A 114798-nucleotide genomic window follows, 5' to 3' on the forward strand; every position below is an offset into this window, starting at 1 on the left:
ACCGGCGCAGGTGATGGCAATCCGCAACTACCAAGCTGTAAGTCGGTTCAGGTAGTAGATCCCAACCCCGACTACAACGGGGACGGGTTCTCGGATCTCGCCATCCTGCATCAGGTCACTGACGGAGGTGCAGATCTGCACATGCTGTTCGGCAGCACCTCTCCGCTGAGCAACTCCGGTACCTGGCTTTGCAGCCTCGCCGGATCAGCGGGCTGGAGCTGGAGCAACATGAAAGCCGTCACAGGCGACTTCAACGGGAATGGCTATCAAGATCTGGCCATCCTGGCCAAGCGCACCGATGGTGGGGCCGATGTTCACGTCCTCTACGGCGGCCCCGGTTCCTCGCCACTCGGCAACACCACGACCATCACACGGTCGCTGCCAGGACCGGGCTGGGACTGGACCAAGATGAAGGTGACCGCCGGTGATACAACGGCGACCACTTCAGCGACCTCGTCGTGCTTCACCAAACTGCTGACGGCGGAGCGGATGTCCACATCCTCTTCGGCGGCACGACCCCGTTCAGCAATACCACTACCTGGCTACGCAGTCTGCCGGCTACGGCGAGCTGGAACTGGTCGCAGATGAAGATCGCCAGCGGCGACTTCAACGGGAACGGCTACGCCGATCTGGCGATACTGCACCAGCGCAGCGACGGCGGCGCCGACGTGCATGTCCTCTACGGCGGCCCCGGTTCCTCGCCACTCGGCAACACCACGACCATCACGCGGTCGCTGCCGAGCGCTGACGGTTGGGACTGGACCAAGATGAAGGTAACCGCCGGTGACTACAACGGCGACCACTTCAGCGATCTGGCGATCCTGCACCAAACGAGTGACGGCGGATCGGATGTCCACCTGCTGTTCGGGGGAACCTCTCCGCTCAGCAACACCACTACCTGGCTGCGCAGTCTGCCCGCAGCGTCGGGGTGGAACTGGTCGCAGATGATGGTCGAGAGCGGCGACTACAACGGCAACACCTACGCCGATCTGGCAATACTGCATCAGCGCACCGATGGTGGGGCCGATGTTCACGTCCTCTACGGCGGCCCCGGCACCTCGCCACTCGGCAACACCACGACCATCACGCGGTCGCTGCCGGGAACGAGCGGCTGGGACTGGACCAAGATGCTGCTGGCTCCGGCCAGCTGACAGTCACACCTAGGGCAACGATGCTCAGGAGGCGACTCCACAGCAGCCCCTAGCGGGAAGGCCTTCGGCCTCGCGCCGGGGGCTCTTCTCGTTTAGCTCTGGCGAAGCCGAGGTCTAGCACCATCATAGATCTAGCACTATCGTACGAGGGAAGTAGAGCAGACTGAATCGCGGCATATAATGGCCTTATATTCTGAAAGGCGCGGGATTCCGATAACCCTCATCGCAACAGTCATATGCAAGTACGGCATCATCCAGGCGTCCGATTCGAACCTCACGAGTCCATCCGGATTAGTTGGAGCCGGTCCAAAGGTCTTCAGGCTCGGGTTTGTTGACGGAGCGTTATCGCTAGCAGGGACATATTCGGTCGGAACCGTGCCTATGGACAGATGGCTGGCTGCTTGCATTGCGACCTATGCGGCGTCGGCTACGCCATCGCTCGGCGGATTCGCGAACCATCTAGCGACTCAGCTCCAGTCCAGCCCCACGCCTGGCAAAGCTCGACTCTTCCACATAGCGGGGTACGTCAAGGACGCGGGCGGCCTACACCCTGAGTTCTATTTTGTGCGTAACATTCGAGGTATCAATGCCACAACTGGCGACTACGAAGGCGTGACCCCGACTTACCAAGTCACGGAAGATTTCTGGACGCGAGACTACCCTCAAGCACCAGTCGGTATGTTCGCGGCGGGTAACTCCCAGCGATACTTCAACGGATACACGCCCGGCCGAATCGCCTACTACGGGGCTATGCAAAAGCTTCAGGAGTTCTACGAACAGGTATGGCATGAGCCGAGTTGGAAGTTTAGGAGACCGGCGTCGCTTGATGAGCTGGCCGCTTTCATCCGGCTTGAACTTGAGACTATCAACACGCTCTTCGCGAGCAGCGATTACCCAAGCCCCTATATTGGTGGCGACATCCAGATTGAGAGTATCCCTGCGCCTTCCGGGGCAATAAGCCTGTGATGGGCTCCTCCCGGATCGTGTAGCCCCGGAACCGCAGCACTTTCCTGGTGCCCATCAGGGGTGATCCTGCTGGAGATGCTGCCGCAGGAGCACATTGGCGTCGGTGGCCGCGCTGCCATCTCCAGCCGAGCGGGCAGCACTACGCCGCTGGGCCAACCGCTCGCAATCATCACAGCCGGCGACAGGCTGCGGGTCCGCTTGGCGCAACGCATAGTCGAAGTCCGGCGGCGGGGTCCAGGTGGCGCCGGTCACGCCTCGACCACCTTCTCCAATGCCGTGGCCAGCGCATCGGCGACCTCGGCCGAGCAGCCGCCCAGCTCTACAAACGGGACGTCCCGAGAGGGGTAACTGCCCCGGAGCGACGGGATGGTGAGGCCATGGGCGGACAGCGCCGCGCGCAACCGTTCCGCCGCCACGATGGCCAGGCGGTAGGGATCGTTGTCGATATCGGGGCCGGTGCTCGTCGTCATGGTGCTCCCCTTGGCCTGACTGGCGGGTGGCTGCTGTCCCCAGGCTAGGGATCTATTCGCCGGGTGCTTCTCCGGTTTCTTGTTCCCGCAAGAACTCGTCGCGGATGGTCGCCAAGAGCGCCCGGGCCTCCTTACCGGCCAGGGCCAGCCCGGCGAAGCCGTCGAACTTGCGGATATACAGCGCCACGTCGCGCGGGTCCGTAATCGCTAGCTCCGCATGGACCGTCTCCACCGTCACCAAGCGGTCATCCCGGATCACGAAGGTGTGGTTGGGGAAGTCGGTCTGTGGAGCGGCCAGCGACACGATCCGGATGTCGACGTTGGGCAGGCGCGACACCGAGATGATGCGGTCCAGCTGGAGCGCCATCATCGGGGGCGGGAGGATGCGCCAGCGCAAGACCGGCTCCGAAATGACAAACCGCAGGTCCTTGGTCCGGTCGTACAGCACGGCCTGCCGCTCGATGCGCACCCCGAGGGTGCGGCTGAGCTGGTCGGCTCCGAGGTCGTGGCGGCCCAGCACCGCCCGGATGTACTCCGGGGTCTGGAGCAGTCCCGGCACCAACGCCGGTTGGAACAGCCGCAACAAGCGCATCTGGGCTTCGAGCGCCTTGGTCTGTTGCTGCTTGCGGTAGTGCCCCATCCGGCGCACCAGCCGCCAGGCCGTGGCCTCGGTGGCCTCCGCCCTGGCCACCGCCATGTATTGGGTCTTGACCGCCTCCGAGACCCCGAGGGCGGTCAGGATACGGTCGACGTCCGTGATGCTGGGAGCGATAGCCCCCGTCTCAATCTTGCTCAGCTTCGAGGCGGACATGACGGCGCTGCGGGCTACGGCCTTGGCCTCCTTACCGGAGCCCTCCCGTAGTGCCCGCAGCGCGGTCCCCAGTTCGCCTTTGTTCACGTCCCGTGCTTCGCCCACCAGTCAACAAACGGCTCGGCTTGGGCCAAGGCAGTGTCTCGGTAGGCGATGAACTCCGCCGTCCGGTCGTCGGCCAGGATCTCGGAGCCGGTGAAGGCGGCGGTCTCGTCGTAGTGCATGACGTTCACGATGGCATCATCGAAGAGCCAGAAGTCCGGTACCCCCATCAGGGGGTTGGGCTGGTCGGTGGTGTCGAGGATGAAGAACTCCTCCCCAGCCGCGGCGTTGCGGTGGTAGCCCCAGTCCAGCTCAAAGCGCAGGTAGTCCGTCAGCGGGCGGGCCAGCACATGGACCCGGTACATGCGCTTGCCGCTGGTGGTCGCTTCCCGCACGGTGGTGACCCAACTGCTCTGGCGGTAGCTCTCCGGTTGCTCCTCCCCGGCCAGGAAGGCCCGGAGGTCGTCTGAGCCCCGGGGGATGTTGTAGTTGTCCAAGGTTTCGAGCCGGAAGGCCTCGCGCTCGAACTCCTCGAACAGGTTCCTAGACGAGGCCATCGCGGATCGCCTTCTGGACGAGGTCACGGACCAGCGCGGCGGGCAGCTCCACCACCCCTTCGCCGTCCGGGATGGTCAGACCGTGGCCGACGACGGCCTCGCCTTGGAACAGGAAACTATCCCGGTCCGTGGCGTAGACCGTCGGGCACTCATTCTCATCGCAGCTACCGACAAACCTGGTGACGCGCATGGCTGTGGGGTTCCCCTCCGTCGCGCTGGGTGCTGTCGCTCCGATGGTGGCTAGTCGGGTGGGATACGCACAAGTACATCGAGTTTCCAGTACAGGAAATCCGGTGGCTGGGTGGGCTCGCCGCCGTGAGCCGCCCTGCTGCAGCTCCTCGGCCCGACCAGTGCCGGCGGGTGGGGGCTGGTGTAGGCCAGGAGCTGAAGCGAACGGTGAGGCTGCTCCACCTCAGCCGCCCAAGGCACTAGGGTCTCGTATCGTGCGCTGCTATCTGGTTGCCGAACAGGCCGCCGACACGAGCACCTTGCAGGAAGTACTGCGTGCCGCTGGGATCGAGGTAGTTACGCCCGAACGCGGCTACGCGGGGTTCGCGCGCAGTGGGCGCCTGCCCTGGTTGCCCGAGGTTGACTTCCTCTGCGTGGTCTTCGCCGGTCGCCTTGAGGCACCCACTCCACCCGCGATCTATATGGACATCGGTGTAGCGATTGGCTCGGGGCTTCCAACCCTGGTGATCGTCGAACCGCCTCGGGTCGCCGACTCGGTGCTTGCGCCACTCCAGGTCGTGCAGCTGCCTTTGGGTAGTGCGTCGGCCCTGTCCTTCCGGCTCAACGCCTTCCTCAAGTCGATGGGACAGTCTCCGATCCCTCCGATTGAACAACCCCGCCCCGATATCGAGACACTGCACGCGTTTCGCCGGGAACTGGATTCTCTATTGGAGCCAGAAAATGCCTCCATCTCATATAGGTATCAGCATTTCGAAGACATTGTGGTCAGATTGCTTGAGGTTTGCGGCGCCTCGACCGAGGGCGGGCCTCGTGCTGGTGGCCAAGGTTTCGATATTGCAGCTTGGGTGCCCGGTACCGAGACAGTTCTGCCGGGGCCGCTCCTGATTGAGACAAAACTTGTCAGCCGGCCGACTCTCAGCCGTAGCGACTTCGATATGCTGCAACACACTGCCGCTAGCCGAAATGCCGCGATGGGGCTTCTGCTCTACTACTCACTGTCTCGTCAGCCGCTACGGCCACCTTCAGGGGTTTGGCCAATGGTCATCGCCTTCGAAGTGGGCGATCTGCTGACGCAGCTTGAGCGGCAGAGTCTGGCGCAGCTGATCGTGCGGGCTAGGAATGCTCTGGTTCACGGCAGGCCGCAGTGACTGGCTTCTTCCAAGCCCGCATCGGGGCATACCTGAAACGAGCCAAGAACCACACGGACCCCAGAATCCGCGGCCGCTACTACGAGAACCTGTTGGCCTACCTACTCGAAAGCGTTCCGGGTTGCCAGATCGAGCGAAACTCGCTTAACAACTATGGGACCGAGGAGGTGGACATCACTGTTGCCAACTATCGGTACCGAGATGGCTTACCCATGTTGCCCGAGCTCTTCCTTATTGAGTGCAAGAACTGGTCGGCACCAGTCGACAGCACGGTCCTTGGCTATTTTGTAAACGTGGTCGTTGATCGGGGGTGCACCTTGGGTGTGCTAGCGGCGGCCAACGGAATTACCGGGCGGCAGGAGCATCGTGACCGAGCCTACGCCATTGGTACGAGCGCTCTAGTCCGTGGCATTCGTATCCTGGTCATCACCTCAGACGACCTGGCCGGTCTCACCTGCCCCCAGGACTTCATTGACCTTCTGCAAAGTCGTAATCTCAAGCTGACAGCAAACGGGACGATCTTTCTCGGCTAGTTGCCTGAGAACCCCCTACAGGAAATCCGGCAGCTGAGTGCAGCTGTGAGCTACAGGGTGTCGATGCAGTGGCGTAGCAGCGTGCTCAACCACAGGGGCGGCGGAACATCGTGCATCCTGACCAGGTTGGCCTTCTTGCTGATCTGACGGTGCAGCACGTCGTGGCCTTGCGTCTTGAACCTGCTCAAGTTGCCCATGTAGGACTTGTCGACGGGCGTCGGCCACTTGTGGTTGCTGGCCAGCTGCTCGAAGGTGCCCGCGCCGAAGATTGGCGGGACATGGTCGAGGATCGCCCGCAGCAAGGTATGGCATGCGTACGGGTGCTCGTCGGCAAAGTTGCTGTTGAGCTCGCGGATCAGGCCGATCAGCTTGTCCAGATGCCATGAGGTCTCCCCGGCCTCGTCTTCCAGTTCCTTGATCAGGGACTCGTCGACGTACTCCGGCCGAGGCAGCGGCTCGGCTGCGGGAGCTAGGGGGAAGGTCTGAGCCGGCCGGAATATTATCCCCGGAGGCATGGCAGTGCCGACCTCGTACACCTGCGGCTGCGCGGGTGTGGGCATCAGCTGTACGACTCGCTCGACGTAAGCTGGGAGGTCCCGGACGTCCTCGTAGTCGCTGATCTGGGGCCGGATATCTCGGCTCCAACCGCCATCCGCTTCGGTGCGTGGGCTACTGGCCCAGGTCGGAGGCTCGTGATCCATGAGGTCAGGGAGCCAGCCCATGAAAATGTCGCTAACGGACGGGTGGGCCCGCTTGATGTCGGCGGAGGTCACTCGCACCTCGGTGACCGTCTGGGTGGAGATGGGCGCATTGCGCTCCAGCTCGGCTACCGTGCCCAGGACGAGCAGGAACGGTCGGGCGACGGCCGAGGCGAAGTCGGGCACGTGCAGCCCGGCAGCAATAGTCAGGGCCGGACGAGTGTTGTCGGCTGGGTACGGCCGGTCCGACCAGACCAGCCCGTATGAAACCCCAGCGAGGCTCTGCGAGCCCACCCGGGGGAGCGAGTTGAGGACCTGGGTGGCATCGAGCCTGTGGCGGCGGAGCATCCGCTGTACGGCGTCCCAGACCGGCCACTGGTTGTCCTTGAGGAAGGCACCGGCCATCGTCTCGATGAGTAGCTGCTGATCCTGACTGAGCGGTCCGAACAGGTCTGGCACGGCGGTTCCGATCCTGCGAGTTCAGCGCGATGGTGATGGCCAGCGTAGCGACGAGGCTGCGCCTGCGTTAGATTTCTGTGGCCCCCTTGGCCGCTTGGGCGAGGGTGCTTGGGGTTCCGATGCGCGCGAGATCAGCGGTCCACGGCTGCCCGACCTTTAGGCAGTTGAACGTCTTCATGCCGCAGCGCTAGCCATTTACTGAGTCGACTTCACACGCTGAACAGCGCCGTGCGTAGCGTGTGCGTGACAATCAGTAGTAACATAGTCGCTTAGAAGGGTGGAGACACTAACACGGTCTCCGAGTATTCCATGAAGCAGATGACGCAATCTTTGCGACAGCTCAGGAGAGTCTCGTGAGTCCCAGGCCTGGAGGCGACGCCGACAAATTCGGCAACCGTTACGAAGGAGCTTGGACGGTCCGGCATCTTCTCTATGTCCTACAGGGCAGAGCCGAATCAATTACTGTCGAAGACGTTGACGAGCTAGCCGAGGGCGCCGAGTTCACATATCGCTGTGGCGATGTCGTAGAAGTTCATCAAGTCAAGCGCCAGAACCGTAACGCGAATAGCTGGACTGTCCAGTCTCTCCAGGGCAAGGAGGTATGGGGAAACGCGCGACGCCATGTCGAGGCTGGCCGACAATTTCACTTTGTATCCCTGCTCCCAGCGTATCCACTCCAGGAGCTGGCCGATCGCGCAAGGCGCTCGGGAGATCTTGCGGAATTTGTTGATAAGTGGTTGACGGGAAAATTAGGAGAACTGTTCAATGACCTAGCGTCTCCCGCCATATTTGGCTCCGCAGAGATAGCTTGGAGGGTCCTGCGCGGGTTTTGGATTCAATGGCCTGACGAGCACGACGTCGTGACAATGAACTCGGTGCTCGCCGAGCTCGTGCTAGAAGGCGCCTCCGGAAGACTGGCAGCGGTTGGGCTGGGAGATCTCGCTCTTTACAATCTGGGCGTTCATCTAGATGGGCCTGCGATTGAATCTCGGCTTCGGGAATATGAACTGAAGAGGCGTCAGTCCCTTCAGGGAATCTCTCTTGTCGTAGGGCTTCAGGAGGTTTCCACGGCGTGGGCCGCCAGCGTCGAACGCGAGCTCCTTAAGCCCACCATCGCCCGCACCGAGTCTGAACGGCTTGTCGAACTGATCCACGGTTCGGATCAGTTGCTGTTGCTAATGGGAGCCGCCGGGGGTGGCAAGAGCGCTGTTCTGCACCACGCCTTCAGGCAACTTGAGCGAGATGCACTGACGGTTCTCGGCTTCCGGATTGATCGCCTAGATCCCTTCGCGTCGACAACCGAGCTTGGCCAGAGAATTGGCCTGAGTGTGTCGCCAGTCGCCGCGCTTGCGGCAGTGGCCGGAGACCGTCGAAGCGTACTCATCGTGGACCAGGTGGACGCTGTCAGCCTTATGTCGGGCCGAATGCCGCGAAGCTTTGATGCGGTAGCGGACCTGGTACGAGAAGCATCGGCGTTTCGCAACATGCGTGTTGTACTATCTTGTCGAAAATTCGACGCTGAAAACGACTACCGCATTCGCGAGCTTGTCAGCGACAAGAGTTCCACGCGCATCGAAGTTGCCGAACTAACCGATGCGCAGGTGACAGAAGCCGTTCAGGCAATGGGCTTGGATGCTGCAGCCCTAAATACTCACCAGCTAAAACTACTGCGGATACCTTTGCATCTTGTGCTTCTGCAGAGCATCGCCGGAGATACGGACGCCCTAGCTTTCCATACAACCAAGAACCTCTTCGATGCATTCTGGAGGCGCAAGCTGACAAACAGTACACAAAGGCGTGCATCGATAGGCTTCGGCAAGGTGATCGCAACTGTCGCCGAGGCAATCAGCTTGCAGCAACGGCTCTCAGTTCCTGCCACCGTCTTGGACGTGGATGATCTGGTCGTTGATGCCGATGTGCTGGTGTCGGAGCATGTACTGGTTCGCGATGGGCAGCAAGTCGCATTCTTCCATGAGAGCTTTTTCGACTACGCCTTTGCTCGCGGCTGGGTCGCCCGCAATCAGCCGCTCGTTGAATTCTTGACCAGTGGGGAACAAGAGCTATTCCGCCGAGCGCAGGTGCGGCAAATTTTGAATCACCTGCGCGAGCTTGAGCCCGACCGCTTTGCTGTTGAAGTTGAGCAACTCCTTCTTAGCCCTGGGGTTCGCTACCACATCAAGCATGTAGTGCTGGCCCTTCTCAAGGAATTGCCCGAGCCAACATTGCACGAATGGGAAATGGTTGCTACCGTCCTCAATGCACATCCGACCTTCGAGGAGGCGCTATGGCAATCCCTTCGAGCACCGGGCTGGTTTAAGCGTCTGGACACGGAGGGCGTGATCGAGGACTGGCTGGCCGGGACAGAAGCCGAGCAGGCTCGGGCTCTTGAGATCATGACAAGTACGGTGAAACAGAACCCGGACCGATTGGCCCAGATCCTTCGGCCCTACATCGCCGAGCCCGCATACCCAAACTGGCTGCGCTGGGTTGCTCGCTTCACTGACCTTGGCGAGAGCCGGCCTATGTTTGATCTTGTCCTGGATGCCGTTCGCGATGGGAAATACGGAAGTCCGTCGGAAGAGCTGTGGCTCTCGGCTCACCAACTGGGCCAACAGCAACCTGCGTGGGCCGTCGAGTTGCTGGCTGCTTACCTTGTCGACCGACCTGAGGCTATGGCACTGGGTTCTGACGGCAAGGTGGCGGCGCTCCTCGATCGAGACCACACCGCCACCGAGCTGGCACGCCTCGGAGCCGCCGGTGCGCCCCAGCAGTTCTGCGATCTCCTGCTTCCCTACATGCTCCGAGTGATGGCGACGACCGCGTATGACACGAGCGACGATCACCGTCCGGTTCGAGATCGGCACTTCTCGTTTCGCTACCCAAACACGAACCTACGCCAGTTGGGGGATGCCCTCCTGGCCGGGGCCGCCTCCGCTATCCGTGCTGTAGTTGAACAGAAGCACAGCGAGGCTCGGCCGATCCTCGAAACGCTCGCCGCCGATCCTCATGACGCCGCTCAGTGGCTCTTGTACGAGGGGCTGCGCGCTGACGGCGAAACATTCGCACAGTGGGCGGCCGACCTGCTCCTGCAAGGCTCGCACCGATTCATGAGCGGCTACTCCGAGAACGGCGTGTGGATGGCCCGCCAGCTGATTCAAGCCACAAGTTCGTTTATGCCTGAAGAGCCTTTCCAGCGCCTTGAGAATGCGATCCTGGCACTCCGCTATCCCCGGCGATCCAAAGGCTGGCACACCTTCAATCTGATTTCGGGAATGGATGAAGCTCGCCTCTCAGAGCTTGGGCGTCGCCGTCTAGGTGAGCTAAGGCGGGTTTTCGATGCCGACGAGCCGGCGGAGCCGCAGGGAGTAACGGGGGGCTTCATCGCATCGCCAATTAGCCAGGGCGCTGCGGAGCACATGAACGACGGGCAGTGGCTGAGCGCAATGGCGAAGCACAATGCGACGGGTAGGAACTGGGGGGCTGGCGGCGCCCATGAACTGTCAGGAGTACTCAAAGAACAGACGAAGCGGGATCCAGATAGATTCGCTCAACTTGCCCTTAGAATTACCAGGGAGACGAACCCTGTCTACGCAGGCGCTATCCTGCTCGGACTGGGAGAAGGTGAAACCCTGCCCGCCCCAACTTCAGTGTTCGAAGCTGTCTGGCACATTGCTTCACTCGGACAGTCAGCGAATGATCGCTGGCTGGCATGGCCGTTGCGGAAATACCTCAAAGAAGTTCCTCTCGACCTTGTTATGCTCATCGCCGATCGAGCAGCCAACGCGGGCGATCCGGCCAACGGAAGCCTGACGGTTCGCACAGTTCGACAGACCGGGAGCGAACCTACTGGAGGCCGGGATCTCTATAGTTCCGGGATTAATTCGGCTCGTGGTAGCGCAGCTGAGGTACTAGGTGATCTCATCATCCATGATGCGGATGGCTCCCGGACAGCCGTAGTCCTTCCGATGCTAGATCGACTGGCGACAGATCCTGCCATCACTGTGCGCGCGTGTGTTGCTCACCTTATTCACGCCTGCATGCGTCATGCGCGTCCACAAGCGCTGGAGGCATTTGGCCATCTCATTGAGGCTGATGAAATACTTCTAGCAGCACACACAGTAGAGCGCCTGGTTGCATTCCTGGGCTATGAGGACCCAGCGCTAGCCAGGCCCGTGATTGAGAGGATGCTTGAATCGCCAATCCCCGAAGCTCGTATTGTGGGAGGGCGGATGGCAGCCCTGGCCGCCATGCAGTGGGGCATGCCGGACCTACTCGAAATCGTGCTGTCGAATGCAGATGTTGCGAGTCGTCAGGGGGCGGCAACAACTTGTGCTCATGGACAGTCGCACGCGACTGAACCCGTGATAGCTCAGCGAGCGCTCGCGGAATTCTTCGACGATTCGGAAGGCGATGTTCGAAAGGCCGCCGCTAGTCTTGCAGATGCGCTGCGGGGCGAACGGCTCCAGCCTCACAGGGAGTTGTTGACTCAGCTCATGAGATCGACGGCATTTACGTACTCGTTGCCACAGTTGCTCATCACGCTGGAGCGAGCCCCTGACCGAGTAGACGACTTGGTCCTGGAGTGCTCGCGCCGCTTCATCGATGTGCACGGGGCAGAAGCTGGAGACATTAGAACGGCCCCGGCAGGCGAAGCTCAACGCGTCGGCGAACTCCTTGTTCGCGCGTATGCACAGGTCACTTCCAGGAATCAGCGCACTCAAGTCCTGGACCTATTGGACGAGCTGCTTGCGCTCGGTGCGTTTGGGGTTGCGGATCTGATCGAGGCGTCGGAGCGCTGATGCGGCTGTTGGTATCAGTGCTCCCGGTGCCTCCTCAGCAACCGCTTCATCGTGCTGAGGCTGACGCCGTACTGGTCGGCCAGCTGCTGCCTCGTCGCCGCCCCGGTCCGGAACTGGCGGAGCATTTCGGAGAGCTCCGCTTCGCTCAAGCGTTCGCAGACTGGAATCACCCCGCCGCCCTTGCCCGTCGATTGCACGCCCGGTAGGTTCGTCCGGTCCCCGTTTTCGATCATACGCAGTACATCGATCATGGGACCTAGGAGATACTGGCGGTTCGAGTATCGGCGTAGGACCTCCACCAACAAATCCCGCCCGATCTTCACTGATCGGGCGGGATTTCGTGGTTTCGGACTCCGGTGCCGGCAGCCGTCGCCGTCGGCGCGACTGTCCGTCCGCGATCTGACAGTGGCTCAGATGGTGGCGTCCGGGGTCGTCTCGGGTTTGGTGTGCAGGATTTCGCGGACCTGTTCGGCGGCGCGGAGGATGTTCTCGCTGATGAAGTCGCTGTAGCGGGCGATGTTCTCCAGGCGGGCGGCGGCCGGGGTGTTGCGGCCGAGGACGGCGACGCCCTGCCGTGCGGTGGCGGCGACCTGGGCGATGCCGTGGGCGCTGGCGACGGTGGACTGGTACCAGACGTCGTCGTCGATGGAGTAGCGCTCGCGGCGGCGTTCGTCGCGTTCCCGGCGGATCAGGCCCTGGCCGTCGAGGAACGTGATCGCCTTGGAGACGGACGCCGCGCTGACCTGGAGGTGCCGGACCAGTTCGGACGCGGTGACGCTGTCGTCGGCGATGAACAGGCAGGTCAGCACCCGGGCCGTCATCTTGGGCAGGCCCTGTTGCATCAGCAGGGTGGTGAATGCCTCCTCGTACTCGCGCACTGCCTTGTCGTCGCGCCCGTGGGCCTGGGCCGGCGCCTGCTGTCCGGGCGAAGGGGCCTGCTTGCGCCGGTGGGCGCGGCGTTCGGTGGCGCGGTGGGCCAGGTCGGCGCGGTAGCCGGTGGGGCCGCCGTTGCGCATCACCTCACGCGTGACCGTCGAGGTCGGACGGTCGAGGCGTCGGGCGATCTCGGCGTAGGGGAGGCTGTCGGCCAGCCCCAGCGCGATCTGCTGGCGTTCCTGCTGGGTGAGCCTGCCTCCCGGCATCACGGTCTCCTCGGTGGTGGTGGTGCCTCGCGGCGCTGACCTCACTATAGCGTTCAGTTCTCATCCATTGCAATGATGGAGCGCGCTGTCGTTGCGTTAGATTCAGAGCCGTTGCAACACTTTTCTTGGGTCTACCTGCATAGATGCTGATCTGCCGCAACGGGCATGTTGTCGGATTATGGAAAGCAACGTAGCGTTTCTCTTGTTGGAAACAGCGAACGACTACGGGAGAGCATGATGCAGAAGTTCGACACCCCCGCCCCGGTCTCCGCCGTCCTGGAGATCCCCGCCGGCCGGGTCCAGTTCATCGCTGCGGACCGCGCCGACACCACCGTCGAGGTCCGGCCGGCCGACCCGGCCAAGAGTCGCGACGTCAAGGCCGCCGAGCAGACCACCGTCGAGTACGCCGACGGCGTCCTGCGGGTCACCGCCGAGGCCACCGGCAACCAGCTCTTCGGCGCCTCCGGCTCCGTCGAGGTCACCGTCCAACTGCCCGCCGGCTCCCACGTCCAGGCCAAGGCCGCCAGCACCGAGCTGCGCGGCGTCGGACGCCTGGGTGACGTCGTCTTCGACGGCGCCTACCGCACCATCAAGATCGACGAGGCCGCCAGCCTGCGGCTGACCGCGGTCGACGGCGACGTCGAGGTCGGTCGCCTCGGTGGCCCCGCGACGATCAGCACCGCCCGCGGCGACATCACCATCGCCGAGGCCGTCCGCGGCATCGTCGAGCTGAGCACCCAGTCCGGCAGCATCTCGGTCGGCGCCGCCCCCGGCGTCTCCGCCGCCCTGGACGCCGGCACCGGCTACGGCCGGGTCAGCAACGCGCTCAAGAACGACGGCAGCACCGAACTCCGGATCCACGCCACCACCCCCCAGGGCGACATCAGCGCCCGCAGCCTCTGAGGGCGGCGCGGTCAGGCCTCCACGACCGTCGCGGTGACGTGCGTACCGATCTCGATGGTGCGGCTCACGGTGCAGAGGCGGTCGTGGGAGGTCTTGACCGCCCGGGGGAGGATCGCCCGGGCGCGATCTCCGGACTCCCCCTCCGGGAAGGTGACGGAGAAGCTGACCGCGAGGTCGGTCATCCGGTTGCCGAGCTCGTCGCTGATCTTGTTGCCGGTCACGGTGACGGTGAATCCGCTGGGCTCCACATGCCGGCCGGTGGCGACATCGACGTCGGCCGCGGTGCACCCGCCGATCGCGGCGAGCAGCAGCTCGACCGGGCTGAACTCGCTGTCGCCGTCCGGACCGGAGCCGGTGCCGAAGCTGATCGTGCCACCGCGGGGATTGGTCGCGGTGAAGTGTCCGGTGCTGGTCCGCTCGATGGTGACGGAGCGAAGGGTGTTGTCGGTCATGTCGACGACACTAGTGCGGGGTGGGGCAGGTCACACCTCCGCCCGGCCCGGGGCGGAACACCGATGGGTGGTTGACCGTTCTACTAGGTGTCGGCGGTCGCGCCGACCACGATCTGCCCCGGCTGGCCTCCCCCGTCCAGCCGGGGCTTCCCTTTGTCCGGACGCCGGCCCGTCCGAGTGCCCTGCTGTGGCAGAATCAGATTTTGATGATAGAGAGCGCGATTCCCGAGCAGGCAAACGATATTGCCGCGCGTATCGCCCGGCGGTCGCTGGCCAAGCAGGAGGCGGACCATGCCAGCGATGTCCGCCGCCTGCTCGATGCCGCCTATGAGGTCATCACGCGCTGCGGGACGGAGTCGCGCCCCCGGGTCGCCGACATCGTGGCCGCCGCAGGCCTGTCGAACGACGCCTTCTACCGCTACTTCCGCTCCAAGGACGCCCTGGTCGCGGCTCTCCTGCTGCACGGCACCGAGCAGTTGGTGAGCTACACCGTCCATCAGATGGGCAAGGAGACGACCCCGGCCGGACGGGTCCGGCGCTGGGTCGAGGCGGTCTTCTGCCAGACCCGGGAGGACATGGCGGCCGCGACCCGGGCCCTGCTCTGGAACGGGAGCAACCTCGGCGACGGTCCGGCCTCGGCCCGCTATGCGCATGTCGCCCCGCTGGCCGCCCTGTTGCACGGGCCCTATGCCGAACTGGGCAGCGCCGACCCGGAGATGGACGCCTCGCTGACCACCCACGCGGTCCTCGGCAAGATCTCCGACTATGTGTTCCGCCATGTCGTGCCGACCCGGGCCGAGTTGGACCGCATCGTCGGATTCACCCTGCGGGCCGGCGGCGGGGCCGTGCTGGAGCTCGGGGCCGGGGAGCGGGAGTGAACTTCAGCTTCAGTAGGGCAGCAGGCTTCCCAGCCGGCCCTCCAGGACCACCAGCAACTCGCTGAGCCCTTCCGAGAGTTCGCCCTGCCGCTGCTCGCCGAGGCCGGACAGCAGCGCGCGCTCGTACGCCAGCTGGTCCGGGAGCAGACCGTCGATCAGATCGCGTCCCGCGTCGGTGAGCGAGAGGTGGACGACGCGGCGGTCGCGGGCGTCGGCGCGGCGCTCGACCAGGCCGCGGTCGGCCAGCTGCCGGACCCGCTTGGTGACCGCGGCGCCGGAGGAGAAGGTCTCCCGGGCCAGCCGGCTGGGCGTCAGATCACGGTCGACCCGGCGCAGCGTGCCGAGGAGGTCGAACTCGGGACGGGTCAGCCCGGCGCCGATGAGCGGGGCGTCCGCGGCCTGCTGCAGCAGTGCGGAGCAGCGGTTGATCCGTCCGATGAGCGCCATCGGGGCGGTGTCGAGGCCGGGGTCGAGCCGGTGCCACTGGCGGAGTACCCCTTCGACCACGTCTTCCATACCGCCTCCTCTCGCTCGGCTGCCGATCCTACGCGTCCGCACGGCTCGCGCCGGTTCACGTCGGTCCGCATCCGTCCAGGCGGGTTCAGGCCGCGGTCGGCAGCCCCCGCAGGGCCGGGTCGAGCCGACGGCTCAGCTCGGCCAGCACCGGGTGGCTGCGCTGCTCGGCGGCGCTGATCCGGTCCTCGGGAAGGGTCCGCTGGCGCCACTCGCCGCCCGCCGTGTCCGCGGCCTCGCGGAGCTCGACCAGGGCGTTGGTCAGCCGGTCCCTGGCCCAGCCCAGCTCGTAACGGTCGACCTGCCGGGCCGGGGCGTCCAGCAGCCGTGCGGCCTCGGCGCGGGTGGCCGCGACCGCGGCGAGGGCCCGTTCGGCGCGGTCCGAGACATGCCGGTCGGTGATCAGGAAGCAGCAGGCCAGGCCCACTGCCGCGCCCACCACGGTGTCCAGGGCCCGGTCCGCGATCAGCTCGCCGGCCGGCTGGGCCTGGGCGAACTGGACCATCAGCAGCGACATCGGGGTGACGAACACGCTGGCCAGCCAGTAGCCGCGGCTGATGGTCGCCTCGGTGGCGAACTGGCAGGCCAGCGCGGCCAGCACCAGGACCGCCGCGCCGAGCCCGGTGAGCGGCAGCAGGACGGCGAACAGCACCAGTCCGATGACATTGCCGAGCACCCGGTTGAGCGCCCGGTTCCAGCTCAGCACGGTGTTGGCCTGGAAGACGGAGGCGGCGGTGACCACGGCCCAGTAGGGGCGTCCGACGCCCAGCTCCATGGAGGCCCAGCCGGCCAGCGCGCAGCCGAGGGCCACCCGCGCGCCGATGGTCAGCAGGGGCGATCCGGGGCGCAGCGCCCGCAGCAGCGGTACCCGGCCGTCCGTTCCGGGGGCGAGGGGAGCACGGCGGTGCAGGTGGCCCCCGCTCGGCGATCGCTCGACCCCGGCGCCGGTGCCAGCCCCAGGGACAGCATCCAGGTCTGCCAGTTCGGCGGTCTCGGCGCCGGTGGGGGAGAGGTCGGGCAGCGGCCCCCGGCTCCGCAGCGCGCCGGCCCAGAGGCGCAGCTGCCCGGGCTCGGCGGTGCCGGATCCCGCGCGGATGAGCAGCAGCTCCAGCCGGCCGCGGTCCGCGACGGCCGCGGTGCTGCGGGCCGGCACCAGCAGCACGGTGCGCCAGGCCGCGGCCGCCGTCGCGGCCCGGGCGGCGGGTGCTCCCTGCCCGGCGGCCGCCTCCAGCGCCCGGGCGACCGCGTGCCGCTGCGGCCCCTGCGGGCGCAGCAGCGCGGGCGCCATGCAGACCAGCCAGGCGAAGGCGCCGGCGGCCAGGGTGAGGGCCAGGTGTGCGGGCACGTCCGCGAGCCGCTGCGGGACGAAGACGCAGCTGGCGGCGATGAAGGTGGGGATGAGATTGGCCGGCGGCCCGATCCGGGTGGCGTCGCACAGCATCTTGTGGACGGCCGCCAGCAGGGCCGCGACGGCGACCCGGACCACGGTGGAGTCGGTGCTCGCGGCGGTGGTGAGCGCGATGGCCACGCTCGCGGTCATGCTCAGCACGACCCAGCCGAGGGTGCGGGCCCGGGCCGCGTACGGCAGTCCGTGGGCGTAGAGGGCGCACAGTCCGCCGCCGGAGGTGTAGAGGGCGAGGTCGAGCCGGCCCAGTGCCAGCAGCACCAGGTCCGCCGCGCCCAGCGCGATCACCGCGCTGAGCGCCGGCCGGTGCCACCCCGCCGCCACCTGCCGCAGCCGCAGGGCGCTGCGCACCCGCAGTTGCCTGGTCGGCCCGGGGGTGCGCGTCGCCGTCTCTGTCGCCATACCGTCAATGTTAGCAGGTAATTTACTCGTGAAATATATCCACGGGTGCGGCGTCAGCCGTGCAGGTAGACGATGCCGAGCTTGGTCAGCTGCCACAGCTGGCCGGCCGCGCCGGTGTCCGGCTGCAGCTGGGTGAGCGGGTTGCCGGAGCTGTCGGCGGCGGGACCCGCGGTGGCGACCATCGCGGTGTTCTGCGAGTCGGCGATCTCGTAGAGACCGTTGCCGGCCGGCTTCAGCACCCAGTGCTGGGCGCCGGTGCCGTTGCAGGTCCACTGCCGCAGCTGGGTCCCGGCGGCGGTGGAGCCGTTGGCCGCGTCCAGGCACATCGCCCGGTTGCCGCTGAAGTTCAGCGTGTAGCTGCCGTCGGACTGGGCCTCGAAGACGAAGGACTGGTTCAGGCCGCCGGTCGCCGGATAGGTGATGGCCACCCTGCCCTTGGTGCTGTCGCCGTAGGTCCCGCCTCCGGAGAGGTCCAGCACATTGCCGTCGGCACGGCTGGTGAGCTGGAACCAGGCGCCGTCGTCGGGGGCGTCGGCGAACGGCTGACCGGCCGTCAGCGGCTCGATGGTGGTGCCGTCGCCCTGGTCCAGGGTGCAGTAGGCCTCCTGCTGGGACGGTGCGCGGTAGAACTCCGCGAGGCAGGCGGCCTCGCCCTGGTACCCGGCCACCCGCAGGTGGTACGACTGCCGGATCTCGTTCTCGCACAGGCCGAGGATGCCGATGGAGTAGTCACAGCCGTTGCGGGTGTTCTCGCTGAGGTCGATCACGTCGCCGTTGGTGTACTCGTACGGCGAGGTGGTCATCTCGGCGCAGACCTCGTGGCCGTAGCTGACCCGGCGCTGGTCCAGGAAGCGCACGCCCGGCACCGCCTCGGCCGCCGTCCGCAGCGCGTCGTCCAGCTGCGGGACCACCCAGTTGTGGCCCCAGGCCAGGTCCTCGGGGAAGGCCGGGCAGCCCTGGGCGACCTTGTCGGCGTAGCTGTTGCTGCGGATGTCCGGGGTGATCGGGCTGAAGTAGGACTGCATGACCAGCTGGTAGTCGCCGTCCGCGTAGCCCGCGGTGCGCATGGTCTGCCGGACGTCGGTCAGTGCCGCCTCGATCTTGGGGATCACGGCCTTGGCGCGGGCGCTGATGGCGGCGCTGCCGATGGTGTCGCGGCAGCCGGTCGACTGGGGGATGGGGAAGTACTGCCCGAGGCAGCTCTCCATGATCCCGCTGAAGTCGAAGTCGTCGTTGGCGCCGATGGTCACCACGACCATCTTCACCTGGTACGTCGCCGCGGCCTGGGCCAGCTGCAGGTCCTGCTTGGCCTCGCCGAAGTCGCCGCTGCCGCCGCCGGTGACCTTGGCCAGGGTCGGGTCGCTGACCAGGTCGCCGGTCTGGGCGCCGGAGCAGGCCAGGTCGACGCCGGTGATCCCGGCCAGCCCGGTGTCGTAGATCTCCGACTGGGGGTGGCGGTGGCAGTAGTTGGTGGGGCCGTCGGTCCCGGCGGTGTAGCCGTCGGCGGTGTCGGTGCCCGCGCCCTCCCCGGAGATGGCGCTGTCGCCCAGGGCGACGATCGCGGGGGTGCGGGTCGCGGCGGCCGCGGCCGGTGCGAGGTCCGGGGCGGCGGCCGAGGCCGAGCCGGGGACGCCGCTCAGGGCGAGGGCCGCGAACAGACAGGACGCGGCGAGGGCGGCGGTGCGGGGCAGGACTGATCTGGTCACGCGGGGCTCCTCTGGATGCAGGGAACACCCCCCGGCTGGAGGCCGGGGGGTGGGAGTGCGGAGCGGGAGAACAGCGTCGATCAGTGCCAGATGCTAGGTACCGGCGGGTAACAAAACAAGAGCAGTGCTCATATTTTTTGGACATGCCAAACCCGCGCAGCAGTCCGGACGGTGCGGACCCGTCAGTGCGTCAGCATGCGGTGCATGGTGACGGTGGGGGCCATCGCGGCCAGGGCGTCGACGCCCGGCCCCTTGGGCGCGCTGGCGGCACCGGCCTTGAGGATCGCGGTGACCTGGGCCGCCAGCGCGTCGGCCTGGGCCTGGACCGAGGCGATCGAGGCGTCGGAGCGGCCCAGGGCGTCCAACGAGCGGTGGATGTTCGCCAGTTGACGCTGTGCCGAGGCGCTGAGGGTGAACGGGTTGGGCGTCGACACGATGAACTGGTAGGCCCCGGCGAAGGTCTGGCAGTCCGCGCAGTGGTTGTTGCCGGACCGGCTGTGGTTCTGGGCGTTGAGGTGGATGTTCTCCCCGGCCATGGTGATGATCTGGAAGGACAGCGCCACCGAGCGGCACGGCTTGGCCGCGGTGCAGGCCGAGGAGCTGGCGGAGGCCTGGTTGTAGGCCGACGCCGCGAACACCGTGCCGTACTGGTGCACGGTGAAGGAGTCGTCGAAGTCGGTCCGGTGGACCGGGTTGGCGTAGGACAGCGCCGCGTTGTCGGCGATGGCCACGCCGTGGGCGTTGCTGGAGAAGGTGCCCGGGGCGGCGGCCTGCGCGGTCGCCGTGGTGGCGATGGCGCCCAGGCCCACGGTGGCCAGCAGGCCCAGGCGGACGGCCTTGCGGCCGGCGCCGGTGCGCGGTGCTGCTTTGCGGTGCTCGTTGAGGCGGTGTTCGTTGGAATGCATGCGTTCTCTCCTGACGGATGTCCTGCCTGTGTCCTGCCTGACGGATGTCCTGCGGGATGAGGCCGTGCGCAGCGGTTCACGGGGTTGCCGTGGCCGGGGGAGCTGTGTCACTGCCTGTCGGGGTCGGCGTCGCCGTGGCGGTCGCCGTCGGGCCGGTGGTGGTCGGAGCCGCGGTGGTCGGCGCGGGGGTGGTGGGCGCGGGGGTGGTGGTCCCGTGCGTGGCCGGCGCGGTGGTGGGCGGCGGGACCTGACGGCCGGCCGCCGTGCTCTGCGCCGTGGCCGGGGCCGTGGTGAGGCCGGCGGTGGGCGTCGACGCGGCCGAGGTCGCGGTGGCGGAGGCGGTCGCCGAGGCCGACGAGGTGGACCCGGGGATGACGCCGGCCCCGCTGCTCATCCCGCCGCCGGGCGAGGCCGAGCCGCCGGGACCGCCGGACGAGGGCTGTCCTGACCCCTGGCCCGGGGCGGCCGGCTGGGTGGTGGGGACGCCCGGCTGCAGTACCGGCACCAGCGGCGGCTGCTGCGGCAGCGGCTTGGGGGTGGCGCCCCCGGCCCAGGCCACGCCGAGTCCGGCGACCGCGCTGAGGGCGACGGCGCAGAAGGCGAGCCGCAGCTTGGGACTGTCGCTGGTGGCCCGCAGCGCCGTGCGCAGCAGCCGTCCGCCCAGCCTGATCGAGAGGTAGGCCATTCCGGCGAGCGGGCAGACCAGCATGAAGCTGCCGAGCACGCCGACCAGGCCGACGGCGAGGTGTCCGTCGGCGAAAGCGGAAGCGGTGCCGCTCAGTTGGGCCACCAGTGAACGGGCGCCGGTGGCCAGGATCCGCGGCAGGTTCCACAGGGCGTAGCCCAGGTCGCCCAGCAGCAGCGGCACCATGGTGAGGACCCAGGTGGTGACGATGATCCGGGCCGAGCGCTTGAGCCCGGCGACCTCGGGGCGGACCGGCTTCCCCGGCACCATGCTCAGCAGGATCGGCTTGATCTTGCCGAACAGGTCGGGCACTCCGGCCAGGTCGCCCAGGATGTAGTAGCCGTCCAGCCGGACGGCCGGCATCAGCTGTTCCAGCACCTCGAAGTGGCCCAGGTAGACGGCGCTGAGGAAGAACTGCTGGCCGGTCAGGAAGTAGGCACCGCCCATGCCGAGCATGAAGACGATGTTGAAGTAGACGCCGCCGAGGTCGGTCCGGATCCGGCCGCCGCGGCCGATCCGGTAGACGTCGGTGACGTCGGTGTACATCGACGGCCAGATCAGGAAGAAGCCGCAGCCGATGCAGCCCGGGTGGGCGCCGCCGTAGCGGCAGGCGGAGGCGTGGCCGAACTCGTGGAACACCACCGAGGCCACGGTCAGCCCGAACACCGCCAGCAGCAGCACCGGCTGGTTGAGCACCTCCAGCACCGGGGTGATCGCGCCGTAGAAGCCGAACAGCCAGACGTCCATGAGCACCATGGACGCCAGCACCAGCACCACCATCAGCGGGCGGTGCAGCCAGGCCAGCGAGCGGCCGATGGTGTTGGCGCGCTTGGCGTCGAACATCACCCGGTGGCCCTTGAGGGCCAGCAGCAGGTCGGACCGGGGCGCGCCGGTGACCTCGTCGTCCTCCTGCCCGAACGGGACGGTGACGCCGAGGGGTTGGAGCTTCTGCTCGACCAGGTAGGCGATGTTCTCCTCGCTGACCTCGCGTCCGTACAGCGCGCTGACCCGGTGCGCGATCCGCTCGGTGTCGCGGATGCCGTCGACGGCGCCGGCGACCAGGTGGAGCAGCCGCGAGAGCTGCACCACCTGGCCGTCCCCTCGGCGTGCGATGTACTTGGGCTCGGTGAACCCGGAGCCCTGGTACTCGCCGTGCAGGCGGAGCCCCGCGCTCAACCGCGGCACGGGGAACACGGGTACGGGGTCCGCGGCCGCGAACTGGTGCGGCCCCGCCTGCGGGTCTGCGAAATCGATGAACTCCCGGGCGTCCTGCTGGTACGGGACGCCCTGGAGGGAGGTGGCGAATCCCCCCGGGCCGGGTACCAGTGCCCCCGGCTCCACACTGACGGTCATTGCTGTGCCTGTCCTCCCCCGGCGCGGGCCGCGCCCTCCCCTGGCGCGGCCCGCGCCCCTGGTGCTGCGTACTGCGTACTGCGGGTTGTGCGGTGGTGCAGGTGGTGCAGGTGTGGTGCGGGTCGTTCAGGTGCCGGCTACTGGCTGATGCTGATCGCCTGCGAGGCCTCGGACTGGGCGACCGAGCCGATCGAGCCCCAGTTGCCGGCGACGGAGGAGTTGCTCGCGTCGACGTTGGCGATGTGCTTGGTCACGTTGACCTTCTTGGTGAAGCTGAACTTCACCGTGGACAGCGCCTCGCGGCCGGGGAGCAGCTCGGCGGACTCGGCGTCGAGCTCGTGCATGTCCATGCTCATGGCAGTGCCTTTCGTGGTGTACTGACGATGGGTTCCGGCGGTGGGTGCCGGTTGTGCGTACTGACGGTGTGTGAGTAACCGCGGTGGTACTACTGGCTGATGCTGATGCCCTGGTCGGCGCCGGACTGCGCGGTGGAGCCCAGCGACAGCCAGTTGCCGGCCGACGAGGAGTTGCTGGCGCCGACGTTGGCGACGTGCTTGGTCACGTTGGTCACCGAGACCTTGGTGAACTTGAAGGTGCTCAGGGCCTCCCGGCCGGGGAGCAGCTCGGCCGACTCGTTGTCCATCTCGTGCATCTCAAGCATGGTCAATTCCCCCTAAGGAATGGACAGTTGCGGTCGGACGGGGAGGGATCCCCCCCACTCCCGTCCAACTCGGTCGGACGTCTTGTCCAACGAGATTGGACAGTAGTAGGCCTGAGCGTGGCGGCGCAAGCGATTCCGCCGCGACTTTCTGCAACGGACTGGTAACAGAGAGAAATTGCCAGGTGGGAGCGGGTGAACCGGTGACGCGGCCGGTGATCGCCGTAGAATCGGACCGTCACAGGCAGCCGGAGGGGCAGCCGACAGGAGGCGTCAGCCAGGTGTCCAACGCGCTGCAGCAGTTGATGAGGAGCCGCTTGGACCAGCAGGGCTGGTCCTATGGCGAGGCGGCCCGCAGGGGCGGCATCCCGCGCTCCACCGTGCACCATCTGGCTACCACCGAACGGCTGGTCAGGATGCCGCAGCCGGCCACCCTGGAGGGGCTGGCCCGGGCGCTGGACCTGCCGTTGGACGCCATCCGCCGGGCCGCCGCCGAGGCCTGCGGGATCCACCTCTACGCGGGCGAGCCGCCGGCCGGCGCCGCGGTCGCCCCCGACCCGGAGGTGGACGTGCTGATCGCCAGCCTGCAGAAGCTCTCGGTCGACGACCGCCGCCATGTCGCCGCGCTGGTCGAGTCGCTGCTGGACCGCGGCGATCATCAACAGACGGACAACTAACACGTCTCCTTTGGCAGTTGCGGTTCCCTGAATGCCCGGACATGACCGGATCGGGCGAATATCGGCGGTGACCCACGCTCTCGCCCGCATATGCGACTAGCGTCATTCCGGAGAGGGGCGGGTGAGTCGCACGCTGCCCCCCGGGACCAGGGGGAATCCATGCTGGTCGTTCAGGGAGGCCCCACCACCGCCGTCGTCCGGGGGAGCAGCGGCGAGTCCGTCGTGCTGCTCTCGGGCGAGCTGCCGGCGGTGCTCACCGACAGCAACCTCGACGAGGTGCTCGACCTCGCCGCGGCCGTCCTCGACGGCGAGGAGATGCTGCTGTTCCGCCGCTGCCTGGCCGCGCTGCGCCGGGGCGAGCTCATCGGCACCCGCCGGATCGAGATCGACGGCGCGGTGCTCACCGTCTACGGCTCCGATCCGCCCGGGCGCTGACCTGCCCGGGGGCCTGGTCGAGGCCGGTCGAACACGCCGAAGGGGGGCCCTCTTACTTCACTCTCACGCACGGCGGCGAGAATCGTCCCGTGACGTCGACAGTACTTCTGGCCGAGGACGACAGGGCCATCCGCGATTCCGTCGTGCGCCTGCTCACCCTGGAGGGCTACCAGGTGACCGCGGTCGCCGACGGTATCCAGGCGCTGGCCGCGATCCACCGGGAACACCCGGACGTCATCGTGCTGGACGTGATGATGCCCGGCATCGACGGCCTCGCCGTGTGCGGGGTGCTCCGGGCCGAGAACGACCGCACGCCGATCCTGATGCTCACCGCGCGGGTCGAGACCTCCGACCGGGTCGCCGGGCTGGACGCCGGCGCCGACGACTACATGGTCAAGCCCTTCGAGGCGGACGAGCTGCTGGCCCGGTTGCGCGCGCTGCTGCGCCGGGCCACGCCGGTCCCGGTCCCGGCCGACCCCCCGTCCAGTCAGAACGCCTTCGCCACCGAGGACGTCATCGAGGTCGCCGACCTGCGGATCGACCCGACCGCGCGGCGGGTCTGGCGGCAGCGCACCGAGATCGCGCTGTCCCGCACCGAGTACGACCTGCTGGAGCTGCTGGCCAGGAACGCCGGGATCGTGCTGGACCACAGCACCGTGTACGACCGGATCTGGGGCTACGACTTCGGCCCCGGCTCGAAGAACCTCGCGGTCTACATCGGCTACCTGCGCCGCAAGCTGGAGCTGCCGGACGCACCGGCGCTGATCCACACCGTCCGGGGCGTCGGCTACACCCTGCGCGAGCCGTGAAGGAGCGGGGCGCCGGCCGCTCCGCCCTCGGCGGCGCGGTCCGGCTGGCGCGGCGCCCGCTTCCGGCGGGCCTGAGGGCGCGCTTCGCGCTCGCCTTCGCCGGGGTCGCCGCCCTGGTGGCGGTGCTGGTCGGGGTGCTCGGCTACGACTCCGCCGCGACGCTGATCCGGCACGACCGGGCCAGCGACTTCAGCCAGTCGCTGGACACCCTGGTCGCCGCGGTCCAGCAGTCCCAGCTGCACACCAGCGACTTCCTGCCCTCCAACACCAGCCACGACCAGCTGGAGGACCGGCTGACCCAGTCCGGCGACATCGGCATCCAGGTGATCGCCGGGGACGGCACGGTGGTCGAGAAGGGCGCCCCCGACCCGCTCCCGGTCGACGCCGCGGACATCAAGCTCGCCATGGGCATGGCGGCCGGCAAGGACCGCAGCGTCAACCAGAACATCGGCGGCGACCGCTACCTCGTGGTCACCGTCTCGCTCGGCGACCGCCAGGGCGCGGTCCAGCTCTCCCAGCTGCTCAGCTCCACCGACGACCTGCTGGACCTGCTGCTGGAACGGGTCACCCTGGTCGCCACCGCAGTGGTGATCGCGGCCGGCGCGGCCGGCTGGTGGCTCGCCGGGCGGATCACCCGCCGGTTGGTCTGGCTCACCGGCGCGGCCGAGCAGGTCGCCTCCACCGGGCAGCTCGACGTGGACGTGCCCCGCCGCGGCAGCGACGAGATCGGCCGGCTCGGCCGGGCCTTCGACGACATGCTGGGACGGCTCGCCAGGTCCAAGGACGACCAGCGCCGGCTGGTCCAGGACGCCGGCCACGAGCTGCGCACCCCGCTGACCTCGCTGCGCACCAACATCGCCGCGCTGCCGCATCTGGACCGGCTCCCCCCGGAGTCGCGCGAGGCGCTGCTGGACGACCTGTCGACGGAGACCCGCGAGCTCAGCGTGCTGGTGAACGAGCTGGTGGAGCTGGCGGCCGACCGCAGGGAGGCCGAGGAGCCGACCGAGGTCGAGCTGGACGTGCTCGCCGACCGGGTGGCCGACCTGGCCCGGCGCCGCACCGGCCGCGAGATCGTGGTCGACTCGGTGCCGACCCCGGGCGTGGGACGCCCGGGCGCGCTGCAGCGGGCGATGACCAACCTGGTCGAGAACGCGGCCAAGTTCACCCCCGAGCAGTCCGAGATCAGGCTCCGGGTCCGCCCCGGGCTGGTCTCGGTGCTGGACCGGGGCCCCGGCATCGACGAGGCCGACCTCAACCGGATCTTCGACCGCTTCTACCGGGCCACCAAGGCCCGCAGCCTGCCGGGCTCCGGGCTCGGCCTGTCGATCGTCCGGGAGGTCGCCGAGAGCCACGGCGGCACGGTCTACGCCCGCAACCGCTCCGAGGCGGACGGCGGCGGGGCGGAGATCGGCTTCACCCTGGCGATCTGACGCGGCAGCGATCTGACAGGGTGTGAAATGGCAGAACTGAACGACACGCCGACCAGCAAATCGGACAAATAGCTCAAACGCGGTTAGGTTCCCTGGTAGTTCCAGCCACAGACGGGAAGAAACCGTGAGCACTCTGATCGCTGTCGCCTACCCCGACCTCGCCACCGCCGAGAAGGTCCGCGCGCTCCTGGGCGACCTGCAGAAGCAGAAGCTGATCCAGCTCGAGGACGCGGTCGTCGTCGAGCGCAAGGAGGACGGCAAGGTCAAGCTGCACCAGGCCGTCAGCACCACCGGCGCGGGCGCGGCCGGCGGCGCGCTGTGGGGCGGCCTGATCGGGCTGCTGTTCTTCATGCCGCTGCTGGGCGCGGCCATCGGCGGAGCCACCGGGGCCGCGGTCGGCGCCTCCCAGGACTTCGGCGTCGACGACGACTTCATGCGCAAGGTCGGTGCCGGTCTGGTCCCGGGCGCCGCGGCGCTGTTCGTCCTGGTCCAGAATGCCGTCCAGGAGAAGGTCGTCCCGCAGATCGCCCCGTTCGGCGGCCAGCTGATCCAGACCTCGCTCAGCGAGGAGCAGGAGACCCACCTCCGCGAGGCCGTCCGCGCCGCACAGGGCTGACGCCCTCCGGGTCGGCTCTGTTCCCTCCGTTCCGAGGATGTCGATGGCCGCCGCGACTGCCCCTGCGATCCCTGCGCCGCCGCGGGTCCGCACCCGCCGCGCCACGGAACTGCTGCTCACCGTCCTCGCCGTGCTCATCGCCGTCTTCGGCTACGCGGACGTGGGCTCCTCCATCGACGGGAAGGTCCCCGCCGACACCCTGGGGTACGGGGTCGGCCTCGGCGTGCTGGCGCTGCTGGCGCACCTCGCGGTGCGGCTGCGGGCGAAGTACGCGGATCCGCTGCTGCTGCCCTGCGCGGTGCTGCTGAACGGCCTCGGGCTGGTGGTGATCTACCGGCTCGACCGCGCCACCGCGACCTCGTCGGCACCCTCGCAGCTGATGTGGACCACCATCGGGGTGGCGCTGTTCATCGCCGTGGTGCTGTTCCTGCGGGACTACCGGGTGCTGCAGCGCTACGCCTACGTGCTGGCCTTCGGCGCCATCCTGCTGATGATCGTCCCGATCTTCCTCCCGGCCGTCTACGGGGCCAAGATCTGGATCAAGGTCGGTCCGCTCTCGTTCCAGCCGGGCGAGATCGCCAAGATCGCCCTGGCCATCTTCTTCGCGGCCTACCTGGCGGTCAGCCGCGACGTGCTCGCGCTGACCGGTCGGAAGATCTGGAGGCTGGAGCTGCCGCGCGGCCGCGACCTCGGCCCGATCGTGGTGATCTGGCTGCTCAGCACCGCGGTGCTGTTCCTGGAGCAGGACCTCGGCACCTGCCTGATCTTCTTCGGCCTGTTCGTGGTGATGCTCTACGTCGCCACCGGACGCATCGGCTGGATCGCCGTCGGCCTGGTCATGGTCGGCGTCGCGGTGGTGCCGGTGGCGCTGTGGGAGCCCCATGTGCACAGCCGCTTCGTGGACTGGCTGCACCCGATGGCCAGCATCGACGCCGGAGAGGGCGCCGGCCAGCTGGCCCAGTCGCTGTTCGCCTTCGCGGCCGGCGGCCTGCTCGGGACCGGGCTCGGCGAGGGCCACTCCTACCTGATCGGCTTCGCGGTGAAGTCCGACTGGATCCTCTCGACCTTCGGCGAGGAACTCGGCATGGTCGGCCTGGCCGCGCTGCTGCTGGTGTACGCGCTGGTGGTGGTCCGCGGCTACCGGACCGGCCGGGTGCTGCGCGACCCCTTCGGCCGGCTGCTGTCGATCGGCCTGGCCACGCTGCTGGCGCTGCAGGTGTTCGTGGTCGCCGGCGGTGTCACCGACCTCATCCCGCTGACCGGGATGACCATGCCCTTCCTGGCCCAGGGCGGCTCCTCGCTGCTGACCAACTGGGTGCTGGTGGCGCTGCTGCTGAAGATGAGCGACGCCGCCCGCCGCCCCGACCTGCCGCCGGAGCCCGGCGTCCTGGCGGTCCCGCCCGCGCCGCGGCCGGTAGCCCCGGAGGGGTCGGCCCCGCCGGAGCAGTCGACCCCGCCCGGGACCGGCGACCGAAGTGACGACCACGACCACGGCGACGACGACCACGGCGACGACGACCACGACCACGACGATGACGACGACCACGGCGACGACGACACCCAGGCGGTGCCCAGGCCATGAGCCCCTTCGGCCGGAAGAACCGGAAGCCCGGGCAGCAGCAGGCCGCCTCCGCGGCCCAGGCCGGCGCGGTGCGCCTCTCGCTGAGCCGCACCGCCCGCAGGGCCGGCATGTTCTGTCTGCTGCTGATCCTGGTGCTGCTGGTGAACCTCAGCCGGATCCAGGTCGTCCAGGCGAACAAGTACAACGACAACGCCGCCAACCAGCGCTCCACCATCGCCCGCTACGCCCAGCCCCGCGGCGACATCATCGTGGCGGGCAAGCCGGTCACCGGGTCGAAGCAGACCGGCGACAGCCTGTACCAGTACCGGCGCAGCTACACCGACGGCCCGCTGTACGCCGCGGTGACCGGCTTCTCCTCGCAGACCTACGGGAACACCCTGCTGGAGGGCGTCGAGGACGACATCCTCTCCGGTTCGGCGGACTCGCTCTCCACCCGCCCGCTGCTGGACGCGATCAGCCGCTCCCCGGTCCCCGGCGGCGACGTCTACACCACCATCAACGCCAAGGCCCAACAGGCGGCCCTGTCCGGTCTCGGCAGCAAGCGCGGCGCGGTCGCCGCCATCGAACCCTCCACCGGCCGGATCCTGGCCCTGGCCAGCACCCCCTCCTACGACCCCAACGGGATCACCGGCACCGGCAGCGCGGTCACCCAGAAGTGGTCCACGCTCAACAGCGACTCCACCCAGCCGATGCTCAACCGGGCGCTGCGGCAGACCTACCCGCCGGGCTCCACGTTCAAGGTGGTCACCATGTCGGCCGGTCTGGCGAACAACGTGGTCAGCGGCATCGACGTGGCCACGGACTCGCCCGACCCCTACACGGCCAAGGACACCACCACGGCCATCACCAACGAGAGCTCCAGCGACGCCTGCCAGAACGCGACCCTGAAGTACGCGCTGCAGGTGTCCTGCAACACGGTCTTCGCCAAGCTGGGCGTGGACGTGGGCGAGGCGAACATGGTGAAGATGGCGCAGGCCTACGGCTTCAACCAGAGCAGCCAGACCATCCCGGTCGGCGTGTCACGCAGCAACTTCGACACCGGACTGACCGGGCAGGCCTATCTGGCGCTGTCCTCGATCGGCCAGTACGACACGGCGGCCACCCCGCTGCAGATGGCCGAGGTGGTGGCGGCCGTCGCCAACAACGGCACGCTGATGAAGCCGATGCTGGTGTCCAAGGTGACCAGGGACGACGGCACCACCGTCCAGAGCTTCGCCCCGCAGACCTTCTCCCAGCCGGTGACCCCGGCCGTGGCGGCGGAGATCCAGCAGGCCATGGTCAGCGTGGTCACCGGCGGCACCGGCGGCAATGCGGCGATCCCGGGCGCCGTGGTCGGCGGCAAGACCGGTACGGCGCAGCACGGCGTGAACAACAGCGGGACGCCCTACGCCTGGTTCATCTGCTACGCCAGGCCCAGCGCGTCGGCGGCCTCCCCGGTCGCGGTCGCCGTGGTGATCGAGGACAGCAATGCCAACCGCGCCGATGTCAGTGGCGGCGGCCTGGCGGCGCCGGTCGCCAAGGCCGTGATGCAGGCCGTCCTCAACGGATGACCTCGCGCTCCGATCCGGGCCGGACCCCCGACGGCCGCCTAGAGTAATGCTCATGCCGAAGATCGCAGTGGTGGGCAGCATCAACCTCGACCTGGTGGTCCCGGTGCCGCACCACCCCGTGCCGGGGGAGACCGTGCTGGGCGGGGAGCTGGCCGAGCACCCCGGCGGCAAGGGCGCCAACCAGGCCGTCGCGGCGGCCCGGCTGGGGGCGCAGGTCGCCATGGTGGGGCGGGTCGGCGACGACGAGGCCGGCTCCGTACTGCGGGCCGCCCTGCAGCGGGAGGGGGTGGACGTCCGCTGGGTGCTGGCCGAGTCGGGGTTCAGGACCGGGCGGGCGCTGATCGCGGTGGACCGGGCCTCGGGTGAGAATTCGATTATCGTCAGCCCGGGTGCGAACACCGCTCTCGCGCCGGAGCACTGCGCCGCTTCGGGAACGGTGCTCCGCGACGCGGACGTCACGCTGTTGCAGCAGGAGATCCCGGCCGCCACCGTCGAGGCCGCGGCCCGGCTGGCCGGCGGCACCGTACTGCTGAACCCGGCCCCGGCCCGGTCCACCATGACCCGGGAGTCGCTGCGGGACCTGCTGGACATGGTGGACATCCTGGTCCCGAACCGCGCCGAGCTGGCCGCCATGGTCGGCCACGAGCTGCACGACCTGCACGCCGTCGCGGACGCCGCCCGCACCCTGCGTGGCCCGTCCGCCGTGGTGGTCACCCTTGGTGCGGACGGAGCACTGCTCTGCGAAGAGGGCGCCGTTCTGCTGGTACCCGCACTGGCGGTCACCCCGGTGGACACCACCGCCGCAGGGGACGCCTACTGCGGCGCGCTGGCCTGCGCCGTCGCCGAGGGCCTCCCGCTGCACGAGGCGGTGCGGAACGCCAACGCGACGGCCGCCCTGGCCACCACCCGCCCCGGCGCGCAGCCCTCACTGCCGACCCGCGCCGAGGTGGAGAAGCTGCTGGGACACGACTTCCTGCCCTAGGTAGTTTGTCCTTTTTGTCGCACCATCATGCGACGATGCGTCAGACCCCCTGACGCGACCGGAGGACAGCCCACCATGGCCAGCAAGGCGACCCTCGGTCAGCAGGTCCTGCGCCGCAAGCCGGTGTCCGTGCTGATCGAGGAGAGCAGCGGCGACCTGCACACCGACACCCCGCTGGACCCGCCGCTGGACGCCGACGCGGCCGCCCCGCACCTGCGCCGCAGCATCGGCCTGCTGCAGCTCTCCGCCATCGGCATCGGCGCCACCGTCGGCACCGGCATCTTCTTCGTCCTCAACACCGCGGTGCCGGTGGCCGGCCCGGCCGTCGTCGTCTCCTTCGTGCTGGCCGCGATCACCGCCGGGCTCACCGCGCTCTGCTACGCCGAACTGGCCTCCGCCATCCCGGTCTCCGGATCGTCCTACTCCTACGCCTACGCGACCCTCGGCGAGATCGTCGCCTTCGGCGTCGGCGCCTGCCTGCTGCTGGAGTACGGGGTGTCCGCCTCGGCCGTCTCGGTCGGCTGGGGCCAGTACCTCAACGAGTTCTTCAGCGACGCCTTCGGCTTCACCCTCCCCGACGCCATCGCCCAGCCCCCGGGCGACGGCGGCTATGTGAACGTCCCGGCCATGGTGCTGGTGCTGCTCTGCTGCCTGCTGCTGATGCGCGGGGCCAAGGAGTCGGCCCGGGCCAACGCCACCATGGTCGGCATCAAGCTGTGCGTCCTGGTGCTCTTCGTCGCCATCGCCCTGACCGGCTTCCACTCCGGCAACCTCAGGCCCTTCGCCCCGATGGGCTTCGCCGGCATCAGCAACGCGGCCTCCAGCATCTTCTTCTCCTACATCGGCCTGGACGCCGTCTCCACCGCGGGCGAGGAGGTCAAGGACCCGCACCGGACCCTGCCGAGGGCCATCATCATCGCCCTGGTCGTGGTCACGGTCCTGTACATCGGCGTGGCCATCGCCGCCGTCGGCGCGCAGAAGTGGACCCTGTTCGAGGGCCAGCAGGCCGGCCTGGCCCAGATCCTGCGCGACGTCACCGGCCAGACCTGGCCCTCCATCATGTTCGCGCTCGGGGCGATCGTCTCCATCTTCAGCGTCACCCTGGTCGTCATCTACGGACAGACCCGCATCCTCTACACCATGGGCCGGGACGGCGTGCTGCCCCCGCGCTTCGCCCAGGTCTCCCCGCGCACCGGCACCCCGATCTGGAACACCGCGGTGGTCAGCACCGGTGTGGCCCTGCTGGCGGGCTTCGTACCGCTGGACGTACTGGCCGACCTGACCTCGCTGGGCACGCTGGTCGCCTTCAGCGTCGTCTCCATCGGTGTGATGATCCTCCGCCGCACCAACCCCGACCTGGAACGCGGCTTCAAGGTCCCGGGCTACCCGGTCACCCCGGTGCTCAGCGTCGCCTTCTGCGTCTACCTCATCAAGGGCCTGCACCCGCTGACCTTCGCCATGTTCGCCGCCTGGCTGGCCGGCGCCGCCTGGGTCTACTTCACCTACAGCCTCAAACACTCCCGCCTACGAGCGCACTAGCCAGGGGCGCGGGGCTCTGCTTGCTGAACAGCATGCGCTGCCAACCACCCCCGACCCGCACCCGACACCCTCAGTCCGTTGCACCCCCTGACATCCGGTCACGCCGCATATCCTCAAGACACGATGCCTGCCGTCCTGTCCCGAGTGCTCAATCCAGTAGTCCATCTGGCAGCGCTGGTGCGCCAGGCCGCCTGGGCCGCCCCCGACCAGCGCGTCCTCCTGCTGCCCACCCTGGCCTCCCACAACCGCGTCCGCTACGCCCTCGCGGCGACCCTCGGCGGAGCCGTCCTCGTCCTCACCGTCACCGCCGACACCCAGCTCAACCAGCTGGTCCCGGGCAGCCTCGCCTGGGCCCTGGCCGGGCTCCAGGTACTGCCCCTGCTGCTCGCGGCCACCCGCCCCCTCGCCGCCTGGCGGATCTCCGCGATCGGGCTCACCCTCACCACCTTCGCCGAGGTCGGCCACGCGCCGACCCCTTTCTGGCCCTGGCCGGTCAGCGGCTGCATCGCCTACACCCTGCTGCTCTTCGCCACCGCCCAGGTCTACGGCAGGGACGTCGCCGTCGGCATCGACCTGCTCACCGCGCTGGCGGTGCTCGCCCCGGCCGTCCCGCTGGTGGCCCTGCCCCCGGTGGTCTTCGCGGTGGCGGCCGTGGTGGTCAGCCTGGTGCTGGTGCTCGGCGAGTCGATCCACTCCCGGCAGGAGGCCGAACGCCACCTGGTCGCCGCCGAGGAGCAGCGCCGCGCGGGCCTGGCCCGCCAGGCCGTGCTGGAGGAGCGCTCCCGGATCGCCCGCGAGCTGCACGACGTGGTGGCCCACCACATGTCGATGATCGCCATCCAGGCCGAGGCCGCCCCCTACAAGGAACCCGGTCTGCCCGAGCAGACCCTGCGCACCTTCACCGCCATCCGCGCGGCCTCCACCACCGCGCTCACCGAGATGCGCCGGGTCATCGGCCTGCTCCGGGAGGAGGACGAGAACGCCGAACGGGCACCCCAGCCGGGCATCGACCGGATCCCCGAGATGGTCAGGGCCGCCCGCCAGGCCGGCATGCAGGTCGACCTCACCCTGGCCGGTGGCCCGGACCGGCCGCCCGCGGTGGTGGACGTCTCGGTCTACCGGATCGTCCAGGAGGCGCTGAGCAACGCGGGCCGCCATGCGCCGGGAGCCAGGGTCGAGGTCGAGGTGGTCCGCACCCGGGACGCCGTCCAGGTGCACGTCGCCGACGACGGCCGCAGCAACGGCGGCCCGGCCCCGGGCGGCAACGGCGGCCACGGCCTCACCGGTATGCGGGAGCGCGCGGCGATGCTCGGCGGCACCCTGCGCGCCGTCCCGCGCGAGCACGGAGGCTTCGAGGTGACGGCGGAACTGCCCCTGGACGGGGTGCCGGCGCAGCGCGGAGGAGAATCATCCGGGGACGATGAGGACAGCTGACGGGGGAGCAGGCCATGGCGGACGCAGTGGAGGCCGCGGAATCAGCGGTCAAAGTGATCAGGGTGCTGCTGGTCGACGACCAGGAGATGGTCAGGGACGGGCTCGGTGCGCTGCTCTCCTCGGCCCCCGACATCGAACTGGTGGGCGAGGCCGGTGACGGCCTGCGCGCCGTCCAACTCGCCGCCGAGCTCAGCCCGGACGTGGTGGTGATGGACATCCGGATGCCCGGCATGGACGGCCTCGCCGCCACCGCCCGCATCGTCGGCCCACCCGGTCCCGACGCACCCGTCGCGGGCCCGCGCGTGCTCATCCTGACCACCTTCGACCTGGACGAGTACGTCTACGAGGCGCTCGCGCAGGGTGCCAGCGGCTTCCTGCTCAAGGACGCACCGGCCCGCGACCTGATCAACGCCGTCCGGGTGATCGCCGCGGGCGAGGCCCTGCTCGCACCCTCGGTCACCCGCCGGCTCATCGACGACGTCGCCCGGCGCCGCCGCTCCGGCAGCCTCCGTCCGGAGGCGATCGCCGCCCTGACCGCCCGTGAGCTCGACGTCCTGCGCCAGGTGGCCCGGGGGCTGTCCAACGGAGAGATCGCCGAGGAGATGTTCCTCAGCGAACAGACCATCAAGACCCATGTCGGCCGCATCCTCGCCAAGCTGGAACTCCGGGACCGCACCCAGGCCGTCGTCTTCGCGTACGAGAACGGCCTGGTGGGGGTGGTCGGCGAGGGCTGACCACCCCCAGAGGACGACACGCCTTCCACCCTGTGGGTTGACGACACCCGACCCCGGGTTCTCGTAGCGTCTTCACATGTGACGACGACTCACATGCCGCGTGTCCCACGCGGGCACGGGGAGATGCACGAGAAGCCATTCACGCAGCCGCACCACCCGCAACGGTGGAGCGGCTCCCGCCTGCCCTGGATACTCGGCTGGCTCGTCTGCGCCGTCTGGGCGGCCGTGTTCCCCTTCGCCTCCGCACTCGTTCCGCAGCGGGCCTGGGGCGCCATGGCCGCTGTCGGCTACCTGCTGGCCGCCGGCGCCGCCGCCTGGCTCCCGCGCCGCCGCGCCGCCACCGTCTCGACCGCGGTCGCCCTGCTGGGTGCCGTGGTCGTGCCGCTGATCGTGATGTCGGTCGAGTACTGGGCGCAGTCGGAGGTGCACGTCGTCCAGAACTCCGCCGTCCAACTGCTGCACACCGGCAGTCCGTACCTGCCGAAACCGGGTCAGACCTACGAGTACGACCCCTACTTCCCGGCAATGACCCTGTTCGGACTCCCCAGAGCGGTCCTGGGGAGCCATGGCTGGCTGCCGACCCTCCTCGGCGACGCCCGGATCTGGTTCCTCGCCGCGTTCCTCGGCTGCCTCGCCGCCTGCCACCGCCTGCTGCGCCCGGGCACCGACGCCGGGTCCGGGTCCGGGTCTGGTTCGAGAACCGGGTTCGGGTCCGGCTCCGGCTGGGTGGCCCTCGCCGCCGTCACCGCCTCACCGCTGGTCGCCGTGGTCGCTGTGACCGGCGGCGTCGACCTCCCACTCATCGGCTGCTGCTGCCTGGGCCTCGCCCTGGCCGGCCGCGGCCACGCCACCAGGGCCGGCCTGGTCCTCGCCCTGGCCTGCGCCGTGAAGTGGACGGCCTGGCCCGCGCTCCCGGTGGCCGCACTGCTGCTGCACCAGCTGTACGGACGCCGGGCCGCGCTGCGCTGCGCGGCGGTCGGCACCTCCGTCGCCGCCGCGCTGATCGTCCCGTCCGTGCTGATCACGCCCGGGGCCGTGCTGGAGCAGGTGGTCCGCTTCCCGCTGGGCATGTCGCGGATCAAGACCCCGGCCGGCAGCCCGCTCCCCGGCCACCTTTTGGCCGGCCTGGGCCCGATGGGCCGCGCGGCCTCCTTCGCCCTGCTCGCCCTCGGCTGCCTCGCCGTCGCCGCCTGGCTGCTCCGCCGCCCCCCGCGCAGCACCGTGCAGGCCGCGGACCGACTGGCCCTGGGCGTCGCCGTGGCCTTCCTGCTGGCCCCGGCGGGCCGCTTCGGCTACCTCCAACTCCCGCTGCTGCTGGTCCTCTGGCCCCGGCTGGCCGCGGGAACCTGGCCGGACCGCCCCAACTGGCCCGCCCTCCGCCTCGCCCGTGCCGCACCGATGCGCAAGCTCGACCTCCGGGTCCCGCTGCGCGCCGCCGCAGCAGCCATCGCCCTGCGACGCCGCAGCACGGGGTGACGCCCTCCGCTCCGCACCTGCAACGGCACGCCCTCCCGATCGATCGCACACTGCGTCCGGAATACTTTCCTGGGAAGATGTTGTTGTCCCGGTCGAAAGCCCGAACTCACGACCCCGCGAACGAGGAGCCCCCATGGCCGTCCGCCGACTCAACCACGCAGTGCTCTACATCCGCGACGTCAGTCGCTCCGTCGCCTTCTACACGGAGGTCTTCGGCTTCGAGGTCGCGGTGGAGATCCCCGGCCGGGCCGCCTTCCTCCGGGCGCCCGGCACGCTCAACGACCACGACCTCGGCCTCTTCGCCCTCGGCAGCCAGGCCGCCGGTCCGGTCCAGGGCCAGGTCGGGCTGTACCACCTGGCCTGGGAGGTCGGCACGCTCGGTGAGCTGGCCGAGATCGGCGCCGAGCTGCAGCGGCGCGGCTCGCTCGTCGGCGCCACCGACCACGGCGTGAGCAAGTCCTTCTACGCCAAGGACCCCGACGGGGTCGAGTTCGAGGTCATGTGGCGCGTCCCGCGCGAGGACTGGCCGACGGACGGCGGCGGCCTGGAGCGCCTCGACCTCGACGCCGCCCTGGCCCGCTGGGGCGCCGAACTCGCCACCGGCGCGGCGGCCGGCTCGGCGACCTGACCCCGGGTCGGGTACCCGGGGCTCGGGTCACTCGTCGGCCGTGAGCACCGCCTGCACCACGTATCCGGCCGAGTCGACGCCGGTGGTGCCACCCTGGACCAGCGACGCGACCGCGATCTCGCTGTTGTAGGCGGTGAACCAGCCGTTGGTGGTGGAGTTGGTCTCGGCGGTGCCGGTCTTGGCGCCGGTGGTGGACGAGAAGTCCTTCATCCGGGGGTAGGCGGTGCCGTCGCTGTCATGTGCGGCGGCCCGCATCAGCGTCTTGAGGTAGCCGTCGGTGCGCGAGGACATCGCCTGCGGTGCCGCGCTCTGCTGCTGTCCGGGCAGGATGACCGGCTGTTCGAAGCGGCCCTCGGCCACGGTCGCCGCCAGCGAGGCGATCACCAGCGGGCTCATGGTGATCTGTCCCTGGCCCATGAACTGGGCGCCCTGGTCGGGGCTGTTCGCCGGCGGGACCGGAACGCTCGGGTCCGTGGTCTGGACACCGCCGCCGATGCTCCAGCTGCCCAGGCCGAAGACCTGGACGGCCTCGTTGTGGAGCGCGGAGGCGTCGGAGGGAGTCACCAGCTGGTTGAAGCCGGCCTTGATGAAGGAGACGTTGCAGGAGATCGCGAACGCCTTCGTCAGGCTGGCGTTCGGATCGGTGTCCGAGGTGGTGTCGTTGTGGAAGGTCTGGCTGTACACGGTCGCGGTGGCGTCGCAGGGCGCCTTGCTGGACGGCGTCATCGACGTGTGGTCGAACAGCGCCGCCGCCGTCACGATCTTCATCGTGGACCCCGGCGCCAGCGCCGCGTTGATCGCGGTGTTGCCGTCCGATCCGGTCCCGGCGTAGGCGATGGCGCGGATCTGCCCGTTGCTGTGGTCGATGGCGTCGACGGCCGCGGGCATCCCCTTGAGCACGCTGCCGCGCACCGCCGCCTCCGCCGCGGCCTGCAGACGGGCGTCGATCGTGGTGGTGATGGACGCACCCTTGGGGGCGGTGAACACCTTCGCGGTGGCGACCGGGTCGTTGTTGGAGTCCACGATCTCGATGCCGCTGCCGCTCTCGGCCGCGCTGCTGCCGCTGCCGCCGCCGTGCTGGGCGATGGTGGCGATGATCTCCGTCAGTGACGGGTACTTGGCGCCGGTCAGCACCGTCTTCCCGTCGCGGGCCAGCACCCGCACACTGCCGGCGTCAGCGGTGACCGGTCCCGCCGCCAGCGACTCGGCCGCCTTGAGCTTCGGGTAGAGCACGCTCGGTGCCCAGTTCACCGAGGTGAGCCCGCCTGCGGACTGGACCACGTCCAGGGAGCTCGGGTAGCTCCAGGTGCCGCCCTTGACCTGGGCCGTGACCGTGAAGGTCACATGGGTCTCCAGGGCGGCGTCGCCGCTGGAGTTCCCGGTCGCGGGCAGCGCCGCGGTCGGGGCGGCCGCGGCCACGTCGCTGAAGGAGATCGCCGAGAGCTTCACCCCGGTCGCGTACGCCTGCAAGGCGTCCTGCGCGCCGCCGGGGTCGGTGGTCTGGCTGGCGGCGCCGGTGTAGTGGTCCGGGCCGCTCTTCCAGCTGTCGAGGAAGGACTGGGCGCGCTTCACCGCGTCCGCCTCGCTGGGCGCAGTCGTGGCCATCGCGGTCGAGGCGGTCTTCGGCGTGCTCCCGGAGCCCACGTTCGCGACGGCGTGGACCACGTTGTAGGCCCCGTAGCCGCCGGCGGCGAACAGCACCACGACGGTTCCTATGACCGCCGACTTGGCGCCCCTGTTCATGTTGCTCCCCCGACTGGATGCAAATACCACATCCACGACATTCGTCTACGGACTCTCACTGTTTCTCAACAGGATCGTACGTATGCGTCGCCACTCGTCGAGGTGGTTCCAGGGAGTAGAGAGGAAACTGTGACCAGACATCCGGTCGAAGCGGACATAGCGTGACCGCGACCGAGGCCGGACAGCGTCAGATCCAGGTCGTCCACCACATCCGGGCCTGCCACTGGGTGTAGGTGATGATCTGCGCGTCGTAGAGCGGCAGGAAGTACAGGAAGGTGGCCATGATCCCGACCACCAGTACGCCCGCGCCGATGCCCCCGGCCAGGCGGCGGTCCCTGGAGGCCGTCGCCCTGCCCAGCATCGCTCCGATCATCATCGCCAGTGCCAGGCACAGGTAGGGCTCGAAGTCGATGGAGTAGAAGAGGAAGATCGTCCGCTGCTGCCACTGGAACCAGGGCAGGTAACCGGCGGCGATGCCGCCGCAGATCGCCGCCGCCCGCCAGTCCCTGACGAAGATCCACCGGTACAGCGCGTACACCAGCGCGAAACAGGCCGCCCACCACAGCACCGGGGTGCCGATCGCCAGCACCTCGCTGGAGCACTGGGCGCCCCCGCACTGGGCCGGCTTGATGCTGCCGCTCTCGTAGTAGAACGACACCGGACGCCCGTTGACCAGCCAGCTCCACGGGTTGGACATGTAGGTGTGCGGGCTGGTCAGCGTGGTGTTGAAGTGCCAGATCTCGGAGTGGTAGTGCCACAGGCTGCGCAGCGGCGCCGGCACCCAGCTGAACGTTCCGCCACGGTGGTCCGCCCAGTGCCGGTCGTAGCCGCCGTAGGTGTTGCCGACGTGGGCGTTGCTGAACAGCCAGCCGCTCCAGGACGCCAGGTAGGTGAAGAAGGCGACCACGACCATGGACAGGAAGGCGGGCAGGGTGTCCCGGCGCAGCGCGGTCAGATAGGGGTGGCGGGCGCCCGCGGTCTTGCGCGCGGCGGCGTCCCAGAGCACCGACATCACCGCGAACAGGGCCAGGAAGTCCAGGCCGTTCCACTTGGTGGCGCAGCTCAGGCCCAGGCAGATCCCGGCCAGCAGCCGCAGCGGGCGCCAGCCGAGCCGGGCCGCGGTGGCCAGTTCGTGGCTGGGCGGGGCGTCCGGGTTGTCGGCGGTGGCGCCGACGGCGTCGGCGAGCCTGGCCCGGGTGCGGTCCCGGTCGATCAGCAGCAGTCCGAACGCGGCCAGGGCCCAGAACATCACGAAGAGGTCCAGCAGCCCGGTGCGGTTCATCACGAAGTGCATGCCGTCGACGCACATCAGCAGCCCGGCGATGCAGCCCAGCAGGGTGGAGCGGAACAGCCGCCGACCGATCCGGCAGATCATCAGCACGGCCAGGCTGCCGAACAGGGCGACCATGAAGCGCCAGCCGAACGGGTTCAGCCCGAAGATCATCTCGCCGATGCCCAGCACCCACTTGCCGGCCGGCGGGTGCGCGATGAACGCGGCCCCGGTCGGCGCCGGGATGTGCTGCGGGTTGGCCAGGATCGAGGCATTGGCCGAGTCCGGCCAGTTGACCTCGAACCCGTAGTGCCAGATCGCCCAGGAGTCCTTGGCGTAGTAGGTCTCGTCGAAGATGATCGCGTGCGGGTTGCCCAGGTTCACGAACGCCAGCAGGGCGCCGAACAGGGTCACCGCGAGCGGGCCGATCCAGCCCGACCAGCGGCAGAGCCACAGCCACAGCCCCGGGGGCAGCCGGATGCCGAAGCGCGCCAGCAGCGCGGAGGGCGCCCCGGTCGAGATCCCCGGTCCGTCCGGCATCGGCGGCACCAGGCGCTCGCGCAGCGGTCTGCGGTCCGGTTCGCGGTAGCCGAGCCGGGCGAGCCGCTGCTGCCAGGCGCTCAACGGCCGGGGCGGACGGCTGTGCGTGCTGTGCAGGCCGTTGACCGGGCTGGTATCCACTTCCCCGTCGTGCCAGGACGAGTCCTCGTCCCGCTCGCTGGTCAGAAGATCCGCCCCGTCGCCGTTCGGCGCTGCCCCTGTCGACCTGTCACCACTCACCCGTGCATCGTAGGGGCGAACCCTGTCAGTGGAACGGCGACCTCGCCAACTGCGAGTATGAAGGCGTGACAGGTCTACTCATTCTGGCTGGAACTCCCATCGGCGAGATCACCGACGCGCCGCCGAGGCTCGCCGAGGAGCTCGTCGCCGCAGACGTCGTCGCCGCCGAGGACACCCGGCGGATGTGGCGGCTGGCCAATGGGCTGGGGGTGACCCCCAAGGGCCGGGTGCTCTCCTACTTCGAGGGCAACGAGGTGGGCCGCACCCCCGAGCTGGTCGAGGCGCTGCTCGGCGGGGCCCGGGTGCTGCTGGTGACCGACGCCGGGATGCCCTCGGTCTCCGACCCCGGCTACCGCCTGGTCGCGGCCGCCGTGGAGCAGGGGATCCGGATCACCGCGGTGCCCGGCCCCTCCGCGGTGCTGACCGCGCTGGCGCTGTCCGGCCTGCCGGTGGACCGCTTCTGCTTCGAGGGCTTCCTGCCCCGCAAGGGCGGCGAGCGCGGCTCCCGGCTGCGCGACCTCGCCGCGGAGCCGCGGACCATGGTCTTCTTCGAGTCCCCGCACCGGATCGAGGACTCGCTGGTGCAGATGGCCGAGGCCTTCGGCGGCGAGCGCCCGGCCGCGGTCTGCCGGGAGCTGACCAAGACCTACGAGGAGGTGAAGCGCGGCCCGCTGGCCGAGTTGGCGGTCTGGGCCGCCGACGGGGTGCGCGGCGAGATCACCGTCGTGGTGCAGGGCGCGCCGCCGGCCGACCCGTCCGCGCTGGACCCGGCCGAGCTGGCCCGCAGGGTCACTGTGCGTGAGGAGGCGGGGGAGCGCCGCAAGGAGGCGATCGCGGCCGTCGCGGCGGAGACCGGGGTGCCCAAGCGCGAGGTGTTCGACGCGGTGGTGGCGGCCAAGAACAAGGGCTGAGCCGGACCCCGGTCCCCGGGAACGGCCCAGCGCCGCCGAAGCCGCCTCACAAGGAACTCGCAGGTACGGCGCTCGCGGCGTAACTTTGGCAAAAGAAAGCCAAGTAACACCCGTGATCGGGTAGCGGCCGTACCAAGAAGGCAAAACTCTCCCCCAAGAATTCATCCCGATCGAATCCGGGAGATCCGGAGGGGTAATTCTTGGAGGGAGAAAGACCCCAAGCGGGCGAACGCCCGCCGGGCACCGGGCGTTACGGGGGCTCGGGGGTCGCTCCCCGAAAAGTTGGAGTCGTCATGAGCGAATTCGTCGCAGACCCCGCACCCAGCACCACCCTCCGCAAGGCCCGCAGCGCCGACGACATCGGTCCGGTCACCCACGAGGCCTACGCCTTCGCCTGCATGAACTGCGGGTTCGGCTGGGAGCAGGCCTACGAGATCGGCCACCAGGTGGACCGCGAGGGCCTGATGCACGCCCGCTACCGGGCCAACGGCGTTCCCGTCCCCTCGCCGTTGACCAAGCCGTCCTGCCCCGGGTGCGGCGGCGAGCACGTGCGCATCATGCGGGCCGGACGAGTCACGCAGACCATCGCCCACTGGCACGCCCCCGCGCCCGAGCGCCCGAGCGCCCGCGAGGAGGAGGCCCACCCGGAGCCGCCGGCCCCGCCCGCCCGGCAGCGCCGCCGGCTGCACCTCCCCTTCCACTTCCGGCTGCGCCGCGAGCACCACACCACCCCGGAGGCCTAGGACCGGCCGGGTCGGCCGCGCCGTCGGCCCGCCGCTGTCAGCCCGCCGTCGGCGGTCAGCTCGCCGTCGGCGTGGCCGACGGCGCCGCTGACCCGGAGACCCGGACCTGACCGCCGCCGCCCTGGGCCGAGGTCGACCCCGAGTAGGAGGACGTGGCACTCGCCGCCGGTGACGAGGAGGCCGACGCGGACGCCGAGGAGGAGGCGGAGGACGACGAGCCGCAGCCGTCCTGCTGGACCTTGAGCGTGATCTGCCGGCCCGGCGGGTAGGCGCTCGCCGAACCGGGCTGCGGCGACTGGCCCACCACATAGCCGGCCGTGGCGCCCGAGACGCAGGTGTATTCCACGCCGACGTGGGAGAAGCCGCCGAGGTCGCTCTGCGCGGTCGAGAGCAGCTTTCCCACCTCGTCGGTGTAGGCGACGCAGTCGGTCTCGTAGGCGGTCAGCGTCACCTGTGCGTCGGTGGCGGACCGGCTCCCGGCCTTCGGCGTCTGCGCGTAGACCCCGGAACCGCTGCTGGAGCAGTGGTAGCTCACCGAGATCGCGGAGGCGCCGAACCCGGCGTTCTCCAACTGCTGCTTGGCGTAGTCCACCGGCTGACCGAGCACCGAGGGCACGGTCACATAGGACCCGCCGTCGCTGCCGGTCGAGCTGCTGCTGCCGCTGCTCGCGGAGGCGGAGCTGGAGGAGCCGGCGGAGTCGGAGGAACTCGGGTAGGCCGAGGAACTGCTGGACGACTGGCCGCCGCCGGAGACCGTCGAGTCGTTGCCCGAGTTGCCGGTGTTGCCGCCGGTCTCGGCGATCACCACCCCGACCGCGGTGGCGATCAGGGCCGCAGCTCCGGCCAGCGCGATCAGCCATCTGCGCTTCCGCCCGGCGGCACCCGCAGACCCGGCCGGACCGATCTCCGTGGTGGCCCCCGAGGATCCCGAGGCCCCGGCGGCGGCAGCCATGCCCAGGCCGACCGTGCCCGCGCCGGCCGCGCCCGGGCCGGTGACGTTCGGGCCCCTGCCGGCCGGCGGGGGAGTGGGCCTGCCCTCCGCGGCGAAGCCGGCCGGGGCCGGTCCGAACCCGGCCGGAGCCGGGCCGAAGCCGGGCGGCGGCGTCGCCGGCGGCGTTGACCCGGTTTGCCCGGCCGGCTGCTGCGGCACCGTCGCGGCGGTCCCGCCCGGGGTGCTCGCCCCGCCCGGGGTGCCTGCTGCGGCCGGGGTGGCGCCGGCACCCGGCGGGCCGACCCGAGACCCGGCGCCGCCGGCAGCCCCGGTGCCGCTCGCCGGTGTCACCCGTTCCGTCCCGGGATGGTCCTCGGCCTCGGCCGCCGCACCTGCCGCCGCCCCCACGGCGAGCCCCGCGGCCCCCGCTCCTGCCGCGGCCGCGATCCCCGGGCCGCTCGCGGGCCGCTTCCCCGTCGCGTCGGTGTTCCCGCCCAGGGACCGGAGCCTGCTGGGCAGGTCCGCCTCCACCCGGGCGATCATTCCGGTCAGCTCGGCCGGGAGCCAGGTCTGCGTCGGGTCGTGCCCGGCGTCGGCCGGCTCGCTGGCCTCCAGCCGGTCCAGCAGCCCGTCCGGCGAGGGCCGCGCCGCGGCCTCCTTGGCCAGACAGGCGCCGATCAGGCCGCGCACCTCCTCGGGCACGCCCTCCAGCCGCGGTTCGCTGTGCACCACCCGGTAGAGCAGCGCCGGTGTCGCGCCCTCCCCGAAGGGTCCGGCGCCGGTCGCCGCGAAGGCCAGCACCGCGCCCAGCGAGAACACGTCCGTGGCCGGGGTCACCGCGGACCCCTCGATCTGCTCCGGCGACATGAAGCCGGGCGAGCCGACGACCATGCCGGTCCGGGTCAGCTCGGTGGCCTCGGCCGCCCGGGAGATGCCGAAGTCGATCACCCGCGGCCCGTCTGCGGCCAGCAGCACGTTCGACGGCTTGAGGTCGCGGTGCACCACCCCGGCGGCGTGGATGGCCGCCAGCGCCTCGGCGAGCCCCGCCGCCAGCGCCCGCACCGATTCCAGCGGCAGCGGTCCGTGCTCGCGCACGGCCGTGCTCAGCGAGGGGCCCGGTACGTACTCGGTGGCCAGCCAGGGCGTCGCCGCCTGCGGATCGGCGTCCAGCACCGCCACCGTGAAGGCCCCGCCGACCGCCCTGGCCGAGGCCACCTCCCGGGCGAACCGGGCCCGGAAGTCCGGGTCGTCCGCCAGTTCCGGCCGGATCACCTTGAGCGCGACCCGGCGCCCACCCCGTGACCTGGCCAGGTACACCCGTCCCATGCCGCCCGCGCCCAGTCGCGCCAGCAGTCGGTAGCCGCCCAGCTGCGGCGGGTCGTCCGATTCAAGTGCCTGCACTGTTCCCCCTCAGCGCTGCCTTCCAAGGATTGAGCCCCCTAGGAGGGTGCTGCAGGTCCAGGCCGGGCTCGCGTCGTCCTGGCACTCCGCTGGCCGCGTTGTCGTCGGTCGCCAACCAACCACGGTTGGCTCCCTCCTCCGCCTTGCCATCGAAGCACCAGGACGCCGCTCCCTGATCCGGCCTAGACCTGCAGCACCCTCCTAGCCCCCTCCAGGGAACACTGCCCATGACTGCTTGCCTAGACCCTTCGGCAACCGTTCGGTCACAGAAAGTAATCAGTCAGGGGCGATGTGCACCCTTCGATAGGATGACGTCTCCGGGCGGTGTCGGGTTCAGCGGTTCCGGGGCGGACTTCCGCCCCCGTCGGGCTCGTCACGTCCCGCACGCCCTGCTCGTCCTGCCCGTCCCGCCCCGTGCGGCACCCACCCCGGCGCCGCTGAAGAAGGAGCATCCCAGAGATGACCCGCCAGTTGATCACCAGCGCGCTTCCCTACATCAACGGGATCAAGCACCTGGGCAACATGGTCGGATCCATGCTCCCGGCGGACGTGTACGCGCGTTACCTGCGCCAGCGCGGCCACGAGGTGCTGTACATCTGCGCCACCGACGAGCACGGCACCCCGGCCGAGCTGGCCGCCAAGGAGGCCGGGCTGCCGGTCGACGCCTTCTGCGCGGAGCAGCACGAGGCGCAGAAGGCGATCTACCAGGGCTTCGGCCTCTCGTTCGACTACTTCGGCCGCAGCTCCTCGCCGCAGAACCGCGAGCTGACCCAGACCATCGCGCGCCAGCTGCACGCCAACGGCTTCATCGAGGAGCGGGCGATCCGCCAGGTGTACTCCAACGCCGACGGCCGCTTCCTGCCGGACCGCTACATCGTCGGCACCTGCCCGCACTGCGGCTACGACAAGGCCCGCGGCGACCAGTGCGAGAACTGCACCCGGGTGCTGGACCCCACCGACCTGATCGACCCGCGCTCGGCGATCAGCGGCAGCAGCGACCTGGAGGTGCGCGAGACCAAGCACCTGTTCCTGCTGCAGTCCAAGCTGGCCGGCGAGGTCGAGGCCTGGGTGGACGAGCACGGCAGGGACTGGCCGGTGCTGTCCTCCTCGATCGCCCGCAAGTGGCTGACCGAGGGCCTGCACGACCGTGCCATCACCCGCGACCTGGACTGGGGCGTCCCGGTCCCGGCCGACACCTGGCCCGAACTGGCGGCCGAGGGCAAGGTCTTCTACGTCTGGTTCGACGCCCCGATCGAGTACATCGGCGCGACCCGGGAGTGGGCCGACGCGGCCTCCGAGGGCGAGCAGCGGGACTGGAAGTCCTGGTGGTACCAGGCCGACGCGACGGTCAACTACACCCAGTTCATGGGCAAGGACAACGTCCCCTTCCACGCCGTGATGTTCCCCGCCACGCTGCTGGGCACCCGCGACGCCTGGAAGAAGGTCGACTACCTCAAGTCCTTCAACTGGCTGAACTACTACGGCGGCAAGTTCTCCACCAGCCAGAAGCGCGGGGTGTTCAGCGACGCCGCGCTGGAGCTGCTGCCGGCCGACTACTGGCGCTACTTCATGATGGCCAACGCCCCCGAGTCGGACGACACCAACTTCACCTGGGAGCTGTTCTCCGCCACGGTGAACAAGGACCTGGCCGACGTCCTGGGCAACTTCGTCAACCGGGTGCTGTCCTTCTCCCGCAAGCGCTTCGGCGACGAGGTGCCGGCCGGGCGCGCTGCGGGCGAGGCCGAGCAGCAGCTGGGCGAGCAGATCGCCGACCTGCTGACCGAGTACCAGACCCAGATGGACGCGCTGCAGTTCCGCAAGGCCGCGCAGGCGCTGCGGGCGCTGTGGAGCGCCGGCAACTCCTACCTGGAGACCAAGGCGCCCTGGCTGGAGGCCAAGACCGACCTGGACGGCGCCGCGCTGACGCTGCGCACCGCGATGAACCTGATCCACCTGTACTCGGTGGTCTCCGAGCCGTTCATCCCGGCCAGCAGCGCCGCGATGCGGGCCGCGTTCGCCCTGCCGGACGACACCCGCAGCTGGGTCTCCGCCGACGAGGCCAGGGCGCTGGCGCTGGTCCCGGCCGGGACGCCGTTCACCGTCCCGCCGGTGCTCTTCGCGAAGATCACCGAGGAGGACCTGGACGCCTACCGCACCCGGTTCGGCGCCGAGCCGGAGGCCCCGGCGACCGCAGGACCGGAGGCCGCGGCCTGATGGCTTCGGCGTCGAAGAAGTCCCAGGCCGACCGCAAGGTCCCGCCGCCGCTCCCCGAGCCGCTGCGGGTCGGGGTCGCCGACTCGCACACCCACCTGGACATGCAGGACGGCACCCCCGAGGAGGGGCTGGCCCGGGCCGCCTCGGTCGGGGTCACCACCGTGGTCCAGGTGGGCTGCGACCTGCCCGGCTCGCGCTGGGCGGCGGAGCTGGCGGGGCGTCATGACCGGGTCCACGCAACGGTCTCGCTGCACCCCAACGAGGCGCCGCGGATCGTCCTCGGCGACCCCGACGGCTGGTCCGGGCAGCGCCGCGGACCGGGCGGCATGAAGGCCCTGGACGAGGCGCTGGACGAGATCGACGCCCTTGCCGCGCTGCCGCAGGTGCGCGGGGTGGGTGAGACCGGCCTGGACTACTTCCGCACCGGCCCGGAGGGCGTCGAGGTGCAGCAGGAGTCGTTCCGACGGCATGTCGCGCTGGCCAAGAAGCACGGCAAGGCCCTGGTCATCCACGACCGGGACGCCCACGAGGACGTGCTGCGCATCCTGGCGGAGGAGGGCGCCCCGGAGCGCACCGTCTTCCACTGCTACTCGGGCGACGCGGAGATGGCCAAGGTCTGCGCCGAGGCCGGCTACTACCTGTCCTTCGCCGGACCGGTCACCTTCCCGGCCAACCACCACCTGCGCGAGGCGCTGGCGGTGGCCCCGTTGGACCGGATCCTGGTGGAGACCGACGCCCCCTTCCTCACCCCGGCCCCGTACCGGGGACGCCCCAACGCGCCGTACCTGATCCCGATCACGCTCCGCGCGATGGCCGCCGTCCGCGGCCTGGACGAGGACGCCATGGCCACTGCCGTCGCCGCCAACACCGCACGCGCCTTCGATTACTGACGGTCCGGCGGTGACCGCTCCGCCCGTCGGTCGTTGAGCTTTCAGCAAGTGCAGTGATGCGCGGCGAATGCCCTGTCGGTCGGCGTGAGGATTCGGATACTCCAATCCTTCGGGGGGCGACCCCCCGTGCCCCCACGTGGGTCGTGGTGGCCGATGCCGCTCGGTGACCGCTTCGCCGCCCGATCGTTGAGCTTTCAGCAAGTGCCCTGTCGGTCGGCGTGAGGATTCGAGTGAACGGTTCTGCGGAGCAGGTGCGGCGGAAGCTGCCCAAGGCGTTGGCGCTGGCCCTGCTGGTGGGCGGCACCGGTGCGTTCGTGAACCAGCAGCACCAGGCGCATCTGACCGCCGACGGCGCGCCCCAGCGCGTTGCGCTGGACGCGGACCCCACCTCGGAGACCGAGCAGGCCGGTGACCACCTGCTGCCCTCCCCGCCGGCCGCACTCACCATGCTCACCCCGGACGTGCCGTCGGCCCCGCTGGCCCGGTCCATGCCGGTCCCGGTCCGGGCCGGGGCCGACCGGTCCTCCCGCTCGGAGGAGCCGGCCCGCCCGCCGCTGCGCCACTACCGCTCGACCAGCGACTACTTCCGGCACCACCGCACCCGGTCGGCCGACAGCGCCCCCTCCCCGAGCACCTACCACGGCACCGGTGAGCTCAACTGGTCCGCCCTGGCCCGCTGCGAGGCCGGCGGCAACCCGCACGCGGTGGACCCCAGCGGGCGCTACGGCGGGCTGTACCAGTTCGACAGCACGACCTGGCACCACCTCGGCGGCCACGGCCGCCCGCAGGACGCCCCGGCCGGCGAGCAGACCGCCCGGGCCCGCCAGCTCTACCACCAGCGCGGCAGCTCACCGTGGCCCACCTGCGGGCACCGCGCCGGCGGCTAGTCTTGACCCCGTGAGCAGCAGCCCCGGAACACCCCCCACCCCCACGCCCGCCTCCGAGCCCGCCGACGTCCTCGGCGGCGCCCCCGCGGAGCCGGGCCCGCTCCTCGGCGCCGCCGACATCCGCGGCCTGGCTGCGGCCCTCGGCGTCCGGCCGACCAAGCAGCGGGGGCAGAACTTCGTCATCGACGCCAACACGGTGCGCCGGATCGTCCGCGCCGCCGGGGTCGGGCCGAAGGACGTGGTGGTGGAGGTCGGCCCGGGCCTGGGCTCGCTCACCCTGGGCCTGCTGGAGGTCGCCGACCGGGTCACCGCCGTGGAGATCGACCCGCTGCTGGCCCAGCACCTGCCCACCACCGTCGCCGCCCGGATGCCGGACCGCGCCGATCGGTTCGAGCTGGTCCACGACGACGCCATGTCCGTCGCCGAGCTCCCGGGCCCGCCACCGACCGCGCTGGTCGCCAACCTCCCCTACAACGTCGCCGTCCCGGTGCTGCTGCACATGCTGGAGACCTTCCCCTCGATCGAGCGCACCCTGGTGATGGTGCAGTCCGAGGTCGCCGACCGGCTCGCCGCCGCCCCCGGCAACAAGGTCTACGGGGTGCCCTCGGTCAAGGCCAACTGGTACGCCGAGGTGAAGCGCGCCGGGGCGATCGGCCGCAATGTGTTCTGGCCGGCGCCGAACGTGGACTCCGGCCTGGTCTCGCTGGTCCGCCGCGACCCCCCGGAGACCACGGCCACCCGCGAGGAGGTCTTCGCCGTGGTGGACGCGGCCTTCGCCCAGCGCCGCAAGACGCTGCGCGCCGCCCTGGCCGGCTGGGCCGGCTCGGCCGCCGCCGCGGAGCAGGCGCTGACCGCCGCGGGTATCGACTTCCGGCTGCGCGGCGAGACCCTGACGGTGGAGCAGTTCGCCCGGATCGCCGAGGCCAGGCCGGCCCCGGGCGGTGCCGCCGCGGACCGTGCCGCCGAGGACCGCGCCGCCGAGGACGACACCGACGGTGCGGCAGAATAGGCGCGTGTCCTCAACGATCACCGTCCGGGTCCCGGCCAAGGTCAACGTCCAGCTCGCCGTCGGCGGCCGTCGTGCCGACGGCTTCCACGGCCTGGCCTCCGTCTTCTTCGCGGTGGGCCTCTACGACGAGGTGACGGTCACCCCCGCGGACCGGCTCACCGTCTCCGTCGCCGGGCCGGACGCCGCCGCGGTGCCCGCCGACCGCAGCAACCTGGCCGCCCGCGCGGCCGTGCTGCTCGGCGCCCGCTACGGGATCACCCCCCAGGTGCACCTGCACATCGACAAGGGCATCCCGGTCGCCGGCGGCATGGCCGGCGGCAGCGCCGACGCCGCCGCCGCGCTGGTGGGCTGTGACGCCCTGTGGGGGACCGGCGCGGACCCGGCCGTGCTGGCCGAGCTCGCCGCGGAGCTGGGCAGCGACGTCCCGTTCGGCCTGCTCGGCGGCGTCGCCCTGGGGGAGGGGCGGGGCGAGGTGCTCAGCCCGGTTCCCACCGGCGGCAGCTTCCACTGGGTCTTCGCGGTCGCCGACGGCGGACTCTCCACCCCGGCCGTCTACGGCGAGTGCGACCGGCTGCGCGACCTGGACGGCGGCTCCGCCGACACCGACCTGCCGGTCCCGGCCGCGGACCCGGTGCTGCTCGAAGCCCTCCGCACCGGCGACGCCACCGCCCTGGGCGCCGCCCTCAGCAACGACCTCCAGCCCGCGGCCCTCTCGCTGCGCCCGGCCCTCGCGGCCACCCTCCGGGCCGGCGCCGACGCGGGGGCGATCGGCACCCTGGTCTCCGGCTCCGGCCCCACCTGCGCGTTCCTCGCCAAGGACGCCGCCTCCGCCGCCGCCCTCGCCACCACCCTCACCGCCTCCGGCACCTGCCGCACCGCCCTCCCGGCCGCAGGGCCGGTCCCGGGTGCAACCGTGTTGGACTGAGCGACGGGGCGGGGCGGACAGTCGCAATCACCCTCCCGTGTGATCGCGGCGGATGGTCACACTCCGTCACTATGGCGACATGTCAGGAACTCAGCCGCTTCGTCAGCCCATCGCCGACGCCGAGCCCGGGCGCCCGATGCGCCCGGCCCGCCCGGTGCGCCCGGCCCGGATCGCCGCCGCCGTGCTGGTCGGGACCACCATCGAGTTCTACGACTTCTTCATCTACGGCACCGCCGCCGCCCTGGTCTTCGGCCGGACCTTCTTCCCGGCGCTGACCCCGGTCAACGGGCTGCTGGCGGCCTTCTCCGTGTACGCGGTCGGCTTCCTCGGCCGTCCCACCGGCGCCGCCGTGTTCGGGCAGTTGGGCGACCGGGTGGGACGCAGGCGGGTGCTGGTCGTCTCGCTGCTGCTGATGGGCCTGTCGACCACGGCCGTCGGGCTGCTGCCCGGCTACGCACAGTGGGGTGTCTGGTCCCCGGTCGCCCTCACCGTGCTGCGGTTCCTCCAGGGGGTGGGCCTCGGCGGCGAGTTCGGCGGCGCGGCGCTGCTGGCGGTCGAGCACGCGGGGGAGGGGCGGCGCGGACGGCTGGCCGGATTCGTCCAGCTCGGGCCCTCGGTCGGGTTCGCCCTGGCCACGGGCCTGTTCTGGCTGCTCTCGGTGCTGCTGCCGGAGGACCGGTTCCAGGCCTGGGGATGGCGGCTGCCGTTCGTCGCGTCCATCGCCCTGGTCGGCTTCGGCCTGCTGGTGCGGCTGGGAGTGGAGGAGACGCCGGCCTTCCTGGCGGACGTCCGGACGCGGGCGACGGCCACCCCGCTGCGGGAGTTGTCGCAGCGTCACCTCCGCCCGCTGCTGCTCGGCGCGGGCACGGTGATGGCCGGCTCCGTCCTCTTCTACACCGCCACCACCTGGTGCCTGGCCCGCGCCACCACCGACCTGCACCTGCCCCGGACCCGGATGCTGGGCCTGCTGCTGATCGCCAACGTCTTCCTGGCCGCCGCGACCTACGCTTCCGCCAGGCTCTCCGACCGCTGGGGCCGCCGCCGGACGATCCTGGTCGGCACGGTGGCCGGGCTGCTCTGGTCACCCCTGCTGGTCCCGCTGCTGGACACCGCCCGCACCCCGCTGATGCTCGCTGGACTCACCGGCGCCCTGATCGCCCTGGGCATCTGCCTCGGCCCGGTCCCGGCACTGCTGTCCGAGCTCTTCCCCACCGCGGTCCGCTGCTCCGGCGCGTCCCTCTCCTACAACCTCGGCGGGCTGGTCGGCGGCGCCGTCGCCCCGCTCGTCGCCACCCGCCTCGCCGCCGCCTTCGGCGCCCCGGCGGTCGGTGCCTACCTCGCCGCCACCTGCGCCGTCTCCGCCCTCTGCACCGCAACCCTGCCCGAAACCCGGGACCGATCCCTCACCGAGGCGAGTCCGGAACCGGCCTGAGCGCCGCTACCGTCGGGCCACTGGCCGAGGAACTCATGACCGTCACAGCCGACCAGAGTGCTCGTCGCCGTCGCTGAACACGTCGTCCTCGGTGGTCGCCGTGAGTGAGCGGCGGAACCACTGGTGGAGCAGGTCGAATTCGCTGCAGTCGGCGATGCGCCGACGTCCACGGTCCGACACCTTGATGCCCCGCAGGGTGAGGACCTCGAAGATGGCTGCGGCCTGTGCCTCGGCGCGGCCCTCTTCACGGCCCTGTTCACGGCCCTCTTCGCGGATGCGTTGGGAGGTCTGGGAGCGGAAGAAGTCGAGGTCCACGGTCATCAGGTCCCTCCAGAGGTCGGCGGCGGGGGCGGTGCCCAGACCCAGTTCGGTGAGTTCGGCGAAGATCTGGGCGGTGTCCTCGTCGATCGTCTTCAGAGCGGTGGCGAGTGCCTTCAGTATGGCAGCGGCGTTCGGATCCCTACCATGTGTGATCACCGAGAACGTCGCCAGGGGGATGTCGGCGGCGGCCACTGCCGGGTCGGTGATCGCCGGCACATTGTGCGGCCCCAGGACGAGGGGACGTACGGTCAAGGTCTCCCAGCCGGCCACCCCGATGATCACCGGCTCGGCCGCCCACCGGGCGGTGGCCCGGTCCTGGCAGGTGACCAGGAGCACTGGGGCGAGGCGGTACTTGGCGTACAGGTGGGCCAGGTAGTAGGCCCAGTTCCCCGGCTTGTCCGGATCCCTCTTGCCCTGGGCCTCCACGGCCAGCAGGTAGCTGACACCGGACGCCGTGTCGATCTGCAGCAGGCTGTCGACCCGCCGTTCCAGCGGTTGGATCTCGGTGAGGTCGGTGGGCAGGAGCGAGACCGCGATCGGCTCCGGGAACGGGATACCGAGCGCAGCGAAGGTTCGGGCGAAGATCCCCGGATCCTCCTGGAAGATCCGGTGCATCGCCTCGTGCGAGGAGCTGACCATGAGTCGGACGCTAGGGCGGCTCCGGCGTACCCGTCCTGCATATGCCCAGACCTCACCCGAACGGGTGGACGCGCGCTTCCGACTAGGCTGGAGGGGTCGCAGACGCGTCCGTCCGCGCAGCCCCCAGCCCCGCAGGAGCGCAGCACCCGTGGCAGTCAATCTCGTAACCGTCGAAAATGTCGTCAAGGTCTACGGCACCCGTGCCGTCCTCGACGGTGTGTCCATCGGCGTCAGCGAAGGCGACCGGATCGGCGTCGTCGGCCGCAACGGTGACGGCAAGACCACCCTCACCCGGATCATGGCCAAGCTGGAGGAGGCCGACACCGGCCGGGTCACCCACGTCGGCGGGCTGCGCGTCGGCGCGCTCACCCAGAGCGACTCGCTCGACCCCGCGGCCACCATCCGCCACGAGGTCATCGGCGACATGGACGACCACCAGTGGGCCGGCAACGCCAAGATCCGCGACGTGCTCACCGGACTCTTCGGCGGCCTGGACCTCCCCGGCTTCGCCCAGGGCCTGGACACCGTCATCGGCCCGCTCTCCGGCGGCGAGCGCCGCCGCATCGCGCTGGCCAAGCTGCTCATCGCCGAACCCGACCTGCTGGTCCTGGACGAGCCCACCAACCACCTTGACGTCGAGGGCATCGCCTGGCTCGCCGGCCACCTGCGGGTCCGCCGCTCCGCGCTGGTCGTGGTCACCCACGACCGCTGGTTCCTGGACCAGGTCTGCACCCGGATGTGGGACGTCCAGGACGGCACCGTCCACGAGTACGAGGGCGGCTACTCCGACTACGTCTTCGCGCGCGCCGAGCGCCAGCGCATCGCCGCCACCGAGGAGACCAAGCGGCAGAACCTGGTCCGCAAGGAGCTCGCCTGGCTGCGCCGCGGCGCCCCGGCCCGTACCTCCAAGCCGCGCTTCCGGGTCGAGGCGGCGAACGAGCTGATCGCCGACGTCCCCGAGCCGCGCGACCGCGCCGAGCTGATGAAGTTCGCCAATTCGCGGCTCGGCAAGACGGTGTTCGAGCTCGAGGACGTCACCGTCCAGGCCGGACCCAAGGTGCTGCTGGAGCACCTCACCTGGAACCTCGGCCCCGGCGACCGCATCGGCATCCTCGGTGTCAACGGCGCCGGCAAGACCTCGCTGATGCGCGCCATGCAGGCGGCCTGGGCCAGCGACGGCGACGTCCAGCCGGTGGCGGGGCGGATCATCGTCGGGAAGACCGTCAAGCTGGCCTACCTGTCCCAGGAGGTCGCCGAACTCCCGGCGTCGCTGAGGGTGCTGGAGGCGGTCGAGCAGATCCGCGGCCGGGTGGACCTGGGCAAGGGCCGCGAGATGTCGGCCGGCCAGCTCTGCGAGACCTTCGGCTTCGGCAAGGAGAAGCAGTGGACGCCGGTCGGCGACCTGTCCGGCGGCGAGCGCCGCCGGCTGCAGCTGCTGCGCCTGCTGATGGACGAGCCCAACGTGCTGTTCATGGACGAACCCACCAACGACCTCGACATCGAGACCCTCAGCCAGCTGGAGGACCTGCTCGACGGCTGGCCCGGCTCGCTGGTCATCGTCAGCCACGACCGCTACTTCATCGAGCGGACCACGGACCAGGTGTACGCCCTGCTCGGCGACCGGGCCCTGCGGATGCTGCCCAAGGGCATCGACGAGTACCTGGACCGCAGGCACGCGATGGAGGCCGCGAGCGCCCCGTCGGCCTCCTCCGGTCTGTCCAGCGGCGGTACCTTCGCCACCGCCCCGAAGAAGACCGGGGACACCCGCGCCGCGAAGAAGGAGCTCCAGCGCCTGGAGCGGCAGATCCAGAAGCTGGACAAGGAGGAGGCCAAGCTGCACGCGCAGATGGCCGAGCACGCCGCCGACTTCGGCAAGGTCGCCGAGCTGGACTCCAGCCTCCGCGCCCTGAAGGACGAGCGGGACGAGCTGGAACTGGAGTGGCTGGAACTCGCCGAGGACGTGTGAGGGCCCGGCCCCGCCCCGTGTCCCGTCCTGCTCAGCTGCCGGGCCGGAACGACTTGAAGGCGTTCATCAGGCCCTTGCGGGGGTCGTCGTCGAGGACGCGGTCGTAGTAGTAGACCGCGGAGAGGGCCAGCAGGGTGCTGACCCGCTCGTCGTGGAGGCGCAGCGAGTAGCGCGGGTGGCGGGTACCGGCGAGGCGGGCGAACTCGAACCCCTCGGACCCGGGGCCCCGGAACCTGACCCGGTAGGTGAAGAGCATGTCCATGGTCCGCTTCATCGGGGCCAGGTTCAGCGGGCCGCTGTAGCGGGCCCTGGTGGTCCCGGTGGGGCGTCCGACCAGGGCGGGCAGACCGATCTGCTCGAAGGTCCACCGCTCGCCGCCGACGACCCGGCTGTCGGTGTGGTCCACCGTGCCCAGGCGGGTCTTGTTCTCGTCCGCGGCCCAGCGCGGGGTCACCCAGCCCTCAAGGACGTCGAGACCGGGGCCGGAGTGGACGGCCAGGGCGTGGACCGAGGTGAAGACATGGTCCTTGTGCAGCCGGACGACCGGGTCCGGCTGTCCCTCCACGGAGACCTCGAAGGTCGTGGTGTGCAGGGTGTGCCGACTGGTCAGGGTGAGTTCCCGCAGCGTCCCGATCACCGGCGGACCCTGCGGTCGACCGAGCGCGCCCGGTCGGTGACGGCGCGCTGCTCCGGGCCCTCGGTGGCGGACCGCCACTCGGCAGCCGCCGCGGCGCACGTCGGGGGAGACATGGTCACGACGGCGACGCCGCGCTGGAGGGGATGGTGGTCGGCCACGTGATGGTGTTCCTGCACGGGGCCTGCGGAGCCACGGCCTTGGCGATCTTCAGGGCGATGTTCGCGTACCCGGGCTGCCAGCCACTGGCCGAGGACGTGGAGCCGGAGTCGACCTGTACAGCAGCGTAGGGCCACCCTTGTGCATAAGCCGCGTCCTGGCAGTTGAAGTAGAGCGCGACTCCCGTGGGGAAGGCCACGACGTTGACCTCGGAGTTCAGTGCGGTGATCCGGTTGCCCGAAATCCCTTTCAGTCTCGCCACGTTGGACGCTTCGGAGAACACCCACACGCGGGAGAGCAGGGTTTTTCCGCCTCCTCCATAGATCAAGCAGGCGGAACGTGCCGAGTTGGACAGGCCTGTGACCAATGTGCCGTCGTCACTGCTGGTCACCTTTTTGCTCGAACCCATCACTGAAGCAGCATCCGCCTGGTTGAGCACGCCCCAGCAAGCCGAATTCGGGAGGCTTGTTGCCACTGAGTCCGATTGCCAGGGCTGCCACACGAGTGCCGTCAACCCCACGGCGACCATCGCCGCTGCCAGTGCGATGGCGATGGTGCGACGATGTCCCTTTGCCACTATGAGTAGTTCCCATTGACTCGGTCGTCATCCCCGGCTCCGTTCTGGTAGCCGTTCAAGGCCCCAGTCGAAGCGGTGCTGGCGTAGTCGTTGATCTGCTGGGCGCTGAGGCCGGATCCCTGCAGTGCGTGGGTCACGGCCTTCTGCGCCGCGTCCGATGTCGCCTGCTGAGCCTGGCTGTCGAGGTGGCCGCTCTGTTGGATGCTCTGCGGGGTCGCATCCGTCTTGTAGCCGGAGGCCAGTGTGTCGATGTACTGCGAAACACCGGACTTGTCGAACATCCATGGATTCAGCGCGCGATCGAGCGCCAGGTCGTCCCCCGCCATGCCCGCCAACCTCTCGATCGTTCGTGTGGCTGCCGATGTTAGCGAAGCCCTGCGACGGACGGGTGGGCCGACGAGCGGGTGGGACGTGAGCCCGTGGTCCCGCTTCCGGGTACCCGGCGCTTCGTGCACCCGGGAACGGGGGAGGTGAGTAAGGACGGGAGTGGCGCGAGCCGACCGAGGACGCCCGACGAAGCCGCCGGCGGCGGCGTGCGGAGGGGGTCCGGAGTCAACTTCGTGTACTCCGGAACCGCCCCGCACATGAGAGACGTCAGAGCTGTGCGGTAACTTTGTCATCGATCAGATTGGCATGACGGGTACATGGAGGGGGACCATGACAGCGCCGGACCTGACAACCGAGCTCAGCACGCTCACCACCTTCCGCGACAGGGTGGACTCACTGCTCACGTCGCTGACCGCCAGCCCTGCGTCGAGCACGTCCATGGGCCGTCAGCAGTTCGACATGAACAGCCTGGGGACAACGGTCTTCACCGGTGACGGGAAGATGGGTTTCGACGAGGTCATCGACCTCTTCTCGACCTACAGCACCGTGCAGGAGCAGCTGCAGAAGCTCTCCCAGACACTGACCGACCAGATCAACGCGATGAGCATCACCGTGCAGATCTCCCAGGTCGGCTACAACAATGTCGAAGCCAGCCAGGTCGATACGCTGTGGACGATCCAGCAGCAGACCGCGGCCGCCGTACCGCCGCCCGGCCAGACCAATCTGACGGTGCAGCAGCAGATCGACATCGCCAACCAGCAGGACGACCGGCCGCCGCACCCGCACCCGCAGACTGGTGCAACGACGACGCCGAGCAGCAACACCAGCGTGCCGAGCGGTACCAGCGACACGGGCAACGCAGGCAACACGGACAACCGAGGGCTGTAGGACCAGGGGCAACGGGGAGTAGGGGCATGAGAGACTCAGGTGGCGGTGACTCGTGGTCCGCCAACACCAACTTCGAGCAGTTCACGCACGCTGACCTGCTCAAGATGATGGCGGGTGCCAATCCCGCGGCAGTCACCAAGGTCGGCACCACGCTGGCCGAGGCCAGCACGCACATGCAGAGCCTCGCCGACGACCTTGCGACGCACATCAACGGGCTGGTCTGGGACGGTGACGCGGGCGACGCCTTCAAGACCTGGGCCCGCCAGGTCGTCTCCGCGACGGACACCCTCGCCATCTTCACCAGCAACACCGCGGTGGGGATCAACATGGCGGGCGAGACCCTGAGCAGCACCCAGGTCCCGCCGATCCCGGCGGCCGACCAGGCGACGGTGGACGCGTACAAGAAGCAGTTCGGTGCCCAGACGTTCATCGGCACGGACGGCGAGGCCAAGGTCGCCAAGCCGCTGTTCTCCACGAACCCGACGCTCAACAGCGGGACCGTCAGCCCCGCCATCAGCCACCTGGTCAGCCAGGAGACCGCGTACCAGGCGCAGACCCGCCTCGACGCGGCGCACCAGGAAGCCATCGGCCAGATGGAGAAGCTGGGCGGCGCATACGTGGGCGCCCAGTCGACCCTGACGGTGAGCACGATCCCGACGTTCCCGCCGACGCCGGCGGCGCTGATGCCGCCGCAGGGGAGCGGGATTTATAGTTCGGGGGGCAATCTCGGAGAGGTCAGCAAGGGCTCCACTAGCAGTGGCGTCACCGGCGGTGTGGTAACCACCGCCAGTGGTACCAAGACCACCAAGAAGAGCACTTCAGGTTCTTCCTCCGGCGATGATCCCGCGCCGAGCACCTTCGAGCCGGTGACGTCCCCCGGGTCCAGTTCTGGCACCGGGACGGGTGGCGGTTCCACAGGGGGCAGTGGTTCGACGACACTGCAGGGTGTTGGGGATCCCAACAATCCGTCAGGATCCGGTGGTACCAACACAGGTGGCGGCGGCGGTACGACGGGCGGTTCCAGCAGCAGCAACGGCGGCACGGGTGGTGGGAACGGCAGCGTCATTGCGCCCCCGCCCGGTGGGGTGAACGGCGGTACCAACAACGGCAGCCAGGGCCCCGGCGGCGTGACCTCGGGTGGCACGGAACCGGGCGGTTCGAGCAGCACCGGAATCGGTGGCGGTAACAGCCGGACGGGAGGCGTGACCGGGGAGCCCGAGACTGGGATCCACGGTGGTGTGCCCACTCCAGTCAGCGCCCGCAGCACCAGTCGCTCGGGTTCAGGCGTGATCGGTGCAGAGGGAGACGGCGCGGGCATGTCCGCCTCCGCTCTCGGGCGGGGCCGTATCGGCGGTGGTTCGGCAGGCGTCGAGGGTGCGGCGACCGGCGGAGCAGCGTCCATGGCTGAGAGCGCGGGTTCGAGCACGGCGCGTTCCGGGCTCGGCTCCTCCGCCGCCGGCGAAGGAGCAGCAGCGGCTGCGGCTGAGGGCCACGGCAGCGGCATGATGCCGATGGGCGGCGGAGGCATGGGTGGCGCCGCCGGTGGCAAGGGGCGCAGGCGTCAGCGCGCGGCCTACCTCACCGAGGACGAGGAGACCTGGACCCAGGACGTCCAGGCCAACCCGACAGTGATCCAGTAGGTTCTTGAACGGATGATCGAGCGCGAGGGCAAGGAGAGCACAGTGGCACGGTCCGGTGGACGAGCGGTGCCTCCTGCCATCGCAGCCTTCTGCGCGGTAGCTGCGCTGCTCATGGGCAGCGCAGCCCCAGCGCGGGCGGCGAGCCTTGACGTTCGAGACAAGGAGTGGTGGCTCACAAGCATGCACGCGACCGACCAGATGTGGCCGGTCTCGACAGGCAAGGGCATCACTGTTGCGGTGATTGACAGTGGAGTGAATGCAAGCCATCCAGACCTGGTGGGGCAGGTACTTGCGGGTCAAAATTTCTCCGGGCTGCCTGGTGGGGCTACTACTGACGTCGACAAGGAGAGCCATGGCACCGGCATGGCGAGCCTGATTGCTGGTACTGGAAAGGGACTGAACGGCAAGGGCATGTATGGCCTAGCCCCCGGAGTGAAGATTCTTCCGCTGCGGATCGTAGGAAAGGGCGACAACGAAGCTGCGTTCGCCGCGAACTACTCCCCGCAACTGGCTGCGGCTATCAGAGCCGGGGCGGACAGTAGCGCCAAGATCTTGAGTATCTCGCAAGCTCAGATCGAGGATGAACCGAACGTCCGCAGCGCCGTGGCTTATGCACTATCTAAAGGGAAACTGGTTGTAGCGGGTGTCGGCAACAACGCCAAGATCGGGAATCCGGTCGAATATCCTGCTGCCTTCCCCGGTGTTGCGGCGGTCGGCTCCATCAATGCGAAGAGCCAGGTTGCCTCATACTCCGAGTATGGCCCGCAGGTAGACTTCACTGCCCCAGGCGACGGCATGTACAACGCATGCAACGGCCCGACTGGGTATTGCTACTCAAGTGGCACCAGCGATGCCACCGCCATCTTCTCCGCCTCCGCTGCCCTCCTCTGGTCCGCTCATCCCTCCTGGACTGCGGACCAGGTACTCAACGTCCTCAAGAACACGGCCAGCCAAGGCGACCAACCCGGCGTGCAGGATCCGTACTACGGCTACGGCATCATCCGTCCCCGGATCGCTCTCACCAACCCCGGCGACCCCGGTCCCGCTGACGTCAACCCGCTGACCTCGCAGACCACGGCCAGCAGCTCCGCCGCTCCGAGTGGCAGCGCTGCCGCGCCCGTCGTGTCGGGTACCCCGGCGGCGACTGCGTCGGCAAGCGCCGCGCCGCAGGCGGCTGCGAAGAAGTCCGGTGGCAGTACCGGTCTGTTCATCGGCATCGGTGTCGGCGTCGTGGTCGTCCTCGGCGCAGTTGCCGCCTTCGTCCTGCGCAGCAGGAACAAGCGCCCCGGCCCCCCGCCGCCCCCGCCCTCCGCCCCGTCCAACCCGTACGGGCACCTCCCCGACCCGTACCGACAGTAGCAAACCTACCGATTCTCCTTCCTGGTCAGAGAAATTCGTGTACGGCTCTACGGTGCACCGGTAGTCTGCTGGGTCCTAGGCGGACACGCGATGGAGATGTCCAACCATGAGTCCAACCTGGATCAATCGGGGGTCAGAGGATGGATGATGCGCTCCAGCGCCTTGAAGCGCTGCAGGAGAAGTTGACGGACACGCTGGACTTCATCGGCAGACTCGAGCAGATTCCGCTGCCCACTGCCGAGGCGACGGACCGATCCGGCGCGGTAACGGTGCGGTTGGCCCTGGACGGATTGCCGGAGTCTGTTCGACTGCACGCGGGTTGGCGGCGGACGACATCGGCCTCGGCGCTCGGCTCCGCTGTCGTTGAGGCGGCTCAGCTGGCCGTAGCGGAACGGGTGACGCAGTGGAGCCGCGATCTTGTCGCCAAGGGAATCGCCGGACCGCAGCAGCAGCTCACTAGCCCGAGCGGAGGCGTCACGAGCAGTGTGCCCACACCACGGCTGAGTGGCCATCAGCCCCCCTCTCCGAGCGTTCGCGAGCCGTCGGAGATCGTAGAAGATCTTCTTGTGACGCTGGCGGTAATGGAGCAGGCACTGGCATCCTCCTCCGCCGGGTCCACGGCTCAACGAGGCACTGCGGCGGATGGACGGGTGAGGGTACAGCTGTCAGCGCAGACCCTTCAGTCGTGCGAGTTCGATCAGGGCTGGCTTGCGACGGTGTCCGACAACGAGGTTGAGTCCGCGCTGCAAGCCGCAGTCGCCTCAGCCCGCTCGGCGATGGCAGCCGCACCGGAGAACGCAGCCGCTCGACTTGGCAGACGTTCGGACGAACTGATCGGCGAAATCACGGCTGCGCTTGAACGCAGAGGTGCCGGGACGCGGACCTTGCCGGAAGGGGCTTGCTGATGCCGGCCGCCGAAGACGGATATGCGGTGCCGGACGGCACCCTGGAACAGGAGGCCGGTGTATGGGACAGCGATGCCGATCAGTTGCAGAGCATTGCGTCGAAGGCTGGAGGCCTTCGGCTTGACCGCGTTACGGCCGGGATCTTTCAGATGATCGTCACCGCCCACGATGACCTGGTATCGACCGTGTCCGCGCGTGCGAACGAGGGCAGCTCGGAGATGCACCGAATCGCGCAGGCCCTGCGTACAACGGATCGTGGCTACCGCGAGCAAGAGGCCTCCACGGCTCAGTCGTTCAAGGCACTCCAGCGTTGACGGACCCAAGGGGGAAGCATGTTCAGTCCTTCGCAGTACCAGGAAGCCACGTCGAAGCTCGGGGAGCAGCCTCGCATCCTCCATCTGCATGCGTCTGAGCTGGAGGTGAAGGCTCAACATCTCGCGGACGAGTGGTACATCCCGGAACCGGTGGCGGAGGTGATCCTCGAGCTGGTGAGCCGGATCAACACCACGACCGAGCAGTTGATCAGCATGTTCGAGGATGCGCTGGAAAGCATCGGGGCCCCCTGGTCGATGTGGGAGAACCATCATGGATGGCAGAGCTTGCGCGGGTCCGCGACTGGAGTGGCTGCCAATGTGACTCCTTCCACGCTGGGCTCGGTCGGATCATGGACGGGGGCGGCCGCTACCGCTTACACCCAAGCGATCGGTCCGCAGTCGGCAGCAGCTGCGCGGTTGGGCTCTATTGCCGACAAGGTCCAGGGGTTGCTGGCATCGTGCGCCGAGGGCGGAGCGCTGTTCTACCTCGGGCTACTTGTCGAAGCGGTCCAGCTGCTGTTTGCCTACGGGGTCGCATCAGCGGCGACGGCTACCGGGGTCGCCGCCCCGGGCGGACTGGTAGTCGCGCTCGGCGGCAGTGCCGCGGTCCTCACTGCTGTGGTGGCTCTGGTCTCCGCCCTGACGAACTTCGCCAAGGGGCAGGCTGACGCACTCTCCGATCTCCAGAACGAAGCCGTGGATCAGAGCGCATTCCCATTCGGGCACTGGCCGAAGGCCGTCAATGTCTGACAGCGGTCACTACACGGATGGACCGGGAGGTCCGCGCAGGCAGGGATGGCAGCCCCCGCCCTCCGGCAACGTCGTCGTCGACGAGACCGGCTGGCCGGTAGGCAGCGTGATGGCGCGGCGGGCCAGGGCCGCGGCGAACGCGTCCAAGATCTGGGTCACTTGCCGATTCCTCAGCGTGGTCCTTGTCGAAGTCTGTTTTCTGGTCCCCCTGATCGTCTGGCTGACCAGTGGCAGCGCGGCTCGACGGGCAGTGTTCTACGGAAACGACCCCACGGAAGGAATCAGCAGGGGGCTGATGCCGCTGTTCGCCGTCGGGCTGATCGTCGTTCTGCTCTTCGTGATCCGTCCGACGACGGGAAGGCCGCTCGTTCTTTATCCGATCGGCATGTGCGCTGCCTTGCTGTGGGAGCCCAGCGGCGCGGCGAAGGCTGTGGGGAATGTGTACCCGTCGACTGGCGTCGGTCTGACGGTTCTGGCCGGGGTGACGACGGGTGTCTCGGTCTGCGCGCTGTTCCCTCCGCCGCGGCCGATGGCCTTCCGTGTCCTGCTGGCCCTGGCCTGGGTGGCGGCATGGAGTTGGTGCGGGATGGTGGGCCAGGCCCTGGCAGGGGTCGGTGGACAGATCTCCGGGAGTTCCGACCCGCGAGCGGAGCAGGCGCTGGGCTGGCTGCTGATCATCGGCTCAGTGCTGATGCTCTTCGCTGTGCTCCCCTGCCTCTCGCCGAGGAGTTGGCCCCCGCGCTCACCCCTTGGGGTGAATGGAAGGCGAATCGCTTCCTGACTCTCCGTTGCTTTCTAGGCTTCTCGGTGACGGAGTGTCATCTCGGGAGGGTCTTCCATGGACGTCATCGAGGGCGGTGGGCTGGCGGTTCGGCCGGAGGTGTTGGACGCGGAGGCGAGTGCGCTCAACTCGGCGGCGCTTCAGGTCGAATCCGCGGTGCGACGTGGGCTCGGAGAGATCGCGGCGGCCGGGGGAGCGCTCGCGGGCTGGCGGGCCGGGGCTGCGTTGGAGGAGTGTGCTGCGGCCTGGGCCGTGCGCCTGGCGGCCGTGGTCGCGGCGTTGGACGGGCATGCCGGGCGATTGCGGGTCAGCGCGCGGAACTACCGCGAGGCCGATGCGGCGGTGCGGGCCTCCATGGCGATTCAGCCGGTGCTCCCATGAGTCCGACACCGGGGCAGGTGGCCGAGCTGCAAGTCGGAGCCATGGCCGCAGCGGGCCGGGCCTGTGACGCACTGGCGCGGGAGTTGGCCGAGCAGGCCGCCGTGGTGAGTGGTGCTCGCTGCGCCACCGGTGAGGCATGGCAGGGCGAGGCCGCCTTCCGGGCCGGCCTTGCCGTCGACGCCGACCGGTTGCGGTTGATCGCGGCCGGGGAGCAGATGCAGGGGCTGGCCGTCCTGCTGACGCAGTACGCGGAGGAGTTGCGGGAGACGAGCGGCGCCGTGCGCGCGGTCCTGTGCAACGGCGACAGCAACGGCGCTGCCCTCGCCGTCGCGATGGCGAAGGCGGCGGAAGTCGACGGGCGCTGCGCCGCAGAGTTGTTGCGTTCGGCTGCGCAGGCCAGGGACGGCAGCGCGTTGGACCTGCCCACCGCCACCACGCAACTAGCCTCTGCCACCGCGCTGGTGGCCGGTTCGCTGCCCCCTCGCGGCAGCAGTCCCGCCCAGGTCCGGGACTGGTGGTGGCAGCGCAGCGCCGACGAGCGGCGGATGATCATCGCCGACGCGCCACAGCTCATCGGCGGTCTGGACGGCATCCCCTGCGCGGACCGGGACCGCGCCAATCGGGTGCTGCTCGACCGTCTCATCGACACGGAGGGGGACGTGTCCCGCCGCGCCGCCCTCACCGCCGTCAGGGAGCGGCTTAGGTACCGGCGGGACGGGGCGCCGTCGACGCTGCTGCTCTCGATCGGTGTCGAGGGCCAGGGCCGTGCCGTGCTCGCCTTCGGCGATCCGGACCGGGCGGCCGACGTCGCCGTCTATGTCCCCGGAATGGGGACAACTCTGGCCGACGTCGCCGGCAAGGACGGGGCCCGCGCCCTGGCCGTCCACGACGCGGCAGCGGCGCTGGCCCCCCGCTTGCGGCCGACCTCCTCGGTGGTCTGGCTCGGCTACGACCCGCCGTCCGGCTTTCCCGAAGGCGCCTCGCCTGCCCGAGCCATGGCCGGTGCGCCCCACTACGGACGCTTCCTGGCCGGGCTGCGGGCCACCACCGCCCGGGGCACGCCGCCCCATCTCACCGCCATCGGCCACAGCTACGGGTCGCTGCTGGTCGGCAAGGCCGCGCAACGGCCCGGCGGGATCGCCGCCGACGAGATCGTCCTGCTCGGCAGCCCGGGGACGGGGGCGGTCCGCGCGGAGCAGCTCGGCATGGAGCCGGGGCACGTCTGGGCCGCTGCCGCCCCGGACGACCCGGTCACCGAGCGGCTGCCGGCCCCACCGCGACTGCTGGCCTCGCTGCTGGCAGGACATGCGCCGGCGGCACTGCTCCCGGTGCAGCTGGGGGCGTCGCACCGGGCCCGGGGCTGGTTCGGCACCCGCCCCGCCGATCCCGCCTTCGGGGCCCGCCTGCTCCCCGCCGAGGACGGTCCCGACGGCAACCCGCACTCCCACTACCTCGACCCCGGCAGCCCCACCCTGGCCGCCCTCGCGGCCGTGGTCACGGCCCCGCCGCCGTGACGTCGAACGTGTGCGGGAGTGGATTTTGATGCTGGGGCGATGACCAGGTATTGTCTTCCTCGTTCGCCCCTATAGCTCAGTCGGTAGAGCGTCTCCATGGTAAGGAGAAGGTCTGCGGTTCGATTCCGCATGGGGGCTCCAGCAGGACCGAAGGCCCCCCGCCACTGGCGGGGGGCCTTCGTCGTACAAGCCGCACAACTGCACAGCCGTACAGCCGCGCAGCCGCATGACGCCCCCTCAGCTGCCGGGCACCACCAGGTCGTAGCGGTCGGCCGGGACGGCCTTCACCAGGTCGCCATTGGGGCGGTCGTTGCCCTCGACCCGGGAGCGGGCTCGGGCCGGCGACGAGCCGTTGCCCCGGTGGCGCCGGCCGAGCCGCTGCTCGCGCAGGGCGTCCGGGGCCTCGACGTACCAGAGCTGGTCCAGCAGCGCGGCGGCCTCGCGCCAGCCCGGCAGGTCCAGGCCGAGGTAGTTGCCCTCGGTGACGACCAGGCGGACGCCGGGGGCGATGACGTGCCGGGCGGCCACGGGCTCGTGCAGCAGCCGGTCGTAGTCGGGCGCGTAGACGTCGTGGTCGGCGGCCTCGGTCCCCTTGCCGACGCGGCGAAGCAGCGCCAGGTAGCCCTGGACGTCGAAGCTGGGCGCGGAGCCCTTGCGGTCGGCCAGCCCGAGCCGTTCCAACTGGGCGTTGGAGAGGTGGAAGCCGTCCAGCGGCAGCAGCGCCGCCGTCCCGGGGCCGAGCCGGGCGTCCACACCGTGGAGCAGCGCGGCCGCGAGGGTGGACTTGCCGGCCCCGGGCGGCCCGCACAGGCCGAGGAGCCGCCGCCCGGGCCGGTCCAGCAGACGGACGGCCTCGTCGACGAGTTGGTGGGGTGCGGAGTGCATGCCCCCAGTTTGCCCGCACCCGTCCAGGGACTTCCCCAGCGCGGCATGCTGGCGGTACGTGTACGGCATGGGCTGTGATGGTGCGTCACACCAAATGCGTCACTTCGAGGGGGAATCGTGGGCGTGCGGCTCGTGGTCGTTGACGACCACCGACTGCTGGCGGAGGCACTGGCGACCGCGCTGCAGCTGAGGGGGCACCGGATCCTCGCTGTGGGCACCCCGGTGGGTGCGGCGGCCGAACTGGTGCTGCACCGGCGCCCGGAGGTGTGCCTGCTGGGGGTCGCGCACCCGGAGGACGGCGCGTCCTTCGACGCGGTGCGCCGGATCCGCCGTGAGCGTCCGGAGGTGGGCGTCGTGGTGATGGGGGGCGCCGCGAGCCTGGCCGGGGTGGCTGCCGCGTTCGGGGCCGGGGCGGCCGGATACGTCCGCCAGGACGACCGGATCGAGGTGGTCGAGCGCGCCCTGACCAGAGTCAGGGCCGGGGAGGCCGCCGTGGCCCCGGAACTGCTGCAGGCGGCGTTCCAGCACCTGCTGCGCCCCTCGGCCGAGCCGGACGACGAGGCGGTGCGGCTGCTGCGGCTGCTGACCCGGCGCGAGGTGCAGGTGCTGATGCGGATCGCCGAGGGGGAGGACACCAGGGAGATCGCGGTGGGGATGTCCATCGCCCCCAGCACCGCCCGCACGCATGTGCAGCGGGTACTCATGAAGCTCGGCGCCCGGACCCGGCTGGAGGCGGCGGCGGTGGCGGCCCGGACCGGGCTGCTGGAACGGGTCGCCCAGGACGACTGATCGCGACCGGCTCGTTCAGGGTGTTGACTCATGATGTGTTGTGTTTGAATATGTTGGTAAGGGGTTCGCCGTAGTGTGAAAAATGGAGCGCGTAGTGAAGAAGACCAGCACTCGGATGGCCGACGGCCGCGAGTTGATCTACTACGACTCCCGTGACGACACGGTGCGCGACGACCCCGACCTGCGGCCGCTCGAAGCCACCGCCACCTCCTCGGAGATCCGCTACGACCCGCTGCTCGACGAGTGGGTCGTCATCGCCTCGCACCGCCAGGGACGCATCTACCACCCGCCGGCGGACGAGTGCCCGCTCTGCCCCTCCCGCGACGGACGGCTCAGCGAGATCCCGGCGCCCGACTACGACGTCGTGGTCTTCGAGAACCGCTTCCCCTCGCTCACCACCTCGGCCGCGGGCGCTCCCGACACCGTCACCGGGACGCTGCCGCACCACGCCCGTCCCGGCAACGGCCGCTGCGAGGTGGTCTGCTTCACCTCCGACCACGACTCCTCCTTCGCCGACCTCACCCCCGCCCAGGTCGGCCTGGTGCTGGACGCCTGGACCGACCGCACCGCCGAACTGTCCGCGATCCCCGGCGTCGAGCAGGTGTTCTGCTTCGAGAACCGCGGCGAGGAGATCGGCGTCACCCTCGGCCACCCGCACGGCCAGATCTACGCCTACCCGTTCGTCACCCCGCGCACCGAGCGCATGCTCGCCTCGGCCGCCGCGCACCGCAGGCGCACCGGGCGCAACCTCTTCGACGACCTGCTCGCCGCCGAGCGCGCCGAGGGCGACCGGGTCGTCATCGCCGGGGAGCACTGGACCGCCTTCGTCCCCTACGCCGCGCACTGGCCCTACGAGGTGCACCTCTACCCCAACCGCAGGGTCGGCGACCTGCTCGCCCTCAACGACGCCGAGCGCGCCGAGTTCTGCACGGTCTACCTCGACCTGCTGCGCCGCTTCGACCTGCTGTTCGACACCGACGGCTCCGGCACCAACAAGACCCCCTACATCGCCGCGCTGCACCAGTCCCCGGTCCGCTCCGGCCCGCCCGGCACAGGCGGGGAACTGGCACTTCACATGGAGCTCTTCACGATCCGTCGTACGGTGGGCAAGCTCAAGTTCCTGGCCGGCTCCGAATCGGGCATGGACGTGTTCATCAACGACGTGTCGCCGGAGACGGCGGCGAAGCGCCTACGAGAGGTCTCCCCATGACCCCCCAGTCAGCGAAATACCTGGTCACCGGCGGCGCCGGCTACGTCGGCGGCGTCGTCGCCGCGCACCTGCTGGAGGCCGGCCACCAGGTCGTCGTCCTGGACGACCTCTCCACCGGGCACCGCGTCTCCGTCCCGGCCGGCGCCGAGTTCGTCCAGGGCCGGATCCAGGACGCCGCGGACGTGCTCGACGGGTCCTTCGACGGCGTGCTGCACTTCGCCGCCAGCTCCCAGGTCGGCGAGTCGGTCGCGGACCCGGAGAAGTACTGGCGCAACAACGTGGCCGGCTCGCTGGAGCTGCTGAGCGCCATGCGCAAGGCCGACGTCCGCCGCCTGGTCTTCTCCTCCACCGCCGCCGTCTACGGCGAGCCCGAGGTCAGCCCGATCGAGGAGACCGCGCGCACCGCGCCGACCAACCCCTACGGCGCCACCAAGCTCGCCGTCGACCACATGATCACCAGCGAGGCGAACGCCCACGGCCTGGCCGCGGTCTCGCTGCGCTACTTCAACGTCGCCGGCGCCTACGGCGTCCAGGGCGAGCGGCACGACCCGGAGTCGCACCTGATCCCGCTGGTCATCCAGGCCGCGCTGGGCAAGCGCCCGCACATCGCCGTGTACGGCGACGACTACCCCACCCCCGACGGCACCTGCGTCCGCGACTACATCCACGTCGCCGACCTCGCCGACGCCCACCTGCTGGCCCTCGCCGCCGCCGAGTCCGGACAGCACCTGATCTGCAACCTCGGCAACGGCAGCGGCTTCTCGGTCCGCGAGGTGGTCGAGTCGGTGCGCCGGGTCACCGGCCGCGAGATCAAGGCCGTGACCGCCGAGCGCCGCCCCGGCGACCCCGCCGCGCTGGTCGCCTCCGCCGCCCGGGCCCGCACCCTGCTCGGCTGGAACCCCCGCCGCACCGACCTCGACGCGATCGTCGCCGACGCGTGGAACTTCGCCCTCGCACTGGAACAGGAGTAAGCAGTGACCGATCAGGACGGGACCGGCCCGGTCAGGACCGGCCCAGACGGGGCCGTGCGCGAGGCCGTGGCCAAGGGCTTCGAGGCCGTGTACGGGACCACCCCGCAGGTGGTCTGGCAGGCCCCCGGGCGGGTCAACGTGATCGGTGAGCACACCGACTACAACGACGGCTTCATGCTCCCCATAGCCCTGCCGCACGCCACCCGTCTCGCCGCCGCGCTGCGCGAGGACGGCGTGCTGCGGCTGCACAGCGCCCAGTCCCCGGACGGCTCCGGGATCACCGAGCTGTCCCTGTCCGAGCTGGTCCCCGGCTCCGTGCCGGGCTGGGCCGGCTACCCCGCCGGGGTGGTCTGGGCGCTGCGCGACGCCGGGCACGCCGTCCCCGGGGCCGACCTGTACTTCGACAGCGACGTACCGGTCGGCGCCGGCCTGTCCTCCTCGGCCGCCCTGGAGTGCGCCGTCGCCGCCGCCTACAACGACCTCTGCGGCCTGGGCCTGACGCCCACCCGGCTCGCGCTGCTGAGCCAGCACGCCGAGAACGTCTTCGTGGGCGTGCCCTGCGGCATCCTGGACCAGCTCGCCTCCAGCTGCTGCGCGGAGGGCGCCGCCCTCTTCGTCGACGTCCGCAGCATCGACCCGGCCGAGGGCCGGACCCGCCAGGTCCCGCTGGACCTGGCCGGCGCCGGCCTGGTGCTGCTGGTCATCGACACCCAGGTCAAGCACGCCCACGCGGACGGCGCCTACGCCGAGCGGCGCCGGGGCTGCGAGAAGGCCGCCGCGATCCTGGGCCTGCCGGCCCTGCGCGACCTCGCCCTCGCCGACCTGGACGCCGCGCTGGACCGGCTGCCGGACGACGGACTGCGCGCCCTGGTCCGGCACGTCGTCACCGAGGACGCCCGGGTCGAGCAGGTCACCGCACTGCTGGACGCCGGTGAACTGCGGGCCATCGGCCCGCTGCTGACGGAGGGTCACGCCTCGATGCGGGACGACTACCGGATCTCCTGCACCGAGACCGACCTGGCGGTCGACACCGCCGTCGCGGCCGGCGCGCTGGGTGCGCGGATGACCGGCGGCGGCTTCGGCGGCTCCATCATCGCCCTGGTCGAGAAGGCCGACGCGGAGGCCGTGGCAGCCGCGGTGGCCGACGCGTTCGCCGCACAGGGGTGGACCGCGCCCCGGGCCTTCACCGCGGTGCCCTCGGCGGGCGCCAGGCGACTCGCGTAGCCGGCGCCGGACCGGTCGCGCAGGTCTCCGTGCCCCCGGGGGTTCCGGGGGCACGGGGACCTGCTTGTTGAACGGCATGCGGCAACAAGGACGACGGCGGTGCGCGATCTCGCTACCCTGAATCAACATCCGGCTGGGGGGCCGGACTGAGGCAGGATCAGGGGGCAGCAGTGGCGCGTATCCGGGTCCTGGTCGCGGACGGGCACCGCATCTTCGCCGAGGCGCTCGCCACGGCACTGGCCGCCGAACCGGACGTGGACGTCGCCGCGGCAGGCAGCGCGCAGGCCGCCGAGCGGGCGCTGGAGCGCGCCGCCGCCGAGAACCGGCCGTTCCAGGTGCTGCTGGTGGACGCGGACCTCACCCCGGGCGGTGCCCCGCCACCGCCCGGGAGCCAGCCCCGGCTGCCCGAAGCCAGGCGCACCCTCGCGCCCCCGCAACGCGCCCCCGTGGTGCACCTCCCCGCCCAGCGCAAGGCCGGCTACGGCACGCCCCCCGCAGGGGCGGGACCGGCGGGGGCAGGGCCGGCAGGCGCAGGCCCGGCCGCCCGCATCCCGGCGCCCCGCACCGGCGGCTCCGGCTCCACCAACGGCAGCACGGCCGCGACGCCCAACCCCGCCACCACCCCGGCGACGACGCCCGCTGCCCCGGCCGGTGACGGCCTCAGCTTCGCCGCCCGGGCCCGGGCGGCGCATCCGACCCTCCAGGTGATCGTCCTGGCCGTCGACGACGACCCCCGCCGGGTGGTCCAGGCCCTCCAGGCAGGGGCCGGCGCCTGGGTCGCCAAGGAGAGCTCGCTGGGACGGCTGATGGCCGTCATCAAGGGCGTCATGCGGGACGAGACGCACATTCCGCCACTGCTGCTCACCGGGGTCATCAGGGAGCTCACCGCGGCCCGCCGCGACCGCACCGAGAGCGAGCGGCTGGTCGAGTCGCTCACCCCGCGCGAGAAGCAGGTGCTGCGCTGCATGGTCGCCGGTCTGGGCCGCCAGGCCGTCGCCGACCGGCTCTTCCTCTCCCCGCACACGGTGCGGACGCACATGCAGAACGTCCTCGGCAAACTCGGCGTCCACAGCACGCTTGCGGCTGTCGCCTTGGCCCGGCGGGCGGGGGTGGGGCCGGCGGACTAGTGCAGGTGGCTGCATGGCTTGTCGCGCAGTTCCCCGCGCCCCCAGGTGTCTGCAACTGGCCCGCTTGCACTATCTAGGGGCGCGGGGAACTGCGCGACAAGCCACAGCAGAGCTGCACCCGCGTTCCAACGGCACCATGCACAGCGCCGGTACCGAAACCACGAAGATTGCCGCCAGGTGCTCTGCTCCCGCCAGATTCGGGAACAGAAGCTCCTCCAGGACCATCGCTCCGGTGACGACACCCCCGGTGACCCACGCGCGGTAGCGCCAAGCGACGGCGACCGCCAGGGCGACGACCGCTGCGGAGGGGCCGGTGTCACGGACCCACGCGTCCTCCCAGGGCAGCCCGAACAGCGCCGCAGGCCCCTGGCGGACCCCCTGGCGGGCGTACAGCGTCCCGGCGAGGGTGCCCGCGTAGGCGACCAGCAGGGTGCTACGCCGTCCGAGCGTGAGTTCGGCGATGCCGAACACCACGAAGACCTGTGCCGCGGCCCCCCAGGCCGGCAGGTCCGGCGCCGGTACGAAGAGCGACAGCGGCGTCCGTGCCAGCGACTCCCACAGCGGGAGCGCCGCCCGCACCACGCCCACCCGCTCGACCAGCACCGCCCCGCCCGCGGCGTGCTGCAGCAGCTGGAAGCCCAGAACCGCCGCCGTCGCCGCGAACGTCATCCGCAGCGCCGCCAGCCGCTCCCGGGCCAGGCTCTCGCGTACCGCCAGGTAGAGCCCGCCCCACTCGACGCTCAGCGCCGACCGCAGGGCCGCCTGTAGCTGGGAGTGCCTCATCCCACGAAAATAGGACATAACTAGCCAATTGGCTGCTTGGTGTCGGTTGCCGCCGTGCCCTCGGAGCTGGGGGTGCTGCCGTGGGCGCCCTCGTCGCCGCTACCGCCGCTACCGCCGCCCTCGCCGTCCAGCGCGCGGCTGTGCCGCCGCTTGAACAGGCTGGGCAGGCTCGGTGCGGTGATGAAACCCTCGGCCCGGGCCGAGGCCAGGCCGATCCTGGGCAGGTCGCTGCTGCGGGCGAACAGCAGGTAGCGGGGCTCCCAGATGGGCCGGTACTTGGCGTTCGCCCGATAGAGGGATTCGATCTGCCACCAGCGCGACAGGAACATCAGCACCGAGCGCCACAGCCGCAGCACCGGTCCCGCTCCGAGCTTCGAGCCGCGCTCGAAGACGGCCCGGAACATGGCGAAGTTCAGCGACACCCGCTTGATGCCGACGGTGTCGGCCTGCCCCAGCAGCTCGATGACCATGAACTCCAGCAGTCCGTTGTCGGAGTCCCGGTCGCGCCGCATCAGGTCCAGCGAGAGGCCGTCGCGCCCCCAGGGGACGAAGCTCAGCAGCGCCCGCAGCTCGCCCTGCCCGTCGTGGCACTCCAGCATCACGCACTGGCCGTCGTCGGGGTCGCCCAGGCGGCCCAGCGCCATCGAGAAGCCGCGCTCGGTCTGCCCGTCGCGCCAGGTGTCGGCGCGCTCCAGCAGGGTCTGCATCTCGTCGTCGGGAATGTCCGCGTGGCGGCGCACCCGTACGGTGTAGCCGGCCCGGCCGACCTTCTTGTGCGCCTGGCGCACGCCACGCATGGCGCGCCCCTCCAGGGTGAACTCGTCCACCTCGACGATGGCCTCGTCGCCCAGCTCCAGGGCGTTCAGCCCGTGCCGGGAGTAGACCGTGCCGCCCTCCTCGCTGGCGCCCATCACGGCCGGGACCCAGGCGTGCTCGCGGGCCTGGTCCAGCCAGCGGTCGATCGCCCCGGGCCAGGCCTCCACGTCGCCGATCGGGTCGCCCGAGGCCAGCGAGACCCCGCCGACCACCCGGTAGGCGACGGCGGCCTTCCCGGAGGGGGAGAACAGCACCGACTTGTCGCGGCGCAGCGCGAAGTAGCCCAGCGAGTCACGCTCCCCGTGCCGGTCCAGCAGCTCCCGCAGCCGCTTCTCGTCGTCGGGGCACAGGTACTCCTTGCCCTTGGGGGAGCGGAACAGCGCGTACAGCACCAGCAGGAAGATCAACGCGCTCATCGCGTTGATGGCGATGTCCACCCAGTGCGGGATGACGATGTTGCGGTAACCGGTTCCGGACGGGGCCAGGGTGTACACCCGCATGGCGGCGTACTGGATCCGGTGCCGCAGGAACGATCCGTCCGCCTCGTTGGTCAGGGTGACCAGCAGGGTGCCGACCAGGACGCCCACCGCGCCGCCGCCGACCAGGGCGGCCAGCGCCAGCCTGGGGTTGCTGCGGTCGCCCTTGGCGTGGAACTCCCTGCGGCCGACCAGCAGGGCGGCGAACATCAGCAGGGTGACGGTGGCCGAGGTCCAGTTGAACCAGTGCTCCCTGACCTCCGGGTAGAGCGCCAGCAGCAGGGCCATCAGGAACACGTAGAGGCCGACGACGATCACGTTGAAGATCCAGGCCGCGCGTTTGCGGCGGCGCATCATCATGGCCAGGAACAGCGCCAGGGCACCCGAGGTGAACCCGGCGGTGATCATGTACGGGGTGAAGAAGTCGCCGGTGTTGTGCCGGGTCACCTGGCTGTGGAATGGGGCTGAGACGGCTCCGAGGAAGTTGAGTACCGCGGCCACCCGCAGGTACCAGACCGCGAACACGGCGGCGCGAGGGCGCCAGACCGCGAGTCGGTTCGGTGCAGTTTCGGACGACACGTCCCTCCCCATCCTTTATAGGTGAATCCTCATAATTGCATAACATTTCCGCAACATCGTCGCCCGGAACGCCGAGAGCCCGCCCCCCGAACGGCGGGGGGCGGGCTCTGGCTACGGTCTGACGCCGAGGGCTCTCACCTCGGGGTCAGTACGGGGTCAGCGGGTGGTCCGTACGGGGTCACCGACGGCGCAGCACCTTCTCGAAGACTCCGGCGATCACCGCGTGACCGGTCGGGTTGGCGTGGATGTCCTGGTACTGGGTGCACTCCCAGGTCCAGGCGCAGATCCTGGCCACGTTCAGCGGAACCGTGCCGAACACCGGGAGGGTGGCCTGGTCGGTGAAGTCGTCCGTGGAGAACGCCTTGGCCACGTCGGCCAGCCTGAACCCGCTCTTCCACAGCCCCTGGTCGATGACGCCGTTCAGGGTGTCCGACAGCACCGTGGACTGCTGGGCCTCGGCCTGACCGGTGGCCCCGGTCAGCCAGACCGCCAGGAACGGGTCGTAGTAGTTCATCCCGGCGTACTGCGGGGCGCCCCAGCCCTGGCCGCCGGCCCGGCGCAGCCCCGAGGCGATCTGCGGCAGCTGGGTGGCGACCGTGGCGATGCCCTTGGCGGTGCAGGCCTGGTCGATGCCGGTGGCACTGAGACAGCCGTCCACGTCGTTGGCGCCGATGTCCAGGGTCACGTACTCCACCTCGCCGCGGTGCGCCCGCAGGAACGCCTCGGCCGCGCCCAGCTGCGAGGTCGCCCCCGGGTAGCTGCAGATGCCGCCGGCGATCATCGTCTCGGTGGTCTCGCCGCTGCAGCCCAGCTTGACGTGGACCAGCGTCGGGTCCTGCTTCTTCAGCCGGGTGTACAGCTGGTCCGTGTAGGACACGTCGGTGTTGGTGCGGACGTTCGGCTGGTAGCCGGCCGCCAGCGAGTCCCCGAGCGAGACGTAGTAGTGCGGCTGCGGATGGTGCCGTCCGCCCCGGTCGTGCGCGGACGCGGTGCCGGTCATCGCCGCGGTGGCCAGGGCCACGGTCGCGAGGACGCCGAAGGCGCGGCGCAGCCGGGAGGTGGTGCTGGGCATAGGTGGTGCCCCCCTTGTGGGAGGAGCCGCGACGGTGCGACTCCTGATCCCAGGGAGTATCCCAACTCACCGGTAGCTTGTGGCAATACCCGTGCAAGGAACGGTGCCGCCGCCCCCTCGACCCAGGAGTCGAGGGGGCGGCGGGGTACGGGCGGTCAGGCGGTCGGATGCGGGACGGTGGGGCGCCGACCTGAGTCGGTGTCAGCTCGCTGGGCTCCAGTAGTCGCCGGCCATCACGATGTAGACCAGCATCTTGATGGTCTCGCCGTAGTAGGCGTCACCGAACGGGTTGGACGCCAACTGCTTCCAGATGGCGTCGGTCCAGGCCTGGTCGCCGGAGGCCATCGCCGCCGGGCCGACCGAGTCGCCGGCCTCCTCGGCCTGGGTGTCGCCGGAGACGTTGCCGTTGGCGCAGTTCAGCTTCACGTGCGGCTGGACCTTGGCCGGGTTCCCGCCGGACAGCGACTTCAGGCAGGCCGACTCCAGCTTGGCCACCCTGTAGGCGGTGGCCGCCGTGGTCGAACCGTTCACCAGGGCGGCGGTGCCCAGGTGCCAGGGCACCCGGATGGAGTTGTAGCCGACGATGTTGTCGGGCTGGTCCTCCTGGTAGTCGGCGGGGGCCGGCTTGGGGCTGGTCCCGTTGGCGCCGACCACGAAGTCCGACAGCAGGCCCGAGCTCGCCGAGTACGAGGCGGTGAACTCGTTGATGACCGCCTCGGTGCGGGTGACCACCTTGCTCCAGTCGTGCGCGGTGTCGTACTTGGCGAACGCCCGCAGGTGGTCCAGCATCATGTCGGACGGCCGGGTGTCGGTGCTCGGGCCGTCGTCCTCGCACTTCAGGTGGCCGTCCGAGGCCACGTCGTGGGCGTAGACGCTGGCCAGCCAGGCCTTGGCGTCGGCGGTGTAGCCGCCCCACTGCTGGTCGGCCAGGATCAGGCCGTAGCCCACGTCGAGGTCGCCGTCGGTGGCCGAGTCCGGGGTGCCGCTGTCGGTGTACTTGCAGCTCTTGCCGTCGAGCTGCCACTCCATCAGGCCGTCGGCGTCCTTGTGGTCCTTGACCAGCTGCCACAGCCCGTTGAACTCGGTCTGCGCGCTGCTGTCGTAACCGGCCATCAGCGGCACGATGTTCATGCCGTAGCCCTGCGCCTCGGAGACCGTGCCGTTGTTGGGGGCGTCGTCGTCGCCCTTGGTGGAGACGTAGTACTCGTTCGAGGCACAGCCCTTGACCAGGTAGGTCTTCTTCCAGGAGTCGTACTGCTTCTCCACCGCGGCGTCCCGGCTGGACTGCGACGCCGAGGGCAGCACGCCGACCTTGTAGGTGACGTGGGTGGGGAAGGGCTTCGCCGGAGTGGTGGCGGCCGAGGCGCTGGCTCCGCCGGTGACGGCGAGACCCAGGCAGATACAGCCGGCCGCCGCGACCGTGGCGACCATCTTCCGTGCGGGAGAGCGCAACTGACGAACCATCTGGTGGTTCTCCTTCGTGGGGGAAGGGTGCCTGTTTATAAGTTAGGAAAGTTTCCTAACTCGATTTCGGCAAGGATGGCCCGCTTGCCGGTGCGCAGTCAAGGGTGTGGCGGGACTTCCGCCCAGGTTCTGCCCGGCTACTACTCAGGAAGGTTGTCGAACGGGGCCACCAGCTGCCGCAGCAGTCCGGCGAGCTCCCCGCGCTGAGCTGTGGAGAGCTCCGCCAGCAGGGCGCGTTCGTGCGCCAGCAGCCCGGCCAGCGCCTGGTCCGCGAGATCGCGGCCGGCCCCGGTCAGCCGCACCAGCACCCCGCGCCGGTCGCCCGGATCGGGCAGCCGCTGGACCAGTCCCTTGACCGCGAGCCGGTCGATACGGTTGGTCATCGTCCCCGAGGTGACCAGAGTCTGCGTCAGCAGCTGTCCGGGGGAGAGCTGGTACGGGGAGCCGGCCCGGCGCAGCGCGGTCAGGACGTCGAACTCCCACGGCTCCAGGTTGTGCTCGGCGAAGGCGGTGCGCCTGGCCCGGTCGAGGTGGCGGGCGAGCCTGCTGATCCGACTGAGCACCTCGAGCGGTTCCACGTCGAGGTCCGGGCGCTCTCGGCGCCACGCAGCGACCAGCCGGTCGACCTCGTCCTCCATGGTTGATCAGTGTAGTGGGCGGTGTGTCGACATGAAGTCTCTTGACATCAAGAAAAGGTATCGGTCAGACTCGAAGTATCTTGACGTCAAGATATATGGAGGCTTCGCCCATGACCGGCACCGCGACCAGCACCACCTGGGACCCCGCCCAGTACCTCCGCCACGCCGACCACCGCAGCCGGCCCTTCCACGACCTCGTCGACCGCGTCCCCGGCACCCCGGCCCGCATCGTCGACCTCGGCTGCGGGCCCGGCAACACCACCGCCACCCTCACCGACCGCTGGCCCGACGCCGCCCTCACCGGCATCGACCACTCGCCGCAGATGATCGAACAGGCCCGCGCCGACCACCCCGGTCTCGCCTTCCGCATCGGCGACATCACCACCTGGGACCCGGCCGAGGACGGCAACCCCGACCTGATCCTCTCCAACGCCGCCCTCCAATGGGTCCCCGGCCACGCCGACCTGCTGCCCCGTTGGACCGAAGCGCTCCCGGCCGGCGGCACCCTCGCCTTCCAGATCCCCGGCAACTTCGACGCCCCCACCCACACCCTGCTCGCCGAACTCCGCGGCAGCGCCCGCTGGAACGGCCGCCTGGCCGGCACCGAACGCCCCGCCGTCCTGGAACCCGCCGACTACCTGGCCCGGCTCAGCGCCCTGGACTGCACCGTCGACGCCTGGGAGACCACCTACTACCAGACCCTGACCGGCGCCCACCCGGTCCTCGACTGGATGCTCGGCACCGGGCTGCGCCCCGCCCTCGCCGCCCTCACCGACCCCGCCGAACGCGCGGACTTCCTCGCCGAGTACGGCGCCCTCCTCGACCGTGCCTACCCGGCCACCCGCCACGGCACCGTGCTCCCGTACCGGCGCATCTTCGTCATCGCCACCAGGAAGTGAGGGCCGCGGCCTCATGATCGTCTCCATCGACCACGTCCAGCTGGCAGCGCCACCCGGCAGCGAGGACGCGCTGCGCGGCTACTACACGGGGATCCTCGGCCTGGAGGAGATCCCCAAACCGCCGGTACTGGCGCGACGCGGCGGCTGCTGGTTCCAGACCCCCGGCGGCGGCGTCCAACTGCACCTCGGGGTGGAGACCCCCTTCGTACCCGCCAGGAAGGCCCACCCGGCCCTGCGCATCCAGGGCATCCACGCCTACGCGGAGCGCATCGCCGCCCTCGGCGCCCCCGTCAGCTGGGACGACGACCTCCCCGGCCACCACCGCTTCTACTCCAGCGACCCGGTCGGCAACCGCATCGAGTTCCTCGAACCCATGGCCGTCGGCCCGGCCGACGGCCGACGCCGCTAGCTCTTCCGGCGGCCCACCAGTTGGGGGCGGCGTTCCATGCCCTCCAGGCCGTGCCAGGCCAGGTTCACCAGGTGGGCGACGACCTCGGCCTTCTTCGGCTTCCGCACGTCCAGCCACCACTGACCCGTCAGCGCGACCATCCCCACCAGCATCTGCGCGTACATCGGCGCCAGCTTCGCGTCATAGCCCCGCGACTTGAACTCATGGCCCAGGATGTCCTCGACCTGCGTCGCGATGTCGTTGATCAACGACGCGAACGTCCCCGTCGACTGCGCCACCGGCGAATCCCGCACCAGGATCCGGAAGCCGTCCGTCGACGTCTCGATGTAGTCCAGCAGGGCGAACGCCGCCTCCTCGCACAGCTCCCGCGGATGGCCGCCCGTCAACGAACCGGTCACCATGTCCAGCAGCAACTGCATCTCGCGGTCCACCACGACCGCGTACAGCCCCTCCTTGCCGCCGAAGTGCTCGTACACCACCGGCTTGGACACCCCGGCCTTCGCCGCGATCTCCTCCACCGACGTCGCCTCGTAGCCGCGCTCCGCGAACAGCGCACGGCCCACGTCCAGCAGCTGCTCCCGCCGTTGCTTCCCGCTCATCCGGACCCGGGTGGCCCGCGCCGCCGGAGCCTTCCTGGTCCGTGCGCCCCCCGCCCCCCGGCCGGCCCGCGCGGGCGCGGGTGGATCTCCTGGATCCCCCGCGCCGTCCGACCCACTGCTGCTCTCGTTCACAGGACCATCATGCCGCGCGCCGGGCCTCGATCCGCTCCGGGCTGGGCCAGCGGACATCCCGAGCCCACCCGGCCAGTTCGAACCAGCGGATCAGCCGCGCCGAGGAGTCGATCTGCCCGCGCAGCACCCCGTGCCGCGCCGAGGTCGGATCGGCGTGGTGCAGGTTGTGCCAGGACTCGCCGCAGGACAGCACCGCCAGCCAGGCCACGTTCCCGGAACGGTCCCGCGACTTGAACGGGTGCTTGCCCACCGCGTGGCAGATCGAGTTGATCGACCAGGTCACATGGTGCAGCAGCGCCACCCGGACCAGCGAGCCCCAGAAGAACGCCGTCAGCGCGCCTTCCCAGGACCACGACCACAACCCGCCGACCAGCGGCGGAAGCAGGATCGAGGTGAGCGTGAAGAAGGCGAACTGGCGCGAGATCCAGGAGATGTCCCGGTCCCGGACCAGGTCCGGTGCGTAGGTCTGCTGCGGGGTCTGCTCCTCGTCGAACAGCCACCCCATGTGCGCCCACCACAGGCCCTTCAGCAGCGCCGGGACGGACTCGCCGTAGCGCCAGGGGGAGTGCGGGTCGCCGTCCTTGTCGGAGAACTTGTGGTGCTTGCGGTGGTCCGCCACCCAGCGCACGATCGGGCCCTCGATGGCCAGGCTGCCGGCCACGGCCATCCCGATCTTCAGCGCGCGGTTGGCCTTGAACGAGCCGTGGGTGAAGAAGCGGTGGAAGCCGACGGTGATCCCGTGGCAGGCGGTGAAGTACATCACCACCATGATCACGACATCGTGCCAGCCCAGGCCCCATCCCCAGGCCACCGGGATCGCGGCCAGCACGGCGAGGAACGGCACCGCGATGAACGAGGCCAGCGCGAAGCGCTCCGCCGCCCCCTGCTTCTCCCCGCCCCGGGTGGCCGAGATCATGGCCGGCGGCCGTGGCTGCTTGTCTCCTTCGAACCCCTCGGACTGCGGCATAGCGGATGTCGCAGCAACGGCGACGGTCTCCTCGGCGGGTTGGATCGTCATAGCGGCTACCTCATGCTGGTTCAGGGATGCGGCGCGGAGACGGGCGAGGGCCGACGGATCGTCCGCCCGCCCGGTCGACCGTCCCTACGGGTCCGTAACTTACGGCATCGTAGGTTGATTGCCCCAGGACACGCACTTCCAACCACACCGGGCGTGGCGGGCACCCGCGTGGCGGGTACGTCGTGGGGGAGGCGGGGCATCGCCGCAGCTGCCGCCCTGGCCACCGACAAGTCGACATTCGCAAACCGAGTTCCCGATCATGGCGCGAATCGCTCGAACGTGTGCTCCGAACGAGTTTTCCCGCGGGCACCTGACGCCGGCGGCGAGGCTCTGCCCATGGACGACGAACAGGACCTGCGCGAGCAGGTGGTCGCACTGCGGCGTGCCGGAATGAGCCGCCGTCAGATCAGGGACGAGCTCAGGATCTGGAACAACGACAAACTGAACCGCCTGCTCAAGGGCGAGCCCCCGCCCGAATGGACGAAACGCCCCAACGCCAAGGACGACCTGCGCGCGCAGGCTCGGGAACTTCGGCGCGCGGGTAGGACCTACGACGAGATTCAGGACGCGCTGGGGGTCTCCAAGAGCTCGGTCTCGCTCTGGGTGCGTGATCTGCCGAGGCCGGCGCGCAGGCAGGGCGGTGAGCAGCGCCGTCAGTACATGCAGGACATCTGTTGGGCACCTCGGAGGGAGCTGCGGGAGAACGAGCGAAAGATCACCAAGGCCGCCGCTGCGCGAGAGATCGGGGAGATGACGGATCGCGAGATCTTCATCGCCGGGATCGGCCTCTACTGGGCGGAGGGGAACAAGGACAAGAGCTACGCTCGCCGCGAGCGCGTCAACTTCGTCAACAGCGACCCGAACATGATCCGGGTTTTCCTTGCCTGGCTCGACCTGGTCGGTGTCGATCGCTCCAGGCTCAGGTTCGCGGTGCAGATCCATGAGTCCGCCGACGTCGAAGCCGCCGAGGGCTACTGGCGTGAGTTGGTCGGGGCTGCGAGTACGTCGTTCTGCAAGACGACGCTCAAGAGGCACAATCCGAAGACCAACCGCAGAAACATCGAGGACGGCTATCGAGGCTGCTTGGCGATCCGCGTGCTCGAAGGCGCGGAGCTTTATCGTCGCATCGAGGGCTGGTGGTACGGCATAGTAGGAGCCACGCAGGAGCACAACAGCGCAGCTGGAAGCAGCTGATGTCCGTTTTATTCCTGAAATTCCGCTGTGGTGTAACCTGGCAGCACACGGGGTTTTGGTCCCCTTGGTCCAGGTTCAAATCCTGGCAGCGGAGCGTTGCAACTTCTGGCGGGGTCAGGTCCGGTTCGGGACCTGGCCCCGCTTCCCGTATCCCGGCCACTTCGCCGTGGCCGGTATCCTCGGTCCAGTCCGGGATCGCCTGTGCGGAGCCTTCTGGTGTCCCCGGCGGACCCTTTGTACCTCCCGATCGAGGAGCCTCCTGCTGTGAGCTTCAACCCGCCGGTCGCTGTTGTCGTTCTCGCTGCTGGCGAGGGCACCCGGATGAAGTCGGCGGTGTTGCCGAAGGTGCTGCATCCGATGTGCGGGCGCACGCTCGTGGGGCATGCGCTGGCTGCCGCCCGGGAGCTGACGCCGGAGCAGGTGATCGTCGTCATCGGGCACATGAAGGACAAGGTCGCCGCTCACCTCGCCGAGGTCGACCCCGGGGCCCGGACCGTGGTGCAGGAGCAGCAGAACGGGACCGGTCACGCCGTGCGGGTGGCGCTGGAGGCGCTGGCCGCCGACGGGATCACGCTGGACGGGACGGTCGTGGTGAGCACCGGGGACACCCCGCTCCTCACCGGGGACACCCTGCGCCGGCTGGTCGAGGCGCATGCGACCGACGGCAACGCCGTCACCGTGCTGACGGCGGAGGTGCCGGATGCGACCGGCTACGGCCGGATCGTGCGCGGGCCCAGCCACGAGGTGCGGGCGATCGTGGAGCACAAGGACGCCTCCGAGGCGCAGCTCGCCATCGCGGAGATCAACTCCGCCGTCTACGCCTTCGACGGCAAGCTGCTGGCCGAGGGTCTGGGCCAGGTGCGGACGGACAACAGCCAGGGTGAGGAGTACCTGACCGACGTACTCGGCATCCTGCGGGAGGCGGGGCACCGGGTGGGTGCGCTGGTGGCCGGGGACTACCGGGACATCCTGGGGATCAACGACCGGGTGCAGCTCGCGGAGGCCCGGCGGATCATGAACGACCGGCTGCTGGAGCGGGCGATGCGGGCCGGGGTGACCGTGGTGGATCCGGCGTCGACCTGGCTGGACGTGCAGGTGTCGTACGAGCAGGACGCGGTGATCCTGCCCAACACCCAGCTGCAGGGGGCCACCTCGATCGGGGCGGGCGCCGAGGTGGGGCCGAACTGCACGTTGAAGGACACCAGCGTGGGTGCCGGGGCTGTTGTGAGCAATGCCACAGCCCAGCGCTCGGTGGTCGGGGCGGGCGCGAACGTGGGCCCGTACGCCTATCTGCGACCCGGGACGGTACTGGGTGCCAAGGGCAAGATCGGGACCTATGTGGAGACCAAGAACGCGGTCATCGGGGAGGGGACGAAGGTCCCGCACCTCAGCTATGTGGGCGACGCCACAATCGGCGACGGGACCAACATCGGCGCGGCCTCGGTCTTCGTGAACTACGACGGCGTGATCAAGCACCACACCACCATCGGCAGCCACTGCCGGACCGGCGCGGACAACATGTTCGTCGCTCCGGTGACGGTCGGGGACGGTGCTTACACGGCGGCAGGTTCCGTTATCTACAAGGACGTTCCGGCCGGCGCCCTCGGTGTCACCCGTCCGCAGCAGCGCAATGTTGAGGGATGGGTGGAGCGGAAGCGTCCGGACACGGCGGCGGCTCGCGCGGCGGAGGCCGCGCGCTCCGAGGATGCTCCGAGCGCCCCCTGACATGCCCCCTGGTGGGCCCCGAACTGCCCCGGAAGGCGTCTCGCGGGTCGACCCGGAGGCGACGGGAGCTGCCGCGTCCGCGTAACCTGGGGGACATCCAAGCGCCGCGAGCCTGTGTTTGTCGTCGGTGCTCCAGCCAACCCCCCAGCAGCTGCGCCGCGCTCTGCGGCGAGCTGAGGCGCGCGTCAGCTACGCAATGAGGAGACGGTGCAGTGACCGGGATCAAAACGTCCGGTGAGAAGAACTTGATGCTCTTCTCCGGCCGCGCACACCCCGAGTTGGCCCGGGAGGTGGCAGAGCAGCTGGGCGTGGACCTTGTCCCCACCAAGGCGCTGGACTTTGCCAACGGTGAGATCTACGTCCGCTACGAGGAGTCGGTGCGCGGCGCGGACGCGTTCGTGCTGCAGAGCCACACGGCGCCGATCAACCAGTGGATCATGGAGCAGCTCATCATGATCGACGCCCTGAAGCGGGCGTCGGTCAAGAGCATCACCGTGATCATGCCCTTCTACGGCTACGCCCGGCAGGACAAGAAGCACCTGGGCCGCGAGCCCATCTCGGCCCGTCTGGTCGCGGACCTGCTGAAGCAGGCCGGCGCGCACCGGCTGATGTCGGTGGATCTGCACACCGCGCAGATCCAGGGCTTCTTCGACGGCCCGGTGGACCACCTGTTCGCGCTGCCGCTGCTGGCGGACTACGTGGGCGGCAAGGTCGACCGCGAGCGGCTGACCATCGTGTCGCCGGACGCCGGCCGGGTGCGGGTGGCGGACCAGTGGTCGGACCGCCTGGGTGCGCCGCTGGCGATCATCCACAAGCGCCGTGACCCGAACGTCGCCAACAAGGTGATGTCGGCCGAGGTCGTCGGTGACGTCAAGGACCGGGTGTGCGTGCTGGTCGACGACATGATCGACACCGGTGGCACGATCTGTGCCGCCGCCGACGCGCTGTTCGAGCAGGGCGCCGCGGACGTGATCGTGGCGGCGACGCACGGTGTGCTGTCGGGTCCGGCCGCGGACCGGCTGAAGAACTCGCGGGCCAGCGAGTTCGTGTTCACCAACACCCTGCCGACGCCGGGCGAGCTGCAGATGGACAAGGTGACCACGCTCTCGATCGCCCCGCTGATCGCCCGGGCGATCCGTGAGGTCTTCGACGACGGCTCGGTGACCAGCCTGTTCGACGGCGCGCACTGAAACACGGCTCAACTGATCGTTTTGGGACCCTCGCCGGGTATCGGCTAGACTGCTGGAATTGCTCGGCGAGGGAGTTCCCACTCCGTTATCGACGCGCTGCTCCACTTACTGGTGTGGCTGTGCTGCCGCCGGGTGACTCATCCCTGATTCTTCGGGTGAGGTTCTGCCGGCGGCTTTTTGCTGAGCTCACCCGGATGGCACCCGCCCCCGTGCAAGGAGTGCCGTCATGGCCGAGATCCGTCTGGAAGCCCAGCCCCGCAACGAGTTCGGCAAGGGTGCGGCGCGCCGCGCCCGTCGTGAGGGCCTGGTCCCCGGGGTCGTCTACGGCCACGGCACCGAGCCGGTCCACATCAACCTGCCGGGCCACGACCTGATGCTGGCGCTGAAGACCCCGAACGCCCTGATCTCCATCCCGGTGGACGGCAAGGACGAGTTCGTGCTGCCGAAGGCCGTGCAGCGCGACCCGATCAAGCGCAACCTCAAGCACGTCGACCTGATCCTGGTGAAGCGCGGCGAGAAGGTCACCGTCGAGATCCAGATCAACACCGAGGGCGAGCTGGCCCCCGGCGGCAACCTGCTGGAGCACGTCCTCAACACCCTCCCGCTGGAGGCCGAGGCCACCCACCTGCCCGAGTCGGTCACCATCTCCATCGAGGGCTTGACCGCCGGCGACTCCGTCCTGGCCAAGGACATCACCCTGCCCAAGGGTTCGACCCTGGCCGTCGAGCCGGAGACCGTCGTGCTGCACGTCGTCTCCGCGCAGGCCGAGGCCCCGGCCGAGGACGCCGCCGAGGACGAGGCCGCCGCCGAGGCCTGATCGGCCCGGCTGTACCGCTGTCCTGCTGTTCCGTCGTACCCCGCCGCTGCCCCGGTCCCCGCTGACCGGGGCAGCGGCATACCCGAAGGAGTCTCACGGTGAGCGAGGAGTACACGGGTCCGTGGCTCGTGGTGGGCCTCGGCAATCCCGGTCCCGAGTACGCGGGCAACCGCCACAACATCGGGGCGATGGTGGTGGACCTGCTGGCCTCGCGGATCGGGGCGAAGTTCAAGGCGCACAAGAGCCGCAACCAGGTGGTCGAGGGCCGGCTCGGGGGCCGGCGGGTGGTGCTGGCCAAGCCGAACTCGTACATGAACGTGTCCGGCGGCCCGGTGACGGCGCTGCGCGACTTCTACAAGGCGCCGCTGGACCGGATCGTGGTGGTCCACGACGAGTTGGACATCGACTACGCGACGCTGCGGCTGAAGCTGGGCGGCGGCGACAACGGCCACAACGGACTGAAGTCGCTGACGAAGTCGATGGGTCCGGACTACTACCGGGTGCGGGCCGGCATCGGCCGTCCGCCGGGCCGGATGGAGGTCGCGGACTTCGTCCTCAAGGACTTCTCCTCGACCGAACGCAAAGAGTTGGCCTGGTTCGTCGACCGCACCGCCGACGCGGTGGAGGCCCTGCTCTCCGAGGGCCTGGAGCGGGCCCAGGGAACGTACAACTCCTAAGCAGGCCCTAAGCGGTCCCTAAGCGACCCTGGGGATTTCCTGAGCCGATCGTGCCCTGACGGCCCTGCCCGCACACGGGGTGGGGCCGTCGGCGTGCCCGGGGTACGGCCGCACGCTGGTGTTTTCCTGTCGGGGAGGGCCGCAGGGGGCCATGTCTATCGAATCGTTATGCGGCACATGTTTGGGTGCTTTGTGGCTCTCGTGCCGTTTTGGTCCGTCAAAACCCCTGGTGGGCAGGCGCATTGCCGGGTTTGGAGTGAATTGACAAGGCTCCGTGGTGAAAAGACGATGTGTGGTGCTCATGGGGGTGGCGTGCATGACATCGCCGTTCTTCCCGGTTCGACGCCCGTCTCACGGGTGGCGCTGGTGAGCCCATGGCTGCATCCGCCTGGTTTTGTCCAGTTAGGGGAAGACGTGTCCATATCCCGCCGTACTGCCTTTGCAGTGCGTTCTCTCGGCGTGGCCTCCGCCGCAGGCGCTCTCGCGCTCGGCGTTGCAGGTAGCGCCTTCGCTTGCGCGGCCGCCGACTTCACCGGTACCGCCGCGTGCCAGCAGTCCTCCGGCAACGCCCTGCTCACCATCAAGGACAGCGACGGAAGCCGTACTCACGCGACGGTTGAGATCGACTACAACGGCCAGAAGGTCGGCAGCGTCGAGTTCCACGCGACCCGCCAGGACAAGGCCAACACGCAGACCGTCGTGGTCCCCTGGGAGACCTCCGGCAGCTGGACCTTGACGGCTCAGGCCGACAACTACAACTTCGGAAACAACAAGCCGAAGAGCATCCCCGTGCCGGGCGGTGACTGCGGGCAGCCCAGCACCCCGCCGAGCCAGTCCGCGAGCCCCTCGGAGTCGGCGCCGGCTTCGGAGTCGGCCTCGGCCTCCGCTTCCGCCTCTGAGTCCGCGCCCGCGTCGGCCTCGGCCTCCGCTTCGGAGTCCTCCTCCGCCCCGGTCGTGGTGCCCAGCGCCTCGGCTTCGGCTTCCAGCAGTGTCGAGGCGACCACCTCGCCGTCCGCGTCCACCGCGGTCGAGGCGACGGCCTCGCCCACCGGCACCGTGCTGGCCAGCACCGGTGGCGGCAGTGATGCCGGTCTGTTCGCCGGGATCGGCGCCGTCCTGGTCGCCGCCGGTGGCGCCACGGTGTTCTTCCTGCGCCGTCGGGCCGCGGGCAGCCACGCCTGATCCAGCAGTAGCTGACACGACGGAAAGGCCCGCACTCCCCGGCCGGGGAATGCGGGCCTTTCCGTTCAGTGCGTCTGACGCCGGATCAGCCGGTGTTGCGCAGCCCGGCCGCGATGCCGTTGACGGTCAGCAGCAGGGCGCGGGAGCGCAGCGGGTCCTCCGGGAGCCCCTGGGCGGCGTCCTCGCGCTGACGGCGCAGCAGGGCCACCTGGAGGTAGGAGATCGGGTCCAGGTAGGCGTCGCGGATGGCGAAGGTCTGCTTCAGCACCGGGGTGTGCTCCAGCAGTTCGTTCTCGCCGGTGATCCGCAGCACCTCCTTGAGGGTGAGCGCGTGCTCGGCCTCGATGAGGTCGAAGATGTGCTTGAGGTTGCCGGGGACGAGCTGGTCGACGTAGTGGCGGGCGATCCGCAGGTCGGTCTTGGCCAGCGTCATGGCGACGTTGGACAGGAAGTTGCGGAAGAAGTGCCACTCGTTCTGCATCTCGTCGAGGATGTCGCCGAGTCCGGCGTCGCGGGCGGCGGCGAGTCCGGCGCCGACGCCGTACCAGCCGGGGACGATCTGCCGGGACTGGGTCCAGCCGAAGACCCAGGGGATGGCGCGCAGCCCGTCCAGTCCTGCTCCGCTGTCGGGGCGGCGGCTGGGGCGGGAGCCGAGGTGCAGTGAGGCGAGCTGGTCGACCGGGGTGGCGGCGAAGAAGTAGGCCGGCAGGTCCGGGTCCTCGACCAGGCGGCGGTAGGCGGTGTGGGCGCCGTCGGAGACGGTGTCCATGGTGGCGTCCCAGCGGGCCAGGGCCTCGGGGGACTGCCGCGGTGCGGTGTGCAGGGCGCTGGCCTCCAGCGTGGCGGAGACCGTGAGCTCCAGGTTCTCCCTGGCCAGGGCGGGGATGAGGTACTTGTCGGAGATCACCTCGCCCTGCTCGGTGACCTTGATCTCGCCTTCCAGGGTCCCGTAGGGCTGGGCCAGGATGGCCTCGTGGGAGGGGCCGCCGCCGCGGCCGACGGTGCCGCCGCGGCCGTGGAAGAGCCGCAGCCGGATGCCGTAGCGGTGGGCGACGTCGCGCAGCCGGCGCTGGGCGCGGTGGATCTCCCACTGGCTGGTGGTGATGCCGCCGAACTTGGAGGAGTCGGAGTAGCCGAGCATGACCTCCTGGATGTCGCCGCGCAGCGAGACCAGCCGGCGGTAGGAGGGGTCGCGCAGCATCTCGTCGAGGATGGTGTCGGCGGCCTTGAGCTCGTCGGTGGTCTCCAGCAGCGGGACGATGCCGACCCTGGCGACGCCGGCGTGCAGGTCGATCAGGCCGGCCTCGCGGGCCAGCACGGCGGCGGCGAAGACGTCGTCGGCGCCCTGGCACATGGAGATGATGTAGCTCTCCACGATCTCGTCGCCGAAGCGGTCGAAGCTGTCGCGGACGGTCTCGAAGACGCCGAGGGTCTTGGCTCCGGCGGCGTCCAGCGGGGCCGGGGTGGGGGCCAGCGGGCGGCGGGACTTGAGCTCCTTGGCGAGCAGCCGCTGCCGGTACTCGCGCGGCATGTCGGTGTAGCGCCAGGCCTCCTCGCCGAGCCGGTCGAAGAGCTGGCCGAGGGCGTGGTGGTGGGCGTCGGCGTGCTCGCGGACGTCCATGGTGGCCAGCTGCAGGCCGAAAGCGGAGATGGTGCGGATGGAGCGGGAGAGCCGTCCGTCGGCGATGAGCTGGCCGCGGTGCTCGCGCAGCGAGTCCTGGATCACCTGGAGGTCGGCGAGCAGCGGCGCGGTGCCGAGGTAGTCGCGGCCCTCGACGTGCGGGGTGCCGTTGGCGAGCCGCTCGCGGGTGTTGATCAGCTTCTGCCGGATCGCGGTGGCCTTGAGCCGGTAGGGCTCCTCGGCGTTCATCCGCTTGTAGCGGGGGCTGATCTCGGGCAGCGCCTCCAGGTCGGTGGCGAGCGAGGTGAGCAGCTCCTCGCTGGCGCCGGAGAGCCGGACCGAGGAGGACAGCTGGTCGCGCAGCTCGTTGACGACGTCCAGGGCGTCCTTGATGCCGTACTCGTGCTGCAGCAGCAGGACGTCCAGGGTGACCGCGGGGGTGACGTTGGGGTTGCCGTCGCGGTCACCGCCGATCCAGGTGCCGAAGCTGAGCGGCCGGACGCCGTCGGGGATCGCGATGCCGACCCGGGCCAGTTCCTCGTTGAGCTCCTCCAGCACGTCGGGGACGGCGCGCTTGTAGAGCTCGTCGAGGTAGTAGACGGCGTTGCGGGCCTCGTCGGAGGGCTCGGGGCGGGCGATGCGCAGCTCGTCGGTCTGCCAGAGCAGGTCGATGACCTCGGCGAGGCGGCGGTCGGCCTGGCGGCGGCCGCTGGGGCGGGTCGGGGTGTCGGTCTGCTCCAGCAGTTCGGCGATCCGGCGCAGCTTGGTGAGGACGCTGCGGCGGGCGGCCTCGGTGGGGTGCGCGGTGAACACCGGGCGCACGGCGAGGTGCGACAGCGCGTCGCTGACCTGCTGCGGGTCGGCGTCGGCGAGCTTGTCGGCGGTGCGGGAGAGCAGCGAGCCCTCCTGGGCGCGGTGGACGCCGAGTTCGCGGCCGCGGTGCACCTGCTCGGTGACGTTGGCGAGGTGGAAGTAGGTGGAGAAGGCCCGGACCAGCTTGGCGGCGGTCTCCAGGTCGGTCTCCTCCAGCAGCGCGGCCGCGGCCGCGCCGTCGCTGCGGGTGAGTGCGCGTACCTGCTCGACCAGGTCGAGGAGTTCCTGGCTCTCCTGCCTGACCAGGGTCGCGCCGAGGAGTTCGCCGAGTCGGCGGATGTCGGCGCGCAGGGCGCTGTTGTCGGCCTCGGCCGACGGCGCTCCCGGTGCTGCTGCCGCTGCTGCCGTTGCGGCGGCCTGGATTGCGTCGCTCACGCTGGTGCTCCCTGGTGCGGGTGGGTGGTACCGGTGGGTGGTGACCGGTGGTGGCGGGCTCCCGGACGGCGCTGTCCGACGCGACCAGCATAGGTGCGGGGTCGCCTCCGGCAGAGGTGGCGGCCGTATGCCGGACACAGCGGCGCGGGGGCCGCATAGGCTGGGCCCATGAGCATGGCGACGCCCGATGTGGGCGTGACGGGGATGCGGACCGGGTGGTGGACGAAGTTCTGGGCGCGGCGCCGCAGCATGTGGTTCGACCTGGGGGTCATGGCGCTGGCCTCGGCCGAGTGCGCTGCCAGTGCGGCGAGTTTCGCGACGAAACAGGGGGTGGGACTGCCCGGCTCGGCGCTGCTGGGCGTGTTCGGGGCGCTGGCGGCGGGCACGCTGCTGTTCCGGCGGCGCTGGCCGCTGCTGCCGGTGCTGGCGGCGTTGGCGACGATTCCGCTGTCGGCCGGGTACCTGCTGCTGATGGTGGGTCTGTACACGCTGGGCGCGTACAACACCGAGGGGGTGGCCAGGAAGTTCTCCGAGCGGCGGGCGATGTCGCTGCTGTGCGCGGTGGCGATCGTGGAGACCACGGTGGTGTCGGCGCTGACCATCGGCACGCAGCAGGCGGACGCGATCCGGCGCGGGGTGCCCAGCTACGCGCTGGTGATCATCTCGGTGCTGGTGTCGGTGGGGATCACCGTGGCGCCGACCATGCTGGGCCTGTACATCGGGGCCAGGCGGCGGCTGTGGGAGACCCTGCACGAGCGCGCGGAGGGTCTGGAGACTGAGCTGGCGCTGCTGGCCGAGCAGGCCACCGAGCGGGCCCGCCGGGCGCGGATGGAGGAGCGCACCCGGATCGCCAGGGAGATGCACGACGTGGTGGCGCACCGGGTGAGCCTGCTGGTGGTGCACGCCGGCGCGCTGGAGCGGGTGGTGCACAAGGACGCGGCCAAGGCGGCGGAGAGCGCCAAGCTGATGGGCGACATCGGCCGGCAGGCCCTGGACGAGCTGCGGCAGATCCTGGGGGTGCTGCGGACCGTGGAGACCGACGCGGTCAGCGGCGACGTCGCGGCCGCGGTGCTGGCGGTGCCCTCGTCGGACGGTCCTGGTCTGGCGGACGTGCCGCGGCTGGTGGACGAGTCCAGGGCGGCCGGGCTGCGGGTGCGGCTGACGGTGGGCGGGGCGCGGCGCGGGCTGAGCGAGGAGACCGAGCGGACGGCCTACCGGGTGGTGCAGGAGGCGCTGACCAATGTGCTGAAGCACGCCCCGGGGGCGGACGCCGAGGTAGTGCTCGCCTATGTGCCGGGCGGGGTGGCGCTGGCGGTGTCCAACAGCTGCCCGGACGGTGGCGGAGAGGGCGGAGAGGGCGGCGAGGGCGGCGGTGCCGAACGCACCCGGCGGTCGCTGCCCAGCGGTGGGAACGGCCTGGTCGGCATGCGCGAGCGGGTCACCGCGCTGGGCGGCACGTTCGCGGCGGAGCCGACGGGTGAGGGCGGTTTCCGGGTGGAGTGCCGGCTGACGGCGATGGGGGCGGCGGCGCGGTAGCGCGGCGTTGTGGGGCGGACGGGTGTGGGGGCGGACGGGGTGCGGGGGCCGGCGGGGCGCGGTGGGGATGGGGAGTGGAGTGCGGTGGGGAATGGGGCGGGTGCGATGATGCGCGCCTGTGCCGGTACTGCGTGGGGGTGGGTGTGAACGGGGCCGTGCTGCTGGGTGGGCTGGGACTGGCCGGGGTGGCGCTGCTGCTCCTGGGCGCGGCCGGGCTGGCCTGGCGCCGCGACGGCGAGGAGCTGCGGCTGCGGCGGGCGGTCCGGTGGGCGAAGGAGGCCGATCTGGCACTGCCGAGGGAGCTGGTGAACCCGCTGGCGGCCAGGTTGCAGCGGCGGACCCTGGTCGCGCTGATGCTGTCGGTGCTGATCGCGGTGCCGGTGGCCGCGCTGGAGGGCGGATATCTCGCCTCCGGGCTCCCGGACTCGGCCGCCGACCTGGCCTCGCCGCTGCGCGGACCCACGATCGCCCTGGTGCTGATGGCCCCCCTGCTGGTGGCCAATGCTGCGACGGGCCTGTGGGAGCTGGAACGGGCACGCCGCGCGGACGCCCTGCGGGGCAACCGGCCGGTGCACATCGGGCTGCGGCACGCGGTACCCACCTGGGCGGTGTGGGCGGTGCGGGTGCTGGCCCTCGCCCCGCCGGTGCTGGCCGGCGGGCTGCTGTGGTGGTTCCAGCGGCAGGGGCTCGCACAGGTCTTCAGCGTCTCCATGTTCGCGGCGCTGCTGGCGATGGCGATGGTGGCCCTGTACGGCGTCGAGAGCCGGCAGCTGGCCGTTCTGAACGGCCGCCAGGCGCCGGGCTCCCCGCAGGCGCTGGCCTTCGACGACGCCTTCCGGGTGCGGACCGTGCTCGACCTGGCGCCGTTGCTGCCGCTGGGCGTCTACCTGGCGGCCTCGCTACGACTCCGGTCCGTCCTGTCCGTGGTGGCGGCGCGGAACCCGGGGGCGGCGGCGCTGGCCGGGGACGTGTGGACGGTGCTGGGCATGACGGTGTTCTTCTTCGTGATCGTGCTCGGGCAGCCGAGCGTGCGTCGGTACTACCGTGGTCGCAGTGCACCACCGCTGCTGCCGCCCACCTCGGAGACCACACCGTGCTGATCACCCTCGACCCCGACTCCGCCGTCCCGCCGTTCGAGCAGGTGCGGGCGCAGATCGCCGAGCTGGCGCGGAGCGGGGAGGCGCCGGTGGGGACCAAGCTGCCGACGGTGCGGGGGCTGGCGGAGCAGTTGGGCCTGGCGGCCAACACCGTGGCCAAGGCCTACCGGGAGCTGGAGACCGCGGGGGTGGTGCAGACCCGGGGGCGGCACGGCACGGTGATCGCCGCGGCGGGGGACGCTTCGCTCGCGGCGGCGGCGCTGGCCGCTGAGCAGTACGCGGAGCGGGTTCGTGGGTTGGGCATCCCGGTTGAGCAGGCTCGTGCTGTGGTGGTGGCGGCGTTGGACGCGGCCTACGGGGGGTAGCTGCCGGTTTTCGGGTGCGGCAGGTGCATGGTTGCTGTTCGCGCAGTTCCCCGCGCCCCTGACATGTGCAACTGGCCCGCTTGCAATCACCTGGGGGCGCGGGGAACTGCGCGACAAGCCAGCTACGGTCCGCAGGTCACAGCGCGTCCGCGACGAAGCGCAGGCGCTCGGGGGTGCGGCCGGTGATGAGCAGGCTGAGGGCCTGGTCGACGGTCTGGCCCAGGAACCACTCGCCGCTGTGGTCCAGGCTGTGCACCCGGCCCAGGGCGTCGATCACCAGCAGGGCCTGCCCGTCCCGCTCCTCGCCCAGCGGGGCCAGCGGCAGCTCCAGGCAGCGGCCCAGGTCGGCCAGGGTGCGCGGCTGGTGCAGCCCCAGCAGCGGGTCGATGGTGAAGGCGGTGCGGGCCTGCTGGACGCCGGCGCCCTCCAGGGTCACCTCGATGCCGCCGAACTCGGCCCAGGCCTCGATCGCGGCGGGGAACACCGAGTGCCGGTGGCCCTCGTCGGAGAAGTGCCCGGAGAGGGTGTCGGCCCACTGCTCGGCGCGCGGCAGCTGCCTGCGCCCCGGATGCCAGCCGGCCTTGGCCAGCACCGAGGCGACCTCGGCCGGGAAGCGCGCGGCGGGGGCGGGGGCGGCTGCCGGAGGGACCCAGTCGTCGGTCATCGCGGTCACGCCCCCTTCGGCGCGAGGGCCACGGTCTGCACCCCGAAGTGGGCCAGCAGCGGCACGCAGGAGCGGCACGGCGGCTGGTGGGTGCCGTGCGCGGGGTCGCCCTCCTCGCGTATCCGCACCGAGGTCATCCGGGCGCCGCGCAGCGCCTTGCGCGCCTCGCCGTCGCTGAGCGGCTTGCGCGCGGCCCGCTTGGAGCGGTTGTCCTCGGCGGTGGTGAAGAACTGCGACAGCAGGACGGCCTCCGGGCAGCGTCCGGTGAACCGCTCGCGCTCCGACACCGGCAGTCCGGCCAGGAACCCGGAGACCAGCGGGTGCAGCTGCGGCGGCTGGTCGGCCTTGTCGCCGGCGCAGGTGTAGGTGTCGCCGCGCACCGACAGTGCGGAGGCGACGATCGGCATCAGGCTCTCCCGACGGTTCCTCAGAAGCGGTGCGGTGGCCGCCGGGCGGCGGTCCTCGGTTGTGTCCACGTACGGTCGTTCCTTCCCTGACTCCAGTTCCCCGGCGAGCGGTCCCGGCGTCCCACGGACTCACTGGCGGTGAGGGTGGAACGGGCGGTGGCTCCGCGGGGCAGCTGAGCGCGTGCGCACGGCGGAGCAGGGTACTTGCCGCGCGGCAGCCCCCGTTGGCGGGAGACGACCCGCCGCTGCTGCAGGACCCCAGCCTGCCAAATGCCGGTGACATTGAGGAAGTCGGGGTCCCGGCGGGGCCGCCGGGACGGCGCCGGAGCAGTGCGGATGCGGTGCGCAGAAGCCTGTGCGGACTCTGGAGATCCGTTCGAGGGGTGCACCCCCTAGGCTGGGGGTCGGCATTCAGTTCCAGCAGGGGGCAAACTCGATGACGACAGGTCGGCCCAACGCCGCCTATGCCGGGCAGGTCGTGCACTTCCCTGATCCGCTGCGAGCCCGCAAGTACCCCGACGGGGTCAGGGTCGACGGGCAGGGGCACCCGGACTTCGGCCCGTACGTCCGTGCCGCGGCCGAGGTCGCCGACCCGCCGGAGGGATTCGGTGTGGACGAACTGCGCCTCACCGACTACGTCTCGGCCAACGCGGCGCTGTACGCGCAGGGCCACGACCTGTGGGCGGACGTCGACACCCCGGTGTCCACGCCTCCGGGCTGGACCTGGCACCACGCGGTGGCCGGGGCGCGTCCGGGCCACCGCCGGATGGAACTGGTCCCGGTCGAGGTCAAGGCGCTGCTGCGGCACCACGCGGGCCTGGCGCTGTCCACCGCCGACCACCGCAAGCGCGGCACCAGGCCGCTGCAGGAGCGCCGGCCGGTCCACTTCGAGCTGGGGGAGGGCCCGCTGGGCGCGGCCCCGGAGGAGTCCGGCGCGGAGTCGCCGGCTGCCGGCGCGAGCGAGCAGCGGGTGCAGGCCGCCGAGGAGGGCCTCGGCTACGGGCTGCCCGGACCGTACCGGACCTTCCTGAAGGCGGCCGGCGGACGCGGCCCCAAGGGCGTGGCGCTGGACACCGAGCTCGGCGTCCTGGTCGACCAGCCGTTCCTGACGCTGCGTGAGGAACGCACGTTGGACGACGTGGTGTACGTCAACAAGTGCCTGCGCGACCATCTGACCAAGGACTACCTGGGTGTGGGCTACGTCCAGGGCGGACTGGTGGCGCTGAAGGTGCGCGGCGGCGACATCGGCACCGTCTGGTTCCTGCCCTACGACGACGCCCGGGACGACGGCACGGCGCAACTGACGCCGCAGCAGCGCTGCGCGCAGCTGCTGCTGCCCTGCGGCGAGGACTTCGACGCGTTCCTGCTGCGGCTCGCCGGCAACCCGCCCGAGCTGCAGACGGTGGCCGAGCTGATGGTGGACGGCGGCTTCGCCCGCGCGGTCCCGGTGGAGGGGTGAGCAGCCGCGTGGTGACCTATGCGGAGGCGCAGCAGCGCGCCGAGGAGTGGATCAACGAGGGCGTACCCGCCTACCAGCGCCGCGAGGTGCGGGTGCGCGAGTTCGACCTGGGCTTCGTCGCCTGGGCGGTGGACCGCGCCGAGGGTCCGTCCTCGGACGGCGGCGCGGTGCGGATGGTGATCGCCAGGGACAGCGGGATGACCACGCTGTGGCCGGCGCTGCCCATCAACGACGTGGTGCGCCGCTACGAGGAGGCCTACGGGCGTCCGGTCGGGGCGACCCCGGCCGGTACCCAGTCGCCGCCGGAGCGAGGTCTGGCCGAGGCGACGTCGTTCCTGCTCAGCCCGCCGCAGTGGCTGGAGGAGGCCGGGGCGGCGGCGATGGCGGCGGAGAACGCCCGGGCCGCCGCCGATGCCGAGGAGCCCTCGCTGCTGGTCGCACCGCCGATCTCGTCCAACCCGCCGGGCGAGGTGCCGACGATGCTGGCACCGCCGCCGGAGTGGTCCTCCGGCTCCGGCGCGGGGGCGCCTCCGCTCCGGCCCGCGCCGTCCGCCCCTGCGCCTGCCCCGGCGCCTGCGCCGTCCCCGGCCGCCCCGCCCGCGCCGCCCGCGCCGCAGCCGGGCGCCGGCGGGCAGCAGAGCGGGTCGCTGGACTACGCGCCGACGATGCTGGCCCGGCCCGGCGCTCCCGCCGGTCCCGGGCCGGTGCCGGCGCAGAGCGGCCCCTACGGCGGTGGGCAGGGCGGTCCGCCGCCGCCTCCGCCGGGCGGGTTCGCCCCCGGTCCCGCCGGTCCGCCCCCGCCGCCGTCGGGTCCGCCCGCGGGCGGACCGGGGATGCCTCCGCCGCCGCCCCCGCCGGGGCTGGTCGGTCCCGGTGGCGGTCCCGGCACGCCCGCACCGCCGTCGGGTCCGCCCGCCGCTGGCCCCGGGATGCCTCCGCCGCCCCCGCCCGGTGTGATCGGCGGGGGCCCCGCGGGTCCGCCGCCGCCTCCGCCCGGCCCGCAGGGCGGTCCGCAGAGCGGGTCGCTGGACTACGCCCCCACCATGCTGGCGCGACCGGGTTCCGGACCCGTGGTGCCGCCGCCGTCGGGTCCGCCCGCGGGCGGTCCGGGGATGCCGCCGCCGCCCCCGCCGGGGCTGGTCGGTCCCGGTGGCGGTCCCGGCACGCCCGCGCCGCCGTCGGGCCCGCCCGCCGGCGTTCCCGGCATGCCTCCGCCCCCGCCCCCGGCGGGGCTGTACGGCGGCACTCCGCCCGGTGGCGTGCCGGCGCCGCCGGCCGGCGCCGGGGACAGCTACGTCCCGACCCAGCTCGCCCCGTCGCTGAACCTCCCGCCCCGGGGCCCGGGCGCCCCGGGCGGGCCCGCCGTGCCCCCGCCGCCGCCCGCACCCCAGCCGCAGGCCCCGCACCCGCAGCAGGTCCCGCCGCAGGCCGCCGCGCCCGGCGTGCCCACGGTCGGCCCCGGCTACATGGCCGTGCTCCGCTACCGCGGCCCGGACGGCTCGGAGCAGCAGATCATCCAGCGCTCCACGCTGGGCCTGCCGCACCCGGAGTGGCAGATCCTGCAGGAGGTCCGGCGGTTGAACGTGCCGCCGGAGCAGGTGCTGGAGCTGCACACCGAGCTGGAGAGCTGCGACCTGCCCGGCGGCTACTGCCAGCGGATGGTCAAGGAGGCCTGGCCCAACGTCAGGGTGAGCAGCATCGCCCCGTACGGCCGGGACCACGCGGCCCGGCAGCGCGGCGTCCAGCACCTGTTCGAGCACCACGGCGAGCTGCACACCCATGCCGCCGGACCGGCCCCGCAGCGCCCGTTCCGGGTGCCGCTGCCGGCCCCCGGCTCGGTGCAGCCCGCGCCGCCGGTGCCGCCGCAGGCGCTGGCGGACGAGCTGCAGCAGGCGTTCGGCCCGCAGAACGTGTTCCGCTACGAACCGCAGGCGGTGTCCAGGCAGGGCATTCCCGAGGCCGTCTCGGCTTCGCTGACCTGGGCCGGGCTGCCGGTCGAGTTCGGTCCCTTCTTCTGGGCGCAGGCCCAGCCGGGCCGTCCGATGCCGACGCTGGCCGAGCTGGCCGCCGAACGCGGGATCGCGGCCCAGCCGGACGCGGGGACCTACCTGGTGCTGGGCAACGACTACGGCCGCCAGCTGTGCGTGCAGTACGGGACGGCGGCGATCGTGGCCGTCGACCTGGGCACGGCCACGCAGCCGGCCGGGGTCGAGGCCCAGCAGCCGCGCTTCGTCAACAGCGGCCTGCCCGAGTTCCTGCGCTGCATGGCGCTGCTGGGCCGGATGTGGCGGTTCCGGTACGGGCTGACCCCGGAGCAGGCGGGCCACTGGACCACCGACTTCCAGGCCCAGCTGGCGGCGCTGGACCCGGCGGCACTGGGTTCGCCGGAGACCTGGTGGGCGGTGCTGCTCGAACAGCTGTGGGACGGACTGCTCTGACACGAAGGCGGCGTCGCCGGGTGTCGGTGTCTCCGTCCGGGTAGGGGACGTGTGCAAAATGGATCGAAATCTGATCATTTTGCTTGCATGGCATTCCACTATCCGGATGAGAGGACCAGCCGATGAGCGACGCCGTCTCTCCGCAGCACGGTTTCACCATGACCAGGCGCGGCTACGACCCGGACCAGGTCGAACGGGCGCTGGCCGAGCTCACCGAGGGCCGTGACCAGGCCTGGGAGCGGCTGTCCGGCCTCGGCAACCGGATGCGCGCGCTGGAGCAGCAGCTGATCGACGCCGCCAAGGCCGCCGAGGAGGCCGAGCCGCCGTCCTTCGCGCACCTCAGCGAACGGGCCGGGCGGCTGCTGGTGATCGCCGAGGAGGAGGCCTCGGCGATCCGGGCCGAGGCGGAGGACTGGATCGACGCCCTCGACGCCGGGGCCCGCGCCGACGGCCAGCAGCTCCGGGCCGAGGCCGACGACCAGGCGGTACGGCTGCGCGCCGCCGCCGACGAGGGCCACCGGCGCGAGCTGGAGCGGGCCCGCTCCCGGGCCGAGGCCGAGCGGGCCGACGCCGACCGTGAGGCCCGCACCCTGCGCGAGGAGGCGGCCGGCTACGCGGGCGGCGTGCGGGACCGGGCCCAGGAGATCGCCGAGACCACCCGCGCCCGGCTGGCGGCGCTGCAGCACCGGGCGGACCAGGAGCTGGCTGCGGCGGAGGCCGCCGCGGTGGCGCAGGAGGAGCAGCTGACCTCCGGCGCCGAGCGCAAGCAGGGCGAGGCCGAGCGGCACCGCAAGGCCATGCAGGCCCTGGCCGAGGAGATCGAGGCGGAGGCCGCCACCAGGGTCGAGCGCATCGTCGAGGCCGCCCAGCGCGAGGCCGAGCGGATCGCCGCCGCGGCCCAGCGCGACCAGGCGGCCTTCGCCGAGCGCCGCGACGAGCTGCAGGCCCATCTCGACCACATCCGCACCACCCTGACCGCCCTCACCGGGGCGGTGGACGCCCCGGCCGACCCCGACGGCAGCGAGGGCGCGACCGCCGAGGTTCCGCTCCCGGCAGCGGTCGAGGCAGCGGACGGGGCAGCGGTCGAGGCGGAGGCCGAGACGGCGGTGCTGGAGGCGGTCCAGGTCGAGACGGCGGAGCTGCCGACCGAGGAACTCAGGGCCGCGGCGGACGAGAGCTGAGCGTGCTCCGGCCGGTGTCCGCCCGGGGGCGTACCCTGGGTACCCCCGGTGCGCAACGCGTTCCGGGTGCTTCGCGTTGCCCACGGCTGAGACCCGCTGAGAGAAGTCCATGAGCCTGACCGGCCTGCTTGACGTCGTCGTCGCCGACCCCGCCCTCGCGGAGGCGGCACGGTCCGCCCTCGCCGGGGACCGCCGCCACCTGGACCTGGTCGGTCCGCCCGCCGCCCGCCCGTTCGCGGTCGCGGCGCTCGCGCGCGCCCTGGCCGAGGAGGCCAGGGGCAGCCGGGGCCGCCCCGTCCTGGCCGTCACCGCCACCGGCCGGGAGGCCGAGGACCTGGCCGCGGCGCTGGGCTCGCTGCTGCCCCCGGACAGCGTCGCCGAGTTCCCGGCCTGGGAGACGCTGCCGCACGAGCGGCTCTCGCCGCGCTCGGACACCGTCGGCCGCCGGCTCGCGGTGCTGCGCCGGATCGTCCACCCCAGCGCCGACGACCCGTCCGCCGGACCGCTGCAGGTGATCGTCGCCCCGATCCGCAGCGTGCTGCAGCCGCAGGTCAAGGGGCTGGCCGAGCTGGAGCCGGTGAGCCTGAGGGTCCGTCAGGAGGTGGACCTGGAGGACCTCACCCGGCGGCTGGCCGCGGCCGCCTACCAGCGCGTCGAACTGGTGGAGAAGCGCGGCGAGTTCGCCGTCCGCGGCGGCATCCTGGACGTCTTCCCGCCCACCGAGGAGCACCCGCTGCGGGTGGAGTTCTGGGGCGACGAGGTCGAGGAGATTCGTTACTTCAAGGTCGCCGACCAGCGCTCGCTGGAGGTGGCCCAGCACGGCCTGTGGGCCCCGCCCTGCCGCGAGCTGCTGCTCACCGAGCCGGTCCGGGCCCGCGCCGCCGAGCTCGCCGCCGACCACCCGGAGCTGGCCGACATCCTGGACCGGATCGCCCAGGGCATCGCCGTCGAGGGCATGGAGTCACTGGCCCCGGTGCTGGTCGACGACATGGAACTGCTGGTGGACGTGTTGCCGCAGGGCAGCGTCGCGGTGGTCTGCGACCCCGAGCGGGTCCGCACCAGGGCCGCCGACCTGGTCGCCACCAGCGAGGAGTTCCTGCACGCCTCCTGGGTGGCCGCCGCCTCCGGCGGGGACCGCCCGCTGGACGTGGGCGCCGCCTCGCTGTGGTCCATCGCCGACATCCGCGAGCACGCCGCCGAGATCGGGCTGCCCTGGTGGTCGGTCAGCCCCTTCGCCGCCGACGACGAGGTGCTGACCGGCCCCGACGTGCTGCACCTGGACCTGCACCCGGCCGAGGCCTACCGCGGCGACACCGCCCGCGCCATCGCCGACGCCAAGGGACGGCTGGCCGACGGCTGGCGGGTGGTCCTGGTCACCGAGGGCAAGGGCCCGGCCTCCCGGATCGCCGAGATGCTGGCCGGCGAGGGCATCGGCGCCCGGCTCACCCCCGACCTGGTCGGTCTCCCCGACCCGGACGTGGTGCACGTGGCCTGCGGCTCCATCGAGTACGGCCTGTACTCCGAGGGCCTCAAGCTGCACCTGGTCACCGAGACCGACCTGGCCGGGCAGAAGTCCTCCACCAAGGACATGCGCCGGATGCCCTCGGCCCGCCGCAACGGCATCGACCCGCTGGCCCTGCAGGCCGGCGACTACGTGGTGCACGAGGCCCACGGTGTCGGACGCTACGTCGAGATGGTGCAGCGCACCGTCCAGGGCGCCACCCGCGAGTACCTGGTGCTGGAGTACGCCCCGGCCAAGAAGGGCCAGCCCGGCGACCGGCTGTTCGTCCCCACCGACCAGCTGGAGCAGGTCACCAAGTACGTCGGCGGCGAGGCCCCCTCGCTGCACCGGCTCGGCGGCGCCGACTGGACCAAGACCAAGTCCCGGGCCAAGAAGGCGGTCAAGGAGATCGCCGGGGATCTGATCCGGCTCTACTCCGCGCGGATGGCCGCCCCCGGGCACGCCTTCGGCCCGGACACCCCCTGGCAGCGCGAGCTGGAGGACGCCTTCCCCTACGCGGAGACCCCGGACCAGCTGAGCACCATCGCCGAGGTCAAGTCCGACATGGAGAAGACCGTCCCGATGGACCGGCTGATCTGCGGCGACGTCGGCTACGGCAAGACCGAGATCGCGGTCAGGGCCGCCTTCAAGGCGGTCCAGGACGGCAAGCAGGTCGCCGTCCTGGTACCGACCACGCTGCTGGTGCAGCAGCACTTCTCCACCTTCTCCGAGCGCTACGCCAACTTCCCGGTCGTGGTGAAGGCCCTCTCCCGGTTCCAGAGCGACAGCGAGGCCAAGGCCGTGCTGGAGGGCCTGCGTGAGGGCAGCGTGGACATCGTCATCGGCACCCACCGGCTGTTCTCCGCCGAGACCAGGTTCAAGGACCTGGGCCTGGTCATCGTGGACGAGGAGCAGCGCTTCGGCGTCGAGCACAAGGAGCAGCTGAAGAAGCTGCGGGCCAACGTCGACGTGCTGACCATGTCGGCCACCCCGATCCCGCGCACCCTGGAGATGGCGGTCACCGGCATCCGGGAGATGTCCACCATCACCACCCCGCCCGAGGAGCGGCACCCGGTGCTGACCTTCGTCGGGGCCTACGACGAGAAGCAGATCTCCGCCGCGATCCGGCGCGAGCTGCTGCGCGAGGGCCAGGTCTTCTACATCCACAACCGGGTCGAGTCCATCGACAAGGCCGCGGCCAAGCTCAAGGAGCTGGTCCCGGAGGCCCGGATCGCCACCGCGCACGGGCAGATGGGGGAGACCGCGCTGGAGCAGGTGGTGGTCGACTTCTGGGAGAAGGAGTTCGACGTCCTGGTCTCCACCACCATCGTGGAGTCCGGCATCGACATCTCCAACGCCAACACCCTGATCGTGGAGCGCGGCGACACCTTCGGCCTGTCCCAGCTGCACCAGCTGCGCGGACGCGTCGGCCGGGGCCGCGAGCGCGGCTACGCCTACATGCTCTACCCGCCGGAGAAGCCGCTCACCGAGACCGCGCACGAGCGGCTGGCCACCATCGCCCAGCACACCGAGATGGGCGCGGGCATGTACGTCGCGATGAAGGACCTGGAGATCCGCGGCGCGGGCAACCTGCTCGGCGGCGAGCAGTCCGGCCACATCGCCGGTGTCGGCTTCGACCTCTACATCCGCATGGTCGGCGAGGCCGTCGCCGAGTACCGCGAGAACGTCGACGGCTCCGGGGAGCCGGAGGAGGAGCCGCTGGACGTCAAGATCGAGCTTCCAGTCGACGCCCACGTCCCGCACGACTACGCTCCGGGAGAGCGGCTGCGGCTGCAGGCCTACCGGTCCATCGCCTCGGTCAACTCCGAGGACGACATCGCCGCGGTCCGCGCCGAACTCGTCGACCGCTACGGCAAGCTCCCCGAACCGGTGGAGAACCTGCTGCTGGTCGCCGGTCTGCGGCTGTTCGCCCGCCGCTGCGGGATCTCCGACATCACCCTGCAGGGTCAGAACATCCGCTTCGGCCCGGTCGAACTGCGCGAGTCGCAGGAGCTCAGGCTCCAGCGGATCTACCCGCGCAGCCAGGTCAAGGCCTCCACCAAGCTCCTCCTCGTCCCCCGCCCCAGCACCGGCAAGATCGGCGGCAAACCGGTCGTCGGCCGAGAACTCCTCACCTGGTGCACCGAATTCCTGACCACGGTTCTCGCCTAGCCTTGTCTTTAGGGGCGCGGGGAACTGCGCAAACCCCAGCCACCTATAACCCGCACCAACCCAAGGACGAGCACCATGCTCCTAGGTCTGACAATGGCCCTCACCGCCGCCCTGTGCTTCGGCGTGGCCATGGTGCTGCAAGCCCTCGGCGCCCAGCGCCACCAGTCCACCCCCGGCGAGGGCCTCCTCGGCACGGCCAAGGCCATGCTCAACCTCCCCTTCGCCGCAGGCCTCCTGCTGGACTGCTTCGGCTTCGTCGCCCAGCTGATCGCGCTGCGCTCGCTCCCCCTGTACGTCGTGCAGGCGGCCCTCGCCGGAGCCCTCGCGGTCACCGCCGTGCTGGGTGCGGCGATGCTCAAGATCCGGCTGGGTCGGGCCGAGTGGGCCGGCGTCGCCGGCGTCTGCGTCGGCCTCGCCGTCCTCGGTGCGACGGCCGGCGCCGAGGGGCACCGGCAGCCGTCCGAGGCCTTCCACTGGGCCCTCCTCGCCGCCGTGGCCGCCCTCGCGGCCGTCGGCGGACTCGCCTGGAAGCTGCGCGAGCCGCGCCGCGCCGCCGTCATGGGTACCCTCTGCGGGCTGGGCTTCGGCGTGGTCGGCCTGGCGGTCCGGGTCCTCCCCTCGGTGCACGGCCTGGACCTGGTCCCGCTGCTCAAGGAGCCGGCGACCTACGCGCTGCTGGCCGGCGGCGCCGTCTCCTTCGCCTACATGACCGAGGGCGTCCGCGGCGGCCGGGTCACCACCGCCACCGCGGCGATGGTGCTCGGCGAGACCGCACTGCCCGCCGTCCTCGGCGTGGTGCTGCTGGGCGACGGCACCCGTCACGGGCTGATGCCGCTCGCCGTCGCCGGGTTCGCCGTCGCCGTCGCCGGCGCCCTGGCGCTGGCCCGCTTCGGCGAGGTCGCCCCGGTGGAGGGGGCCGCCGATCCGGCGCACGCGGAGCAGCCCGCGGACCGGGCGACCCCGGTCAGCTGACGTTCCACTGACCGGTCTGGTCGGCCATCCCGCTGTCCAGGCCGAACTGGATCTGGGTGATCTTCGCGCCGGTCGGCACCTGGAAGGTGATGAAGCCGAGGCCGCTGCTGCCGGAGGCGATGTTCACGGCGCTGGGGAAGCTCGCGCCGGCCTTGGTGTCGCTGAAGTCCGCCTCGTACGACTGGCCCGCACTGTCCACCAGCTTGGCGCCGTTGGAGGGGGAGTCGCTGTAGGCCTTGCTGCCGGTGTCCTTGATCCGGAACTGCACGGCGTAGAAGCGCTTGCCGCTCTCCGGTGCGGTGAACTCGTCGGCGCCCTTGGGCCGGTCGACCACCTTGACCACGGTGACGTCGGCCTTCTCCCCCTCGAAGCCGCTGAGCGCGATGGTGTCGCCGACCTTCGCGGCCGCCTTCGCCGCCGCCTTGGCGGTGGCGGCGCCGCCCGTGCTGCCGGTCGAGCCGGATCCGGTGGACTTCGCCGAGGTGGCGACGGTGCTGCTCGGCATCGAGCAGGCGGTGCCGGTGGCCAGGATCAGCCCGCCTGTGAACACGGCGATGGCCGTCCTGCGCTGCTTGCTGCTCTGAACTCGCATGGTGAACCCCCTGGTTGACGGTCCAGACCGGCACCCGCCGGGCTGTTGGCATAACTAAAGCAGGTGCTGTGTACGTCGTCAACCACTCACATCGAAACTGAGTTGTTCACGGCGTCGGCCAGGGTTCGTTATGCTCACGTTCACAGCAGCAGGGGAAGCAGGAGGCACGGATGCCGGACCAGGAGCACCGCGCTCAGGTGAGCGCGGTGGAGATCGCCCGGCTGGCCGGCGTCGGACGCGCCGCCGTGAGCAACTGGCGCCGGCGCCACGCCGACTTCCCGCGCCCTGTCGGCGGCACCGAGACCAGCCCGGCGTTCTCCCTGGCCGAGGTCGAGGGCTGGCTCCGCTCCCAGGGCAAGATCGTCGAACTCCCGCTGCGGGAACGCGTGCGCGGGCGCATCGAGCTGCTGCGCGACCCGGCCGGCTCGCCCGCGGCTCCGCTGGTCCCGGCCCTGGCCCTGCTGCTCCTGCTGCAGCGCGACCCAGTCGCCCGGCAGCTGCCGGCCCCCGGCGACGACCTCCGCATCGCCGCCGAACTGCCCGCCGCACTGCAGGAACAGGCGGTGCGGACGCTGGGGACCGAGGGCGCGCGGCTGCTGCGGCTCCCCGCCCTGCTCGGCAGCACCCAGGTGGAGCTGTGCCGGCTGCTGGCCGAGCTCGCCGAGGAGCGCGGCATCGCGCACACCGCGTCCGAACTGGTCGGCGCCCTGGGCGAGACCGCGGGACGCCAGGGTGCCAACGTCCCCGCGCCGCTGGCCGGGCTGCTCGCCGAACTGGCCCGCGCCGCCGGTGGCGGGACCGGTGCCTACCTCGATCCGGCCTGCGGCAACGGAGCGCTGCTGCTGGAGGCCGTGCAGCGCGGTGCCACCGCGCTGCACGGGCAGGAGGCGGACCAGGACCTGGCGGCCGTGGCCCTGCTCCGGCTGGCGCTGGACGCACCGGCCGACCGGCTGGTCCCGCTGCCGTTCACCGTCGCGGCCGGCGACGCGCTGCGCGCCGACGCCGGTCCCGAACTGCGCGCGGACGCCGTGCTGAGCAGGCCGCCGTTCAACGAACGCAACTGGGGTGCGGAGGAGCTCGGCTACGACCCGCGCTGGGAGTACGGCCTCCCTGCCCGCGCCGAGTCCGAACTCGCCTGGGTGCAGCATGCGTTGGCCCGGGTCAGGGCGGGCGGCCCGGCCGTGCTGCTGCTCCCGGGGGCCGTCGCGGCCCGGCGTTCGGGCCGCCGGATCCGGGCCGAACTGCTGCGCAGGGGAGCGCTCAGGGCCGTCGCCGCGCTTCCGGTCGGCATCGCCGCACCGTATGCGGCCGCCCTGCACATCTGGGTGCTGCGCCGTCCGGTCCCGGGCGAGCCCCCGCCGGTCCGGGTGCTGCTGGTCGACGCCGGGGGCGGCTCCGCGAGCGGCTCCGGGGCCCTCGACGGGGTGCTGGAGGCCTGGACGGCCTTCGACGGCGCGGCCGACACGGATCCCGTCGAACAGCCGGGGCGCTACCGGGCCGTCCCGATCGTCGACCTGCTGGACGACGAGACCGACCTGACTCCGGCCCGGCACCTCCCGCAGCGACCGGCCGACGCCCACCGCACCCTGACCGAGGCTCAGCAGCAACTCGACGGTCTGCTGGACGCACTGACGCCGCTTCAGGGGAGCCTGCCCGGGCACCGCCCCGGCGCCGACGACGGCTCGCACCGCGCCGCGCCCACGATCGCCGAGCTGATCCGCGCCGGCGCGGTGGAACTGCCGCCCGAGGGCGAGCCGCCGCAGCCCGGGGACGTGGTCGTGCTGCTCGGGGCGGGGGGCCGGGTCGACGTCCAGGAGGAGTCGGCGGGAGAGTCGGCCGGAGGTCGGCCCATTGCCGAGGCCACCGCGCCGGCGCTGCTGCTGCGTCCGGACCCGACCGTGCTGGACCCGTGGTTCCTGGCCGGCTTCGTCGAGGCGACGGTCCGCACCGAACGGGCCGGGGGCGGTACAGCCGTCTCCTCGTCGTTCACGGCCGGCGCCGGGTCGACGACCTCGTCCGCCGCGCTGCCGGCGGGCAGCTCCAGCACCCTCTCCGCCGCCGCCTCGGCCGCCACCCGCAGGGACGTCCGCAGGACCCGGGTGCCCCGGCTGCCGCTGGCCGAACAGGCAAGCTACGCCCGGCCGTTCCGGCAGCTGGCGGTGTTCCGGCGGAACCTGCTGGAGGCCGCGGACCTCGGCGACCGGCTGACCCTGGGCATCCTCTCCGGCCTGGTGGACGGGAGCCTGGCGCCGGAACAGTGACCACCCCGCGGTGACCAGGAACCGAGGAACCGGGCGGGCCGTCCGCCGTCGGCGGTAGCGTGTGCTCAGCATCGCCCACCCGCGGCATCCGGAGCACTACATGGCAGCGATACCTCCTGGTCAGGCACCACGCTGGCACGCCGGGACGGTGCTGCTCGCGCTGGTGCCCGTGGTCAGCTGCGGGCTGCTGGCCTTCGCCCCGGCGGCCTACCTCGCGGTGCTGCGGCGCAATGCGGCCAGTTGGGTGGCGCTGGGAGTCATCGCGGCCATGAGCGGCTTCGAGATGTACCTGAGCGAGACCGCGCCCAAGAACGGTCCCAGCGCGGCCGCGGGGGCGTTCTTCCTGCTGACCATGACCGCCCCGGTCGGGCACTTCGTGATCAGCCTGCGCCACTGGCAGCGGCAGACCGCCTGGGACGCCGGCGCGGCGGCACAGCCACCGGCGTACCCGCCGGTCCCGCCGTCCTACGGCCCCAACCCGTACCAGCAGCCGCCGCAGCCCTACCAGCAGCCCTATCAGGTGGCCCAGCCCTACCAGGTGCAACCGCCGGCTCCGGTGCAGCCGAACCCGCTGTCGTACGACCGTCCCGCGCCGGCCACCGAGGACGTCGGCGCCGAACTGCGCAAGCTCAGCGAGCGGCTCCGCGGGGAGCCCGGGCAGTGACCCCGGCGCAGCGCGTCGTCGCCGAGCGCTACCGGCTGGACAGCCTGATCGGCAAGGGCGGCATGGGCCAGGTCTGGGCCGGCACCGACCTGCGCCTGGGCCGCCGGGTCGCGGTCAAGCTGCTCCGCGACGACCTGGTCTCCTCCACCACCGGCGCCGCCGTGACCAGTTCGCTGGACCTGGCGGACCAGCAGGCCAGGTTCACCCGGGAGTGCCGGATCACCGCACGGCTCGACCACCCGGGCCTGGTCACGGTGTTCGACGCGGGCAGCGACGGCAGGCACCACTTCCTGGTGATGCAACTGCTGGACGGAATGACGCTGGCCGATCTGATCGCCGAGAACGACGACCTGCCCTACTCCTGGGCCGTCTCGGTGGCGGCCCAGCTCTGCGCGGCCCTGGCCACGGTCCACGCCGTGCCCGCGGTCCACCGCGACCTCAAGCCCGGCAATGTGATGGTCCGTCCGGACGGCCGGGTGGTGCTGCTGGACCTGGGCATCGCCTCCGCCTTCGAACCGGAGCTGAGCACCCTGACCCGGACCGGGCACCCGGTGGGGACGCCCAGCTACATGGCGCCGGAGCAGGCCCTCAGCGGCCGGGCCGAGCCGCGCAGCGACCTCTACGCGCTCGGCTGCACCCTCTACGCCATGCTCACCGGGGACGCGCCGTTCCAGGGGCGCACCCCGCTGGCGGTGATGACCCAGCACGTGTCGCAGCCGCCCAGGCCGGTCCGCGAGCTGCGCCCGGACCTCCCCGACGCGCTGGAGCAGCTGGTCACCCGGCTGCTGGCCAAGGACCCCGCCGACCGGCCGGCCTCCGCCCAGGAGGTCTACCGGCTGCTGCTGCCGCTGCTCCCGCGTTCCAGCACCGACTCCGCCGCCGCGCTGCGGGCCGGCGTCCAGCCGGATCCGTCCCGTCCGTTCCGGCATCCGGCGGCGCCCCCGCCGGGGCCGGGCGCGGGCCCGGGAGCGGGTTCGGCGCCGGAGGGTCCCGCGCCGGCCGAGGCGGCCCGGCTGGCCTCCGGCCTCTACGAGGCGCGCCGCTACGGCGAGGCGGCCGCGCTGCTCGCCTCGGCCGTGCCCAGGGCCGCGGCCGAGCACGGCAGCACCGCCGCCCCGGTGCGCGACCTGCGGCGGCTGCACGCCCGGGTGCTGATGGACGATCAGCAGTACCGCCGGGCCCACGAGGAGTACGACCTGCTGGCCCGGGCCTACGCGGCCGAGCGCGGCCCCGACGCCGTCGAGGCGCTGGAGTGCGCGGCGAGTGCGGCGGAGTGCCTGGCGCACTCCGGGAACGCGGTGGGCGCGCTCGCCGAGTGCCGCGCGGTGCTGGCCGGCTACGAGCGGCGCCGGATGCAGGGGCTCGCGGTCGAGCCGGAGCGGGTGTTCCGGATCCGGCAGCGGATCGGCGAACTGCTGCTCGCGGCCGATGATCCCGAGGCGGCGCAGGCCGCGCTGCTGCCGCTCTGGCACGACCTGGAACGCTGCTACGGACCGCACCACGCCAGGGTGGCCGAGGTCGGCGGGCTGCTCGGTGCGGCCCGCTCGGCCGCCGCGGGGCGGGCCGCGCGGATGCCCACCGGCTTCGGGCCGCCCCCACCGGCGTGGTGACGCCGCACGGCCGCGACATGCCCACGCCGACCCGGTGACGCCGACCTGGTGACATCGGCCTGGTGCGCTGCCTATCCTCGGTGCTCGGAGCAGTAACAGACGTATCGTCAGACCCGTACGTGACATGCAGTCGCAGCGCGCCGTAGGCGCCACCGCCGGGAGGCCCCGTGAACCGCCGTCGCACCGCCGCCGCCGTCCTCGCCCTGTGCGCCGCCGGTGCCCTCACGGCCTGCTCCTCGGGGCCGGCCCACCCCGGGGCGGCGGCCGTGGTCGGGAACGACCGGATCACCGTCGCCACCCTGCAGTCGCACGTCTCCGCCTTCCAGAGCGCGGCCGTCGGCGACAGCGCCGCCCAGCAGCAGGCCGGGGTCTCCCAGAAGACGCTGGCCCTGCTGGTGTCGGAGCAGCTGGTGGACCAGGCGCTGGCCAAGGAGGGCAAGTCCGTCACCGAGGGGCAGGTGCAGCAGGTCGAGGCGGCCTACCTGCAGCAGGCCGGCAGCGCGCAGGCGCTGCGGCAGGCAGTGGTGGACAACCTGTTCCTGGCCCCCGCCGACCTGGAGATCTACGCCCACCTCCAGGCCGGGCAGGTGCTGCTGCTGCAGGCGGCCGGGGTGGACCCGAGCTCCAGCACCGCCGACAGCGCGCTGCAGCAGATCGTCGCCAAGGCGAGCGGCGAGATCGGGGTGACCGTCAACCCCCGCTACGGCAGCTGGGACGCCAAGGCCCTCACCCTGGCGGCGGCGGACCAGCCGTGGCTCAAGAAGACGGCGTCCACGACGGCGTAACAGGGTTTTCGGCTGCGGCGTCTGCCTGGCTTGTCGCGCAGTTCCCCGCGCCCCTGGCCAACTGCAACTGAACCACCGTGGGTGAGTTGCAGCCCCGTCAGGGGCGCGGGGAACTGCGCGCCCAGCCAGGCAGACGCCGCAGCCAACAAGAAACGCCCAACCGGTAAGTTCAGGTCGTGGCAGAAAGAGACTTCACCCCCGCCGGACGGCTCGTCCTCCTTTCCAGCACCCACCGCGTCGCCCCCGGCCTGCTCTCCTGGCCCGCCTGGGACACCCTGCGCAGCGCCGACCGGGTCCTGGTCGGCGACCCGGCGCACCCCCAGCTGCCCCCGGTGCGCGCCGCAGGCGTCGCCGTCGAGGTGCTGGACGTACCCGCGTACGCGCTGGCCCGGACCCTGACGGAGGCGGCCTCCGGCCGCACCGCGGTGTGGATCGGCGGTGTGGACGGCGACCCCGGGCTGACCGACGCGCTCGCGCGGATCGCCGTCGAGGGCGGCGGCCCGGCCGCCGGCACCGTCCCGGAGATCGAGCTGCTGCCCGGCTCCTACGACCTGCCCGGGGCCCGGCTGCTCGACCTGGTCGCGGTGATGGACCGGCTGCGGTCGCCCGGCGGCTGCCCCTGGGACGCCGAGCAGACCTCCGAGTCGCTGGTGAAGTACCTGGTGGAGGAGGCGTTCGAGCTGGTCGAGGCGATCGAGGAGGGCGACCGCGAGATGCTCCGCGAGGAGCTCGGGGACGTCCTGCTCCAGGTGATGTTCCACGCCAGGATCGCCGAGGAGGATCCGGAGCAGCCCTTCGGCATCGACGAGGTCGCCGGCGGCATCGTCGACAAGCTGATGTATCGCCATCCCCATGTGTTCGCGGACGTGCACGCCCCCACGGCCGAGCACGTCGAGGCCAACTGGGAGCAGTTGAAGGCCGCCGAGAAGCAGCGCGACTCCGTGGTGGACGGCGTGCCGCTGGCGCAGCCCGCACTCGCGCTGGCCGCCAAGCTGCACTCCCGCGCGGCCAAGGCCGGGCTGGAGCCCGCCCGTCCCACCGGCCCGGACATCGGCGACCGGCTGCTCGACCTGGCCGTCCAGGCCCAGCAGCAGGGCCTGGACCCCGAGGCCGAACTGCGCGCCGCGGCCCGCCGCTACCGCGAGGCCATCCGGCAGGCGGAGCAGGGCAGCTGATGCGGCTTCAGCTCACCCCTGACTGGCCGTCGGACCAGGACGGGGCGCACCGGGTGCAGGAGCGGCTGCGTCCGCTGGTCCGCAACCGCCCGCTGCCTGCTCCGCCGCGCACCCTGGCCGGGCTGGATGTCGCCTACGAGGGCGGCCACGGCAGCGCGGAGGACCGGGTGGCGGCGGCCGTGGTCGTCCTGGACGCCCGGACGCTGGAGGTCGTGGACCGGGCCACCGCCGTCGGCACGGCCGGCTTCCCCTACGTCCCCGGGCTCTTCGCCTTCCGCGAGCTGCCGGTGCTGGTCGCCGCGCTGGAGCAGCTGGCGACCACCCCTGACCTGCTGCTCTGCGACGGACAGGGCCTCGCGCACCCGCGCCGCTTCGGCCTGGCCTGCCACCTCGGCGTGCTCACCGGCCTGCCCACCCTCGGCGTCGCCAAGACCCCGCTGCTCGGGAGCTGGGACGAGCCGGGCCCGTTCCGCGGCGACAGCGCCGACGTGCGGGACGGCGGCGAGGTGGTGGCCCGGATGCTGCGCACCCAGGACGGCGTCAAACCGGTCACCGTCTCCACCGGCCACCTGATCACCCTGGACGACGCCTGCGCCCAGGTCCTGGCAGCAGCCCCCCGCTACCGCCTCCCGGAGACCACCCTCCCCCAACCTTCGGCCGGGGGGACCCCCTTCGCCGACCGGCTCTGCCGCGACGCGCTGGCCGCCGCCGACCGGAGTGGTGTCCCCTTGTCTTGAGCAGCGGGCCGTGGTGGCATCGAGCCCATGACCACCCCCTCCGCCGGCACCCCCTCCGCCGGCACCAGCTCTGCTTCCACCGCCGACACCGCGCCGGCCGGCCCCCGCTGGGGCCTGACCTTCCCGCTCGACGGCATCCCGCTGGCCGACCAGCGCCGCCTGGTCGAGGCCCTGCCCGACCTGGGCTTCACCGACCTCTGGTCGATGGAGACGGCCGGCGCCGACGCCTTCACCCCGCTCGCGCTGGCCTCGGTCTGGGCGCCGCAGCTCAACCTGGGCACTGCCATCGTCCCGGTGCACACCCGCGGCCCGGCGCTGCTGGCCATGCAGGCCGCCGCCCTGGCAGAGGCCGCCCCGGGCCGGTTCACCCTCGGCCTCGGCGCCTCCTCGCCGGTCATCGTCCAGGACTGGAACGCCGTCCCGTTCGAGCAGCCGTTCCAGCGCAGCCGTGACATGGTCCGCTTCCTGAAGTCCGCGCTGGCCGGGGAGAAGGTCGACGCCGCCTACGAGACCTTCGCCGTACGCCGCTTCAAGCTGGAGCGGGTCCCCGCGCAGACCCCGCCGGTGCTGCTCGCCGCGCTGCGTCCGGGCATGCTGCGGCTGGCCGCGCAGGAGGCCGACGGCACCATCCTCAACTGGCTCTCCGCCGAGGACGTGACCACCGCCGTCCGTGAGTTCGACCAGGCCGGAGGGGCCGGCAAGACCGTCGCGGCCAGGATCTTCACCTGCCCCACCACCGACACCGACCACGCCAGGGCGCTGGGCCGTCGGCTGATCGCGGGCTACCTCACCGTCCCCGCCTATGCGGCGTTCCACCGCTGGCTCGGCCGCGAGGAGGCGCTCAAGCCGATGTGGGACGCCTGGGCTGCGGGCGACCGCAAGGGCGCCGCGGCGTCGGTGCCCGACGAGGTGGTGGACGCCCTGATCGTCCACGGTGACGCCAAGCGGGTGCGCGAGCAGTTGCGTCACTACGCCGACAACGGTGTGACCGTGCCGGTACCGGCGATCCTGCCGACGCCGGAGATGCTCGACGGCACCGCCACGGCGCGCGACCGCCGCCAGGCGGTCGCGGCCGCGGTCCTCGCCGTCAGCCCAGGCTGAGGCTGCCGGTTCCCGGGTCCACCGCGGAGCCGAGCTTGCCGACCGCGTGGCGCAGGCCGTCCAGCCAGCCGTCGCGGTCGGCGGCCCGGCCCTGCTCGTACTCGGCCACCTCGGGGTGCGGCAGGATCAGGAAGCGCTCGTCGGCCAGGCCGTCGATCACCGCGTCGGCGACCTGCTCCGGCGTCAGCATCCGGCCGAAGGCGCCCAGCACCGCGGCCACCGCCGGGTCCTCGGTCATCGCGGTGCGCACCCCCTGCGGGCACAGCGCGCTGACCTTGATGCCCTGCCCGCCGTAGGCCACCGCGAGCGACTCGGCGAAGGCCACCGCCGCGTGCTTGGTCGCCGTGTAGGCGGCGTCGCCCGGCATCTGCAGCAGCCCGGCGGCGGAGGCGGTGTGCAGCAGGTAGCCCCTGCCCCGCTTCAGCATCCCCGGCAGCACCGCGCGCGCCGCGTAGACGTGCGCCATGACGTTGATCTCCCAGCAGGCCTGCCACAGCTCGTTGGGCGCCTCGATGCCGGCGCCCGAGCCGATGCCGGCGTTGCTGCAGAACAGGTCCACCGGGCCCAGGTGCTTCTCGGCCGTCTCCACCAGGGCCTGCACGTCGCTCTCCCGGGAGACGTCGCTGCCGACGCCCACGGTGTGACAACCCTCACGGTCCAGCGCCAGCGCCAGGTCCTCGACCCGGCCCGCGTCCAGGTCGGCGAGCAGCAGCCCGCGCGCGCCCTCGGCAGCGAAGCGCCGCGCCAGCGCGGACCCTATTCCTCCGGCCGCACCGGTCACCACCACGACGGCTCCGCGTACCTGCATGTCTGCTGCCTTCCTCCCACCGGTCCCCGCACGGACCCGCATACGTTGCCGGTGATCGTAGGCATCCGGCCCGCCACCGCAACAGTGCCCGTCCACGATGCAACCCAACCGCCAGCTAACGTCAAGGAGTGCACAAGCCGCTACCGCCCCCCACCGCCATGCCGGAACTCTTCACCTGGGAGTTCGCCACGAACCCCTATCCGGCGTACGCCTGGCTGCGCGCCCATGCGCCGGTGCACCGCACCACCCTGCCCAGCGGCGTCGAGGCCTGGCTGGTCACCCGCTACGCCGACGCCCGGCAGGCGCTGGCCGACGCGAGGCTCAGCAAGAACCCGGTCAACCACGGCGCCGGCAGCGGCCGCACCGGGATCCCCGGGGAACGCAGCGCCGACCTGATGACCCACCTGCTGAACATCGACCCCCCGGACCACACCCGGCTGCGCCGCCTGGTCTCCAAGGCCTTCACCCCGCGCCGCGTCGCGCTGTTCGAACCGAGGGTCCGCGAGATCACCGACCGCCTGATCGACGGCTTCGCGGGGAAGGGGGAGGCCGACCTGATCCACGACTTCGCCTTCCCGCTCCCCATCTACGCCATCTGCGACCTGCTGGGCGTGCCGGCGGAGGACCAGGACGACTTCCGCGACTGGGCCGGCATGATGATCCGTCACGGCGGCGGCCCGCGCGGCGGCGTCGCCCGCTCGGTCAAGAAGATGCGCGCTTACCTCTCCGAACTGATCCACCGCAAGCGCGCCGACCTCGCCGATGACCTGATCTCCGACCTGATCCGCGCCAGCGACCACGGCGAGCACCTCACCGAGAACGAGGCCGCCGCGATGGCCTTCATCCTGCTCTTCGCCGGCTTCGAGACCACGGTCAACCTGATCGGCAACGGTCTGTACGCCCTGCTCACCCACCCTCAGCAGCGGGCCCAGCTCCAGTCCTCCATCGCCCTCGGCGAGACCGCCCTCCTGGCCACGGCCGTTGAGGAACTCCTCCGCTACGACGGCCCGGTGGAGCTCGCCACCTGGCGCTACGCCACCGCCCCGATCACCCTCGGCGGCCAGTCCGTCGCCGCCGGGGACCCGGTCCTGGTCGTCCTCGCCGCCGCCGACCGCGACCCCGACCGCTTCGACCAGCCCGACCTGCTCGACCTGGCCCGCCGCGACAACCCCCACCTGGGCTTCGGCCACGGCATCCACTACTGCATCGGCGCCCCGCTGGCCCGCCTGGAAGCCCAGTACGCCCTCTCCGCCCTGCTCCAACGCCTCCCCGACCTCACCCTCGCCGCGGACCCGGACGACCTCCGCTGGCGCGGCGGCCTGATCATGCGAGGGCTCCGCCAACTCCCAGTCAACTTCAGTCAGGAGGGCGGAGCCTAGGCAGGCTTGTTGCTCACCATCAGAAGTGCAGATGGATGCTGTGTGCGACGCAGCACACCGCCACCACGGTCAGGAAGCTCTTCAGGGAGACCTCCCCGCCGCTCCCCATCTCACTGCAGAGCAGGATGTTGGGGGCTGCGA

At 70.8% G+C, this 114798-nt stretch carries 103 protein-coding genes, 2 tRNA genes and 2 pseudogenes (1 of these 107 cut by a window edge); 70 read left to right on the forward strand and 37 right to left on the reverse strand.

Annotation, left to right across the window (positions count from 1 at the left end; translation table 11 throughout):
- Positions 1-458 precede the first annotated feature (458 nt).
- From IF29_RS48910 to IF29_RS45790, 3 genes and pseudogenes are all read left to right on the forward strand, one after another.
- Positions 459-575 (forward strand): annotated as a pseudogene (locus tag IF29_RS48910) (hypothetical protein); the annotation flags it as partial.
- 9 nt (positions 576-584) lie between these two features.
- A complete protein-coding gene (locus tag IF29_RS0104135) occupies positions 585-1151 on the forward strand; it encodes an FG-GAP repeat domain-containing protein (RefSeq protein ID WP_030249668.1) in 567 nt (188 codons plus the stop codon).
- A 381-nt stretch (positions 1152-1532) separates the two neighbouring features.
- A complete protein-coding gene (locus IF29_RS45790) occupies positions 1533-2117 on the forward strand; it encodes a hypothetical protein (RefSeq protein WP_157623590.1) in 585 nt (194 codons plus the stop codon).
- Between the two features lie 54 nt (positions 2118-2171).
- Here IF29_RS45790 and IF29_RS45795 read toward each other — a convergent pair whose 3' ends face one another.
- The 5 genes from IF29_RS45795 to IF29_RS0104160 are packed head-to-tail and all read right to left on the reverse strand — an operon-like array spanning position 2172 to position 4187.
- Complete coding sequence (locus tag IF29_RS45795; RefSeq protein ID WP_157623591.1) at positions 2172-2369, reverse strand: hypothetical protein; 198 nt, start codon at positions 2367-2369, stop codon at positions 2172-2174.
- The gene (locus IF29_RS0104145) at positions 2366-2587 is read right to left on the reverse strand and encodes a hypothetical protein (protein ID WP_030249673.1); all 222 of its coding nucleotides are present in this window, start codon (positions 2585-2587) and stop codon (positions 2366-2368) included. The genes IF29_RS45795 and IF29_RS0104145 overlap by 4 nt, the downstream gene beginning before the upstream one ends.
- Before the next feature lie 52 nt (positions 2588-2639).
- A complete protein-coding gene (locus IF29_RS0104150) occupies positions 2640-3485 on the reverse strand; it encodes a helix-turn-helix domain-containing protein (RefSeq protein ID WP_037594302.1) in 846 nt (281 codons plus the stop codon).
- Positions 3482-3997, reverse strand: coding sequence for a DUF6879 family protein (locus tag IF29_RS0104155; RefSeq protein WP_030249678.1), 516 nt, complete (start codon positions 3995-3997; stop codon positions 3482-3484). Before IF29_RS0104155 ends, IF29_RS0104150 begins: the two co-directional genes overlap by 4 nt.
- The gene (locus IF29_RS0104160) at positions 3984-4187 is read right to left on the reverse strand and encodes a hypothetical protein (RefSeq protein WP_030249680.1); all 204 of its coding nucleotides are present in this window, start codon (positions 4185-4187) and stop codon (positions 3984-3986) included. Before IF29_RS0104160 ends, IF29_RS0104155 begins: the two co-directional genes overlap by 14 nt.
- A 253-nt stretch (positions 4188-4440) precedes the next feature.
- Between IF29_RS0104160 and IF29_RS45800 the strand changes: the two genes are divergently transcribed.
- Complete coding sequence (locus tag IF29_RS45800) at positions 4441-5334, forward strand: hypothetical protein (protein WP_157623592.1); 894 nt, start codon at positions 4441-4443, stop codon at positions 5332-5334.
- Entirely contained in the window at positions 5331-5867 is a 537-nt protein-coding gene (locus IF29_RS0104170) for a restriction endonuclease (RefSeq protein ID WP_030249683.1), read from the forward strand. Before IF29_RS45800 ends, IF29_RS0104170 begins: the two co-directional genes overlap by 4 nt.
- Positions 5868-5917: 50 nt before the next feature.
- Here the strand turns inward: IF29_RS0104170 and IF29_RS0104175 are convergent, their stop codons facing one another.
- The gene (locus IF29_RS0104175) at positions 5918-7024 is read right to left on the reverse strand and encodes a hypothetical protein (protein WP_030249687.1); all 1107 of its coding nucleotides are present in this window, start codon (positions 7022-7024) and stop codon (positions 5918-5920) included.
- Positions 7025-7890: 866 nt separating this feature from the next.
- Between IF29_RS0104175 and IF29_RS0104180 the strand changes: the two genes are divergently transcribed.
- The gene (locus tag IF29_RS0104180) at positions 7891-11823 is read left to right on the forward strand and encodes an ATP-binding protein (protein ID WP_232242024.1); all 3933 of its coding nucleotides are present in this window, start codon (positions 7891-7893) and stop codon (positions 11821-11823) included.
- Between the two features lie 14 nt (positions 11824-11837).
- On the opposite strand, the gene IF29_RS0104185 is transcribed toward IF29_RS0104180, so the two are convergent.
- Together IF29_RS0104185 and IF29_RS0104190 are read right to left on the reverse strand one after the other, a co-directional pair.
- A complete protein-coding gene (locus tag IF29_RS0104185; protein ID WP_157623593.1) occupies positions 11838-12074 on the reverse strand; it encodes a hypothetical protein in 237 nt (78 codons plus the stop codon).
- Positions 12075-12233: 159 nt separating this feature from the next.
- Positions 12234-12965: a helix-turn-helix domain-containing protein gene (locus IF29_RS0104190; RefSeq protein ID WP_030249695.1), complete on the reverse strand. Its 732-nt coding sequence runs from the start codon at positions 12963-12965 to the stop codon at positions 12234-12236.
- A 237-nt stretch (positions 12966-13202) separates the two neighbouring features.
- Between IF29_RS0104190 and IF29_RS0104195 the strand changes: the two genes are divergently transcribed.
- A complete protein-coding gene (locus tag IF29_RS0104195; RefSeq protein WP_030249699.1) occupies positions 13203-13868 on the forward strand; it encodes a DUF4097 family beta strand repeat-containing protein in 666 nt (221 codons plus the stop codon).
- A gap of 11 nt (positions 13869-13879) precedes the next feature.
- On the opposite strand, the gene IF29_RS0104200 is transcribed toward IF29_RS0104195, so the two are convergent.
- On the reverse strand, positions 13880-14320 hold the full coding sequence (locus IF29_RS0104200) for an OsmC family protein (RefSeq protein ID WP_030249701.1): 441 nt from the start codon (positions 14318-14320) through the stop codon (positions 13880-13882).
- A gap of 206 nt (positions 14321-14526) precedes the next feature.
- Here IF29_RS0104200 and IF29_RS0104205 point away from each other — a divergent pair, with 206 nt between their 5' ends.
- Positions 14527-15198, forward strand: coding sequence for a TetR/AcrR family transcriptional regulator (locus IF29_RS0104205; RefSeq protein WP_030249704.1), 672 nt, complete (start codon positions 14527-14529; stop codon positions 15196-15198).
- Between the two features lie 9 nt (positions 15199-15207).
- On the opposite strand, the gene IF29_RS0104210 is transcribed toward IF29_RS0104205, so the two are convergent.
- The 7 genes from IF29_RS0104210 to IF29_RS0104240 form a co-directional block, all read right to left on the reverse strand.
- A complete protein-coding gene (locus tag IF29_RS0104210; RefSeq protein ID WP_030249707.1) occupies positions 15208-15714 on the reverse strand; it encodes a MarR family winged helix-turn-helix transcriptional regulator in 507 nt (168 codons plus the stop codon).
- A gap of 85 nt (positions 15715-15799) precedes the next feature.
- Positions 15800-17518: an FUSC family protein gene (locus IF29_RS0104215; protein ID WP_030249709.1), complete on the reverse strand. Its 1719-nt coding sequence runs from the start codon at positions 17516-17518 to the stop codon at positions 15800-15802.
- Positions 17519-17571: 53 nt separating this feature from the next.
- On the reverse strand, positions 17572-19224 hold the full coding sequence (locus IF29_RS0104220) for an RICIN domain-containing protein (RefSeq protein WP_030249712.1): 1653 nt from the start codon (positions 19222-19224) through the stop codon (positions 17572-17574).
- Positions 19225-19406: 182 nt separating this feature from the next.
- Entirely contained in the window at positions 19407-20129 is a 723-nt protein-coding gene (locus tag IF29_RS0104225) for a hypothetical protein (RefSeq protein ID WP_030249714.1), read from the reverse strand.
- 76 nt (positions 20130-20205) lie between these two features.
- A complete protein-coding gene (locus IF29_RS0104230; RefSeq protein WP_030249716.1) occupies positions 20206-22167 on the reverse strand; it encodes a zinc metalloprotease in 1962 nt (653 codons plus the stop codon).
- 137 nt (positions 22168-22304) lie between these two features.
- Positions 22305-22523, reverse strand: coding sequence for a hypothetical protein (locus tag IF29_RS0104235; protein WP_030249719.1), 219 nt, complete (start codon positions 22521-22523; stop codon positions 22305-22307).
- Positions 22524-22612: 89 nt separating this feature from the next.
- Positions 22613-22828 (reverse strand): hypothetical protein, encoded by a 216-nt coding sequence (locus tag IF29_RS0104240; protein ID WP_030249721.1) that lies wholly within the window; start codon positions 22826-22828, stop codon positions 22613-22615.
- Between the two features lie 278 nt (positions 22829-23106).
- Here IF29_RS0104240 and IF29_RS0104245 point away from each other — a divergent pair, with 278 nt between their 5' ends.
- The 13 genes from IF29_RS0104245 (at position 23107) to IF29_RS0104305 (ending at position 36717) form a co-directional block, all read left to right on the forward strand.
- A complete protein-coding gene (locus IF29_RS0104245) occupies positions 23107-23502 on the forward strand; it encodes a helix-turn-helix domain-containing protein (protein ID WP_030249724.1) in 396 nt (131 codons plus the stop codon).
- Between the two features lie 159 nt (positions 23503-23661).
- Positions 23662-23937 carry a hypothetical protein gene (locus tag IF29_RS0104250; RefSeq protein ID WP_030249725.1) on the forward strand — a complete coding sequence of 92 codons (276 nt, stop codon included), beginning with the start codon at positions 23662-23664 and terminating at the stop codon, positions 23935-23937.
- Between the two features lie 89 nt (positions 23938-24026).
- On the forward strand, positions 24027-24746 hold the full coding sequence (locus IF29_RS0104255) for a response regulator transcription factor (protein WP_030249728.1): 720 nt from the start codon (positions 24027-24029) through the stop codon (positions 24744-24746).
- Positions 24743-26176 carry a sensor histidine kinase gene (locus IF29_RS0104260; RefSeq protein WP_232242014.1) on the forward strand — a complete coding sequence of 478 codons (1434 nt, stop codon included), beginning with the start codon at positions 24743-24745 and terminating at the stop codon, positions 26174-26176. The genes IF29_RS0104255 and IF29_RS0104260 overlap by 4 nt, the downstream gene beginning before the upstream one ends.
- Before the next feature lie 124 nt (positions 26177-26300).
- A complete protein-coding gene (locus tag IF29_RS0104265) occupies positions 26301-26792 on the forward strand; it encodes a DUF1269 domain-containing protein (RefSeq protein ID WP_030249733.1) in 492 nt (163 codons plus the stop codon).
- A 43-nt stretch (positions 26793-26835) separates the two neighbouring features.
- A complete protein-coding gene (locus IF29_RS0104270) occupies positions 26836-28374 on the forward strand; it encodes an FtsW/RodA/SpoVE family cell cycle protein (protein ID WP_063757423.1) in 1539 nt (512 codons plus the stop codon).
- An 80-nt stretch (positions 28375-28454) separates the two neighbouring features.
- Complete coding sequence (locus tag IF29_RS0104275; RefSeq protein ID WP_030249737.1) at positions 28455-29924, forward strand: penicillin-binding transpeptidase domain-containing protein; 1470 nt, start codon at positions 28455-28457, stop codon at positions 29922-29924.
- Positions 29925-29976: 52 nt separating this feature from the next.
- Entirely contained in the window at positions 29977-30906 is a 930-nt protein-coding gene (rbsK, locus tag IF29_RS0104280; protein ID WP_030249738.1) for a ribokinase, read from the forward strand.
- A gap of 75 nt (positions 30907-30981) precedes the next feature.
- On the forward strand, positions 30982-32445 hold the full coding sequence (locus tag IF29_RS0104285) for an APC family permease (RefSeq protein ID WP_030249741.1): 1464 nt from the start codon (positions 30982-30984) through the stop codon (positions 32443-32445).
- A 144-nt stretch (positions 32446-32589) separates the two neighbouring features.
- Positions 32590-33879, forward strand: a complete 1290-nt coding sequence (locus tag IF29_RS41575) for a sensor histidine kinase (RefSeq protein ID WP_232242015.1) — start codon at positions 32590-32592, stop codon at positions 33877-33879.
- Positions 33880-33893: 14 nt separating this feature from the next.
- Positions 33894-34613 (forward strand): response regulator, encoded by a 720-nt coding sequence (locus tag IF29_RS0104295; RefSeq protein ID WP_084713507.1) that lies wholly within the window; start codon positions 33894-33896, stop codon positions 34611-34613.
- 123 nt (positions 34614-34736) lie between these two features.
- Positions 34737-36089, forward strand: a complete 1353-nt coding sequence (locus tag IF29_RS0104300; protein ID WP_051724870.1) for a glycosyltransferase 87 family protein — start codon at positions 34737-34739, stop codon at positions 36087-36089.
- A 133-nt stretch (positions 36090-36222) separates the two neighbouring features.
- Entirely contained in the window at positions 36223-36717 is a 495-nt protein-coding gene (locus IF29_RS0104305) for a VOC family protein (RefSeq protein ID WP_030249750.1), read from the forward strand.
- A 27-nt stretch (positions 36718-36744) separates the two neighbouring features.
- On the opposite strand, the gene IF29_RS0104310 is transcribed toward IF29_RS0104305, so the two are convergent.
- Both IF29_RS0104310 and IF29_RS0104315 read right to left on the reverse strand, forming a co-directional pair.
- Positions 36745-38460, reverse strand: a complete 1716-nt coding sequence (locus IF29_RS0104310) for a penicillin-binding transpeptidase domain-containing protein (RefSeq protein WP_030249752.1) — start codon at positions 38458-38460, stop codon at positions 36745-36747.
- A gap of 187 nt (positions 38461-38647) precedes the next feature.
- Positions 38648-40411 carry a dolichyl-phosphate-mannose--protein mannosyltransferase gene (locus IF29_RS0104315; RefSeq protein WP_051724871.1) on the reverse strand — a complete coding sequence of 588 codons (1764 nt, stop codon included), beginning with the start codon at positions 40409-40411 and terminating at the stop codon, positions 38648-38650.
- A gap of 164 nt (positions 40412-40575) precedes the next feature.
- Between IF29_RS0104315 and rsmI the strand changes: the two genes are divergently transcribed.
- Positions 40576-41421 (forward strand): 16S rRNA (cytidine(1402)-2'-O)-methyltransferase, encoded by an 846-nt coding sequence (gene rsmI, locus IF29_RS0104320; protein WP_030249758.1) that lies wholly within the window; start codon positions 40576-40578, stop codon positions 41419-41421.
- 293 nt (positions 41422-41714) lie between these two features.
- Positions 41715-42164: a hypothetical protein gene (locus IF29_RS0104325; protein WP_051724872.1), complete on the forward strand. Its 450-nt coding sequence runs from the start codon at positions 41715-41717 to the stop codon at positions 42162-42164.
- A 55-nt stretch (positions 42165-42219) separates the two neighbouring features.
- Here the strand turns inward: IF29_RS0104325 and IF29_RS0104330 are convergent, their stop codons facing one another.
- Entirely contained in the window at positions 42220-44496 is a 2277-nt protein-coding gene (locus tag IF29_RS0104330; RefSeq protein ID WP_051724873.1) for a serine/threonine protein kinase, read from the reverse strand.
- A gap of 459 nt (positions 44497-44955) precedes the next feature.
- On the opposite strand from IF29_RS0104330, the gene metG reads away from it, so the two are divergent.
- The 6 genes and pseudogenes from metG (at position 44956) to IF29_RS0104360 (ending at position 51853) form a co-directional block, all read left to right on the forward strand.
- Complete coding sequence (gene metG, locus IF29_RS0104335; protein WP_030249766.1) at positions 44956-46710, forward strand: methionine--tRNA ligase; 1755 nt, start codon at positions 44956-44958, stop codon at positions 46708-46710.
- Complete coding sequence (locus IF29_RS0104340) at positions 46710-47600, forward strand: TatD family hydrolase (protein WP_030249769.1); 891 nt, start codon at positions 46710-46712, stop codon at positions 47598-47600. The genes metG and IF29_RS0104340 overlap by 1 nt, the downstream gene beginning before the upstream one ends.
- 647 nt (positions 47601-48247) lie before the next feature.
- Positions 48248-48487: pseudogene (locus IF29_RS0104345) on the forward strand (transglycosylase family protein); the annotation flags it as partial.
- A gap of 118 nt (positions 48488-48605) precedes the next feature.
- Positions 48606-49496, forward strand: a complete 891-nt coding sequence (gene rsmA, locus IF29_RS0104350; RefSeq protein WP_051724899.1) for a 16S rRNA (adenine(1518)-N(6)/adenine(1519)-N(6))-dimethyltransferase RsmA — start codon at positions 48606-48608, stop codon at positions 49494-49496.
- Between the two features lie 4 nt (positions 49497-49500).
- Entirely contained in the window at positions 49501-50421 is a 921-nt protein-coding gene (locus IF29_RS0104355; RefSeq protein WP_030249776.1) for a 4-(cytidine 5'-diphospho)-2-C-methyl-D-erythritol kinase, read from the forward strand.
- A gap of 79 nt (positions 50422-50500) precedes the next feature.
- Positions 50501-51853 (forward strand): MFS transporter, encoded by a 1353-nt coding sequence (locus tag IF29_RS0104360; protein WP_232242017.1) that lies wholly within the window; start codon positions 50501-50503, stop codon positions 51851-51853.
- 42 nt (positions 51854-51895) lie between these two features.
- On the opposite strand, the gene IF29_RS0104365 is transcribed toward IF29_RS0104360, so the two are convergent.
- Positions 51896-52813 carry a hypothetical protein gene (locus IF29_RS0104365; protein ID WP_030249781.1) on the reverse strand — a complete coding sequence of 306 codons (918 nt, stop codon included), beginning with the start codon at positions 52811-52813 and terminating at the stop codon, positions 51896-51898.
- Between the two features lie 148 nt (positions 52814-52961).
- Between IF29_RS0104365 and IF29_RS0104370 the strand changes: the two genes are divergently transcribed.
- Complete coding sequence (locus IF29_RS0104370; RefSeq protein WP_030249783.1) at positions 52962-54779, forward strand: ABC-F family ATP-binding cassette domain-containing protein; 1818 nt, start codon at positions 52962-52964, stop codon at positions 54777-54779.
- A gap of 31 nt (positions 54780-54810) precedes the next feature.
- On the opposite strand, the gene IF29_RS0104375 is transcribed toward IF29_RS0104370, so the two are convergent.
- The 3 genes from IF29_RS0104375 to IF29_RS0104390 all read right to left on the reverse strand — a co-directional run bounded on the left by IF29_RS0104375 (position 54811) and on the right by IF29_RS0104390 (position 56475).
- Entirely contained in the window at positions 54811-55416 is a 606-nt protein-coding gene (locus IF29_RS0104375; RefSeq protein ID WP_030249786.1) for a hypothetical protein, read from the reverse strand.
- A gap of 115 nt (positions 55417-55531) precedes the next feature.
- Positions 55532-56149 (reverse strand): hypothetical protein, encoded by a 618-nt coding sequence (locus tag IF29_RS45805; RefSeq protein ID WP_157623594.1) that lies wholly within the window; start codon positions 56147-56149, stop codon positions 55532-55534.
- Positions 56149-56475: a hypothetical protein gene (locus IF29_RS0104390; RefSeq protein WP_030249788.1), complete on the reverse strand. Its 327-nt coding sequence runs from the start codon at positions 56473-56475 to the stop codon at positions 56149-56151. Before IF29_RS0104390 ends, IF29_RS45805 begins: the two co-directional genes overlap by 1 nt.
- 331 nt (positions 56476-56806) lie before the next feature.
- Here IF29_RS0104390 and IF29_RS43195 point away from each other — a divergent pair, with 331 nt between their 5' ends.
- The 10 genes from IF29_RS43195 to IF29_RS0104440 all read left to right on the forward strand — a co-directional run bounded on the left by IF29_RS43195 (position 56807) and on the right by IF29_RS0104440 (position 65149).
- A complete protein-coding gene (locus tag IF29_RS43195) occupies positions 56807-57364 on the forward strand; it encodes a hypothetical protein (RefSeq protein WP_051724874.1) in 558 nt (185 codons plus the stop codon).
- A gap of 26 nt (positions 57365-57390) precedes the next feature.
- Complete coding sequence (locus IF29_RS0104400) at positions 57391-59004, forward strand: WXG100 family type VII secretion target (RefSeq protein ID WP_030249793.1); 1614 nt, start codon at positions 57391-57393, stop codon at positions 59002-59004.
- A 12-nt stretch (positions 59005-59016) separates the two neighbouring features.
- Positions 59017-60363, forward strand: a complete 1347-nt coding sequence (gene mycP / locus IF29_RS44345) for a type VII secretion-associated serine protease mycosin (protein WP_084713513.1) — start codon at positions 59017-59019, stop codon at positions 60361-60363.
- A gap of 140 nt (positions 60364-60503) precedes the next feature.
- The gene (locus IF29_RS0104410) at positions 60504-61268 is read left to right on the forward strand and encodes a hypothetical protein (protein ID WP_030249798.1); all 765 of its coding nucleotides are present in this window, start codon (positions 60504-60506) and stop codon (positions 61266-61268) included.
- Complete coding sequence (locus IF29_RS0104415; protein WP_030249801.1) at positions 61268-61582, forward strand: hypothetical protein; 315 nt, start codon at positions 61268-61270, stop codon at positions 61580-61582. The genes IF29_RS0104410 and IF29_RS0104415 overlap by 1 nt, the downstream gene beginning before the upstream one ends.
- 18 nt (positions 61583-61600) lie before the next feature.
- Complete coding sequence (locus IF29_RS0104420) at positions 61601-62332, forward strand: hypothetical protein (RefSeq protein WP_030249803.1); 732 nt, start codon at positions 61601-61603, stop codon at positions 62330-62332.
- Positions 62325-63113, forward strand: coding sequence for a hypothetical protein (locus IF29_RS45810; RefSeq protein WP_157623595.1), 789 nt, complete (start codon positions 62325-62327; stop codon positions 63111-63113). Before IF29_RS0104420 ends, IF29_RS45810 begins: the two co-directional genes overlap by 8 nt.
- A gap of 57 nt (positions 63114-63170) precedes the next feature.
- A complete protein-coding gene (locus tag IF29_RS45815) occupies positions 63171-63494 on the forward strand; it encodes a WXG100 family type VII secretion target (RefSeq protein WP_030249807.1) in 324 nt (107 codons plus the stop codon).
- Between the two features lie 17 nt (positions 63495-63511).
- The gene (locus tag IF29_RS45820) at positions 63512-65008 is read left to right on the forward strand and encodes an alpha/beta hydrolase (RefSeq protein ID WP_051724876.1); all 1497 of its coding nucleotides are present in this window, start codon (positions 63512-63514) and stop codon (positions 65006-65008) included.
- A gap of 65 nt (positions 65009-65073) precedes the next feature.
- Positions 65074-65149, forward strand: a tRNA-Thr gene (locus IF29_RS0104440).
- Between the two features lie 96 nt (positions 65150-65245).
- On the opposite strand, the gene IF29_RS0104445 is transcribed toward IF29_RS0104440, so the two are convergent.
- On the reverse strand, positions 65246-65893 hold the full coding sequence (locus IF29_RS0104445; RefSeq protein ID WP_030249811.1) for a nucleoside/nucleotide kinase family protein: 648 nt from the start codon (positions 65891-65893) through the stop codon (positions 65246-65248).
- A 117-nt stretch (positions 65894-66010) separates the two neighbouring features.
- Here IF29_RS0104445 and IF29_RS0104450 point away from each other — a divergent pair, with 117 nt between their 5' ends.
- The 5 genes from IF29_RS0104450 (at position 66011) to IF29_RS0104470 (ending at position 71214) form a co-directional block, all read left to right on the forward strand.
- Positions 66011-66682 (forward strand): response regulator transcription factor, encoded by a 672-nt coding sequence (locus IF29_RS0104450; protein WP_030249813.1) that lies wholly within the window; start codon positions 66011-66013, stop codon positions 66680-66682.
- A 94-nt stretch (positions 66683-66776) separates the two neighbouring features.
- Positions 66777-67892: a galactose-1-phosphate uridylyltransferase gene (gene galT / locus IF29_RS0104455; RefSeq protein ID WP_030249815.1), complete on the forward strand. Its 1116-nt coding sequence runs from the start codon at positions 66777-66779 to the stop codon at positions 67890-67892.
- Complete coding sequence (gene galE, locus IF29_RS0104460; RefSeq protein ID WP_030249817.1) at positions 67889-68863, forward strand: UDP-glucose 4-epimerase GalE; 975 nt, start codon at positions 67889-67891, stop codon at positions 68861-68863. The genes galT and galE overlap by 4 nt, the downstream gene beginning before the upstream one ends.
- Positions 68864-68866: 3 nt before the next feature.
- The gene (gene galK / locus IF29_RS0104465; protein ID WP_051724877.1) at positions 68867-70087 is read left to right on the forward strand and encodes a galactokinase; all 1221 of its coding nucleotides are present in this window, start codon (positions 68867-68869) and stop codon (positions 70085-70087) included.
- A gap of 170 nt (positions 70088-70257) precedes the next feature.
- Entirely contained in the window at positions 70258-71214 is a 957-nt protein-coding gene (locus IF29_RS0104470) for a LuxR C-terminal-related transcriptional regulator (RefSeq protein ID WP_030249821.1), read from the forward strand.
- Positions 71215-71283: 69 nt separating this feature from the next.
- Here the strand turns inward: IF29_RS0104470 and IF29_RS45825 are convergent, their stop codons facing one another.
- The 5 genes from IF29_RS45825 to IF29_RS0104495 form a co-directional block, all read right to left on the reverse strand.
- The gene (locus IF29_RS45825; RefSeq protein WP_157623597.1) at positions 71284-71997 is read right to left on the reverse strand and encodes a hypothetical protein; all 714 of its coding nucleotides are present in this window, start codon (positions 71995-71997) and stop codon (positions 71284-71286) included.
- A 20-nt stretch (positions 71998-72017) separates the two neighbouring features.
- Positions 72018-73880, reverse strand: a complete 1863-nt coding sequence (locus IF29_RS0104480) for a phosphatidylglycerol lysyltransferase domain-containing protein (protein ID WP_084713517.1) — start codon at positions 73878-73880, stop codon at positions 72018-72020.
- Positions 73881-74046: 166 nt separating this feature from the next.
- Positions 74047-74940, reverse strand: coding sequence for an SGNH/GDSL hydrolase family protein (locus IF29_RS0104485; protein ID WP_051724878.1), 894 nt, complete (start codon positions 74938-74940; stop codon positions 74047-74049).
- A 201-nt stretch (positions 74941-75141) separates the two neighbouring features.
- A complete protein-coding gene (locus tag IF29_RS0104490) occupies positions 75142-76404 on the reverse strand; it encodes a glycosyl hydrolase family 8 (protein ID WP_030249832.1) in 1263 nt (420 codons plus the stop codon).
- Positions 76405-76544: 140 nt separating this feature from the next.
- Positions 76545-77042: a MarR family winged helix-turn-helix transcriptional regulator gene (locus IF29_RS0104495; protein ID WP_030249835.1), complete on the reverse strand. Its 498-nt coding sequence runs from the start codon at positions 77040-77042 to the stop codon at positions 76545-76547.
- A 110-nt stretch (positions 77043-77152) separates the two neighbouring features.
- Here IF29_RS0104495 and IF29_RS0104500 point away from each other — a divergent pair, with 110 nt between their 5' ends.
- Complete coding sequence (locus IF29_RS0104500) at positions 77153-77941, forward strand: trans-aconitate 2-methyltransferase (protein ID WP_030249838.1); 789 nt, start codon at positions 77153-77155, stop codon at positions 77939-77941.
- Positions 77942-77954: 13 nt separating this feature from the next.
- A complete protein-coding gene (locus IF29_RS0104505) occupies positions 77955-78350 on the forward strand; it encodes a VOC family protein (RefSeq protein WP_030249840.1) in 396 nt (131 codons plus the stop codon).
- On the opposite strand, the gene IF29_RS0104510 is transcribed toward IF29_RS0104505, so the two are convergent.
- Positions 78347-79081 carry a TetR/AcrR family transcriptional regulator gene (locus IF29_RS0104510; RefSeq protein WP_232242018.1) on the reverse strand — a complete coding sequence of 245 codons (735 nt, stop codon included), beginning with the start codon at positions 79079-79081 and terminating at the stop codon, positions 78347-78349. The genes IF29_RS0104505 and IF29_RS0104510 overlap by 4 nt on opposite strands.
- A 7-nt stretch (positions 79082-79088) precedes the next feature.
- Positions 79089-80048, reverse strand: a complete 960-nt coding sequence (locus tag IF29_RS0104515) for an acyl-CoA desaturase (RefSeq protein WP_030249845.1) — start codon at positions 80046-80048, stop codon at positions 79089-79091.
- Between the two features lie 387 nt (positions 80049-80435).
- Between IF29_RS0104515 and IF29_RS0104520 the strand changes: the two genes are divergently transcribed.
- The 7 genes from IF29_RS0104520 to IF29_RS0104550 all read left to right on the forward strand — a co-directional run bounded on the left by IF29_RS0104520 (position 80436) and on the right by IF29_RS0104550 (position 86884).
- Entirely contained in the window at positions 80436-81293 is an 858-nt protein-coding gene (locus tag IF29_RS0104520) for a hypothetical protein (RefSeq protein ID WP_030249848.1), read from the forward strand.
- Between the two features lie 21 nt (positions 81294-81314).
- Positions 81315-81387, forward strand: a tRNA-Gln gene (locus IF29_RS0104525).
- A 170-nt stretch (positions 81388-81557) separates the two neighbouring features.
- A complete protein-coding gene (glmU, locus tag IF29_RS0104530; protein ID WP_030249851.1) occupies positions 81558-83018 on the forward strand; it encodes a bifunctional UDP-N-acetylglucosamine diphosphorylase/glucosamine-1-phosphate N-acetyltransferase GlmU in 1461 nt (486 codons plus the stop codon).
- A gap of 212 nt (positions 83019-83230) precedes the next feature.
- Positions 83231-84208, forward strand: coding sequence for a ribose-phosphate diphosphokinase (locus IF29_RS0104535; protein ID WP_030249853.1), 978 nt, complete (start codon positions 83231-83233; stop codon positions 84206-84208).
- A gap of 226 nt (positions 84209-84434) precedes the next feature.
- Positions 84435-85025, forward strand: a complete 591-nt coding sequence (locus IF29_RS0104540; RefSeq protein WP_030249856.1) for a 50S ribosomal protein L25/general stress protein Ctc — start codon at positions 84435-84437, stop codon at positions 85023-85025.
- 98 nt (positions 85026-85123) lie between these two features.
- A complete protein-coding gene (gene pth / locus IF29_RS0104545; protein WP_030249859.1) occupies positions 85124-85702 on the forward strand; it encodes an aminoacyl-tRNA hydrolase in 579 nt (192 codons plus the stop codon).
- 459 nt (positions 85703-86161) lie between these two features.
- Positions 86162-86884 (forward strand): LAETG motif-containing sortase-dependent surface protein, encoded by a 723-nt coding sequence (locus tag IF29_RS0104550; protein WP_030249861.1) that lies wholly within the window; start codon positions 86162-86164, stop codon positions 86882-86884.
- 85 nt (positions 86885-86969) lie between these two features.
- On the opposite strand, the gene ppc is transcribed toward IF29_RS0104550, so the two are convergent.
- Positions 86970-89669 (reverse strand): phosphoenolpyruvate carboxylase, encoded by a 2700-nt coding sequence (gene ppc, locus IF29_RS0104555; RefSeq protein WP_051724900.1) that lies wholly within the window; start codon positions 89667-89669, stop codon positions 86970-86972.
- A 258-nt stretch (positions 89670-89927) separates the two neighbouring features.
- Between ppc and IF29_RS0104560 the strand changes: the two genes are divergently transcribed.
- The 3 genes from IF29_RS0104560 to IF29_RS0104570 all read left to right on the forward strand — a co-directional run bounded on the left by IF29_RS0104560 (position 89928) and on the right by IF29_RS0104570 (position 92751).
- Positions 89928-91289, forward strand: a complete 1362-nt coding sequence (locus IF29_RS0104560; RefSeq protein WP_232242026.1) for a sensor histidine kinase — start codon at positions 89928-89930, stop codon at positions 91287-91289.
- Positions 91290-91432: 143 nt separating this feature from the next.
- Positions 91433-92389 (forward strand): hypothetical protein, encoded by a 957-nt coding sequence (locus IF29_RS0104565; RefSeq protein ID WP_030249870.1) that lies wholly within the window; start codon positions 91433-91435, stop codon positions 92387-92389.
- On the forward strand, positions 92383-92751 hold the full coding sequence (locus IF29_RS0104570) for a GntR family transcriptional regulator (RefSeq protein WP_030249872.1): 369 nt from the start codon (positions 92383-92385) through the stop codon (positions 92749-92751). The genes IF29_RS0104565 and IF29_RS0104570 overlap by 7 nt, the downstream gene beginning before the upstream one ends.
- A gap of 136 nt (positions 92752-92887) precedes the next feature.
- Here the strand turns inward: IF29_RS0104570 and IF29_RS0104575 are convergent, their stop codons facing one another.
- Entirely contained in the window at positions 92888-93415 is a 528-nt protein-coding gene (locus IF29_RS0104575; protein WP_037594380.1) for an SUKH-3 domain-containing protein, read from the reverse strand.
- A 5-nt stretch (positions 93416-93420) separates the two neighbouring features.
- Positions 93421-93891, reverse strand: a complete 471-nt coding sequence (locus IF29_RS0104580) for a YwqJ-related putative deaminase (RefSeq protein WP_269664944.1) — start codon at positions 93889-93891, stop codon at positions 93421-93423.
- A 367-nt stretch (positions 93892-94258) separates the two neighbouring features.
- Between IF29_RS0104580 and IF29_RS0104585 the strand changes: the two genes are divergently transcribed.
- From IF29_RS0104585 to IF29_RS0104605, 5 genes are all read left to right on the forward strand, one after another.
- On the forward strand, positions 94259-95281 hold the full coding sequence (locus IF29_RS0104585) for an HNH endonuclease (RefSeq protein ID WP_030249881.1): 1023 nt from the start codon (positions 94259-94261) through the stop codon (positions 95279-95281).
- Between the two features lie 8 nt (positions 95282-95289).
- On the forward strand, positions 95290-97719 hold the full coding sequence (locus IF29_RS0104590) for an SUKH-4 family immunity protein (protein ID WP_030249883.1): 2430 nt from the start codon (positions 95290-95292) through the stop codon (positions 97717-97719).
- 122 nt (positions 97720-97841) lie between these two features.
- The gene (locus IF29_RS0104595) at positions 97842-98900 is read left to right on the forward strand and encodes a coiled-coil domain-containing protein (RefSeq protein ID WP_030249886.1); all 1059 of its coding nucleotides are present in this window, start codon (positions 97842-97844) and stop codon (positions 98898-98900) included.
- 109 nt (positions 98901-99009) lie between these two features.
- Complete coding sequence (mfd, locus tag IF29_RS0104600; RefSeq protein WP_030249889.1) at positions 99010-102573, forward strand: transcription-repair coupling factor; 3564 nt, start codon at positions 99010-99012, stop codon at positions 102571-102573.
- Positions 102574-102648: 75 nt separating this feature from the next.
- A complete protein-coding gene (locus tag IF29_RS0104605) occupies positions 102649-103545 on the forward strand; it encodes a hypothetical protein (RefSeq protein WP_037594311.1) in 897 nt (298 codons plus the stop codon).
- On the opposite strand, the gene IF29_RS0104610 is transcribed toward IF29_RS0104605, so the two are convergent.
- Positions 103538-104137, reverse strand: a complete 600-nt coding sequence (locus tag IF29_RS0104610; RefSeq protein ID WP_030249894.1) for a DUF4352 domain-containing protein — start codon at positions 104135-104137, stop codon at positions 103538-103540. The two genes, IF29_RS0104605 and IF29_RS0104610, sit on opposite strands and share 8 nt — an antisense overlap.
- A 170-nt stretch (positions 104138-104307) precedes the next feature.
- On the opposite strand from IF29_RS0104610, the gene IF29_RS0104615 reads away from it, so the two are divergent.
- The 7 genes from IF29_RS0104615 (at position 104308) to IF29_RS0104645 (ending at position 112470) form a co-directional block, all read left to right on the forward strand.
- The gene (locus tag IF29_RS0104615; RefSeq protein ID WP_030249899.1) at positions 104308-106398 is read left to right on the forward strand and encodes an N-6 DNA methylase; all 2091 of its coding nucleotides are present in this window, start codon (positions 104308-104310) and stop codon (positions 106396-106398) included.
- Positions 106399-106498: 100 nt separating this feature from the next.
- Positions 106499-107062, forward strand: coding sequence for a hypothetical protein (locus tag IF29_RS0104620; RefSeq protein ID WP_157623598.1), 564 nt, complete (start codon positions 106499-106501; stop codon positions 107060-107062).
- Positions 107059-108672: a serine/threonine-protein kinase gene (locus tag IF29_RS0104625; protein WP_063757426.1), complete on the forward strand. Its 1614-nt coding sequence runs from the start codon at positions 107059-107061 to the stop codon at positions 108670-108672. The genes IF29_RS0104620 and IF29_RS0104625 overlap by 4 nt, the downstream gene beginning before the upstream one ends.
- Positions 108673-108839: 167 nt before the next feature.
- Complete coding sequence (locus IF29_RS0104630) at positions 108840-109457, forward strand: SurA N-terminal domain-containing protein (RefSeq protein WP_037594313.1); 618 nt, start codon at positions 108840-108842, stop codon at positions 109455-109457.
- Between the two features lie 176 nt (positions 109458-109633).
- Positions 109634-110632 (forward strand): nucleoside triphosphate pyrophosphohydrolase, encoded by a 999-nt coding sequence (locus IF29_RS0104635; RefSeq protein WP_030249910.1) that lies wholly within the window; start codon positions 109634-109636, stop codon positions 110630-110632.
- A complete protein-coding gene (locus tag IF29_RS0104640; RefSeq protein WP_030249912.1) occupies positions 110632-111369 on the forward strand; it encodes an endonuclease V in 738 nt (245 codons plus the stop codon). Before IF29_RS0104635 ends, IF29_RS0104640 begins: the two co-directional genes overlap by 1 nt.
- Positions 111370-111396: 27 nt before the next feature.
- The gene (locus IF29_RS0104645) at positions 111397-112470 is read left to right on the forward strand and encodes an LLM class F420-dependent oxidoreductase (RefSeq protein ID WP_198037280.1); all 1074 of its coding nucleotides are present in this window, start codon (positions 111397-111399) and stop codon (positions 112468-112470) included.
- Here IF29_RS0104645 and IF29_RS0104650 read toward each other — a convergent pair.
- Positions 112457-113278 carry an SDR family oxidoreductase gene (locus tag IF29_RS0104650; RefSeq protein WP_051724881.1) on the reverse strand — a complete coding sequence of 274 codons (822 nt, stop codon included), beginning with the start codon at positions 113276-113278 and terminating at the stop codon, positions 112457-112459. The genes IF29_RS0104645 and IF29_RS0104650 overlap by 14 nt on opposite strands.
- Before the next feature lie 158 nt (positions 113279-113436).
- On the opposite strand from IF29_RS0104650, the gene IF29_RS0104655 reads away from it, so the two are divergent.
- Positions 113437-114657, forward strand: a complete 1221-nt coding sequence (locus IF29_RS0104655; RefSeq protein WP_051724882.1) for a cytochrome P450 family protein — start codon at positions 113437-113439, stop codon at positions 114655-114657.
- A gap of 19 nt (positions 114658-114676) precedes the next feature.
- Here the strand turns inward: IF29_RS0104655 and IF29_RS0104660 are convergent, their stop codons facing one another.
- Positions 114677-114798: the 3' portion of a hypothetical protein gene (locus IF29_RS0104660; RefSeq protein WP_157623599.1), read on the reverse strand. Its footprint extends 97 nt past the window's final position; 122 of the gene's 219 nt are visible here — the last part of the coding sequence; its start codon lies beyond the right edge, outside the window; it ends in the stop codon at positions 114677-114679.

Source organism: Streptacidiphilus jeojiense, from assembly GCF_000719095.1.
Taxonomy (GTDB): Bacteria; Actinomycetota; Actinomycetes; order Streptomycetales; family Streptomycetaceae; genus Streptacidiphilus; species Streptacidiphilus jeojiensis.

Coding starts and splice junctions, on each gene's coding strand:
- IF29_RS0104135 (WP_030249668.1), top strand. CDS start 585: ATGAAGATCGCCAGCGGCGACTTCAACGGGAACGGCTACGCCGATCTG.
- IF29_RS45790 (WP_157623590.1), top strand. CDS start 1,533: ATGGACAGATGGCTGGCTGCTTGCATTGCGACCTATGCGGCGTCGGCT.
- IF29_RS0104145 (WP_030249673.1), bottom strand. CDS start 2,587: ATGACGACGAGCACCGGCCCCGATATCGACAACGATCCCTACCGCCTG.
- IF29_RS0104155 (WP_030249678.1), bottom strand. CDS start 3,997: ATGGCCTCGTCTAGGAACCTGTTCGAGGAGTTCGAGCGCGAGGCCTTC.
- IF29_RS0104160 (WP_030249680.1), bottom strand. CDS start 4,187: ATGCGCGTCACCAGGTTTGTCGGTAGCTGCGATGAGAATGAGTGCCCG.
- IF29_RS0104180 (WP_232242024.1), top strand. CDS start 7,891: ATGAACTCGGTGCTCGCCGAGCTCGTGCTAGAAGGCGCCTCCGGAAGA.
- IF29_RS0104185 (WP_157623593.1), bottom strand. CDS start 12,074: ATGATCGATGTACTGCGTATGATCGAAAACGGGGACCGGACGAACCTA.
- IF29_RS0104190 (WP_030249695.1), bottom strand. CDS start 12,965: ATGCCGGGAGGCAGGCTCACCCAGCAGGAACGCCAGCAGATCGCGCTG.
- IF29_RS0104195 (WP_030249699.1), top strand. CDS start 13,203: ATGCAGAAGTTCGACACCCCCGCCCCGGTCTCCGCCGTCCTGGAGATC.
- IF29_RS0104200 (WP_030249701.1), bottom strand. CDS start 14,320: ATGACCGACAACACCCTTCGCTCCGTCACCATCGAGCGGACCAGCACC.
- IF29_RS0104205 (WP_030249704.1), top strand. CDS start 14,527: ATGATAGAGAGCGCGATTCCCGAGCAGGCAAACGATATTGCCGCGCGT.
- IF29_RS0104210 (WP_030249707.1), bottom strand. CDS start 15,714: ATGGAAGACGTGGTCGAAGGGGTACTCCGCCAGTGGCACCGGCTCGAC.
- IF29_RS0104215 (WP_030249709.1), bottom strand. CDS start 17,518: ATGGCGACAGAGACGGCGACGCGCACCCCCGGGCCGACCAGGCAACTG.
- IF29_RS0104225 (WP_030249714.1), bottom strand. CDS start 20,129: ATGCATTCCAACGAACACCGCCTCAACGAGCACCGCAAAGCAGCACCG.
- IF29_RS0104230 (WP_030249716.1), bottom strand. CDS start 22,167: ATGACCGTCAGTGTGGAGCCGGGGGCACTGGTACCCGGCCCGGGGGGA.
- IF29_RS0104235 (WP_030249719.1), bottom strand. CDS start 22,523: ATGAGCATGGACATGCACGAGCTCGACGCCGAGTCCGCCGAGCTGCTC.
- IF29_RS0104240 (WP_030249721.1), bottom strand. CDS start 22,828: ATGCTTGAGATGCACGAGATGGACAACGAGTCGGCCGAGCTGCTCCCC.
- IF29_RS0104250 (WP_030249725.1), top strand. CDS start 23,662: ATGCTGGTCGTTCAGGGAGGCCCCACCACCGCCGTCGTCCGGGGGAGC.
- IF29_RS0104270 (WP_063757423.1), top strand. CDS start 26,836: ATGGCCGCCGCGACTGCCCCTGCGATCCCTGCGCCGCCGCGGGTCCGC.
- rbsK (WP_030249738.1), top strand. CDS start 29,977: ATGCCGAAGATCGCAGTGGTGGGCAGCATCAACCTCGACCTGGTGGTC.
- IF29_RS0104285 (WP_030249741.1), top strand. CDS start 30,982: ATGGCCAGCAAGGCGACCCTCGGTCAGCAGGTCCTGCGCCGCAAGCCG.
- IF29_RS0104295 (WP_084713507.1), top strand. CDS start 33,894: ATGGCGGACGCAGTGGAGGCCGCGGAATCAGCGGTCAAAGTGATCAGG.
- IF29_RS0104300 (WP_051724870.1), top strand. CDS start 34,737: ATGCACGAGAAGCCATTCACGCAGCCGCACCACCCGCAACGGTGGAGC.
- IF29_RS0104305 (WP_030249750.1), top strand. CDS start 36,223: ATGGCCGTCCGCCGACTCAACCACGCAGTGCTCTACATCCGCGACGTC.
- IF29_RS0104310 (WP_030249752.1), bottom strand. CDS start 38,460: ATGAACAGGGGCGCCAAGTCGGCGGTCATAGGAACCGTCGTGGTGCTG.
- IF29_RS0104325 (WP_051724872.1), top strand. CDS start 41,715: ATGAGCGAATTCGTCGCAGACCCCGCACCCAGCACCACCCTCCGCAAG.
- metG (WP_030249766.1), top strand. CDS start 44,956: ATGACCCGCCAGTTGATCACCAGCGCGCTTCCCTACATCAACGGGATC.
- IF29_RS0104340 (WP_030249769.1), top strand. CDS start 46,710: ATGGCTTCGGCGTCGAAGAAGTCCCAGGCCGACCGCAAGGTCCCGCCG.
- IF29_RS0104360 (WP_232242017.1), top strand. CDS start 50,501: ATGTCAGGAACTCAGCCGCTTCGTCAGCCCATCGCCGACGCCGAGCCC.
- IF29_RS0104365 (WP_030249781.1), bottom strand. CDS start 52,813: ATGGTCAGCTCCTCGCACGAGGCGATGCACCGGATCTTCCAGGAGGAT.
- IF29_RS0104390 (WP_030249788.1), bottom strand. CDS start 56,475: ATGGCGGGGGACGACCTGGCGCTCGATCGCGCGCTGAATCCATGGATG.
- IF29_RS43195 (WP_051724874.1), top strand. CDS start 56,807: ATGACAGCGCCGGACCTGACAACCGAGCTCAGCACGCTCACCACCTTC.
- IF29_RS0104400 (WP_030249793.1), top strand. CDS start 57,391: ATGAGAGACTCAGGTGGCGGTGACTCGTGGTCCGCCAACACCAACTTC.
- mycP (WP_084713513.1), top strand. CDS start 59,017: ATGATCGAGCGCGAGGGCAAGGAGAGCACAGTGGCACGGTCCGGTGGA.
- IF29_RS0104410 (WP_030249798.1), top strand. CDS start 60,504: ATGGATGATGCGCTCCAGCGCCTTGAAGCGCTGCAGGAGAAGTTGACG.
- IF29_RS0104415 (WP_030249801.1), top strand. CDS start 61,268: ATGCCGGCCGCCGAAGACGGATATGCGGTGCCGGACGGCACCCTGGAA.
- IF29_RS0104420 (WP_030249803.1), top strand. CDS start 61,601: ATGTTCAGTCCTTCGCAGTACCAGGAAGCCACGTCGAAGCTCGGGGAG.
- IF29_RS45810 (WP_157623595.1), top strand. CDS start 62,325: ATGTCTGACAGCGGTCACTACACGGATGGACCGGGAGGTCCGCGCAGG.
- IF29_RS45815 (WP_030249807.1), top strand. CDS start 63,171: ATGGACGTCATCGAGGGCGGTGGGCTGGCGGTTCGGCCGGAGGTGTTG.
- IF29_RS0104445 (WP_030249811.1), bottom strand. CDS start 65,893: ATGCACTCCGCACCCCACCAACTCGTCGACGAGGCCGTCCGTCTGCTG.
- galE (WP_030249817.1), top strand. CDS start 67,889: ATGACCCCCCAGTCAGCGAAATACCTGGTCACCGGCGGCGCCGGCTAC.
- IF29_RS45825 (WP_157623597.1), bottom strand. CDS start 71,997: ATGAGGCACTCCCAGCTACAGGCGGCCCTGCGGTCGGCGCTGAGCGTC.
- IF29_RS0104480 (WP_084713517.1), bottom strand. CDS start 73,880: ATGGGGAGGGACGTGTCGTCCGAAACTGCACCGAACCGACTCGCGGTC.
- IF29_RS0104485 (WP_051724878.1), bottom strand. CDS start 74,940: ATGCCCAGCACCACCTCCCGGCTGCGCCGCGCCTTCGGCGTCCTCGCG.
- IF29_RS0104490 (WP_030249832.1), bottom strand. CDS start 76,404: ATGGTTCGTCAGTTGCGCTCTCCCGCACGGAAGATGGTCGCCACGGTC.
- IF29_RS0104495 (WP_030249835.1), bottom strand. CDS start 77,042: ATGGAGGACGAGGTCGACCGGCTGGTCGCTGCGTGGCGCCGAGAGCGC.
- IF29_RS0104500 (WP_030249838.1), top strand. CDS start 77,153: ATGACCGGCACCGCGACCAGCACCACCTGGGACCCCGCCCAGTACCTC.
- IF29_RS0104505 (WP_030249840.1), top strand. CDS start 77,955: ATGATCGTCTCCATCGACCACGTCCAGCTGGCAGCGCCACCCGGCAGC.
- IF29_RS0104515 (WP_030249845.1), bottom strand. CDS start 80,048: ATGCCGCAGTCCGAGGGGTTCGAAGGAGACAAGCAGCCACGGCCGCCG.
- IF29_RS0104520 (WP_030249848.1), top strand. CDS start 80,436: ATGGACGACGAACAGGACCTGCGCGAGCAGGTGGTCGCACTGCGGCGT.
- IF29_RS0104540 (WP_030249856.1), top strand. CDS start 84,435: ATGGCCGAGATCCGTCTGGAAGCCCAGCCCCGCAACGAGTTCGGCAAG.
- IF29_RS0104560 (WP_232242026.1), top strand. CDS start 89,928: ATGGCGACGCCCGATGTGGGCGTGACGGGGATGCGGACCGGGTGGTGG.
- IF29_RS0104575 (WP_037594380.1), bottom strand. CDS start 93,415: ATGACCGACGACTGGGTCCCTCCGGCAGCCGCCCCCGCCCCCGCCGCG.
- IF29_RS0104585 (WP_030249881.1), top strand. CDS start 94,259: ATGACGACAGGTCGGCCCAACGCCGCCTATGCCGGGCAGGTCGTGCAC.
- IF29_RS0104595 (WP_030249886.1), top strand. CDS start 97,842: ATGAGCGACGCCGTCTCTCCGCAGCACGGTTTCACCATGACCAGGCGC.
- mfd (WP_030249889.1), top strand. CDS start 99,010: ATGAGCCTGACCGGCCTGCTTGACGTCGTCGTCGCCGACCCCGCCCTC.
- IF29_RS0104605 (WP_037594311.1), top strand. CDS start 102,649: ATGCTCCTAGGTCTGACAATGGCCCTCACCGCCGCCCTGTGCTTCGGC.
- IF29_RS0104610 (WP_030249894.1), bottom strand. CDS start 104,137: ATGCGAGTTCAGAGCAGCAAGCAGCGCAGGACGGCCATCGCCGTGTTC.
- IF29_RS0104615 (WP_030249899.1), top strand. CDS start 104,308: ATGCCGGACCAGGAGCACCGCGCTCAGGTGAGCGCGGTGGAGATCGCC.
- IF29_RS0104620 (WP_157623598.1), top strand. CDS start 106,499: ATGGCAGCGATACCTCCTGGTCAGGCACCACGCTGGCACGCCGGGACG.
- IF29_RS0104640 (WP_030249912.1), top strand. CDS start 110,632: ATGCGGCTTCAGCTCACCCCTGACTGGCCGTCGGACCAGGACGGGGCG.
- IF29_RS0104645 (WP_198037280.1), top strand. CDS start 111,397: ATGACCACCCCCTCCGCCGGCACCCCCTCCGCCGGCACCAGCTCTGCT.
- IF29_RS0104650 (WP_051724881.1), bottom strand. CDS start 113,278: ATGCAGGTACGCGGAGCCGTCGTGGTGGTGACCGGTGCGGCCGGAGGA.
- IF29_RS0104655 (WP_051724882.1), top strand. CDS start 113,437: ATGCCGGAACTCTTCACCTGGGAGTTCGCCACGAACCCCTATCCGGCG.